Consider the following 115,343-nt stretch of genomic DNA (forward strand, 5'->3'; position numbering starts at 1 on the left):
GGGGGCCCCCGCCCCCCGCGTGTGCTCTCCGCGCCGGGCCCCCCCCCCCCCGGCCCCCCCCCCCCCCCCCCCCCCGGGGGGGGGGGGGGGGGGCCCCCCCCCCCCCCCCCACGACTCGCATCGACACCGCGCGCCCATTCTCTTCGTGCACGTTCGGCGGTAGCGTTGGGGCTAATTGCCGACGTTGCGCTCTTGCGGAGAGGCGGTGAACATGACCCCGGAGCAGGAACAGGATCCGTTGATCGACGAGGTCTTCGAGATCGACGAGGCCGAGCCGGACCTGGACTACGACCTGGGCGACGACGAGCAGGCCGACGAGGTCCGCGAGTACGAGCGCTATATCGCCGACCCTCCGGGAAATCTGGTCATCGGTTACCACCAGGACGACGGCCGTCAGGGCATCACCGCCGATCTCGAACAGTCGTGGACCAAGCGCCGCCGCCGGGAAGAGCAGCGCGCCGAGGACGACCGTCCGGCCGAGCTCGCGGCCATGGAAGTCGTCGACGAGCCGCGCGACTGACCCCGCTCACCGCCCCTGCGACCGCCCGACTCACCGGCCCACCGACCTCGAGGGCCCGTCGCCGCGCGCGAACGCCGCTGTCGTGGTAACCAGTACGTTGCACGGGAACATCGACAGCGAAGGGGGACGTGTCATGGGACCCGAGTTCTCCGACGATCCCGGCAGTTGGAAGTATCCGGGAGCCCGGCAGGGTCCGGACGAACAGCCGACTCCCGGTCCGCACCCCCCGCATCCGCCCCAGGACGAGACGTCCGGCAGCTGGAAACGCCTCGGCCCCGACCCGGTTCCGTGCCGTCGCCCGCCGGTCGAGCCCGAGGCGCCCGCCACCCGAAAGCCGTTCTCGGTGTTCTCGGTGGTCGGCTTCGTCTGCGCCGCGATCACCCTCGTCTCGTGCATCTGGCCGTTGGGCCTGATCGGTCTGGTGCTGGGTGCGATCGGTCATCGCCGCGGCGAACGCCTGGGCAAGTGGGCCGCGCTGGCCTCGGTGGCGGCCACGGTTGTCGGCCTGGTCGTCATCTTCTGGGTCGCGCCGTCGCTGCACCTGCACCGGCACCACCGTTAAGTGGTACCCGCCGCGCTAGGGTTCTGCCTATGAGTGGATTCATGGGATTCCCGCTCGCGGGGCTGGATTTCTACGAGGACCTCGAGGCGGACAATTCCAAGGCGTTCTGGACCGCGCACAAGCAGGTCTACGACTCCGCGGTGCGCGAGCCGATGGCCGCGCTGATTGCCGAGCTGGAGCCCGATTTCGGCCCGGCCAAGCTCTTCCGGCCGTACCGGGACGTGCGATTTTCCAAGGACAAGGTGCCCTACAAGGACCATCAGGGCGCGGTGGTGCACGCCGCGCCCGGGGCCGGGTGGTACGTGCAGATCGGCGCGGCCGGGCTGTTCGTCGCCGCCGGAATCTACGCCGCCACACCCGATCAGCTCGCGCGGCTGCGCACCACGATCGCCGACGAGGTGCGCGGGCACGAGTTGGAGCGGATCCTCGCGAAGGTCACGTCCGCCGGGTACACCGTTGGCGGCGACAAGCTCAAGACCCGCCCCAAGGGCTATCCGGCCGACCACCCGCGCATCGATCTGCTCCGGCACAAATCCCTGGTGGTGAGCCGGGAGTTCGGCGCACCGGATTGGCTGCCGACTCCGCGCGCGGCCAAGGAGATTCGCAAGTCCTGGGAGACCATGCGCCCGGTCATGGAGTGGGTCGCCGCTGTCACGAGCGGTATCCGCGACTGACGTCCCGGCGCGGTCGGCATTCGGCGCCGCGTGACGCCGGGCGGCGAGCAACGAGTCGGCTACCTGCGCCACAGGCTCGCCGGACGCTGCGTCGCGTTCGGGCGGCAACCACCAGGCGGGCGAAACGGCCTACGGGCGTGGATGGTTGACGCTCAGCCCCGCATGGGCAACGGGACCGGCTCCGGGGCGACGAGGTCGACCGATTCGTCGGCCCATTCCGAACCCGGCCGCACCGCGCCCGCGGCGATCAGTGCCCGTGCCGCCCGGATGTCCTTCGGGCGCCCGACCGCGACCGCGCCGACGAGCGCACCGTCGGTCAGCGCCAACGCGGTGAAGTTCCGCGCCTCGATCGAGCCCCGGACGACGAGTTCGTCGTGCGGATGCGGCCATCCGGCGAATTGCAGGCTGAGCCCGTACTGACTGGACCAGCCCCACGGCACGTCGATGCCGGTGATCGGCTGTCCCAGCATCGCTTTCGCGGCGGCGGCGCCCTGGGCCTGGGCACTGTTCCAGTGTTCGCTGCGCTCGTGCCGGTCGCGATGCGGGGTGAACACATTCGCACAATCGCCCGCCGCGAAGACTCCCGGGGCCGAGGTCCGGAACTGCTCGTCGACGATAATGCCGTTGTCCACAGCGATTCCGGCCGTGCGGGCCAGGGCGGTGTCGGGGGAGGCGCCGATCGCGACAAGCGCGGAGGAGGCGGGCCAGGTGCGCCCGTCGGCGGCCGTCGCGACGACACCCTCGCTGTCGATCTGCTCGAGTCCCGCCAGGCGCACATCGTTGTCGATCAGCACGTCGTGTTCGGCGTGCAAGTCCCGCATCAGGTCCGAGATCTGCGGTGGCACAATGCGATCCAGCGGCGCGGAGCCGGCGTGCAGAACGCGCACGGACGCACCGAGCCCGCGCGCGGTGGCCGCGACCTCGAGTCCGACCAGGCCCGCGCCGACGATGAGCAGCGGTCCGGACGCGATCGCAGCCCGCAGCGGTTCGACGTCGGCGACGCCGCGCAGCGTGCGGACCCGCATCGGCTGATGGTGTTCCAGCCGCCGCGCCTGCGCGCCGGTCGCCAGCAGCAGGCTGTCGTAGTCGAGCGCCTCGCCGTTGCTCAGCCAGACGCGGCGGCGGTCGGTATCGATGTCGGCGACCGTGGTCGCCAGCCGCAGATCGATATCGCGTTCGGCCCAGGACCCTTCGGATTCCAGCAGGCTGCGGGCGGCGGCGTCGGGGTTCGCGAGCAGATCTTTCGACACCATCGGACGCCGGTAGGGTCCGTGGTGCTCGGCGCCCACGAGCACGATCCGGCCGGTGTACCCCGCGGCGCGCAGGGTCTTGGCCGCGGTGGCACCGGCGACGCCGGCGCCCGCGATAACGATCCGTCGACTCATGCCCGGCTGACCTCGACCATGTCGAAATCGGACTTGGCCGCACCACAATCCGGGCAGGACCAGTCCTCGGGAATGTCGTCCCAGCGGGTGCCGGGCGCGAGGCCGTCCTCGGGCCAGCCGAGCGCCTCGTCGTACTCGAAACCGCATTGCAGGCAACGGAACAGCTTGTAGTCGATGCTCATCGGGGAGTCCTTTCCTCAGGTGGTGGCGGCTTCGAAGTCGAGCTTTTCCCGGACTCCGCAATCGGGGCAGCACCAGTCGTCGGGTACCGCGGACCATGGGGTGCCGGCCGGGAATCCCTCGCGGGGCGCGCCGGATTTTTCGTCGTAGACGTAGTCGCAGACCGGGCAGCGATAGGCGGACATCAGCACGCTCCGTACTTCGCCAGTACGCGGTCCCGCTTGCGGGGCTGGATGTTCACCCGGGTGATGTCGCCGTCGTAGTGGTCCAGCACCCGGTGGTCCATCACCCGGCGCCACAGCGGCGGGAAGTACGCGAGCGTGATCATGCTGGCGTAACCGCTGGGCAGGTTCGGCGCGCCGTCCATGCTGCGCAGCGTCTGGTACCGGCGCGTGGGGTTGGCGTGATGGTCGCTGTGCCGCTGCAGGTGGTACAGGAAGATGTTGGTCACGATGTGATCGGAGTTCCAGCTGTGCACCGGGGTGCAGCGCTCGTACCGGCCGCTCGCGGTCCGCTGCCGCAGCAGCCCGTAGTGCTCGAGGTAGTTCACCGTCTCCAGCAGCGTGAAGCCATAGATGGCCTGCCCGATCAGATACGGCAGCGCCATCGGTCCGAAGATCGCGACCAGCACGCCCCACAGCACCACGGTCATCAGCCAGGCGTTGAGGATGTCGTTGTGAATCGTCCACGGGCTCTTGCCCATTCGATGTAGGCGGGCCTTTTCCAGCTCCCACGAGGAGGACAGGCTGCCCCAGACGCTGCGGGGCAGGAACGTCCAGAACGTCTCGCCGAAACGGGCGCTGGCCGGATCCTCGGGCGTCGCCACCCGCACGTGATGGCCGCGGTTGTGCTCGATGTAGAAGTGGCCGTAGGCGGTCTGCGCCAGCGTGATCTTCGAGAGCCAGCGCTCCAGCTCGTCCTTCTTGTGGCCGAGTTCGTGGGCGGTGTTGATACCGATGCCGCCCATGGCGCCCACGCTGAACATCAGCCCGATCTTGGAGACCAGGCCCAGGCCACCGTGGATGCCCAGCCAGGACAGGTCCGAGGCCGTCCACAGGTAGCAGGCGAAGCCGAGGCCGACCAGCTGGAACGGAATGTAGGCGTAGGTGCAGTACCGGTAGTACTTGTCGTGCTCCAGCTGCTTCATCACCTCCTCCGGCGGGTTGTGGCCGTCGGGGCCGAAGAACAGATCCAGCAGCGGCAGCGCCACGTAGACCAGGAGGGGGCCGACCCACCACCAGACGGGCGCCGCGAGGTTCCAGCCCAGCTCATTGAACGCCCAGACCAGCGCGGCCGCGATGAACAGCGCGGTCGGCGCCACCAGCCCGAGCAGCCACAGGTATCGCTTTCGATCGCGCCACGGCCGGGGCTCGGCCTCCGAGTGCTCCGATTCCCCGATTCGAGATGTCGTCATGTCAGACTCCGTTTACACTTTCAGCGAATGTGTATCCAGTGAATACAACTCAGGTAGAGTTGTCAATAACAGAGTCACATCTACCGCTGACGTAGGATGGCCCCCATGGCTGAAGCCCCGAACTTTCAGACCGAGATGCGTCTGCTGCTGCGTGAACGGGCCCTGGACGTGGCCCGTGACGTGGTCTGTACCGAGGGGTGGGGTGCGGTGAACATGTCCCGCATCGCCAAGGACATCGGGATCAGCCGGCCGGTGCTGTACAAGGAGATCGGCACCCGGCAGGCGCTCGCGGACGCGCTCATCGAGCGTGAGCTCGGCACCTTCCTGAGCGGAATCGTGGCCACGGTGGCCGAACATCCGGACGACCCCGTCACCGGCATGGCCCGCGCCGCGGAGTACACCCTGCGCACCGGCGCGGACAACACCCTGCTCAAGGCGGTGCTGTCGGGCCGTCACAGCGGCGATACGACACTGCTGCCCGCGTTGGTCACCGAGCCCGAACCCGTGCTCGGCCGGGCGGTCACGGCGCTCACCGCCGCCATGCGGGCCCAGTACGAGGTGCCCGCCATGTCCGATGAGGACCTGGAAACGATGGTCGAGATCCTGGTGCGGCTGACGCTGAGTCACCTGTTCCAGCCGGTAGGCCCGATCGATCGCGCCACCGATCAGATCGAGTTGGTGATCAGCCGCGTGTTCACCGGCCTGCGGTCCCCCCTCGGCGCACCGTGACAGCGCAGAGCCGGCGCCACCCGGCGGGCGCCGCCGGCTCTGCAGCAACGAACGTCAGCGACGTTCGGCGAGTATCAACGCGAATCGGTACTGCGGATCGGTCCACACCTGTTCGGCCCGGAATCCGGTCGCGTCGAGCTCGGCGGTGAGCCCGTCGACGCGGAACTTGGCGGAGATCTCCGTGCGCATCTGCTCACCGCGGGCGAATTCGACGGTCAGATCCAGATCGGCCACCGTAACGGTCATGTCCCGGGTGGCCTCGAGGCGCATCTCGATCCATTCGTTCCGCGCATCCCACAGCGCGATGTGCGCGAACGCGTCCGGATCGAAATCGGCATGCAGCCGGGAGTTCAACACGTGCAACACATTCCGGTTGAACTCGGCGGTAACACCGGCAGCATCGTCGTAGGCGGGGACGAGTACCGCCGGATCGATGACGAGCCCGGCGCCCAGCAGCAACTGCTCCCTCGGCTCCAGCACCTGCGCGACGCTCGAGAGGAATTCGGCGCGCTCGGCGGGCACCAGATTGCCGATGGTGCCGCCGAGGAAGGCGATCATGCGCCTGCCACCGCCCGGCAGATTGTGCAGGGTGTCGGTGAAGTCGCTGACCACGCCGTGCACCGCCAGGCCCGGGAACTCGGTGGTGATCTGCTCGGCGGCGCCGCGCAACGCCGACTCGGAGACATCCTGCGGCACATAGGTTTTCAATGGCCCCTCGGCGCTCAGGGCCGAGAGCAGCAGGCGGGTCTTGGCCGCGGAGCCCGCGCCGAGCTCCACCAGCACCTCGGCCTGCGCGGTACGGGCGATCTCGCCGACCACCCGCTCGAGCAGGGCGCGCTCGGTGCGCGTCGGGTAGTACTCGGGCAGTTCGGTGATCGCCTCGAACAACTCGCTGCCGCGCGCGTCGTAGAACCACTTGGGCGGCATCGTCTTCGGGCTCGAGGTCAGCCCGCGCAGGGCATCGTCGCGCAGCGCCATGGCCAGGTCGTGGTCGGTCAGATGGATGTCCACCGTCGGTGCGGTCATGCCAGTGCCCTTTCGGATTCTTCGGAGTCGAGCGTGACGATCGAGAACCGGCCCGGCCGCAGCGTCACCAGCCGCCGGTCCGGAATGTGCTGCCAGCGCGGATCGTCGTCGTAGGGTTCGGAGGCCACCACCGCGAACTCGTCGGTCACCAGGACGGACAGTGCGTGGTGAATGGTGGTGGCCCAGAGCGTTTCGCCGTCACCCAACAGCAGGTTCAGGCGCGATCGGGGTGAACGGGCGAGGACTGCGCGGATAACTCGTGGCAGCACCTGCGCGGGATCATTCGCCGCTGGGTTCGCGGGGCGCAGACCAACGGCGGATTGCACCGAACCCGGTCCGGTCGCGACAGCAGTCGTTGCGGCCCCCTCCGCAGACTGACCATCCGGATGCGCACCATCGGCAGCGATTTTCTCTGTCGGTACGAGACTTTCGCTGTGCGGGAAGGATTCCGCACCGTCGGCCCCACCAGCGCGGGCTCCGGTTGTGGTACCAGCAGTTTCCAGCAGTCCGCGCACGATTACCCAGAGCGCGGCTGAGTCCGTGTGGGATTCGGCCTCGAGCAGCGGGGGCGAGCCGAATTCGGTGGCGATCTCGCTGAGCGCAGGTTGCCAGTCCGGAATCCGGCCGTTGTGACTGAATGCCCAGCGGCCGTGGGTGAACGGGGCGTTGGCATTGCGTTCGACGGGCGCACCGACGGTGGCCGAGCGCACCGCGGCCAGCACCGCCGTCGAACTCAGCTGCGGCAGCACCTCATCCACCGCGGGGTCGGTCCACATCGGCGCGGGGTTGCGATATCTGCTGACGCCACCGTCCCGCAGCCACCAGGCGACGCCGAACCCGTCGGCATTGATGGTGCCGCCGCCGCGCATGTCCTGCGGCTCCCACGCCTGGTTGCGCAGGGAATGCGTGCCGCGCGTGAGGATCTCGCCGACCGGCGCGGCAGGCCCGAGATAGCCCAGGTGGCGGCACATCAGCACTCGTCCGATCGCAGGTCTCGGGCCAGCCGGAAGCCGGAGAAGATCTGGCGGCGAATCGGATGGTCCCAGTTGCGGAAGGTGCCGCGGCAGGCCACCTGATCGGCGCCGAAGCTCCCGCCGCGCAGCACCCGGTAGTCGCCGCCGAAGAACACCTCGGAATATTCGCGGTACGGGAACGCCTCGAATCCCGGATACGGTTCGAAGCCCGAGGCGGTCCACTCCCAGACATCGCCGATCAGCTGGTGCACGCCCGCCGGTGAGGCCCCGGCCGGATAGGCGCCGACATCGGCCGGTTCCAGGTGCCGCTGCCCGAGATTGGCCGTGGCGTCGCCGGGATCGGCGTCGCCCCAGGGATATCGGCGCGAGCGCCCGGTCGCCGCATCGAAGCGCGCGGCCTTCTCCCATTCGGCCTCGGTCGGCAGCCGCTTGCCCGCCCAGTTCGCGTACGCCTCGGCCTCGAACCAGCACACGTGCACCACCGGCTGCCGCGGGCGCAGCCGGGTCATCGTGCCGAAAACCCTTCGCCACCAGGCACCCCCGCCGTCCTGCTCCCAGAACTGCGGTGCGGACAGGTCCGCGGACCGCCGATGCGCCCAGCCGCGCTCGGACCACAATTCCGGACGGTGGTATCCGCCATCGTCGATGAACTCCAGATACTGCGCGTTGGTGATCGGCGCCGCGTCGATCGCGAAGCCGGGCAACCGGACCGGGTGCGCGGGCCGCTCGTTGTCCAGGGCCCACGGGTCCGTCGAGGTGCCCATGACGAATTCGCCTGCCGGGATGACGATTTCACCCGACACCGGCACGGCCGCCGTGGGCGCGGGCGGCGCCGCCAGTACCGCCGGGCCCGTACGCAGCTGGTGCGTGGCCAGCATCGTCTCGTCGTGCTGCTGCTCGTGCTGGGCGATCATCCCGAAGGCGAAGCCGCCCGCGATCAGCCGGCCGCCCCGTAAATCGCTGTCCGCCAGCACATCCCAGACCTTCTCGCGCACCATGGCCGTGTAGGCGCGGGCCTCGGTGGGCGCGAGCAGCGGCAGGGCGGGCCGATCCGCCCGCGGATGCTGGAAGGCGTCGTAGAGCCGATCGATGTCCTCGCGTACCGGTTCCCGGCCGCCGACATCGCGGACCAGCCACAATTCCTCCTGATTCCCGATATGCGCCAGATCCCACACCAGCGGGCTCATCAGGCGCGAATGCTGGGCCACCAGTTCGGCCTCGTCGAGGCACTCGGTGAGCGTCGCGGTCCGATCGCGGGCCTGGACGAGCACCTGCGCGATGCGCTCGCGCAGGCGCTCGGTCTCGGCATGGTCGGTACCGGGTAGATGAACGGTCATGGGGAGAACTCCAATGTGGTTCGCGCCGAAGATGATCGGCGCTTCGATACGGCTGACACGGGTCGAGGCCACCGGCCCGCAGCGCGGCGGGCGGGTACACCGGCGCGACCGAGCAGTCCCGAGGCGCCGCGGCAGCTGGATGCCGCCGCCCGTGCGGCACACGACACAGCCGCGACACCACACAGAGGCAGCGAACGGGGCGGGCGCCCTCGGCCCGCCCGTGAGCCGGAGCACGGCAGGACTCCGGTCCGGGTGTCGAGGACAATCCGGCACATCGCGATATGCGCTGTGCCGCATTACCTTTCCGCCTCCGAATCCGTGAGGCGCAGCGCCTCACCGGTGGGTGGTCGGCCGTCGCGACATCGTTGTGCCGCGGCGACGAGTTGCCTTTCGGCGCCCGGATCCGAGGCGTGCGCCGCGGCCAGGCTCAGCAGGTCCACCGCGGCCGAGCGAATATCGGCGCCGGACAGGCCGTAGTGCGCCGCCTCCAGCCAGCAGCCGGCCACCGGGGCGGCCAGCGCGGTCGCCTCGGCGACGACCGTGGGCGCGGACATCAGTGCATCGATCGCGTGGATCGGCACCGTCCACCCGGCACCGGGCTGCGCGTCGAGGTAGCGCACCTCGAGATGGCCCGCGGCCCGCACCGGTGGAAACATCGTTGTCAGGTGATAGTCGAGGTCGGCGGCGTCGGGACGGCGGCCGATCTCGTCGTCCAGGGCGCCGCACAGCCAGTCGGCGAAGGTGGCCTCCGGCGGCGCTGCCCAGTCGACCTCCCCCGCGGGTCTGCGCACGCACAGCAGCGGCACGTCGAGCACCCAGCGGGCGTATGCGGTGACCGGATCCGACCAGTCCAGCGCCGGGGGCCTGGTCCGGGCGTGATCCAGTCGCAACCAGGCCCGCATGCGCTGCGAGGCCCACGCACCGGCGGGGGCGTCGTGCAGATCCGGGGAGCAGGCGAAGGCCGCCAACAGGGCGGGACCGATGGTATTGAGGGCGGTCCAGCGCGCGGCCACCTCCGCGGGATCGGCGCCGGCATCGACGCTGACCTGGGTGGCCGCGGTATTGCACATCATGAGCTTGCCGAACGGGCCGATGGCGGCGAAGGAACGCTCCATCGCGCGGTATCGCGGCAGCTGCAGGACCCGCCGGGCCGGGCGAACGCCATCGGCGGCGGCGGAGAGGATCCGAATGGAACGGGATTCGAGGAGTCGTTCGAGATGGTGGGCATCGGCCCGGAGGCGCTCGCACAGTTCGGCGGCGGACTCGAACGGGGCGCTGGAGAGTTCGACCTGCCCGCCGGGTTCCACGGTGACGCGGCTGCCCCCGGGCAGTGGTAGAGCTGGGGAGTCTGGCGAAATAGACGGCGGTGCATAGGACCCCAGCGCATCCGCGAGCACCGTCAGCTCCGGACGCGAGGCGGGCGCCGACGGTTCACCGGATGCGGTGAGCCACTCGAGTTCGGCGCCGATGAGTCTGGGTGGGCCCTGTTTGAAGCACACCCCGCCGATATAGGCCTCGGCCGCGGCCCGTGAGGTGAATTCGGTACCCGCGCTGAGAAGGGCGCGAAACGCCGTGACTGCCATGACAACCTCCGCTCCGCCGCACCGCCGTATCGACCGTGCGGCAGCAGTGCCGCTCGTAGCTGTGTCGTTTGGGTGGGCAGCACGAGCCTTAAACGTCTGCTCGAGCCAGACCCTTTTTTCGCCGACCGAACCAGAGTAGCGGCGCCCACTGACAAAGAATCTGACGAAATGGTGACAAACGGTCAACTTTAGGCCCTGACCTGCCCAAATCGGCCAGGATCCACACCGCCCCCACCGATCGGTGCGTTCGCCGCCCCGCCGCCCACGGTCATCTTCTATCGTCGGTGAGGTGCTGGATCTGAACCGACTTCGCGCCGATATCCCGGCCTACGACAATGTCACCTGGCCGACGCCGGTATTCCTGGACAGCGCCGGATCGTCGCTGCCCCCGCGCGCGGTGCTCGACACGGTCACCGGGCACCTGCGCCGCGAGGCCGAGATCGGCGGCTATCGCGCCGCGAACGAGCGCCTGGACGATCTGGAGTCGGTCAAGATCGCCATCGCCACGCTCGTCAACGCCGACGCCTCGGCTATCGCGCTGAGCGACAGCGCAACCCGGGCGTGGACCGACTTCTTCTACGCGATCCCCCTGCAGGCCGGGGACCGGATCCTGATCTCCGGCGCGGACTATGCCAGCAATGCGATCGCCGCGCTGCAGCGCGCCCAGGCGACGGGGGCCGTCGTCGAGCAGATCCCCAGCGACGACACCGGCCAGCTCGACGTGGACGCGCTGGCAGCGATGCTCGACGAGCGGGTCAAGGTGGTGTCGCTGGTACACATTCCGACCAACGGGGGTCTGGTCAACCCGGTCGGGGAGGCCGCGCGCATCGCGCATCGGGTCGGCGCGCTGGTGCTGCTGGATGCCTGCCAGTCCGCCGGGCAGCTACCGCTGGACGTCGCCGAACTGGACGTCGACGCGCTGTCCGCGACCGGGCGAAAGTGGCTGCGCGGGCCGCGCGGCACCGGATTCCTGTATGTGCGACCGGAATTGGCCGCGACTATGGAACCCACCCGGCTGGATCTGCACAGCGCGTCGTGGACGCGTCCGGACGAATATCGCCTAGCCGCCGACGCCAGCCGCTTCGAGCTGTGGGAATGCGATGTCGCCGCCCGCCTGGGCCTCGGGGCGGCCGTGCGGCACCTGCTCGAGCTGGGCCCCGACGACGTCTACGCGGCCATATCGGCGAACGCCGAGCAGCTGCGCAAGACGCTGGCGCAGATCCCGGGGGTGACCGTGCGGGATCTGGGCACCCGGCACGGCGGCATCGTCTCGTTCACCATCGAGGGCGCGATACCGGTCGACATTCGCGATCACCTACTGGCACAGGACATCACCGTCACCGTCAGCCACCGCGGCTCCACGCTGCTGGACATGTCCGCCCGCCGCCTCGACTCGGTGGTCCGCGCCTCCCCGCACTGCTTCGTCACCCCCGACGAACTCGACCGCTTCGTCGAGGCGGTGGCCGCTCTGGCCCCGGCCTGACGGTGCCCTTCGGACCTGCCCCGAGACCGCGATCGGGCGTACCGTCGAGGACACGGGGAAGATCGACAGCGAGGTGGCTGGCATGCGATCGGACGGAGATACCTGGGACATCGTCAGCAGCGTCGGACGCACCGCGCTGGGCGTGGCAACGTTTCGCGCCGTCGAGACCGAGCGGCGCGACCCGCTGATTCACGACGAGTTCGCCCGCTGGTTCGTCGAGGCGGCCGGGGAGCCGCGGTTCGCCGAGATCCTGGCCGATCCGTCGGCAATCGACGAGCAAGACTTCTTCCTCCGCATGATGGGCCCGCGCACCCGCTATTTCGACGACTACTTCACCGACGCGGCGGCACACGGCGTGCGGCAGGCGGTGATCCTGGCCGCCGGGCTGGACGCGCGTGCATACCGCCTCGACTGGCTGGCCGGCGCCACCGTTTTCGAGATCGACAGGGATACCGTGCTGGAGTTCAAGAACAAGGTGCTGGGCGACCACGCCGCCGAGCCCCGGGCCGACCGGCGGACCGTGGCCGCCGATCTGCGCGAGAACTGGCCGGCCGCACTGACCGCCGCCGGCTTCGATGCCGCGACGCCCACGGCCTGGCTGGCCGAGGGCCTGCTGCCGTATCTGCCTGGCGTGGCGCAGGATTCGCTGTTCGAACGGATCGATGAGCTGTCGGCCGGGGGCAGCCGGCTGGGCGCGCACAGCGGCCCCGCGGGCCCGGGTGATCTGCAGCGATTCCGCACGTTCATCGAGGCCCGCATGCAGGCCGGCCCGTGGGGCTCGGACGCACCGTTCGACCTCTGGTACGACGACGCGCGCGCGGACCCGATCGACTGGCTGGCCGAGCACGGCTGGACGGTGCGCGGGATCACCGTGCCCGAGCTGTTCGCCTCCTACGACCGCCCGATGCCGGACATACCCGATCTGCCCCCGGAACTCGCGGCGCTGCGCAACCGCGCGTCGTTCTGGACGGCCGAGAAGCAGCACGGGTAGTGGAACTCACCGCTGGTCACCGCACATAGCTCGACGGTCGACGGCACGTCAACGAATCCACGGCGCTCGGGACGGGGGGCGCGAACACCGGCGTCCGACTCGGGCCTACCCGAGCGCCCCGGCGTCGATGGGGTAACGGGGGGCCAGGGTGGTGCGGTCCTTGAGATGGAAGTTCATGACCAGATCGTCGGCTACCTGGACCAGTTCGTCGCGGCCCTCCACGCGCCCGGCCCACGCCATCGGCAACGCGGACAGGCCGTGGACGGCGCCGAGGAGATTGCCCGCCACGGCGCCGGTGGAGTCGGAGTCGCCGGAGTGGTTGACCGAAAGCAGCAGCGCCCCACGCAGATCCGCGGTCCGCGCGGCCACCAGCGCGCAATACACCGCTACCGCAAGGCATTCCTCCGCGACCCAGCCCGCACCGACCTGCTCGACCCGCTCGGGCGAGGGCTCACCCTCGTCCGCCACGGTGACCGCGCGGCGCAACGCCGCCACGGTCTCCTCGGACGCGGGGCCACCCTCGATCTGAGCGATGGTGTGCTGCACCGCAACTCGCAACTCCACCCCGGCCAGCACGCGATCGATCAGGGCCGCGAACACGCCCGCCGCGAGGTAGCCCGTCGGATGACCGTGGGTGAGCTGCGCGCAGCGCGCGGCCATGGTGAACGCGAGGTCGGGCCCGAATCCGGCCAGCCCGAACGGCGCGGACCGCATCACCGTGCCGCAGCCCTTGGAATCGGAGTTGACAGGGCCGCGCTGGCCGAGCTGCCCGGGAGCGCGATATTCCCGCTCCTGCAGGTCCAGGCCGGACATGCACGCCTGCCCCGGCGAGCGCCGGGCGTAGAGGAACGGATGGCTCGCCAGCCAGCCGTCGGAAGCCGGGCCGGGACCGTCCTCGCGCTGGGTCCGCAGCCAGCGCAGGTAGGCGTGCTGCAACACCGGCGCCGGATCGACTCCCGGCGGCAGCCGCAGCAGCCCCTCGGCGGTGAACAGCGTCATCTGGGTGTCGTCGGTGATCTCTTGCGGCGCACCGGGATCGCGTCCCGGCAGGAAATCCTCGACGCCGCCGGGGCCGTATCGTTCCCGAATCTGCTCCAGCTGAAGAAATTCGATCGGCCAGCCCAGCGCATCGCCGATCGCCCCGCCCAGCAGCGTGCCACGGACCCTGTCGAAAAGTTGCGTGTAATCCTGCACGGGACAGATCATCTCAGGTCGGGAGAAGTGAAATCCGCCTTACCGGCCTATCCCGGCAACTTTCCGGATATTTCCACGCGGTGCCCGGAGCCGTTCCGGCGGGCTCGCGGCTCCTGGTCACCCCGGCATGCTCTGCGCCCCGTACCCCCGAACGAAACAACTGATTTCGTAAGAACATGGGTAACTCACCGGGGACGGGCCCACCTCGAGCAGGCCGTCATCCGCCGGCCCGACGAGCAAATCTCCTGGCATGCAACGGCACGCTGAAGGCGCGGGGAGGCGGGACAGCGGCTCAGTGCAGCTGATTCTGCGCGGGCTCGAGCCCGACGCGCAACAGCAGTTCGACCGCGTCGGCGGCCTGTTCGACGACTACCGGAAGCTCTTTACGCTCGACGGTCGCGAACGGTTTGAGCACGTAGTCGGCCGGATCCTGGCGCCCCGGCGGGCGGCCGATACCGATGCGCACCCGCAGATAGTCCTTGGTGGTCAGCGCGCTGGACAGCGAACGCAGCCCGTTGTGGCCGCCCTCGCCGCCGCCGCGCTTGAGGCGGATGCTGCCGAAGGGCAGATCGAGCTCGTCGTGCACGGCGACCACCTCGGTCGGCGGCACCGAGAAGAACCGGGCCAGGGCGGCGACCGGGCGGCCCGAAAGATTCATGTACGAGCGCGGCTTGGCCAGCAGTATCTTGCGCCCGTCGAGCCGGGCCTCGAGCAGATCCGCGCCGGACTTCTTGTGCACAGTGAAACGGCCGCCGACGCGCTCGGCGAGCACGTCGGCGACCATGAAACCGATGTTGTGCCGGGTGCGCTCGTATTCGGATCCGGGATTACCCAGCCCGACCACGAGCGCGGGGCTCAGTTCGGCCATCGAAAAACCGTGGAACGCAGTCTTATTCGGCGCTCTCGCCCTCGGCGCCCTCCTCGGCCTCGGCCGTTTCGGCGACGATGACGTTCACGATCAGCGTGTCGGCGTCGGCGGCCAGGGCGACGCCCTTGGGCAGCGCGATGGAACCGGCGGTGATCTGGGTGCCCGCCTCGACGCCCTCGACCGACACCTCGATCTGCTCGGGGATGTTCAGCGCATCGGCCTCGACCGACAGGGTGGTGGCCTCCTGGGCGACCCGGGTGCCCGGGGCGGCATCGCCGCTCACGACGACGGAAACGTCGGTGACGACCTTCTCGCCGCGCTTGACGATCAGCAGGTCGGCGTGCTCGATGTAGCGGCGGATCGGGTGCACGACCACGGACTTGGTCAGCGCGAACTGCTTGGTGCCCTCGATCTCCAGGTTCACCACGGCGTTGGTGCCGTGCTCACGGAGGATGGCGGCGAACGCCTGCGCGTTGATCGCCAGATGCTTGGGGGCCTCGCCGTGGCCATACAGCACGGCGGGAACATTGCCGTCGCGGCGAGTGCGGCGGGCGGCACCCTTGCCGAACTCGGTACGGACGGTGGCTTCGAGAAGGCTGGCGTCGGACATGACTGATGGGCTCCTACGGCTCTCCGGGCGGTTTTACCTAACTGGCCAGGGACTGCCCTGGCAAAGGGTCTGCTCGTCGGGCGAAGATACGAACGAGGACGGCCGGAAAGCCGAGCCGCGTCGATCACGGTGTGATGTACTTTCGTGCCTCACACCCTCGCCGAGACAACCTGAAGAGGATAGCACGAATCAGAAACGGCCCTGCACGGGCGGGGTACCGACACTCTGGGCCGAGTAGCGCCCGACGGTCCGGCCCAATCATGCACCATCCCAACGATTCGCGCAGATCCTTTCGATGTTGCGAATGCCGGGAAAGTGCGCGCTCAGGCCGGACCGCCCCGGTCAAGTACGCTGAAGGGGTTGCCTACCCTGCTGAAGGAGCGTCCCCCCCGTGAATTCCCCGTCCCCTAGCGCGACCACGTCCGGGCGCTTGGCGCAGGAAGTCGCGCGACGACGCACCTTCGCGGTGATCTCCCACCCCGACGCGGGCAAGTCCACGCTCACCGAGGCGCTGGCGCTGCACGCCAAGGTCATCTCCGAGGCGGGCGCCATCCACGGCAAGGCCGGGCGCAAGTCCACGGTGTCTGACTGGATGGAGATGGAGAAGGCGCGCGGCATCTCCGTCAGCTCGACCGCGCTGCAGTTCGAATACGGCGACTGCGTGATCAACCTGGTGGACACCCCCGGCCACTCCGATTTCTCCGAGGATACCTACCGGGTGCTGACCGCCGTCGATGCCGCGGTCATGCTCATCGACGCCGCCAAGGGCCTCGAGCCGCAGACCCTCAAGCTGTTCCAGGTGTGCCGGCACCGCGGCATCCCGGTGATCACCGTCATCAACAAGTGGGACCGCCCCGGCCGCGCGCCGCTGGAGCTGCTGGACGAGATCGCCGAGCGCATCGGCCTCACCCCGACCCCGCTGTTCCTGCCGGTCGGCATCGCCGGGGACTTCCGCGGCCTGCTGCGCCGTGGCGAGGAGGGCGCGGCCACCGAATACATCCACTTCACCCGGACCGCCGGCGGCGCGACCATCGCGCCGGAGGAGTCGTACGAGGTGGACGAGGCCGCCGCGCGCGAGGGCGAGGTATGGACCACCGCGGCCGAGGAGAGCGAACTGCTCTCGGCCACCGGGCAGGACCACGACCAGGAGATGTTCCTGGCCGGGCAGACCTCGCCGGTCATCTACGCCTCGGCGATGCTGAACTTCGGGGTGCGGCAGCTGCTCGAGACCCTCGTGGCCCTGGCTCCCCCGCCCGGCCCCCGCGACGACGTGAACGGATCCGCGCGCACGACCACCGACCCGTTCAGCGCGGTGGTGTTCAAGGTGCAGGCCGGGATGGACACCGCGCACCGCGATCGGCTGGCGTTCATGCGCATCGTGTCCGGCGAGTTCGAGCGCGGCATGGTCGTCACCCACGCGCAGACCGGGCGGCCCTTCGCAACCAAATACGCCCTGACCGTCTTCGGCCGCGAGCGCTCCACCGTTGACACCGCCTATCCGGGCGACGTGGTCGGCCTGGTGAACGCGACCGCGCTGGCCCCGGGGCACACGCTGTTCGTGGAGAAGAAGGTCGAATTCCCGCCGATCCCGTCCTTCGCGCCCGAACATTTCGCGACGCTGCGCGCCCAGAGCGCGGGCAAGTACAAGCAGTTCCGCAAGGCCATCGACCAGTTGGACTCCGAGGGCGTGGTGCAGGTGCTGCGCAACGAGGGCCGTGGCGACGCCTCCCCTGTGCTGGCCGCGGTCGGCCCGATGCAGTTCGAGGTCGTCACCGCCCGCATGCAATCGGAATTCAACGTCGAGACGCAGCTGGACTTCCTGCCCTATCAGCTGGCCCGCCGCACCGACGCCGACTCCGCCCCCGAACTCGACCGCCAGCGCGGCGTGGAGGTCTTCACCCGCACCGACGGCGCGATCCTGGCCCTGTTCAGCGACAAGTGGCGGCTGCAGTACATCCAGAAGGAACTGCCGAAACTCACCCTCGAGCCCCTGGTCGCCACCGCCGACTAGCCACAGCCGGGAAGGATGGGCCGGCCTGCTGCCATGGTGAGGTGGAAGAACCCCTCACCCCATGGTTTCCGCGGAGTCCGGGGGTTGGCCTTCCATGCCCGGTTCGCGGGCGATCAGGCCCCAGCGGCTGGAGGTCAGGCGCAGGCTCGGGAGGTCGGAGAGGGACAGGACCACCTCGTAGGTGCGTTCGTAGCCGGTGTGGGAGATGCGCCATTGGCCGTCGGGGCACAGAACGTAGCGGTCGGAGTAGAACGCCGCGCCGCGCAGCAGCATGTTGTGGCCCGGGATGAGGACGGTGTCGGCCAGATACCAGGTGCCGGTGGCGGTGCCGCCCTCGACGTCGATCTCGGGATGGTCGCAGCGATGCTCGGTGATGACGTGCGGGCCGAGGGTGTTGCGCATGAACGCCAGGAACGCGTCGCGGGATTCGAACTGCAGGTATTCACTGTAGGTCGCGGTCGCCTCCGGGATCATCGTGTCGGCGAAGTCGTCCCAGGACTTCGTATCCAGCGCCCGCAGGTAGCGGAACTTCAGCCGGCTGATCGCGGAGACGGCATCGGAATCCATACCTCAACAATCCCATTAGAACACCCGGTTCTCCGTGATTTGGGAGATGTGTTACGGTTCCGCCTCCCCGCGACTTCAGCGTGCCGCTGCTGGCCGCGAGACTTGCTCGTCGGGCCGGCGGTTGGCGGCCCGCTCTCGGTGGGCCCGTCCCCGGTGAGTTACCCATGTTCTCGCGAGATCAGTTGTCGCGTGGCCCCCTGCGGCGAGCCACGGAAAGACGGGAAGTTCAGGCGGGGGGCAGGCTGAAGCAGGTGCGGCAGAAATCCTCGCCGAATTCGGTCAGCCGCAGGCTCTTTCGCACGATCTTGGGTACTCGTCCGGCGGCCTTGAGGGCGGTCTCCACGATCGGCTGCACCTCGAGCACCATGTAGCGGCTCAGCAGCACCGGATCGTCGGAGTTCGCCAGCAGCCCGAGCCGGTTCAGGTTGATCAGGTAGTGCCGCGCGCGGTCGGGATACCGGACGCCCGCCTGTTCGGGCACCGAGGTCAGATCCCCGGCCACCAGTTCGGATCCGATGCCCAGCGGGCGGTTGGTGCGCACGTCGACCGACGGCTGCGGGCCGTTCTGCGCCATGAACCGCAGAATGCGCGCCTCGTCGGGGGCGAGCTGATCCAGAATGCGGTCGTAGGCCGGATGCACCTCCTCGGTGAAGTACACATCCGCCGACCGCGCCAGCAGCGCATCGCCGCGCCGCCGCAGCTCGTCCATCGTCGCCGAGCGCACATAACCACCGGTAATCGCCTGCGGCTGATGGCCGTTCGACGTGGGCACGTAGCTGACGATCTCGCGCACCGACCCCTCGGTGACACCCAGCACACTGCGGGCGATCGACTGCAGCGCCGCGCCGGTGCGTTCGGCGATGTCGGCCGACGAATCGCCGTCCAGGGCCGCCTGGGTGATCTGCTTGGTGACCTCGAAGGTGGTGCCCACGGCCCACTGCCCGCTGCGCACCGCCGTCCCCGCCGCCAGCCCGGCGGCGCGGAAGACGCCGCGAATCAGCCGCGCCTCGTTGCTGATCTGCCGCTGCTCCACATCCGAGCTGCGCTCCACGGATCGGGACCCGGGGCGGACCACCTCGTGCCCGGTCCTGTCGTCTGCCACGTCATTCTCCGAACCTCGCCAGGTGAACGAAACCGCCCACAGATTATCGCCGGGAGCCCGCCGCGCCCGCGTCCGGGGAGGCCACCGCGTGGCGGGTGTGACCGAGGTCTCTCCGCGAAAGTCTTTCATCTCGGCGCGCCGTGGGCCACATTCGGCGTCAAAGTGGATCCTTCTCGCAAATTCGCAGTAAGGTCCAGCATGCCGACGGGGTACTTTGAGGTACCGGTGAGGCGGCGGTCACCGGTACGGGTTCGGCAGGAGGGTGTCTCGTGCTAGTCAGTTTCTTTCATATCGAGCCGTCCATCCTGATGGAACTGATCACGATCCCGTTGTTCACCGGCATCATCGGCTACATCACCAACTGGACCGGCGTCCTGATGCTGTTCAAGCCACTTGCCTTCCACGGGATTTCGGTGCCGGGGCTGAAATCGCTGTTCCACTTCCTGCCCAAACGAGTTCAGGTGCTGCCGTTGTTGCGGTATGACGGCCGAATGGGCTGGCAGGGCATCGTGCCCTCGCGCGCGGACAAGATGGCCTCCATCGCCGTGGACAAGGGCCTGTCCAAGCTCGGCAGCGTCAGCGATTTCTACCGCGAGCTCGAGCCCGACGCCCTGGCCGAACACCTCACCACCCTGGCCGAGGAGCAGATCCGCGACATCGTCGAGGAAATCGCGCGCCGCGAGCATCCCCAGCTCTGGTTCAATCTGCCCACCCCGGTCCGGGAGATGGTGCACGAACGGGTGCGCGAGCAACTTCCCGAGGTGTTGCGCGATCTGACCGTCGAGCTAGGCACCAACATCGAGCAGCTGCTCGATGTCAAGCAGATGGTGATCCGCTATTTCCAGACCCGCCCGCAGCTGCTCAACACGGTATTTCAGGTGCTGGGCGCCAAGGAACTGCGATTCATGCAGAATTTCGGCTTCTACTTCGGCGCGCCGATGGGTGCGGTGCTGGTCGCCATCCTGCATCTGACGCATTGGTCGCCGCTGGCGGTGCTTCCGATCGGTGGGGTGGTGATCGGCTGGGTGGTGAACTGGATCGGCATCAACATGATCTTCGCCCCAGCCCAGCCGAAATGGTGGTGCCCGTGGCGGCAGGGCCTGTTGATCAAGCGCCAGCCCGAAATCACCGAGGGCTATGCGGAATTGGTGGCGACCCAGATCATCACGATCGCCAACGTCGGCGACGAACTGCTGAACGGGCCGCGCTCGGACCGGACCATGCAGGTGCTCGAGGACACCCTCCGCCCGGCCACCGACCGCGCGCTGGGACCCGTGCGCGCACCGTTCAAATTCATGATCGGCAACCGCGACTACGAGAACCTGCAGGACAGCTTCGCCGACAAGGCCAAGAGCCTGGCGCCGGTCGCCTTCGCCGATCCGGCCTTCAACGCCCAGCAGAGCACCCAGGTCAGCCGGTACATCGCCAAGCAGATGGCGGCGCTGTCACCGGAGAACTTCGTGGACATGCTGCGCGCGGCGATCAAGCAGGACGAGTGGCTGCTGTTCGTGCACGGCGGCGCGCTCGGCTTGATCGCCGGCTACGCCCACCTGCTGATCTTCGGCTCGGACGTGGCCAAGGTCTGGCTGTGACCGTCGGCTCCACACGGCGCGAAGAACTCCGCGACTTCCTGCGAAACCGGCGCGCCCGGCTCGCGCCCGAGGACGTCGGGCTGTCCTCGGCCGGGCGGCGGCGCACGCCCGGATTGCGGCGTGAAGAGGTGGCTCTGACGGCCGGGGTCGGAGTGTCCTGGTACACGTGGCTCGAGCAGGGCCGCGACATCAGCGTCTCGGCCGATGTGCTCGATGCTGTCGCCCGGGCCCTGCGGCTGGACGGGCCGGAGCGGGCGCATCTGTATGTGCTGGCTGGAATGAATCCGCCACTGCCGGGCGAAGATTCGCCCACCGCGATTACCCCGGAGATCCGCCAGGTGCTCGACGCCTGGGAGCCGCGGCCCGCGGTGCTGCGGGATCGGTACTGGAATGTGCTGGCGTTCAACGACTCCGCGCGGTCCGTGTTCGGATACGGTGGCACCGGGAACAATTGCCTGGTCACCTACTTCACCAACCCGCGCTACACCGCGATGAGTGAATTCTGGGCGGCCGAGGCGCCGGCGGTAGTGGCCGCGTATCGCGCGGATGCCGCGCGCGCCCCCGAGGATCCCGAATTCCGCAGGGTGGTAGACGATCTCCGCGATCTGAGTCCCGAATTCGCGCGGCTGTGGGACCGCCACGAGGTCGGCGTCGCCGCGCAGGCGATCAACGCGCTGCGGCATCCCGAAGCCGGGGAACTGTTCTTCGACGCCACCACGCTCACGGTCGCCGACCACCCGTGCTGGCATCTGGTGCTCTATCACCCGCACGCCGGGACCGCGACCGTAGAGCGGCTGGACGGTCTGCGACGCCTGCGTCTGGCCGCACCCCGCCTGGCCTGAGCCGGGTGGTGCCACACCCACGATAAGTGCGCACTGTTTGCCGCGTGCGAGCGTCGGCAGGCTGAAAGCATGACGCACAACAATTCTCGATTCGACGGCAAGATCGCCCTCGTCACCGGCGGTACCAGCGGGATGGGGCTGGCCACGGCGCGGCGGCTGCGGGCCGAGGGCGCCCGGGTGATCATCACCGGCCGCGACAAGGCCCGGCTGGACGACGCGGCCGCGCAGCTCGGCGAGGACGCTGCCGGAATTGCGGGCGATGCCACCGATCTCGCCGATCTGGACGCGCTGTTCGAGATGGTCCGGGAGCGTTTCGGCCGGTTGGACGCGGTCTTCGCGAACGCCGGTATCGGCGCGTTCCAGCCCGCCGATACCGTCACCGAGACCGAGTTCTATCGAGTCGTGGACGCCAACTTCAAGAGCGTCTACTTCACCATCCAGAAATCGCTTCCGCTGCTGCCGGATCGGGCCGCGGTGGTGATCAACGCGTCCTTCGCGGTGCATCGCGGCGCGCCCGCCACCGCTCTCTACTCGGCGAGCAAGGCGGCCGTGCACAATCTGGCGCGGACCTTCGCCGCAGAGCTGGCGCCCCGGCGAATTCGAGTCAACTCGGTGAGTCCCGGCTACATCGACACCCCCGCGTACCGGGCGGAGGTGTCCGAACAGGCGCATGACGCGGCAGGCACTCTCGTGGCGGCGGGCCGGGTCGGCACGGCCGAGGAGGTCGCCGCCGCCGTGGCATTTCTGCTCTCGGACGAGGCGAGCTACGTCAACGGGCAGGACCTTCTGATCGACGGCGGGCTCGTCAACGCCATTCCCGCCACCATGATCTAGGTACCAGCGCCTGGCTAGCCGACCTCTTCGGCGAGCTCGAGCCAGCGCTCCTCGGTGGAGTTCTTCTCCGCCTGCACCTGTTTGAGCTCGACGCCGAGGGTGACCAGCCGATCCGGATCGGTGGCGGCCTCGGCCAGGGCGGTGTGCAGGCGCTCCTCGCGCTCGGTGAGCTTCTCCAGAGCCCGTTCCAGGCGGGAGAACTCCTTGCGGGCGGCCCGGTAGGCGGCCGAATCCGTCGCGGGGGCGGGCGAATTCGCCGAGGCGGCCGCCGAACCGCCCGCGGCCGGGGCACGTCCCGCCCCAGCGAGCGCCGCACGCCTGCGCAGGTACTCCTCGATGCCACCCGGCAGGTTGGTGAGTTTGCCGTCGCCGAACAGCGCCCAGGTGGAATCGCAGATGCGCTCGATCAGGTAGCGGTCGTGGCTGATCACCACGAGAGTGCCCGCCCAGCCGTCGAGCAGGTCCTCGAGCTGCTGCAGGGTGTCGATGTCGAGGTCGTTGGTGGGCTCGTCGAGCAGCAGCACATTCGGCTCGGCCATGAGGATCCGGGTGAGCTGCAGCCGGCGGCGCTCGCCACCGGACAGGTCCCGCACCGGGGTGCGCTGCTTGGCGGGCGAAAATCCCAGCCGCTCGGCCATCTGACCGGCGCTGACCTCCTTGTCGCCGAGCATGATTCGCTCGGCGACATCGGAGATCGCCTCCAGCACACGCATATTCACGGGCAGGTCGTCGAGTTCCTGGCGCAGCCAGCCGATCCGGATGGTCTGGCCCTGGATCCGCTTGCCGACGGCCGGATCCGCGTCACCGGCCAGCGCGCGCAACAGGGTGGTCTTGCCCGAGCCGTTCACCCCGACCAGGCCGACGCGTTCGCCGGGCGCCAGGCGCCAGGTCAGGTCGTGCACGAGTTCGCGACCATCGGGAGTGGCGAGCGTGAGGTCCTCGAGCTCGATCACGACGCGGCCCAGGCGCTTTCGGGCGAACGCGGCCAGCTCCACGGTGTCGCGCGGGGCGGGCACGTCGGCGATCAGCGCCTCGGCCGCCTCGACCCGATACCGCGGCTTGGAGGTGCGGGCCTGCGGGCCGCGGCGCAGCCAGGCCAGCTCCTTGCGCGCGAGGTTGCGGCGGCGGGCCTCGGTGGCATCGGCCTGGCGGGCGCGTTCGGCGCGGGCGAAGATCCAGTCGTTGTAGCCGCCCTCGTAGCTTTCGACCTTGCCGCCCACCACCTCCCAGGTGCGGGTGGCGACGGTATCCAGGAACCAGCGATCGTGGGTGACGACCACCAGCGCGCTGCGACGGGCCAGCAGGTGCTCGGCCAGCCACTGCACGCCCTCGACATCGAGGTGGTTCGTGGGCTCGTCCAGGACCAGCAGGTCCAGCTCGCGCACCAGGGCGGCGGCGAGCGCGACGCGGCGGCGCTCGCCGCCGGACAGGTTCTCGACCGGGGATTCCATGCCGAGATCGGCGATGCCGATGCCCTCGATGACGTTGCGGATGCGCGCGTTGGACGCCCACTCGTGCTCGGCGACACCGTCGGTCATCTGGTCATCGGCCAGCCCCGCCAGCACCACATCCCCGACCGTGGCGGCCTCGGGCAGCGAACCGCGCTGGGTGACCACCGCCATGCGCAGGCCGTTCACCCGGCTCACCCGCCCGCCGTCGGGCTCCTCGATCCCGGTCAGCACCTCCAGCAGCGTCGTCTTGCCGCCGCCGTTGAGGCCGACGACCCCGATCCGCTCCCCCTCCTGCACGCCGAGCGAGACGTCGTCGAGCAGCGGCGTGATGCCGAAACTCTTGCTGACCTGTTCCAGGTTGATCAGGTTGACCATGGATCCTCTGTGTCGTCGATGAGTGCCCGAACCAGCGTACTGTTCCGCTGCCGCAGGCTCCTCGGCAGTGGATATGAACGAGGTTCGCCCGAATCCGAACCCCATCCGTGCTCGCTCGTCGACGGACGGTCCGGACGCCCGGTGGCACGACCACAGACCGCAGACCGCACGGACCAGGGTCTTGGGCACGCCTCGCCGGAGGGGCGGCGGTCGGATTCCTGTCCATCGGTTCGCGCGGCGGGATGCCGGTGATGCCGCGCGGTCGGGTCCGACCGGAACTGCGCCCGGCCTTACCGCAGATCACTCAGTGCGACAACGGTATTCACCCAGGGTAGTTCGTCCAGCACCATGGCCGCCGATCCGCCGTCGAGCACGATGGCATGCAGATCCTCGATCGGTTCGCCATCTAGTTCGGCCGTGGCGTCCGAGCCCGTGAACAGGTGCGTCACCCATTCCTGCGCCAGGACGTCGGCCAGCTCACCGGCGGGCGCGGACGTGGTCACGATCGTGGCGCCGACGGCACCCGCGGCGGCGACCTCGACGACCGTGGCCAGATCACCGGCGCCGCCGTGGCGCAGCGTGCGCGATTCGAAGGTCAGCCCGGTGCGCGCGCAGCAGCGATTGACCAGCACCGCGAGCTCGTCGAAGGTCACCGTCTCGCCCGCGAGGAAGGCCGGATCCTCGCCGGCCAGATCGCGCGTGCGGTCTGCGTAGGTCACCGGGCGCGGGGACGCGGCGGCGATCTCGGCGGCGAGCGCCGGGTCGTCGAGGCGGAGCCATTCGGCCGGGTGTGCCGCCGCGGTGTCCTCGGCGGCATCGTCCGGGCCCGAGATCAGGCCGAGCGCGACGCCCACCGGGCTCGCAACGGCCGCGCCGTCCGGCACCACCGCCGCGCCCGCGGCCAGGATCGCCCAGATCGCGACGACCGAATCGGCGCCTCCATCGAGCCGCACCGCGACGCCCGTGCCGGGACCGCAACCCCGCCCGATCAGCACCCGCGCCAGCCTGGACGCGCGTGCCTGCAGAGTCGCGTAGCTGATCTCGTCGTCGCCGGAGGCCAGCGCGGGACCATCGGGGTCGTCCTCCGCGATCGCCGCCAGCGCCTGGCTGAACGCGGTGCCGCGGGAGATGGCGGGTGCACTGTCGACCGCGGCGGTCTGGCCGTCGGGAGCCTCCGCCTCGATCACCGCTGCGGGCTGGGTGGCCGCTATCCCGGCGTCGAGCAGATCTATCTCGCCGATCAGCACGCCCGGGTCGGCGGCCACCGCGGCGAACACACCCTCCAGCGCACGCCCGAGGGCCCGCATCGTGGTGTCGTCGAACAGATCGGTGGCGTAGTTGAGCGCGACGGCGAGTTCGCCCGGCGAGCCGTCGGCCGCGCGCTGCGGCTCCACGATCACCTGCAGATCGAACTTGGCCACCACCGCGTCCGTATCGACGGGCGCCACGGTCAGCCCCGGCAGTTCCAGCACCGGCTGCGTCGCATTCTGGAACGACAGCATCACCTGGAAGGGCGAGTTCTGCTCGTGGGCGCGGCCACCGGTCACCACCTCCGCGACTCGCTCGAACGGGATGTCGGCGTTCGCGAACGCCGACAGGTCGGTCTCGCGGGCCTGGCCGACCAGGTCGGCGAAGCTCCCTTCCGGGGTGACCGTGGTGCGCAGCACGAGAGTGTTGACGAACATGCCGACCAGGTCGTCCAGGGCGCGTTCACCACGTCCGGCGACGGGCGTCCCGACCGCGATCTCCACACCGCCGCTGACCCGGGCCAGCACCGCGGACAGCGCCGCGTGCACGACCATGAAAAGCGACGACTTGTGTTCGCGGGCAATGTCGATCAGCCCGGAATGCACCTGCGCCGGCAGGGCGAATACGGTCTTGGCGCCGCGCAGAGAGGCCACTGCCGGGCGGGGACGATCGGTCGCGAGCCGGGCCGGCAAGCCGGCAAGCCGTTCGCGCCAATACGCCAATTGCCGCGCCGCGACGGAATTCTCGTCGCCGTCCTCGCCGATCACCTCGCGCTGCCACACCGCGTAGTCCGCGTACTGGATTTCCAGTGGCGCCCACCCGGGTTCGCCGCCCACACTTCTGGCGAGGTAGGCGGTGACCAGGTCGCGCGCCAGCGGGGCAAGCGATTCGGCATCGCCGGCGATGTGATGAACCACCATCGCCAGCAGGTGATCCCGGCCGTTCCGCAGCAGCAGTGCGCGCACCGGAACCTGCTGGGTCACATCGAATCCCGTGGATATCAGCGCGCCGATCCGAGCGATCGGGTCGGCTGCGGGCTCCACGACCAGACCACCCGGTAGAGCGTCGGCGACGGGCAGGATCTGCTGATAGGGCAGCCCTCCCAGACCATCCGCGGGATACCGCGTCCGCAACGACTCGTGCCGCTCCAGCACATCGCCCACCGCCGCCCGCAACGCCTCCACATCCAGCTCACCGGTCAACCGAATCGCCAACGGAATGTTGTACGACGGCGACTCCGGATCCAGCTGATTGATCACCCACATCCGCTGCTGCGCCAACGACAACGGCAATTGCTGCGTCCGCGAGGCGGGCACCAGGCGGGGCCGGGTCGCGTCGGCCGCCGCGCCGGGTACGACCCGCGCCGCCAGCGCGGCCACGGTCGAGGCCTCGAACAGCTCCCGCACCACCACATTCGCGTCCAGGGCCTCGTTGACCCGGGCCACCGCCCGCGTGGCCAGCAGCGAATTACCGCCCAGGGCAAAGAAATCGTCGTCCAGACCCACCCGCTCGGCACCCAGCAACCCTGCGAACACATCGGCGACCGCCTGCTCGATCGGCGTGCCGGGAGCGCGGAATACTGCCGTGGCCCCGAGGAATTCGGGGGCGGGCAGCGCCCGGCGGTCGAGCTTCCCGTTCGGAGTGAGCGGCAAGGTCTCGAGCACGACGATCGCGTCCGGGATCATGTAGGAGGTGAGGAATCCGGCGACCCGGCGACGCAGCGCGGCCGGATCCAGCTCCGAGTCATCCTCGGGCACAACATAACCCACCAGACGATCGCCCGCGTGCTCGTCCGCACGCACCACGACGACCGCCTGACTCACCCCCTCGCAGGAACCCAGCGCCGCCTCGATCTCACCGAGCTCGATCCGGAATCCACGCAGCTGCACCTGCTGATCGCCGCGCCCGGCGTACTCGAGCGCGGCCGCACCGTCGCGCCCGGCCCAGCGCCCGAGATCACCGGTACGGTACATGCGAGACCCCGGCTCCCCGAACGGATTCGCCACGAATCGGGTCGCGGCCAGGCCCGGCCGCCCCAGGTAGCCCCGCGTCACCTGCCCGCCCGCGACGTACATCTCCCCGGCCACGCCGACCGCCACCGGATGCAGGCGGTCGTCGAGAACATAGGTCGCCAGGCCCGGCAGGGCACGGCCGATCACGCTGGCGGGGTTGTCCGCGAGCCGGTCGTCCACCGCCAGATGAGAGACGTGCACGGTGGTCTCGGTGATGCCGTACATGTTCACCAGCTGCGGGGCATCCGAGGCGTGCCGGTCGTACCAGCGCCGCAGCTGCCGCAGATCCAGTGCCTCACCGCCGAAGACGACGTAGCGCAGGGCGAGTTTGCCCGCTCCGGAGTCGGTTTCCGCGCCCGTCTCGCGCGTGTGCGCGGTGCGGTCGGCCTCGGCGAGCTGATAGAACGCCGAGGGCGTCTGGTTCAGCACGGTAACCTGCTCGCGAATCAGCAACTCCCGGAACTCCTCCGGCGACCGCGACGTCAGGTAGTCCACGACCACCACGGTGCCGCCGGTGGCCAGCGCGCACCACAGCTCCCACACCGAGAAATCGAACGCGTAGGAGTGGAACAGCGTCCACACGTCGGTCTCGTCGAAATCGAACAGGGGCTGGGACCGGGCGAAGAGCTCGGCCACGTTGGCGTGCGTCACCCCGACTCCCTTGGGCACGCCCGTCGAGCCCGAGGTGTAGATGACGTACGCCAGATTGCCGGGCCGCAGCGGAGAAATACGATCCGGATCCCCGATCACCGCGTCGTCGAACTCGTCGCAGTCCTCCAGCAGCAGCACCGGAATGTCGCTGTCCGGCAATTCTTCCCGCGCCTGCTCGGTCGTGAGGATGCACGCCGGGGACGCGTCGGCGAGCATGAACTCCAGCCGCGCGGCCGGATACGAGGTGTCGATCGGCAGATAGCCGGCCCCCGCCGTCAGCACGCCCAGCAGCGCCACCGGCAGCTCGTGGGTCCGCGGCATCGCCACCGCCACCAGCGTTTCCGGCCCCGCGCCCCGGGCGATCAGCGCCCGCGCCACCCGATTCGCCCGGCGCTGCAGCTCGCCGAAGCTGAGCGCAGCGTCCCCGTGCCGGATGGCCACCGCGTCCGGGCGCCGCCGCACCTGCTCGGCAATCAGCTCGGGTAGCGTCACCGAGGGGACCCGCGCGCTCGTCGAATTCCATGCGTGCAGCACCGATTCTCGCTCGCCCGGCGCGAGCACGTCGATGTCGCCGACCACCGCGCGGGGGTCCGCGACGACTGCCGCCAGGACCCGCTGGAATCGTTCCGCGATGTCGCGCACGGTGGCCGCGTCGAACAGGTCCGTCGCGTAGGTGAACGTCGCGGCCATGCCCTGCGCCGTGCCGCGCTCGTCGATCCGTTCCGCCAGGGTCAGCTGCAGATCGAATTTCGCCAGGGCGGTATCGAATTCGACCGCGGACACGGACAGATCCGGCAGCTCGAACCGCGGCTGCGCCATGTTCTGGAAGGTGAGTGCGACCTGGAAGAGCGGATGCCGCGCCGCCGAGCGCACCGGATCGAGCAGTTCCACCAGCCGCTCGAACGGAACATCCGCATGCCCGAACGCCTCGACATCGGCCCGGCGCACCGCGGCCAGCAACTCCTCGAAGGCGAGCGCGGGCTCGACCTGCGTCCGCAGCACCAGCGTGTTCACGAACATCCCGATCAGCTCGTCGAGCTGCGCCTCGCCCCGCCCGGCGATCGGCGTGCCCACCGCGATGTCCCGCGCCCCCGACAACCGCGCCAGCAGCACCGTCAGCGCCGCGTGCACCACCATGAACAGCGTCGAATTATGATCGTGCGCAACATTATTCAGTCCGGCGTGCACGTCCGCCGGGATCTCGAAACCGACGACGGCGCCCAGGGGCGACAACGCCGCGGGGCGCGGACGGTCCGTGGACAGGTCCAGCTGTTCGGGTAGGTCCGCCAGCTCTCGGCGCCAGAATTCGACCTGCCTCGCCAGCAGCGACGCCGGATCGTCCTCGGTGCCCAGCACCTCGCGCTGCCAGAGCGCGTAATCCGCGTACTGCACTTCCAGCGGCGTCCATTCCGGCTGCCCACCCCGGGCCCGTTCCAGGTAGGCGGTCATCAGGTCCCGCGTGAGCGGGCCCATCGAAAAGCCGTCCCCCGCAATATGATGCACGACGCAGACCAGGACGAACTGACCTTCCGCGATGTCTCCGACTCGAATCAGCCGCAGCCGAACCGGCGGCGCCGCGGTCACATCGAAGCCCGCCGTCACCGCCTCTGCAACCAACCCCAGCACACCGGCCTCATCGGACTCCACCACCGAAAGCTCCGGCACCGCACGCACATCCGACACCGGCAGCACCACCTGCCGGCCCTCGCCATCCACCTCCGGATACACCGTGCGCAACACCTCGTGCCGCGCCACCACATCCCGCACCGCCAACCGCAACGCATCGACATCCAACCGGCCCGACAACCGGACCGCGACCGGAATATTGTTCACCGCACTACCCGGATCGAACCGATTCAGGAACCACATCCGCTGCTGTGCATACGACAACGGCACCCGATCCGGCCGCTCCATCGCCCGCAACTGCTGCCCCGCGGCCGAACCGGTATGTCGCTCGACATGCTCGGCGAATCCCGACACCGAGGATGCCTCGAACAGCAGTTGTACCGGCACCCGCAACCCCAGCGCCGCACCGATCCGGGCCACGGCCTGCGCCGCCAGCAGCGAGTTTCCGCCCAGTTCGAAGAAGTCGTCGTCGGCGCCCACCCGGCTCGATATCCCGGCCGGACCGACGAGACCGGCGAACACGTCGGCCACGATCTCCTCGACCGGCGTCGAGGGTGCGCGGAACTCCCGAGAGGCGAACACCGGCTCGGGCAGACGCGCCCGGTCCAGCTTGCCGACGGGGGTCAGCGGAATCTCGTCCAGCACCATGATCGAGGCCGGAATCATATGCGCGGGCAGCGATTCGGCGAGGAATTCGGCCACCCGGCGGGTATCCACGGTGGCTCCCGGGCGCGGCAGCACATACGACAGCAGCGCCGTCGTGCCCGCGGGCAGCGCGCGCCCGATCGTGACGGCGTAGTCGATATCGGGATGAGCGGTGAGCGCGTTGTCGATCTCGCCCAGCTCGATCCGGAATCCGCGCACCTTCACCTGGAAGTCCGAGCGGCCCAGGTAGCCGATGGTTCCGTCGGATTCGTTGCGGCGCACCAGATCACCGGTCCGGTACAGGCGCAAGCCCGGCTCGAAGGGGCTGGCCACGAACCGCTCCGCGGTCAGGCCCGGACGCCCGAGATATCCCTGCGCCAGCGCGGGACCCGCGAGATACAGCTCGCCGATCACCCCGTCGGGCACCGGCCGCAGCCGCGAATCCAGCACGAAGGCACCGACTCCCGCGATCGGCGTGCCGATCGTGATCGGTCCGCCCGCGACCATCGCGGCGGTGGAGGTGGCCAGAATCGTCGCCTCGGTCGGGCCGTATCCGTTGTAGAACACACGATCCGGCCGCGCCCAGCGCTGCACCAGCTCGGGTCCGAAGGTATCGCCCGCGACGATGACGACCTCGAGGTCGTCCAGGCCCGCGGGATCGACCGATTCCAGCGCGCCGGGCGTGATCAGCATGTGCGTAACCCGCTCGCGCGCAATCAGATCCGCCAGCTCGAACCCGCCGAACACCTTCGGCGGCGACACCACCAGCGTCGCGCCCGAGGAGAACGCCAGCATCAACTCCAGCACGGACACATCGAAATTCGGCGAGCACACGTGCAGCACCCGCGAATCGCCGCTCACCCCATAATGTTCCCGCTCGGCGACCACGAGTGAACCGAGCCCGGCGTGGGTGACCACGACGCCCTTGGGCCGTCCGGTCGAGCCGGAGGTGTAGATAACGTAGGCGGGATGTCCCTGCTGGATCGCACGAACCCGGTCGGCATAGGACACCGGATGGCCCGCGTGCCGCGCGATCCTTTCGGCCGTCTCCGGGACGTCCAGCTCGAGCCACGGCACGCCGTCGCCCAGTACCGCACGATGCGCCGACATCGTGACGCCCAGCACCGCGCCGGAATCCGACACGATGTGCGCGATACGCTCCGCCGGATAGGACGGATCGACCGGCACGTACGCCGCTCCGGTCTTGGCGATCGCCCAGACCGCGAGCACGGATTCGATCGAGCGGGCGATGCCCAGTGCCACGACGTCGCCGGCGCCGACCCCGTGCGCGATCAGCTCGCGCGCGAGCCGCGAGGATGCCTCGTCCAGCTCACGGTAGGTCAGCCGGCGCGTCGCGGAACCGTCACCGGCGGGATCGAACGAGATGGCCACCGAATCCGCCGAGGATTCCACCGCCGCCGTCAGCAACTGCCCGAACTGGACGACCGCCGACTTCCGGCGACGGGAGGTCCGTGGAGGGCGGCGACCCCCGGTAGTCATCGGCACTACGACACCTTCCCCACCGTGCGGCGGACCTTCCATCTAAACAACCCAATGTCCGGTATATCCGTACACCTGTCCGGATGTTACCGAACTGCAAGTTTAATTTTGCACAGCCGACCTGGCGATACCAGGTGTGCATGAGGCGGCTTGGCCGGCGGAAATGGTTGTGCCGCTGGCGTTTCCGAGGGAGCACCCACGATCCGCAGACATGAAAGTGGCCCGGAAGCTTTGGCTTCCGGGCCACTTTCTCAGTAGCGGGAACAGGATTTGAACCTGCGACCTCTGGGTTATGAGCCCAGCGAGCTACCGAGCTGCTCCATCCCGCGTCGTGATTACTACCTTACATGAACCCCTCCGCCACACCGAATCGCCAGGTCAGGCCTTGCGGACACGTGCTTGCTCCCCCGGAACCGGGGCATCGACGCCGTAGGTTTGCCGCGGACGGTTCGACCAGGACCCCGGCACATTCGAGCCGATGAGTTACATGGATCTCACCGATCGGGACGATCCGATCGCCGACGCACCGGACGCGATGGAGCGGGACCACACTCGCCCCTTGGACCTGCTCGCCGACCGGCTCACGGTAGCCACGCTTTTCGAGGTCGGACCCGAAATTCACCTGCTGTACCTGCGCAGCCACCACATCGTGCAGGACTGCCCCGGCGCCGCCGGGGTGTTTCGGCGCACGGCCGAGTTGTACACCTCCGCAACGGATTCGCCCGCTCGGCGAGAATCCGCGCACGCCCCGCTCACCATTGCCGAACTGCTCGAGGAGGAGCGCGCCTACACCGGCTCGGCGCGGGCGCGGGTGGTCGGCGCGGTGCGGTCGGCGCTACCGACACGAGGCCATGCGGCGCGATCTCGGCGAGAGCCACACCGTACGAGGCGGTTTCGGACCGGTGGTGAATGTGCTCCGGATCACCGAGACGCTGTGCGTGGGCACGCTCGAGGCGCGGCCCTGGTGAACCGCCTCAACGCCCTCGCCATCCCCGCAACGGTCGTCTACCGCAGCGGCACCCACGCCTGGCCCTACTGGCAGGAAGACCCGCACAACTCCTGGCCGCTGTTCGCCGCCGCGCTGGGCGTCTGAACTCGGCCGGGTCAGGACTCGTCGAGGATCCGCGCGCCCGGCACCGGGCCGCTGGCCGTGCGCACGCTGCGGCACACACCCGCACCGGAGAGTTCGGCCGCCACCTCGATCGCGGCCTGTTCGCTCTCGCACAGGAATGCGCACGTGGGGCCCGAACCCGAGACCAGCCCGGCCAGCGCCCCGGCCGTGGTGCCCGCCCGCAGCGTGCGGCGCAGATCCGGCCGCAGTGACAGCGCCGGGGCCTGCAGGTCGTTGCCCAGCAGCGGGGCCAGCTGCGCCGGATCCCCGGAGGCCAGGGCCTGCAGCAGTTCCTGCGGTTCGCCCAGACGCGGCGGATCACCGTGGTCGCGGAGCCGGTCGAGTTCGCCGAAGACCACCGGGGTGGACAGCCCGTCCCGCGCGAGCGCCAGCACCCAGTGAAAGGTGCTGCGCGACAACACCGGAAGCAGTCTCTCCCCGCGCCCGCGCCCGAGCGCGGTCCCGCCCGCGAGCGAGAACGGCACATCGCTGCCCAGCTCGGCGGCGATCGCGGCGAGCTCGTCGCGGCTGAGGCCGACCTCCCACAGCGCGTTGAGCCCCACCAGGGCCGCCGCCGCGTCCGCACTGCCGCCCGCCATGCCGCCCGCCACCGGAATGCCCTTACGGATCGCGATCTCCACCAGCGGCGCCCGCCCGGCCACGTGCGCCAGCCGCACCGCGGCCTGCCATACCAGATTGGTCCGATCGGTCGGCACCTCGCCGGCGCCCTCCCCGCTGACCCGTACCGACAACGACGAGGCGGGGGTGAGCTCGATATCGTCGCTCAGAGACAGCGCCTGGAAGACGGTGGTCAGCTCGTGATACCCGTCCGCACGCAGGTCACCCACCCCGAGGTGCAGGTTCACCTTCGAGGGCGCCCGCACGACCACAGGGCTGGGGACAACAGAAAGCACGGGCTCCAAGGGTAATGGGCAGCGGGGACATCCGCCGCCGCGGCGGCCGCCAACGCGCCGCCGGCCCGGGTCGAGTGGCTCGAATCACTTGCCCAAGGTACCCATGGGGGGTATGTTGGACATCGTTCCAGGGGATACCCCCTCACCGTATGGCACACGAAGGAGTCGATCATGTCGACCAGCACCTACACCGTCACCGGGATGACCTGCGGACACTGCGTGTCCTCGGTGCGGAAGGAGATCGGCGGCATCGAGGGCGTCACCGGCGTCGAGGTCGACCTCGCCAGCGGCAGGGTCGAGGTCACCTCGCAGGCGCCCGTATCCGACGAGGCGATCGCCGCCGCCGTCGACGAGGCGGGCTACCAGCTCGCCTGACCTCCCCCGCGCCGCCGCACCGGCGACCGTCGCACCAGTACCGCCACACCGAAGGAGGAGTCCCGGATGACTACACCCGTCGCCGAACGATCGATCGAATTGGATATCGGCGGGATGACGTGCGCCTCCTGCGCGGCCCGGATCGAGAAGAAGCTCAACCGGATCGAGGGCGTCACCGCGGCCGTGAACTATGCCACCGAGAAGGCGAAGGTCAGCTTTCCGGACTCGGTGACGCCCGCGCAGCTCATCGCCCGGGTCGTGGACACGGGTTACACCGCCGAGGTGCACGAGACAGCACCGGCTGCGGCCCAGCCGGATTCGGCGCCCTCGCCGGCCACCGCACTGCGTAACAAGCTGCTGATCACGCTGGCGCTGTCGGTGCCCGTCATCGCGATGGCGATGGTTCCGGCGCTGCAATTCCGGAACTGGCAATGGCTTTCGCTCACGCTGGCCGCGCCGGTGGTGATCTGGGGCGGCGCCGGATTCCACCGCGCCGCGTGGACCAACGCCCGGCACGGCGCCTCCACCATGGATACGCTGATCTCGCTGGGGACCCTGGCCGCCTTCGGCTGGTCGGTGTACGCCTTGTTCTTCGGCGATGCCGGAATGCCAGGCATGAAGCATGGCTTCAGTTTCGCCGTGGAGCGCGGCGGTGCGGCCTCCAATATCTACTTCGAGGTCGCGGCGGGTGTCATCGTATTCATCCTGGCCGGAAGGTATTTCGAGGCGCGTTCGAAGGAACGGGCCGGATCCGCGCTGCGGGCGCTGCTGGAAATGGGCGCCAAGGATGTCGCGGTGCTGCGCGATGGCACCGAAATCCGGGTTCCCATCGGGGATCTGCGTCCCGGCGAGCTCTTCCTGGTCCGTCCCGGCGAGAAGGTCGCCACGGACGGCACTGTGACCGAGGGTAATTCGGCCATCGACATGAGCATGCTGACCGGCGAGTCGATTCCTGTGGAGGTCTCGCCCGGCGATCCGGTGGTCGGCGCCACCGTGAACGCCGGCGGCGTGCTGACCGTGCGCGCCACCCGGGTCGGCGCCGACACCCAACTGGCACAGATGGCCGCCCTCGTCGAGCAGGCGCAGAACGGCAAGGCGCCCGTGCAGCGCCTGGCCGACCGGGTCGCCGGGATCTTCGTGCCGATCGTGCTTGCGGTCGCGGCGCTCACCCTGATCGCCTGGCTGGTGTCGGGGGCGGCGGTGGCCGCCGCGTTCGGCGCCGCGGTGGCGGTGCTGATCATCGCCTGCCCGTGCGCGCTGGGCCTGGCCACGCCGACCGCACTGCTGGTCGGCACGGGCCGCGGCGCCCAGCTCGGCATCCTGATCAAGGGCCCGCAGGTGCTCGAGTCGACCCGCCGGATCGACACCGTCGTCCTGGACAAGACCGGCACCGTGACCACCGGGACGATGACCCTCGCGGACGTGATCCCCGGCGCCGGAACCGATCCGGAGGAACTGCTCGCGGTGGCCGCCGCGGTCGAACACGGCTCGGAGCATCCGGTGGCGCGCGCGGTCGTCGCGGGCGCGGCGCACCGCGGGCTGACACCGGATCCGGTGCAGCAGTTCGTGAGTCACGGCGGCAAGGGCGTGCAGGGCCTGGTCGGCGAGCGGGCGGTCGTGATCGGCCGCGCCGAACTGCTCGACGACTGGTCGATCGCCGTGCCGGATGCGTTGGCGCGGGCCAAGTCCGAGGCCGAGGCGGCCGGGCGGACCGCGATCGTCGTCGCCTGGGACGGCAGCGCCCGCGGCGTGCTGGTGATCGCCGACGCGATCAAGTCCACCAGCGCCGACGCCATCGCCGAGATGCGGGCCCTGGGCCTGACCCCGGTGCTGCTCACCGGCGACAACGCCGCCGCCGCGCGGACGGTCGCCGACCGGGTCGGCATCGACGAGGTGATCGCCGAGGTGCTGCCCAGCGACAAGCTCGACGTAGTTAAACGCCTGCAGGACGAAGGCAAGGTCGTCGCGATGGTCGGCGACGGCGTCAACGACGCGGCCGCACTGGCCCAGGCCGACCTGGGCCTGGCCATGGGCACCGGCACCGACGTCGCGATCGAGGCGGGCGACATCACCCTGGTCCGCGGCGACCTGCGCACCGTCGGCAGCGCCATCCGCCTCTCGCGGGCCACCCTGCGCACCATCAAGGGCAATCTGTTCTGGGCCTTCGGCTACAACGTCGCCGCGATTCCCCTGGCGGCGGCGGGCCTGCTGAACCCGATGCTCGCCGGCGCGGCCATGGCCCTGTCCAGCGTCTTCGTGGTCAGCAACAGCCTGCGCCTGCGCCGCTTCCGCGGCTGAGCCGACCGCTCGCCACCAGCTCCGCGCCCGTTCCAGAGACTTGGGACGGGCGCGGATCTATATCTGCCGTCCGACAGCGCGCCCAGGCCCCAACACACACGGTGGCGACGACGTGGTCTGAACCAGACTGCGACCGATCGCCGTGGCGGCCCGCTCTCCATCGAGCAGCCTCGTCCCGTGCGCGGACAGATCCGGAAGGCGACCGACGGCGGATCAGCGCTGCGCGGCGAGGCGGACGAAGGCGGCGGTGTCGAGGGTTTCGCCGCGGGCCGTCGGATCGATTCCGGCGGCAACCAGCAGCTTTTCCGCCTCGGCGGGCGAACCGGCCCAGCTCCCCAGTGCGGCGCGTAATGTCTTGCGGCGCTGAGCAAATGCCGCATCGACGACCTGGAACACCCGCCTGCGGTGCGCCTCGTCCGTCGGCCACGGGGGCTCGGTGAAGCGATCGATGCGGACCAGTCCGGATTCCACCTGCGGAACCGGCCAGAACACCTGCCGGCCAACGGATCCCGATCGCCGGACCGACCCGAAGAAGCCTGCCTTCACACTCGGCACCCCGTAGATCCGCGAACCCGGCTCGGCCGAGAGCCGGTCCGCCACCTCGGCCTGCACCATCACCAGAGCCGTTGCGATGCTGGGCAGTTCGGCCATCAGATGCAGCAGCACCGGCACCGCGACGTTGTAGGGCAGATTCGCGACCAGCGCGGTCGGCACGGCGGGCAGATCGCCCGCGTGCACCCGCAGCGCATCGCCCGGCACGACCGAGAGCCGATCGGCGAGCCCGGCGGCCCGATCGCCCACCGTCTCCGGAAGATGCTGCGCCAGTATCGGATCGAGCTCCACCGCGACCACCCGGTCCACCACGTCCAGCAGCGCCAGCGTCAGCGACCCCAGCCCCGGACCGACCTCGAGCACCACATCCTCGCGCCCCACGCCCGCCGCGGCGACGATCCGCCGCACGGTATTCGCATCGTGGACGAAGTTCTGCCCCAACTGCTTGGTGGGCCGCACCCCGAACCGCTCCGCCAGCACCCGCACCTCGGCCGGACCGAGCAGTTCGGCCTGACCACGGGCAGCGACGAAAGGCTCTGACATGTCCGCAAACCTATCAGCCCGGCACAGCCGAACAGCCTGATCCTGCACCCACGCCCCGGCATGCCGCACTACTGGCCGGTCTGCTCGCCACGGGCTATCACTACGGCCGGGTGGGCGGGGAGGCGATGCGGGCGACGAAGGCATCCATCGCCGCATGCATCTGCGGGTTGAGCTCGCAGTGCTTCCCCTTGCCGACCACCGCGCGGAAGTCCACACCGTTCGCGACGAACTGCGCGGCGAGCGCGGCGTGGAGCGGCGGCGGGATCACATTGTCGGTCACGTTGGTCAGCAACAGGATCGGAGCGTTGTAGCCGCTGGTCGGCACGGTCATGTACGAGTCGAGCGCGGCCTGGAACGAGGGCGTGGTCAGCTGGCGCGAGAGCAGATCGCCGATCGAGGCGCCGTGGACCTGCTTCACGATCCCGGGCAGGCACAGCGCGCCGGCGGAGTCGAGAACCTCGCGGCCCCGGGGGCTCAGATAGCTGTCGACGTTCGCCTCCGGGTGGGTCTCCCGCAATCCGGCCAGCGTCATCGCGATGAAGGCGGTGGTGTCGTCGCCGGCGACACCGGGCACGGCCGGCACCCAAGGACCGCCCACGGGCAGCACCGCCTCGAGGTCCGATTCGGGGTCGATGGTGATCGTGCCGCGGAAGTCCAGGTCGGGCGCATAGGTCCGCTGCAGGTGCCCGGTGCCGAGCGCGGCCTGTCCGCCCTGCGAGGTGCCGGTGACCGCCCAGGTCCGGGACAGCGCCGAATTCGCGGCCCGGGCCGCGCGGACGAGATCGATCGTCGAGGTGGCCTCGGTCCGGCGCTCCAGATACGGGTGCGGTCCGGTGTCGAAGCGGCCGAGCCCGAGGTAGTCGGGCGCGACGACCGTGAAACCCTTCGATACGAAGTACTGGAGCAGCTGGTCCTGCGCCGAGTTCTCCCCGGCCATGGGCCCGGGCGCGGACATGCCCCCGCATCCGGAACCGAGCCCGGAGGTGCCGTGGTCGTAGGCCATGATCGGCCAGCCACCGGCGGGCGCCTGGCCGGGCGGGACGAACAGCGCCCCGCTTGCCCGCCGCGGCGCGCCGTCGGATCCGGTCATCCAGTAGTCGATGACCGAACCGCCGGACAACCCGTGGAATCCGGCGGGCCGCGGGTCGACGCCGATGACCGATCCGGGCGTGCCGGTGGTCGGCGCCGCCTCCGCGATCACCGGAGTAGCCGCGGCAGCAAGGGCGAGCGCCCCTGCGAGGATCGTGCGTCCCCAGCCGCCCATCAGTCGCATCCGAACTCCTCACAGTCCTATCGGGCCAAATCCGGGCGGAGCGTATCGATCGTTCCTGAGACGCCATTGTGAGCAGACGCGACAGTGGAGGCGGCGCGGCACGCCGGAGCGGGGCGGGAGGTCATAGGCACCGCGACGCGACGGAGGTCAAGATCACAACACACCATTGACGCGGACTGATACGGGTTCTAGTTTTCTGACACAGCGGTATGCGACGGTCCCCGGGTCGCCACACACCCGCCCGAGCGATGCGACGGCGAAAGTTACATCCCACCCGCACTTTTCGAGAGGTTGGCACAATGCAGCGCAGGTATGAGGGACGGCGGGTGCTCGTGACGGGCGCGGGCTCGGGCATCGGGCGGGGCATCGCGCTGCGCCTGCTCACCGAGGGCGCCACCCTGGTCGCGGCCGATATCGCCGAGGCGGGGCTGAAGGAGACCGCAGAGACGGCCCCGGAGCCCGAGCGCGAGCGGTTGCAGACCGTGCGCATCGACGTCTCCGACCCGGCCTCGGTGCGCGAGGGGAGCGGGCGGGCCCTCGAGCTGCTGGGCGGGCTGGATGTGCTGGTCAACGCGGCGGGCATCATGCGCGCCGCACACACCCACGAGATGCCGTTCGAGGACTGGAATCAGGTGATCGGGGTCAACCTCACCGGCACCTTCCTGATGTGCCAGGCCGCGCTGCCGCAGCTGCTGCGCGGCGAGCATCCGGTGATTGTGAACTTCTCCTCGACCGCGGCGTTCGGTTCGAATCCCTACATGGCCGCCTATTCGGCCTCCAAGGGCGGGGTCAACGCGCTGACCCACTCGCTGGCGCTGGAGTACGTGAAGCAGGGGCTGCGCGCGGTGAACATCGTGCCCGGCGGCATCAACACCGGTATCACCTCGGGCCTGCAGTTGCCCCCGGATGCGGACTGGAGCCTGTTGGCCCGCCTGACCGGCTGGATGAACGGCGGCGCGCTCGGCGATCCGCAGGACATCGCGGGCGTCGTCGCGATGGTCGCCTCCGAGGATGGCCGCTACATGACCGGCACCGAGATCCGTGTCGACGGCGGCGCACTCATGTAATCGCCTGCGGGGCAATGATTTAGCAGTTCTACGGCCGGGATCTCGGGATCCCGGCCGTAAGCGTGCCCGGGTGGCGCTCGGCCCCTACTGCCCGATACCCAGGTGCGCGGTGCACGCGGGCCACGCGTGCCACCCCTGCCGCTGCTGGGTCACAGTCGCGATCGTGATCTGTTCCTCGCGGGTCGCCAGATCGGGCCGCGGCGCGTATCGCAGCCCGCCCTGACGCACCCACGTGTTCTGGTCGAACTGAACCCCGCCGAAGAACCCGTTGCCGGTATTGATACCCCAGTTGCCGCCGGATTCGCACTTGGCCAGCGCATCCCACGTCGCGCCGTTGCGAATCGGCGGCACCTCGGTGCCGGGCTTGGCGCCCTTGTGAACGGTCTTGGGCTGCGCGGGCACGATGACGGTGCTGCTGATCTGCTTCTTCTCCTGCGCCCGCCCGTTGACGATCGATACCGCGTAGGTCACGTCCTGCACGCCCGGTTTACCCGGATTCTCCACCGAGCTGCGGTCCATGTTCATGGTCACGTCCTGAATGACGTTTTGCGGTGGATCCAGCGGCACCCGTTCGACGCGGTTCACGGTCCGCCGGCGCGTGACGGTGATCGGCATACCGTCGCTGAGCTGGGTGTCGGCGGAGGGGACCACGGTGTCCTGGTCGGCCAGCGGCACCCCGCGCACCTTCAGCAGCTGCCCGACCGTCGGAGCGGCCAGTCGCACATAGCTCGCCGCGGCGCCGTTGTCGGACAGCATCACCGTGTGCGGGCTGGTCACCGACAGCGCGGCCCCCCGCAGCGGCAGCGGGGTGGGCCGGGCCGGGGAGGCGAAGACATCGTCCGGAATCTTCAACTGCGCCAACGCATCACCGACGGTGTCGGCGGTGGTCCACACCTGCTGCTGCTGGCCGTCGACCACGAGCGCGACCTGCCGGGCCCGATTCAGGGTGATGGTGGCCCCGTTCGTCAGGATGACGCCCCCGGCCGGAGTGATGGCGTCGTGCTCGGACACCTCGTATCCGGCGGAATTCAGCGCCGCGCGCACGGTCACGGACATGGTCGTCAGGGTGGTCCGTTGCCCGTCGACGACGAGGGTGACGGTCTTACGATCCACGATCGCCAGCGCCGCGCCGAAGATGAGCGTGACCAGCAGCGCCGCGATCGCCGTGTACAGCAACGGCGATCGAGAGGAGTTGATTCGCGCTAGCGCGGACATCGAGGGCTCCGGCATTGTCACAAGATGATAACGATCAGGTCGGGGCCCAACAACCACAGAAGATTGAGCAGGCAGTTTTCACATCACGAAAAAGCATCGAGGGGGTGGCGGTATAACAGCCGCCGCAATCGTAGTGACCCAGGGCACGCCGTCGCACCCCGAAGCGACACGGTGTGACATTCACCACTGCCCGGGGTAATTTTTTACCGGAAGCTGCTGCTGTATATTCCGGCCGCGCGACGGTACGGCGGCCCGGCCCGCTGTCGATCTCAGCCGATCAGGGCCGGCGCGACCGATCAGAGCCGATACAGCCGCTGGGCATTCGCGGTGGTCAGCCGGGCCAGCTCGGCGGGATCCTGCCCGCGGACCTCGGCCAGGGCGCGAACCGTGTACGGCAGGCAGTACGGCTCGTTCGGCGCCCCGCGGAACGGGTGCGGGGTCAGGAAGGGGGCATCGGTCTCGACCAGGATCTGCCCGTCGGGCACGAGGGTCGCGGCCTCGCGCAGCTCGTGCGCGTTCTTGAAGCTGACCGTCCCGGAAAACGACAGCACGTACCCCTCCTCCACGCAGGCCTGCGCCATCACCGCGTCGGAGGAGAAGCAGTGGAAGATCACCGTGTCGGGCGCGCCCTCGTCCAGCAGCACCGTGAGCAGGTCGTGATCGGCCTCGCGGTTGTGGATCATCAGCGGCTTGCCCAGCCGTTTGGCCAGATCGATGTGCCAGCGGAAGCCCTCGACCTGGTCCTCGACCTCGGCGCAGCCGTCGAGCTTGCCGGGCCAGTAGTAGTCCAGGCCCGTCTCGCCGACCGCGACCACGCGTGGGTCGCCCGCCAGCTTCTCGAGCTCGGCCTTCGCGTCGTCGTCCAGGACGTTGGCGCGGGTGGGATGCAGCGCGACGGCCGCGTACACCCGCTGGTCCCAGTGCGCGGCCCGCACGGCGAACCGGGCGGCCTCGAGATCGTCCGCGACGGTGACGACCCTCCCGACGCCGACCGCGGCGGCCCGATCCACAATGGCCGCAACCGATTCCGCATCGGTGGCGCCGCACGCGTCCAGATGGGTGTGCGCATCCACCAAGGGGGACAGCGGCTCCGGCGGCTCCGGGGCGGGACGTTGACCGGGCATCGGCGACCTCGGGATCGGGGTTCGGGAATATAGCGGCACCAGCCAACCACACCGGTGCACGACGCGATCCGCCGCCGGGCCCTACTACAGTAGAGCCACCATGAGTGAACTCGAACGCCCCTCCTTCTACATCACCACGGCCATCGCCTACCCGAACGGCGTGCCGCACATCGGGCATGCCTACGAGTACATCTCCTCCGACTCGCTGGCCCGGTTCAAGCGCCTCGACGGATTCGAGGTGTTCTTCATGACCGGCACCGACGAGCACGGCCAGAAGGTGCAGCAGGCCGCGCGCGCCGCCGACGTCCCGGTGCAGGAGTACGCCGCGCGCAACTCGGACGTGTTCGAGCGCATGGACAAGACGCTCGAGATCTCCTTCGACCGCTTCATGCGAACGACCGACGAGGACCACATCGCCGCGTCGATCGCGATCTGGAAGCGGATGCAGGCAGCGGGCGACATTTACCTGGACACCTACGCCGGCTGGTACTCGGTGCGGGACGAGGCGTTCTACACCGACGAGGAGACCACGGTCCTCGAAGACGGCGCCCGCGTGTCGACCGAGACCCGCACTCCCGTGGAGTGGACCGAGGAGTCGAACTACTTCTTCCGCCTGTCGAAGTACCAGGACCGACTGCTCGAGCACTACGAGCAGCACCCCGAGTTCATCCTCCCGGCGACGCGGCGCAACGAGATCGTCAGCTACGTCAAGGCCGGGCTGAAGGATCTGTCCATCTCGCGCACCACCTTCGACTGGGGTGTGCCGGTGCCCGGCGATCCCGCGCACGTGATGTACGTGTGGGTGGACGCGCTCACCAACTACCTCACCGGCGCCGGATTCCCGAATATCGAATCCGCGTCGTTCCAACGGTTCTGGCCGGCCGATCTGCACATCATCGGCAAGGACATCAGCCGTTTCCACACCGTGTACTGGCCCGCGTTCCTGCTGTCGGCGGGGCTCGAGCTGCCCGAACGCGTTTTCGTGCACGGGTTCCTGTACAACAAGGGCGAGAAGATGTCCAAGTCGGTCGGCAACGTCGTCGACCCGCTGGCCCTGGTCGACACCTACGGCCTGGACGCGGTGCGCTTCTTCCTGCTGCGCGAGATCTCCTACGGGCAGGACGGCTCCTACAGCCACGAGGCGATCGTCGGGCGCATCAACTCCGATCTGGCCAACGAATACGGCAATCTCGTGCAGCGCAGCCTGAAAATGGTTGCCCGCGACTGTGATTCGACCGTGCCGACACCGGGCGAATTCACCGCGGACGACCGCGAGCTGCTGGAGCGCGCGAACGGCCTGCTGGAGCGGTGCCGCGCCGAATTCGACCAGCAGCAGATGCACCTCGCGCTGGACGCGATCTGGCTGACCCTGGGCGAGACGAACCGCTACTTCTCCGCCCAGCAGCCCTGGGCCCTGGCCAAATCGGGCACGCCGGAGGATCTGGCACGCGAGGCGACGGTGCTGTACGTCACCCTCGAGGTGCTGCGCATCGTCTCGATCCTGGTCCAGCCGGTGCTGCCGGGTTCGGCCGGGCGCATCCTGGACCAGCTCGGCCAGACCAAGCGCAGCTTCGCCGATATCGCGACCCCGATCGAGCCGGGTCTGCCCCTGCCCGCCCCGGAGCCGGTGTTCCCGAAGTACGTGGAGCCCAAAGACTGAGCGTCGACTCGGCGGCGGCTCAGACTCGCACCCGGTGAGGCCCGATACCTTCGCAATCCGCGGCTCCTCCGGTTACCGTAGGCACGGGAATCCTGATCTTCGGCAGATCCTGACGAGGCGTATTGCCCGCTGGGAAGTTCTAGGCATTGGGAGGCGACTATGAGACTTTCGGCAGCTGGGACGACGATCGGGCTGGCGGCCGTGACCGCGGCGATCATGTGCGGCGGAACGGCACAGGCCGCGACCCCGGTCTTCTTCAACTATCAGGGCTGGAACTGCGAGGTCACCCCGGGTGGCGCGCTGGGATGCGACGTACCGAACGGCACCGTGGTGATGGAGCGCCCCGGGTTCCTGCCCGCGGGCAGCGCAGAGGGCGCGGGCCTGTCGGTATCGGGGCGGCAGATCGTCCAGGACGCACCCGGCGCACCGATGCACGCAGCCACGCTTGCGGGGACGCCGTTCACCCGCCCGGGCGGCAATCCGCCGCCGGTGTACGAGTGGAACGGCTGCCCGGGACAGGGTTGCACGCCCAATCCGCCCCTCCGGGGCACCCAGGTGCGGTGCGGTGACGGCCACTACATGGCTGCCGGATGTGCCACCTCCGGCAGCCACGGTTTCTCGCTCTCGAAGCCGGGCCAGGTCTACGTGTATTAGGACTCGGCACGCCCCGGAGGCGGGGGCACCCGGAACAGGCGGCCGGAGCGAGCGCACCTTCGTCGGCATCGCTGCCCCGGCCGAGCCGGGCGCCCTGCCCCGAGCCGGTGTTCCCGAGGTACGTCGAGCCCGAGGATCGAGTCGCCGCCGCGTCAGTTGGCGCGAGCGGTAAGTACCGCGTCGTACAGCTCACGCCGGGACGCGCCGGTGCTCGCGGCGATCTCGGCGCAGGCGTCCTTGAGGCGCATGCCCTTGGCCACGAGGGCCTCAACGCGGTCGACCAGGTCGGCCGGCTCGACCGAAACCGGTTGCGCGCCTTCGAGAACCACGGTGATCTCACCCCGAGCGCCGTCGACGGCCCAGGCCGCCAGCTCGGCCAGCGTGCCGCGCACGACCTCCTCGTAGGTCTTGGTCAGCTCGCGGCAGACCGCGGCGCGGCGGTCCGGGCCCAGGACCTCGACGGCGTCGGCCAGGCAGTCGGCCAGCCTGTGCGGGGCCTCGAAGAAGACAACGGCGCGCGGTTCGGCGGCGAGGGTGCCCAACCACTGCCTGCGCTGTCCACCCTTGCGCGGCGCGAAACCGTCGAAGCAGAACCGTTCCATCGGTAGCCCGGACAGGGCCAGCGCGGTCGTCACGGCCGACGGACCGGGCAGGCAGGTGACCGGAAGATTCCGCTCGACGCACGCCGCGACCATCCGATACCCGGGATCGCTCACCGACGGCATGCCCGCATCGGTGACCAGCAGCACCGTGCGCCCGGCCTCGATCTCCTCCAGCAGCATCGGAATTCGCGCCGCCTCGACGTGGTCGTAGAAACTCACCACCCGCCCGGCGATCTCCACCCCCAGCGCCTTGGCCAGCGCCTTGGTCCGCCGGGTGTCCTCCGCCGCGACCACCTCCGCCGCCCCGAGCGCATCGCGCAACCGCTGCGAGGCATCCCCCACCTCACCCATCGGCGTCGCCGCCAGCACCAGCCTCCCCGTCGCCACCTTGTCCACAGCACCACCCTAGGCGTCCGCGCGCGGCCCCCGTCCGGCGACGAGGCCGCACATCCAGGCGCAGCAGGCACCGCATGCGGCTTCGACCGCTGCCTTCCACATCGCACGACCCCGCGAAGTCCGTGTGCCACAGCCGCTTACGCTCGCCCTGCCTCGCACCATCGGCCCGCGGCCGGACGGTCGTGGCACCCCCGCGTGCCTTGCCACGAGGTCCGGTCGCATACATACGCCGACCGCACCCGCCCGGTCATCCGGGGAACCGTGTCGAATATGCCCGGTCGTGCGCGGATCCCGGGCGCACCTAGACTCGGATCTCGTGAGCGAGCTTGCGAGCGAACCATTGTTAGAGCACCTGTGGGGCATGGCGACGCCGAGCGCCGGCGAGGCGTCGGTGAGCGAGCTTGCGAGCAAACCATTGTCACAGCACCGGTGGGGCATGGCGACGCCGAGTGCCGGCGAGGCGTCGGTGAGCGAGCTTGCGAGCGAACCATTGTCACAGCACCGGTGGGGCATGGCGACGCCGAGTGCCAGCGAGGCGTCGGCGTGCCCCAGCTGACCAACGTGCGACCGGCGATCGGCGCGGGGCCCTCGAGTCCGGCGCCGCTGCGCCCCTCCCCCGATTTCGGCCCGACCGATCGCGCGCGGGGCTGGCTGGTCACCGCGGTTCTCACCGCGATCGCCGCGCTCACCCGGTTCACGATGCTGAACTATCCGACCGACGCGGGCACGCCGGTGTTCGACGAGAAGCATTACGCCCCACAGGCCTGGCAGATGGTGACCGGCGGCGGCGTCGAGGACAACCCCGCCTACGGGCTGGTTGTGCACCCGCCGGTGGGCAAGCAGATGATCGGGCTGGGCGAGGCCATCTTCGGTTACACCCCGCTGGGCTGGCGGTTCGTCGCCGCGATCTTCGGTTCGATGCTGGTACTACTGGTCATTCGGATCACCCGCCGCATGACGCGCTCCACGATGCTCGGCGCGCTCGCGGGGATCCTGCTGATCGCCGACGGCGTGACGTTCGTATCCGCGCGCGTCGGGATGCTCGACATCTTCCAGGCCGGATTCGTGCTGGCGGCGTTCGGCTGCCTGATCGTGGACCGCGACGTCGTGCGCGAACGGCTGGCCCGCGCGGATGCGCAGGGGCGCATCGCCTGGAGCGTGTGGGGGCCCCGGCTCGGCGTGCGGTGGTGGCGGTTCGGCGGGGGCGTGCTGATCGGGCTCACGCTCGGCGTGAAATGGAACGGCCTGTACTACATCGTGGCCTTCGGGCTGCTGTCGGTCTTCTTCGATGTCGCCGCCCGGCGGGCGTACGGGGTGCCGCGACCGTGGCTCGGCACGATCGTGCGCGACGTCGTGCCCGCGCTCGCCGCGCTGGTCCTCGTGCCGATCCTGGTCTATCTGGGCAGCTGGAGCCTGTGGTTCGCAAGCGAGGACGGCTACGACCGGTACTCGGTGGGCAATGCGATCGGCGCCGGGGGCACCTGGTCCTGGATCCCGGACGCGCTGCGCTCGCTGTGGCACAACCAGGGCGAATCACTGAAATTCCATGAGGGCCTGACCAATTCGGCCGGAAACCATCACCCGTGGGAATCCAAGCCGTGGTCGTGGCCGATGGGCCTGCGGCCGATGCTGTACTACTACGCCGACGGCGGCATCGGCGGCTGCGGCCAGTCCGTCTGCGTGAAGGCGGTCATGCTGATCGGCACGCCCGCGATGTGGTGGCTCTCGCTGCCGATGCTGGGGTGGGCGATCTGGCGGACCGCGACCCGCTTCGACTGGCGGTACGCCGCGATGCTGGTGGGGTACCTGGCCGGTCTGCTGCCGTGGTTCATGGACCTGGACCGGCAGATGTACTTCTTCTACGCGGTGCCGATGGCTCCGTTCCTCGTGATCGGCATCGCGCTGGTGCTGGGCGACATCCTCGGCCCCGCCCCGTTCGTCCGTGCGGCGGGGTCTCTGCGCGGTATGCACGGCCTGACGCAGGCTGCCGCCTCCGGGCCCGACGCGCACACCGCCGCCGGCTACCGGTTCCTGGTGACCAGCGAGCGGCATACCCTGAGCCTGCTGCTGGTGACCCTGTATGTGGGCGTGGTCGTCGCGAACTTCATCTACCTGTGGCCGATCATGACCGCGCTGCCGATCACCGTCGGCGACTGGCACAACCATCTCTGGCTGCCCAGCTGGCGCTAGGCCTGTTCGCCCAGGGCATTGTGGACGTAGCGCAGCGCGGCCTCGTCGTCCAGGCCCAGGCGCCGAACGGCCGCAACGTATTCGGTCGCCGCGAGTCCGGCCGCGTCCTGGGTCGGATCGCCGGAAGAGGCGATGAACGAGCCTAGGCGGCCGCGGGTCTCGAGCACGCCGTCCTGTTCCAGCTCCCGGTACGCGCGCGCGACCGTGTTGGGCGCCAGGCCCAGCTGCGCGGCCAGCGCCCGCACCGTCGGAATCTTGGTGCCGGCCGTCAGCTCACCCGAGCGCACGCGGACGATGATGCCCTGCCGCAGCTGCTCGTACGGTGGGACCGCCGAATGGTGGTCGACCGGTATTTCCATCGGCGCCTCACATCTCGTCCCGGGCTAGGGGGCAGGACAGGCAGCGCGGACCGCCCCGGCCGGATCCCAGTTCGGACCCGGGGATGGTCAGCACCTCGACACCGGCGTCGGCCAGCCGCCCATTCGTATTCTCGTTGCGTTCGTAGGCGACCACCACCCCGGGCGCCAGCGCGAGGGTGTTGTTGCCGTCGTCCCATTGTTCGCGCTCGGCGGTGATGCCGTCGAGCCCCGTGTCGATGACCCGCAGTTTCCCGATCCCCATGGCCTCGGCCGCGGCGGGCAGGAACGGATCCGGGCCGCGCATGTCGACCGAACCGTCGTCGCGGATGGCGATCGTGAACGCGAGCAGCTCATCCCGCACCGCGGGATACATCACCACGGCATCGGCGTCGACCATGGTGCAGACGGTGTCCAGGTGCATGGTGGCCCGGTTCTGGGCGATCGGCACCACCAGCACCGTGTGCGCCAGACTGTCCTCGAACAGGCTGCGCGCCAACGCCTCCGCACCGGCCGGGGAGGTGCGCTCGCCCACCCCGATCGCCACCACTCCGGGCGCGAGCAGTAGCACGTCGCCGCCCTCCATCGGCGCGATGTGCGATTCGTAGGCACGACGCACCCCGAGGAAGCGCGGGTGGAAGGCGTAGATGAGGTCGGTGAGCGAGGTCTCCCGGGCCCGGGCGGGCAGCGCCAGCGAGGTGATCGCCACCTTGCGGCCCACCCAGAACGAGGAATCGCGTGTGAACAGCAGATTCGGCAGCGGGTCAATGACGAAATCGGTGCCGTGGTGCATGCGGCGCACCAGCGAGGTGGTGGCGGGCGCGAAGGGCAGCTCGTCGAAGGTCATGCCCGCCATCAGGATTCGGGCCAGCTCCGGTGCCGGGACGCCGCGCAGGTGGGCCTTGAGCTCCTCGGCCAGCGCATAGCCGACGCGGCGCGCGTCCACCGCCGCGGTGATGCCCATGCTGCGCCCCGCGCCGCTGACGGCCAGGGTCTGCGTGAGCAGGTCGGCCAGCAGCAGCACCTCGACCCCGCGCCCGCGCAGCACCTCGACGAAGGTGTCGTGCTCCTGCTGTGCGCGCTCGACCCACGGGATGGCGTCGAACAGCAGCTGGTCGTTGTTGCGCGGGGTGAGGCGGCGCAGCTCGTCGCCGGGCCGGTGCAGCAGGACCGTGCGCAGGGCGCCGACCTCCGAGGTTACGCAGAGCGGTGGTGCGGCGCTCGGGCCGCCTCCTGCGCTACCGCCTGCCTGCGAGCCGCCGTCCGCCTGCGTGTCCATGGTTTCGACCGTAGTATTCCGCGGCCGCATTGGCACGGAATTCGCTGGGTATCGGCGGATGCGCAGATTCGGAAACCCGGATACGACGACCCACACCTGAAGTATTGTTGAGGTATGCAGCACACCACCTGGCAAGTCAAGGAGCTCACCCCCGGGCAGCTGTCCGAACGCAGTGGGGTCGCGGTGTCGGCATTGCATTTCTACGAACGCGAGGGGCTGATCACCAGCCGCCGCACGAGCGGCAATCAACGCCGCTATCCGCGCGAGACGCTTCGTCGCGTCGCCTTCATTCGGATCTCGCAGCGAGTCGGCATACCGCTCAGCGAGATTCGCGATGCACTTCACACCCTACCCGAAGGCCGCACGCCCAACCGCAAGGACTGGGAGCGACTGTCCACCATCTGGCGCCAGGACCTCGATCAGCGCATCGAACAGCTGATCCGCCTGCGCGACAGCGTCAGCAGCTGCATCGGCTGCGGCTGCCTGTCCCTGGCCAGCTGCCGGATCGTGAACTTCCACGACCGGCTCGGCGACGACGGCCCGGGCGCCCGGGTACTCGATGTGAACCTCAACGGGGAGAAGGGCGTTGCGTGCGCCGAGGCCGAATGCTCGATCCCGGCCGGGGTGAATCCGGATCACCCCTGCTGATCACGCCATCGAACCGTCGGAACGACGAGCTACATACGCTTGCCGCGCGAGTCCGGCTCGCTCGCGGAGACCCGCTCGTAGAGAGCATTGAAGCCGTCATTGGCCCGGCGCATCGCGAATTCGTAGGGCCAGGCGAACTTTCGCGCCCACCAGTAGCCGAAGCGCACATCGAAGGAGGTATGGATCAGGAACCGGTTGCGCTCGATGCCGCGCAGAATGCGCTCGGCGACCCGCTCCGGCGAGCTGGCGTGGCGCTGAAACTGCTTGAAATAGCGTTGAATTCGCGGGTCGTCGCGATTCACCCCGGCGATCTCCACGGTCTCGACCAGGTGGGTGTTCACCGCGCCCGGCGCCACCAGGTGCACCGTGATGCCGTGTCGCTCGAGGTCGAATCGCAGCACCTCCGACAGCCCGCGCACCCCGAATTTGGAGGCGCTGTAGGCCGCGTGCCACGGGAAGGCCAGCAGCCCGGCCGCCGAGGACACGTTCACCAGCGCGCCGCCGCGCCCGGCCGCGATCATCGGGGGCACGAAGTTCTCGATGATGTGGATGGGGCCCATCAGATTGATGTCGATCATCGCGCGCCAGTGCCGGTGCTCGAGATTCTCCACCGTGCCCCAGGCCGACACCCCGGCGATGTTCATCACCACATCGAGGCTGCCGTGCTGGTCGAACACGTCGGCGGCGAACGCGGTGACCGCCTCGTAGTCGCTGATGTCCAGGGCCTGGGCGGCGAGCATCTTGCCCCCGTCGACGCCGATCAGCCGCACCGTTTCGTCGAGCCCGGCGGCATTGACATCGGTGAGCACCAGCTCGGCGCCCTCGCGGGCCGCGGCCAGGGCCGTCGCCCGGCCGATACCGCTGGCCGCGCCGGTGATCAGGACCTTCTTACCGCTGACGGACTTCAGGCGATCGGGCACACCGTTCCTCGCAGGCTCGGTGGCGCACCGGGCGGCGGCGCGCCGGATGTGTTGCTGTGCCCTGGAGCATACGTGGTGCGCATCGCCGGGGGCCCGTACCAGGCCGAGTGTGCCTGTCGGGTGCCATTCGCCGAGAACGCAACAACCGACGTGCCCAGCGGCGATGCGTCTCTGTCCGGCTGGGACTCGCCCGCGAAGCGATAAGTACGACGAGCCCCTAGGGCGCCGAAAACCCGCCGGAGCGAAGCGGAGGCCGAAAACACAGCACTCTCAGCATGCCCGCCACGGCCGCGGGCCAGGTGAACTGCTCGGCCCGGGTGCGGGCGGCGCGGCGGCGAGCGGCGGCCGGGCGGGCCAGCACCTCGGTCACCGCCCGGGCGAAGTCGGCCGGATCGTTGGCGGCGACGGCTCCGCAGTCGGCGGTCACGATGTCGGCCAGGGCCGAGGACCGGCTGGCCACCACGGGCGTGCCCGCCGCCAGCGCCTCGAGCGCGGCCAGCCCGAACGTCTCGTGCGGCCCGGGCGCCAGCGAGACGTCCGCGCTGGCCAGCAGGGTCGCAAGGTGGGTGCGGTCGGAGATGAACCCGGTGAAGTGCACGGCCGGGCTGCCGTCGGGCAGCGGCATGATCCCCCGTGCCCGCCGTTCCAGCGACTCGCGGCGCGGGCCGTCGCCGGCGACGATCAGCCGCGCGTCCACCCCGTCGCGGCGCAGCTCCCCGACGGCCTCGATGCTGCGGTCCACCCGCTTCTCCACCGACAGCCGCCCGCAGTGCACCAGCAGCGGATGCTCCGCGGCCCCGTATCGCGCCCGCAGGAGCCGATCGCGGCGGCCCGGGGTGAACATCTCCAGATCCACACCCAGCGGCACCAGCTCCACATTCGGCGCCTCGATGCGCGCGAACTCCGCCCGCGCGAATTCCGTTGTGCAGACCACCATGTCGTAGTCGGCGGCGGTGCGCCGATTGGCCGCGTCGGCCGCGCGACGCGCGACCGGCCCCGGCAGCACCTGTCCCAGCAGCCGGTCCAGCCGCTCGTGCGAGATCATCACCCCCGCCACGTCCCGGCGCCGGGCCCAGCGCCCGAATCCGCGCAGCGTCAGCCGATCCGAGACCTCGAGCACGTCGGGCGACAGCCCGTCCAGCACGTCGGCCACCCGCCGCGGATCCGCGGCGCGATATCCACTCGTCCACGGAATGGCCACGGCGGGCAGCATGATCCGCAGCACTCCCCCCGGCAGTTCCCGTTCCTCACGCCGCGGCCCCGGCACGATCAGGACCACCTCGTGCCCGGCGGCCGCGTACCCCGCACCCAGATGGTGCAGCGCGGTCCGCAGTCCCCCCGAACGCGGACCGTAGAAATTGGCCAGCTGAACGATGCGCACGCCGCCGATGGTCCAGTGGGCGTACGCCCGCCGTGGCAACGCGGCGTGAACAGCGGTGGAAGGCTCGTTAGCCAGGGAGTGCGGGGCGCACGCGGATGAGGCCGTGGGGGCATTTCCTCGCCGAATCGCGTCAGCACGGCGCGCACCGCCACCGTCGAACCGGACCCGGGAGTTCAGTTCACGGTCGTCGCCGCCCGGCGCGCCCGCGAACAGTTCCTGGCACGCCGCGCGGTAGACCGGCAGATCGTCGGGGTGGAATTCGGGCCGCTTGGTGAGCCGGCGGGCCAGCGGGGGCACCGGGGCGCTGACCCAGTCGTAGAGGTGCCGGGTCCAGTGTTTCGAAGACGAGCCGCTCCCCACCGGCCATCGGACCGGTCAGTTCCTGTTGCTGCCGCGGGACACCCGGGGTAGCTCGAGGTCCAGCGCGATCCGGCCGGCGGCGAGATGCGTCTGCACTTCCTCGGCGGGCAGCGGCCTGGCGATCAGAAACCCTTGCGCCCGATAGCAACCCAGGCCGACCAGCGTGCGCGCGGCCACCGCGGTCTCGACGCCCTCGCCGACCACCCCCAGTCCGAACGAACCTGCCAGTCCGACAATGGATTTCACGATCGCCAGATCATCGGTGCTGACGCCGAGGCGCTGCACGAACCCGCGGTCGATCTTCACCGCGTCGACCGGCAGCGCCTTCAGGTGGGACAGCGAGCTGTATCCGGTGCCGAAATCGTCGATGGCGATCTGCACGCCCATCCGCTTGAGCCCGCGCAGCGTCAGCTGCGTGCGCGCGAGATCCTGCACGACAACGTGTTCGGTGATCTCGAGGCAGACCGAACTGCCGTCGATGCCGTGGCTGCGCAGCGTCTCCTCGATGGATTCGACGAAATCCAGGCTGACCAGCTGCACCGGCGAGACGTTGATGCGGATGACGACATTGGAGGCCAGGCCCGCCTGCTGCCACTGGGCAAACTGGGCGCACGCGGTGCGAATCACCCAGCGCCCCAGCTCGCCCGCCAGATTCGTCGCCTCGGCGACCCCGACGAAAGCACCTGGCGGCAGCAGTCCGCGCGTGGGATGCTGCCAGCGCACCAGGGCCTCGAGCGCAACGATCCGCCCGGTCCGCAGATCGACCTCGGGCTGATAATGCAGGACCAGCGATCCGTCGGCTACCGCGCTGCGCAGGTTGAGCTCCACGTCGTCCTGCAACTCGAATTGCGCGCGCATCGCATCGGTGAACACCGCGACACCGTTGCCACCCCCGGATTTCGCGGACAGCAGGGCGTGATCGGCCCGCCGCAGCACGTCGGCCACGGTCATTTCGCCCGGAATGCCCACCGCGACACCGACGCTCGCCGCCCGGCTGACCGATTCCTCGCCCACGGTGACGCGCCGGGCGATCAGCTGCTGCAGGCGGGTGCCCTCGAGCTCGGCCTCCACCGCCTCCATCGGCTTCGCCGGCACGATCACGAACTCGTCGCCGCCGAGCCGGGCGATCATGTCGGCCGGATCCAGGTGGTCGCGTAGTCGCATGGACAGCGTCTGGATGAAGTTGTCGCCGGCGGTGTGCCCCAGAAAGTCGTTGAGCGCCTTGAGCCGGTCCAGATCCACGAAGAAGGCGGCCACCGGCCCCGGACTACCCGGTTCCAGGCGCTGTTCCATGTATTCCAGCAGCGCCCGGCGATTCGCCAATCCGGTGAGGTCGTCGTGCATGGCGATGTACCGCAGCCGCTCCTCGGCCTCGATCCGCGCCTGCAGCTGCGCGAACAGCGAGGCGATCGCCTTGAGCACGTTGAGTTCCCGGGTACTCCACTCGCGGTCGCCGTGCTTGATGAAGCCCAGCAGGCCGATCGGAACGCCGCGCGAGAGCAGTGGCACCGCCGCGGAGGTGATCGCCTCGATGCCCGAGGATTCGCGGATGCCGTCCTGATACTCGACAAAGGCTCCGGGCCGGACGATCAGCGGTTCGGTGGCGTGCTCGACGACCTTGAACCCGATGTCCGCGTCCGCGAAATATATGACCGAGAGCGGGTCGGGTTCCGGAATGTCCGGTCGGTGCGGCCATTCGGCCACCAGAATCGTGGCGCGCTGGTCGCGATCGGTACGGCGCAGGTAGCAGAAGTCGACATCGAAATGCTCGACGAGACTTGCCAGCACGCGCTCCGTCGCCGCCACTACCGTCGTGGCGTCGATGCCCATCAACTCGGAGGCGACCTGTGTCACCAGTGAGTCGAGTGTCCGCCGAGGCACCTTATCTCCGATCGCGTCAGCTGCACCAACGCCATGGTCTCATGCGCAGGCACCTCCAGTAAGTCCAGGAACCTGCCCCGAAATGACGCTAGTGTATCGACGAATTCCGGGGAAATCGCCGCGAGCACCCCTGTCCGCATCGCCCCGCCGCCGCCGAGGTCCGCCGCGCCGACCGCGGTCGCTTCGACAGTCATAGGTTTCCTACTCCGTTGCTGCGCGATACCGCGCGACTACCCAGGCCCAGTGGCGGACCGTTCGGTTCGCGGCTGAAATCCGGGGTAGGCCGCTTAGGCAGTATCCGTCATCCGGCAGGAATTGACCAGACGTCCGGCTAATCTTCCGAAACCTGGGTGGAAGGTCCGAAATTAGCCCTGGTCACGGCCACGGATACGGCTGGCAAGCAGAACAGGAAGACCGGTTGGTTCTAGATTGGCTAACCGATGGCTACCATACGGCTCTAGACCAGGATAGAGATGTACAGCTCGACCTCCGCCGGCCCGCGCCAGATCTCGATCTCCTCGCGGTAGGCGCGGGTGATCTCGGCCGAGGCCGTCGCGTCGTCGACCTGGGCCCACACGTCCTCGACCGGGTCGTGATAGTCGCCGTTGGGCTCGAAGCGCGCGTAGACGCCCTTGGGCACGCGGATCAGCACATCACCGGCCGGAACCGCCTCGACGGTCGGATAGTCGTGACTGACCAGCACGTTGTAATTGCCGGCCGGATCGGGCGTGTACACGGTGTACAGCGGCGAGGTGGGCCGCACCTCGCGATCGCGCAGCCGGTCGCGCAGGAATTCGATCAGCTCACTGTTGCTGACCTTGAAGCTCGGCCGCACCCGCGGTACCACCAGGCCGCCGTAGATCGCCTGGTCACGCACGACAATCGTGTAGCTCATCGCGGTTCAACCGCCAGATACACGTCGATCTTGTACGCGTGCGGGTAGCACTCGAAGTCTCCCGTATGGGTGCGCTTGATCTGGTTGTGTTCCTCGGCGTACGCGATCTGGGTCCACAGGTCGGTCATGAGCTGCGGGAAGTTGCCGACCGAGGAGAAGCGGGCATAGGACCCCCGGGGCAGCCGGGCGACGATGTGCCCGCGGGTGACCTGGTCGAACGAGGTGCATTCATAGCCGACGATCTGGGTGTTGAAGGTGCCCAGATCCGCCGCGTAGTCGGTGTAGGCGCAGGCCAACGGCCCGCCGAGCTCCTGATGCAGCACCGTCCCCCAGGCGGCCTCGAGATCTCGATCCCGCAGCTCCCCGAGCGCACGCTTGGGACTGCGCACCGGCAGCCCCGCAACCCACGTCTCGTCCCGCTCGACGATCTCAAACTGCATGAAAGCTAACTCTCTCGAAGTTGTTCGCGCAGGATGCGCGCAATGCGGGTCGCATCGCCGCAGCCTCCAGGCCAGGCGTCATGCTATCAACCCGCCCTGTGAGACATCCACGACATGACATCTCACCCACCAGGGTTGCTGGACCCCATTTGCCCGAGTCCCGCCTCACCCCACCGCAAACCACGGGCAATTCCCAACCTCCCCACCCACCCCTCCCGCACCCTCCCCACCTCCCCCGCCGAAGTCCACCCATCCACCCCTGAAACCCCCCACAACCAGCCGATTCGGAGTCTCCCCACCCCACCTGCTAGAGTTCTCCAACGTTGGTTCGGAAACGAACCACGGGGCTATAGCGCAGTTGGTAGCGCGTCTCGTTCGCATCGAGAAGGTCAGGGGTTCGATTCCCCTTAGCTCCACAAATTAGCACCAATCCGAACCGGTTTCATCAGGGTCCTGGCCAGCGGTTTTCCTCTGGCCAGGACCCTGATGCCGTTTGAGTGGGCTGTGGTGGCGGTGCTGGGCAACGCGGCCAGCACGCAGACCGCCGCCCGACCGGCCAGTTCACTTACGATCGACCGCACCTGGCCGGTCAGCTGGATGGTTCGCCGTTGGTAGCGTTCGAACACGCCGGGAACCCGCTCACGGAAGGTTCTGCAGCACTGCGGCGTCGGACAGACCAGCCGCCGCACCCGCACGACCACCGAGCGGCACCGATCGAGGCGCCGTCAGCGATATCGGCTACCGCGGTGCGGGCGTCGTCGAAAACCTTGTTCACTGATGCGCTCCTGCCGTGGTGGGGTTCGCCCGGGCCAGCACGAGCTCGGGATCGGCGTCGGCGGGGATGGTCGAGTACAAGAAATCCGCATCGGGGACCTCGCCGTGACCGTGCCAGTACCGCGGCGACACCACAGCGCCGGCCAAGGAACTGCCGAATACCTGGATGCGGTCTCGATCCAGCAGCGCCAGCGCCCATCGATAGTGGGAGACGGCGTTCGACAGTGGCGTGTAGGCCGCGAGATCGTCTGCCGGAACTCCTGTTTCGTCGCTGCGCGCGTCGAGCAGGACCAAGCTCACTGGCAGTTCGCTGAACCGCCGCAACCAGTCGGAGATGTAGATGGAGGCCGATTCGGCGTGGTCGGACGAGATGGCGGGTGGGTCTTGATGTCCGGCGTCGTAGTGTGCCCGCACCAACCAGTGGACCGGAGACGGCACCTGCAGAACCAATGGCTGCCTGCTGGTTTCGGCCAGCACGGCGACGGCGGCGAAGACAGCATCGGTGGCCTTGGTGTCGGTCAACAGAGCCTTCAACGCGTACCCGACCCGGGAACGAGTTGCCATGGCCGCACGGAGGTCGGCACGGGTTCCGAGGTGGCGTCGGTAGATCGCGCCCACGTCGGCCAGTGTGGCGTCCGGGGAGAGCAACGCCTGGGCAGTCCGGAAGTAGCCGGCGCACAGCGTGGGATCCTCCCAGGGCACGGCCGCACCGCCGAGCAGTCGATGGGATCCGTAGGCGGAGTGGTCGATCAGCAGCGCTGTCGGTCGGCCGGAGGGCGGGCTGGAGACCAGCGCATCGAATTCGGTGGGCATCGGAGTTCTTTCCTGACGAGCGTGCGGGATGGGCTCCGCGCGTGTGTCGGGCGCGCGGAGCCCGTCGTAAGGATGGTCAGCTGAGGCGGGTCACGGTCTCGCCGTGCTTGTCCTCCAGCTCCCGGACCCGCTGCTCGAGCCGGGCGATGGCCACTTCGCGGCGGTCGGGCATCATGATGATCGGCAGCTCACCCAAGGGCGCGGTGACCCGCTTGGGACCGTCGATATCGAACACGGTGGCGGTCATGTCGTCGGTGTCGTCACCCCAGGAGCCGTAGTAGAGCAGGTCCTGCGGCGGCTCAGCGGTTACCCATTCGTCGACGAACTCCTGGAACGGGCGACCACATCGCAGCCGGTCGACACGGATGTCGGCGCGGCGCGCGGTGGTGGCGGCGGTGTCGAGCACGAACGTGTCCGGGTCGTAGACGACGCCGAAGATGTCCTCGGCGACCGTGCGGCTGATCCGGTTCAGCTCGGCGTCGGTGATCACTGCCTCGGGGGCGCGTTCGAGCGGGTCACCGTACCCACCCCCGGCCCCCTGGGCAATCATGTACAACTCGCCGTCCTTGGCCAGGTCGAACTGCAGGCCCATGTGCGCAGTCTTGTACTTGCCGCCGTCGAAGGGCGTCTCGTTCATGACCTTCTCGATCGACAGATCGAATTTGCCAGGCTCGGAACGGATCGCGTCGTAGACGTTGACGCCCTTGACCATCGCCAGCGGGTAGGTGCCGCACCCGTATCCGCCGAACAGGCCGTACACCGAGGAGAACTTCGCCCCGGACGTCACGGTCATGAATCCCCATTGCGGGCTGCCCTCACTGGCGACGATCATCTCGTAACCCATGCCGCCGGTGAACTTGCCGAAGCCCATGTTGTCGCGGACCAGCCGCTTGGACACCAGCTGCATGAACGGCACTTCCTCCTCCATGACCTCCTGCTCGGCCATGTCGGCCATCGCGCAGAACAGCGGAGAGACAGCGTCCTCACCGTCGCGGAAAGGCAGTGCGCCACCAGGCATTCCGTTGAGATCGGCGCACAGATTGCCAACCACATCGCCGTGCTGGGTGACCCCGCCCCAGAGGAAGGTGTTGATCTGGTTGAACCACGGGGCAACCACGTTCGAGTGCTTCTGCGGCACTGAGAACTGCATCTTGGCCCAGCTGGACTGCAGCGCGGAGAACCCGCGGAAGGACGCCTGCAGCGACTGCCCCATCGGCGCGTCGTAGCTGGCATCGGCCCAGGTCCCCTCGTCGGAGATGATATCGATGCAGCTCATCGCCGACGTGCATCGCGGCAGGTCGGGCCACCAATGGCCGAGGATCGCCTGCATCATCATCGACTTCACCGAGCACAGCGGCGAATTCATCGCCCGGTTGAGGATTTCCGGGCCGGTGCCACGCAGATCGATGGTCATCTTGTCGCCCTTGACCGTGATCTTGCACGACATCTTGATGAGGATGTTCTCCTTCAGCGTGCTGTCCATGAACTGGTTGAAACGCACAGTCCCGTCGGGCAGATCGGTGATGCGGCGCCTGACTTCGGCGTCGACATCTTCGACCGTGGTGCGCAGCGCGGCGACGAACGCCGCGGTACCGACCTCGTCGATCAGCTTGTGAATGCGTTCCATGATCCGGCGCACCGAGGCGATCTTGACCTTCATATCGGCGAGCTGCAGTTTGGGGTCGCGCACCGAATGTTGCAGGAACGTAAGCAGATCGCGGCGCAGGTGTCCCTTTTCGACGACCTTGAACGGACTCATGCGAAGGCCGTCGTCGAACGGTGTCTCCGACCCCGACGGCATGCCGCCCGGTTCGCAAGCGCCGTTTTCGCCCTCGTGAATGGTGGCGGCGATCCAGGCGATGAGCTCTCCGTCGCGGAACACCGGCATGATCATCGACTGGTCGGTGTTGTGGATATTGCCGAATCGGGCGTCGTTGTGGATGAACCCGTCGCCCTCGTAGATTCCGACGGTGGGTTCGTCCTTCCAGTACTTCATGATGTACCGAATCGGATGGTGCAAGATCGCGGAGAACGCGATGACGCCGTGGCAGGACAGATAGGACACGTCACCGGCGGCGGTGTAGATCGCCGTGGTCAGGTCGCCCCATTTCGCACCGGGCGCGGCGCCCTGGGCTTCGCACATCTCGTAGCCCTCGTCGAGCGCGCCGGCGATGCGTTTGCGGATGCGGTCGACCATGATCCGGTCCACGCCTTGGACGATGCAGAGCTCCTCGAAATCCGAACGCTCGGAAATCTGGTGCGACCGCATGATTTCGGGGTCGGGGCCGAGGAACAACGTGGTTTCGTCCATGAAGTCGTCGACCCACTGTTGTTCCTGTGGGTTCAGCGCATGGGTGCGGTGGTCATCGAGTGCAGTCATGTCGGTTCTCGTTTTCTCCTGAGTCGGTGGTCAGTCCTGCAGGAACCAGACGGCACCCTGCGGAGTCGGCTCCAGCCGCCATCCGGGCTCGACGAGGAACGTGGTGTTCTCCGTCGTCACGATCGCCGGACCGGGGATGACGTGCCCGCTGGTCAGCGCGTCGGCGTTGTAGATGGCGGCCTCGACGGGTTCGGCGTTGTCGACCAGATGGATGAGCCGGTGGTCGACCGGATCGGGCACCCGGCGCGGAGTGTCGCCCGAGTCGAGGGAATCGAATCGGACCGTGTCACCGTCGACGTAGGAGGCGACCCGGACCGTCTGGACCCGGATGCCTGCCTCCGGGGCGGCCGAACCGCGCCCGTAGCGCTGGTCATAGATCTCGGCGAAGGTGCGGATCATGTGCAGGACATCGCCGACACCGTGCATTCGCCGCACATCCACCACGACCGCCGTGGTGACCAGTTGGTTGCCGTAGCGCATGTCCATCTCGAGCCGGTACTCGACGTCATCGGATGAGAAGCCTTGGCGGACAAGGTCTTCGCGGCCCAGCGCTTCCAATTCCTCGACAATGGCGTTGAATTCGTCGTAGTCGCTGTAGAGGGTGCGGGTGGTGGCGTTGTACAGGACGGCATGGGTGCCGCGCTCGTGGAAGTGCAGCTGGCTCATGTTGCCCGCACCGCACGCGGAGAACACCGAGGAGAACGGCGGAGCCAGGACCCGTTTGATGCCGGATTGCGCGGCGATGCCACAGGCGTGCAGCGGCCCGTTGCCGCCGTAGGCGAGCATGGTGAAGTCCTCGGGCAGGTAGCCGCGTACCCGCAACTCTTTGCCGATACCGATGGCCATCTGTTCGTCGACGCCACGTTTGATCTCCTTGGCGACGTCCAGCAAATCCATATCGAGTTCGTCGCAGAGGTTCTCCTCGATGGCGAACACTGAGCGCTTGGGATTGAGCTGGATATAGCCGTTGGCGTAGTTGTCCGGGTCGAGGTAACCCAGCAGCAGGTCGGCATCGGTCACGGTGGGTTGGAGCCCGCCGCGGTCATAACAGGCGGGTCCGGGGTTGGATCCCGCGGACTCGGGCCCGATCTTGATCGCATTGTGGATGCGGTCGAAGCTTGCGATCGATCCACCGCCGGCGCCGAGGGTGTCCAGATGCACCATCGGTACCGACACCAGCCACCGATCGATGGTTGGCATGAAGTCGTAGTGCTTCACCCCGCCCTCGGGCACCAGGCCGATGTCGAACGAGGTGCCGCCCATGTCGGTGGAGATGACATGCCCCAACCCGGTTTGCCGGGACAGATGCTCGGCGGCTCCGACACCGGCGATTGGCCCGGAGTGGATGGTCTGCAGCGCGTCGGTGGAGTTCATCTGCGCCATGCCGCCGGAGTTGTGGATGACCAGCATCGGCTTGCCGTACCCGGATTCGCGCAGGTTGTCCGACAGCTGACTCAGCGCATGGAACATGATCTTGTGCAGAAAGCCGTCGACAATGGTCGAGGTGGCGCGCACGTACTCACCCTTGCGACCGGACACCTGATGTCCCAACAACACCGGGATGGCGCCGAGCTCATGAGCCGGGAACTCTTCCAGGATGATCTCCTGGATGGCGAGCTCGTGTTCCGGGTTCTCGGTCGCATTGGTCAGGCTGACGACCAGCGCCTCGACACCGACATCGACCAGCTGACGCACGACAGTGCGGACGTCCTGCGGATCCAGCGGTGCGACGATCCGACCTGCGGAATTGACCCGTTCCTTGACCGACCGGATGTATTTGCGTGGCACGAGCGGCTCGGGCCGCTCGGCACAGGTCAGATTCTGCTGCAAGGAGTAGTCCAGGCCTTCGCCATAGCCGCGGCCACGAGAGAGCGGGATGGTGTCCTCGAACCCATGGGTGACGATGGCGCCGATCTTGGGCCCCTTGCGCTCGATGAGCGCGTTGGTGCCGAGCGTGGTGGCATAGCGCACCGAGTCGACTTCCGCGAGGACGCTACCGCGGTCGAGCTGGGCGCGTTTGCAGGCCAGGTCGAGCGCTTCGTTGAACCCAAGCGCCAGATTGTGATGGGTGGTCAAGGCTTTCGCTTCCACATACGTGTCGTCCCAGACGAAGAAGCAGTCGGTGAAGGTGCCACCGATGTCGACGGAGATGCGTTTCATGATCGTGTCGTCCCGTTTCTGATGTCAGCGAATCCGGCCTGCGGCCCTGAGGTCGGCGGTGTACTTCTCGGCGTCCGGGCCGGACCCGTAGTTGGCGACCACTTCGGGATCGACGCCACGGGCTTGCCATTGCCGACGCAGCGCATCTACGTCGAACACCATGTCGACGGTCGGCGGGTGGCCCGGCGGCACGTATTCGGTCTCGATCTGCGTCGCGCAGCCCGGGCAGTAATACTCGAGAATGCGGCAGTAGCCGGGATCCGGGGAGAAGGTGAACTCGTAGCGTTCCGGGTCGATGATCGGCTGGTGGATCTCGCGGGGGTCGCGGTCGTAGACCAGCGTGCCCGGCTTGTAGTTGCCGTGGGCGTCGCCGAGGTCGTGTTCACACACCCGGCACACCCAGCGTTCGCTGTCCAAGTCGATGACCAGATATTCGGTCACGGGGACTCGCATGATGATTCCCTTCTTCGGTCGATGGACCGGGGTCACTTGATATCGGTGAGCAGCAGGTCGCCGTGGGAGGTGACGTCGAAGCGCCAGCCGTGCGGCACCCGGGCGGTGAAGAATGGGCCTTCGACGATCGCCGGCCCTGCGGCGCGTGCGCCTGGCTGCTGCTCGGACAGGACGAAGACGGGTACGTCGTCGACCTGATCGGCCGCAGTGCGCACCGCACGGGTCCCGTTCGGGATGGCGGTCACAGCGGGCAGGTCCGTCGTGGGGTCCAGACGTGGGTGGCGTAGGGCGGCGGCGACGTCCAGGCGCAGGGAAACCTGCTTGCCCGCGGCGTCGATCCGGTCGCCGCGCGTGTACGGCATCATCGAGAACTGCTCGCCGGTTTCGTCCTCGACGATCAGTTGCCAGGTCTGCGTGCAGTCGGCGAGGTCGTAACCCTCCTGGAACATGTCTCGCTCGGCGCGCACGAGCACCTGGTCGAAGGTGGCCGCGGCCTGCTCGGTTCCCGCGTTATCGACGAGCACCTCATAGGTCTTGCCGATATCGGAGAACCCGATGCCGAACGCGGAGAACACCGCCGCGGTCCGCGGAATCAGCACCTTGCTGACGCCTGCCAGGCGAGCCGCGCCTGCCGCGCTCATCGGGCCGGCGCCGCCGAACGCGGCGAGCGTGGTGGTCTCGTCGGCCAACGCCGCGAACGAGTCCGCGATCGCGGCGAAATACACCTGCTCCATCCGGATGAGGGCTTCCCCGAGTCCGACTCCCAGCGGGGTGGCGATCGTGTCGGTGATCACCGCCCGCGCACGGTTGGCGTCGAGGCGAAGCCGGCCGTCCAAGTAGGTGTCCGGGTCCAGGACGCCGAGCAGCAGGTTGACGTCGGTGATCGTGGCTTCCTTGCCACCCAGCCCGAAGCAGGCTGGGCCGGGGGCGGCACCGACGCTGCGCGGCCCAACGGTGATCTCGCCGCCGTGGACCGTGATGACCGAACTTCCCCCGATGCCGCTGGAGTGCACGGTGCTCATGGGGAACGAGATCGGTACGCCTTCGACCGCGCCGCGGCGGCTGGTGGAGATGGCACCGTTCTCGACGATCCCGACATCGGTGGTGGTGCCGCCGACATCCATCATCAGCACCCGCGCCAGACCGTAGCTGTCGGCCAGCGCGCGCGTGCCCTCCAGGCCACCGCGCGGGCCCGAAGAGTAGGTCTTCAACGCCACAGCCTTCGCCACTCGCGACGACGCACCGTCGTTGCGGTAGACCAGCAGCGGATTGGTGATCTTCATGTCGCGTAGTCGGTGCTGGGCCTGGTACAGGAATCCCTCCATCACCGGATGCAGGAACGAGTTGAGAATGCTCGACCAGCCCCGTCGATCCCGGCTCCGGTCGGCGACCAGGTCCCAGCTGTAGAGCAGCGGCACCGATCCGAGGAGATGGCGCGGGAGCCTGCGCAGCAGGACCCGGCGCATCTGCTGTTCGGACCGCGGTGACTCGCCGATGACCACGATGCGCTCGGCGCCGTCGGTGGTCAGCCTGTTCACTGCCTGCACCAACTCGAACGCGAAGTCGTCGTCCGGCATCGATGGATCGACCACCGCGGTGCGGTCATCGATCAGGTCGTGGAACAACGCCCGGGAGGACTGGTCGGCGCGGAACTCCGCGACAACGCCCTCGTCCTCGACGACCAGCCCGATCTTGGGGCCCTTTCTTTGGACCAACGCGTTGGTGCCCTGCGTGGTCGAGTAGCGGATGTGGTCGGTGTTATGAAGCAGTCGGTCGAGGTCGTGGTGGCCGTACACCTGAGCGGACGCCTTGCCCAGACCGTCGAACAAGCACTGCGACAGATCGAACGGCGTGGTCAGGGTCTTTGTGAAGGAGTACCCCGCACCGTTCCAGACACAGATGTCGGTCAGCGTGCCGCCGTTGTCGATGTTGATGAGGTGATCCATGCTCACTCCTGGGTGCCGCCTTCCGCTGGCGAGCCGAACTGCTCGCGCTACGAAAGAATGCGTTGTGTCCCAGGACACAAAGGTGTCCCAATTTGGGTCAGTGTGGTTGCTAACTGTTTGACAGAATGGAGATGCAGGCCATAAACGGCACAACTGTTCGATGACGAACCAGGACACCCGCATGAACAACGCAGCAGATCGTCGCCTGGAGATCGCTGCGGCACGAGCCGACTTTCTGAACACCGGAACCCGGACGTCCACTGTTCCCGATATCGTCGCAGCAAGCTGGCAGCGTAGCGCAGCAGCCGGAGTCTCCCACGAGGACTTCGTCCTGCCCTACTACAGCGACCTCGACATCGCCTCGCGGTTGGTCCGCTGTGCCGAGCCGGTCATCCACCGTCTCACCGAGGAGACCCACGACCTACCGCTGAGCATCGCGCTCACCGATAGCAAGGCGCGCGTGCTCAGCCGAACCGACACCGCCCGCACCATCGGGATCCTGCTCGAAAAGGTCTCGCTCACCAGTGGTTTCGGATGGGATGAGGGCGCCGCGGGCACCAACGGCATCGGGACGGTGCTGGAATCCGGGTCCTCTGTCTACATCGTAGGACCCGAGCATTTCAATGACGCGGTCCAACCGTTCGCCTGCGCGGGCGCCCCCGTCCGAGACCCGATCACGGGCCGGGTTCAGGGAGTCCTCGACATTTCCTGCCTTGCCGAGCATTCCACTCCGCTATTGCACTCACTGGTGCGCTCGGCGGCCGCGGAGATAGAACGCGGACTCATGCTGGACCACAGCCAGGCGCAGCAGGGCTTGTTCGACGCCTACGTCCGTGTCGACGCGCGCTCCAACAAAGCCGTCCTCGCCGTCGGCGCGAACATGGTGATGGCCAACGCGAAGGCTCAGCAACTGCTCGACTCGACGGATCAGCTGATGCTGCAGGACCACGCCCGGTTCATCCTCACCCACCGCGATGAGTTTCGCGACCAGATCGTCCTGGCCGGCGGCGAATGCGTCCACATCCACGCCACCCGCATCACCGTCGGCGCGGAGGCCGTCGGCGTCATCCTGGTCATCACCCCCGCCCAGATCGCTCGGCCGGGGAAGTGGATGCCTGCTACGCCCCCGGCGCCGCATCGCCCCTACCCCGAGCGCCCACAACTGGCCGACACACCCGTCTACGACAGTCTCACGCCGGCCTGGCGCGCGGCCGCCGCCGATATCAAGGCCGCATTCCAACGCGGTGACCACGTCCTCATCATGGGAGAAGCCGGCAGCGGCAAAGCCACCCTGGCCACCGAAGTTCACGCTTCCTTGCACGGACCAGGCCACCGGCTGATCGTCGAGGCATCCACGGTATCCCACGAGTCGATAACAGAAATCGACCAATGGCTCGAATCCGTAACGGATCCCATCCTCTGCATCGTCCACCTCGGCGACGATGTCGACAATCGACAAGCGGCCGACCTGCGGACTGCGCTCGCGTTGATCGGGCAATCCGGGAAAGCGGTCACCGTGGTCGTGACCGTGTCACAAACCAGGTTGCCGACCGAAGTCCCGTTCGCCGCGGTGCTCGCCGACGTCCAGGCGACCGTCACGGTGCCGCCGCTACGGCACCGAGCAGCCGACATCCCCGCCATCGTGACCCGTATCCTGCGTGAGTTGGCCCCGCACCGCGACATCACGGTGTCCCCGCAGGGCATGCGCCTGCTCGCCCGATACACCTGGCCCGGGAACATCCGCCAACTCCGCGACGCACTGCGGGAGACGCTGGAACACAAGCCTGTAGGCATCATCACCGAACGCGACTTCCCCGGCTACTGCTCCACCACCTCGCGCCGAAGCCTCACCCAAATCGAGGAAGCCGAGCGCGACACCATCCTCGCGGCGCTACGCGACAACCAGGGAAACCGACTCAAGGCAGCACAATCACTCGGCCTGGCACGGTCGTCGCTCTACCGCAAACTCAAGCAATACGGGCTTACCGCCGTATAGATCGGCACCGGGCGACCCGGGCGTCGTGGCAGTTGGTGCTGGCCATGTACTGCGTTGCGCTCGATCGGCTGGGGCGCTTCCTCAAGGCCGGAGAAAACCGCAGCGGTCAGACGCCGTCCCTGGGTCACGCCGTCGTCGTTGTTCGCGACGCGCCACAGGAAGCTCATGAGCATGATGATGTCGGCGGGGTCGTGCCCGGCGGCCATGGTCCCCTCGGCCACACAGGCATCGACCAGTTTCGCCACCGCCGCGGTGGTCGGCGCCCAGAAAGCGCTGATCACGTCCTGGGCCGCGGCGCTGTGCAAGGCATCGCCCAGACCGTGCTTGATGCGGATGTAGGCGGACAGGGTCTCGAACCACTCGACGAACGCGGCCTTGGCCGAAGAATGGCGCGCCAGCACCTCGTCGGCGGTGGTGGTCAGGCGGTCGATGTCGTGCTGGTAGGCCGCGAGGATCAGGTCCTCGCGGGTGGGGAAGTGGCGGTAGAGCGTCCCTGCGCCGACGCCTGCGCGTTTGGCGACCTCGCCGAGCGGCACGAGCGGGTTGTCCGCGAACAGCTCGTGGGCGGCCTCGATGATCGCGACACGGTTACGTGCGGCGGCCTTGCGCTGCGTGCCGTAGGGGCCGGTCGGCATTATGGCGAGTCGGCGGATGATGAGGATGGTGGTGGCGGCGGCGATGTAGGTCACCGTTTGGTGGTGGTCCGCTGGGGGTGTAGTGCTGACCCAACACAATCCCGCAATCACGTCTGGTCTTGTGTCGGCATTGCATTACCAGCGTGTTCGGGCATTCCCTGGGCAGTGCCACCGCGGCCCAGTCGAGGCGCGACGACCGGAGGATCTTGGCGGGAGTGAATCTGGCGCGTGACGATCGTCGATCATCTACCGGTTTGATGCGCAGCTGGGGCCCTTCGGCCGTGGGATGGTTCGGATTGATTAGCGTTAGGACCACCTTGGGGGGCTTACTAGAACACGGCACTAAGCCAATGCCGTGCAGCAGGACGTCAACGCCACCACTTCCTTACGAAGGGGTGGCGTTGCTGGTTTCTGCGGCCTTCGCGTCCGGGTCGGCGGGGGCGGGCTGATTGGTTCGCCGCTGTGACCTTGCCCGGTCAGTGCCCCAAGCGCGCCTCTCGAAGCAACAAAACACCAGGTCAAGCGACCATATGTCCGACTTCGCGGCGAAGCGTCCTAGCCAGATTCGATCCGGAACTCGAAGCGATGTGGTCTCGTGTGCCGCCCTCTGTGCCGACAATGTTGCCGGTTGGGATTCCCGCCGTGCGGGAACTCATGCAGGCGCGGGACCCGAGAGCATGCGTCGCGATGGGACGGTGGATATGAACGAGCGCTCGATGCGGGGCAGGTCGAAGCCTTCCACGATGAGGCGATCGATCATGCCTCCCGGCATCTTTTGGGTTACAGCGCTTTCCGCGACCGGCAGGATCACTGCCGATGGGTGTGCGGGATCGTGGTACACGGCTTGCTCGGCAGCCAGCCGGGTGGTCGCCGTAGCGTGTGGCTCCCCGGTCCCGTGGTTGCGGCATAGCGGGGGAACGCGCCGCTCGAGACCTGCACACGGATGCGGTGGCCGCGTTTGAACCGATAGGCTGTCGGCCACAGTTGCACTGTGGCGCAGCGTATTCGCTCGCATCCGAGGCGCTGCGCGCCGCTCATCTCTGATGGCGCGATGGACAGCGCTTTTCCCGCTTGTAGATGAAACCGCTGCGGTGCATAGCCTTTCGGTGGCCAAGCATGAAATCGTGCCACGTTTGCGCACCCACACGCCGGGTTCGGCGAGCGGCTCGCAGAAATGGACCGGTGGCGACACCGGTGCCGCGCGGCGGGCCGACTCAACCAATGCCTTGTCGTTCGGAAATGCGATCACCCGGAACGGACGCGGTGCGAGAAGCCTCTTCGCATCAGGTCTCTCGTGCGCGGACGCCGACGCAACATCCGACGTGCAGGACCTCCGCGTCGTCGGTGAGCAAGAGAGCAGCCACGGCTCGCACCGCGTCAACAGACAACCCGATCTCGAGCAAGGGGCTGTGCCGTGGGTGATCCGGGCCGGGCGGCCCGAGAGTCACCTGAAGTGACAGGCCTCCGGCGGTATCTCGCTGCAGGACAATCGAGCCGTCCACGAGGCCGGCGATACGATCGTGCTCACGCAGGGGTAGGGATTCGGCCCGCATTCGGGAACCTCCATCTATCGGTAGTTGTTCGAATCAGCCGGCAGGAGCCGGGGCAGTCGGGCGCCAGAACAGCAGGACCTGGGTCAATCCGCCGACAATTCCGAGAGCGACGGTCAGTACGAGAGGGGTCCACCCAGCACCGAAGATTCCCAGGCTGTAGTCGATCGTCAGCCGGCCGCCGCCAAGTCCACCGAGGCAGATCAGTGCCACGGCCAGCACGAGCACATACTCGTAGCCCTCGCCGGGACGGAAGATGAAGAAGCCATTGCGCCGGTGATTGGTCACGAAAGCGACAACCATCGTGCCGAGCAGGACAGCAGCCGCGATCGGAGAAACGAGCCCCAGAGCGAGCAGGACCCCTCCACTGAATTCGATTCCACTGGCCGTCCAAGCGTGCAGCCGACCAGGGCGCATCCCCATGCTCTCGAACCACCGTGCAGTGCCGTCGATCCGCCCGCCACCGAAGGCGTGATTCCACCCGTGCAGGATGAAAACAACTCCAACCGTGACCCGCAGGACACCGATTACGACGTCCGAAGCATCGATCGCATTCAACTTCTTCTTCTCCCGGATCAGAGTGTCGGCAGCTCGAGGTTGTAGACCTGCGCCGGCTTCATCGACAGGTTGTCGATGTTGTTCTCGGTCGCCTGGTGGTCGAGCGCGTCGAGGACGACAACCGGTCCGTGCACCGAACCGGTCTGGGGTATCTACACCGCCGAACCCGGCACCGAGGACGCCGGACGACTCGCCCTCCGCACGCAATTCTCGGTCGAGTAGGCCCGCGAGGGCAGCCATTCGATCTCGGCATGCACTTGCACGACGCGCCGCTCGGTGAGCTCGCGGAACGCGACCATATCCTCGACGCAGATCAGCGCCGTATCTTGGGTGTCGCAGAACTCGCGAAGTTCGTCCCCGGTGGCCAGTGCCGTCGAATCGCGTTCGCTCACCAGGGCGCACAGCCCGCCGACCGGCGGTAGTTCGGCGATGCTCAGCAGGTCGAGAAGGCATTCGCCCGGCCGCGGTCTGTCGAGCACGCCACCGGGGGCGACCAGTTCGACGACGAGGTGCCCGGGCCGGGTGAAGGCGTCCGGATGCGCGTGCCGGTGAGCGAGCAGCGCGAGAGTCCGAGCGCGGTCCTGCGCGGAAATACCTGTCGACGTGCCCTCGATTGCATCGACCGAAACCGCGTAGTGCCTATCGATCTCGGGGCCTGTCGACGCGATCAGCGGAAGACCGAGGGCCCCGGCACGGTCGGGCAGCATTGCCGCGCAAAGGAATCCGGAGCCGTATCGAACGGCCCATGCGACGAGGCTTTCGGATGCGAGACTACCGGCGAACGCGAGATAGCCGACGCCGTCGGTGTCATCGGCGATGACAACAGCACGTCCGTCGAGGATACTGTCGACGGCGTCCGACACACGTCCCATGGTATTGCGCAGCCGCTCGAGTTCAGAGGCGTTCGGACGATGTTTCGTCATGACAGGCTCCGTGTGTCCGTGCGCAGCCCCGCTTGGTGCAGTAGCGGCATGACCTCGGCGTTGAAGCGGTCGATACCCTCGGTGTAGTCGAGCCAGCCGAGTGCGGCGCCGCTGATTCCCATGCCGCTCAGGCGGGTGAGTTGGTCGGCGACCTGTTCAGCGGTGCCCACCAGCGGCAACGCACCCCACCCGGCGACGTATGCCCGGGCCCGCTCGGCCATAAGCTCTGGCGGGAGGGCCTGGGCGCCACCGCTGATGATGTTGTTCGCCAGGCGCTGGGCGGTCTCCAGATCACCGAGTTCGTCTACGTACCAGTCGAAGTAACGTTTTGCCTCCGCTTCGGTGTCCTTCACCACGACGGTGCAGAAGGTCAGTGCATTGAACTTTCGGTTCAATCCGGCGGCGTGCGTCTTACAACGCTGCATCGTCTGTTCGAGCAGGTCCCAGTTGTCGCTGCCGACGAAACAGTAGTCCGCGTGCGTAATCCCGAAGTCGAGTCCGGCGGGCGACTGGCCGGCGGCGACAATCACCGGCCGCTGCTGGACCGTTTTCGGCTCGAGGTACCCCTTCTCGACGGTGTAGTACCTGCCCTGATGGTCGAGTTCACCGTGCTTGGCCCACAGTGATTCCATAATCTCCAGCCATTCGGCCGACATCAGGTAGCGATCGTCGTGCGGCAACTGCTCGATGCCGAACATGCCGAATTCGGCGGCATTCCAGCCCGAAACGATGTTGAGCCCGAATCGGCCGCCGCTGATGTTGTCGATCGTCGCGCACAGTTTCGCCGCGAGCATCGGATGGTAGATCGGCACGTGACAGGTCGCGAAGACCTGAATTCGCCGCGTCAGGGCGGCCATGGCGGCCGCCCAGGTGAAGCATTCGTACTGTTCGGCATTCGCGTTGTATTTGCCGCCGTGCCCGCGCCACCGGCCGATGGGGAGCAGGAACTCCCAGCCGGCGTCGTCGGCGGCCTTGGCGACCGAGGCGTTCTCGTCCCAGTCCAGCGTGGGCTTCGATGCACCGGAGAGCATCATGCCCCCGCTGACATTGAGGCAGAAGACGCCGAGTTTCAAAGCGTTATCGCCGAAGAACGACGACCGCTGGGGGGAATCCTGCTGACCGGTCATGACGCGACCTCCTTGGGGCGCTCGCAGACGAAAATTGAGCTTGCACTGCCGCGGCGAGGTGAACGGTGGCCAGGTCGGCACGGCGACCGGCCCGGCCCCAGTGGACCCGCCGGCCTCGAGACTGCCCGCAGGAAGTACACACGGTGACGCTAATCCTGAGCCGGGCCAAATGTCAACACTCATGTTGATAACAGTGGTTCGGAGGTGGATATCATGGCCACCCACCAAGGATTATAGTTTTCAATACTTCCGTTGACAGCGCGAATCGGCCGTATCTACCATCGAGGCGTCTCGTCCGGCGCCGGCGCGAACAGGGAATGTACGCGCCGGAGTCAGGCCCCGTCACCCCAATGGAGGACTCAATGGACGGAAACCCCCTGAAGGATCGCCTGGCCCGGCGTGAGCCGCTGTTCGGCGGATGGTGTTCCACCGGAACACCTTTCGTCGCCGAGGTCATCGCGCTGCAGGGTTACGACTTCATCGGCCTGGACGCGCAGCACGGCCTGTGGAGCTACGACCGGCTGCTGTCGAGCATGATGGCGCTGGCGCGAACCGGCGCCGGGATCATCGTGCGGATGCCCTCGCGCGACGCGGCGGCCGCCGGCCGGATGCTCGACGCCGGCGCGCACGGCGTCATCTTCCCGATGGTCGAAACCGCCGACGACGCGCGTGAGGCGGTCGAGGCCTGCCGCATCCACCCCAACGGCCGGCGCAGCTTCGGGCCCGTGCGCGCCTCGCAGTCGTTCGGCCGCGATCCAATCGTGGTGAGCGAGGGCGTGAGCTGCATCGTCATGATCGAAACCGCGCTCGGCGTGGAGAACATCGAAGCGATCGCCGCGGTGCCCGGCATCGATTGCATCTACATCGGGCCCGGCGACCTGGCGATCACATACGGCCTGCCACCCGGCAACGATCCGATACCCGGCCCGCACGCCGACGGCATCGAGCGCGTACGCAAGGTCGCCGCGGCCCGCGGCATTGCGGTCGGCATGCCGTGCACCACCGCGGCGAGCGCGATGGCGCTGGCAGAGCGGGGATTCAGCTTCCTGGCGGTCGGCGCGGACACCTGGTGGCTCACCGAGCGCGCCCGCGCCGAGGCGGAATCACTTCGCGCGGCGGGTCACCTCGGCTCCTAACTTTCAACATGAGTGTTGACAACACTTGACCCCGGGGCTAGCGTCCCAGGTGGAGACAACCTTTTACCCCCGGCATGTCCGTTGCATTCCCTTGTCGAATTGTTTCTGGCTCGCCGAATTGTTCATGAATGGATGGTGGTTGACGATGAGTCGGATAACGCTGATCTCGAGCGACGGGCATGTCGCCGCGCACATGGGTGACTATCGCCCCTACCTCGAGTCGAGGTACCACGAGGACTTCGACGCGTTTCTCATCGATTACCGCAAATACGGTGTGGTGACTACGGATTCGACGAATATCATGAACCGCCTGGATCCCGACGTCGCGGCCGAGTGGCAGGAAAAGGTCACCAACACCGGCAGGCTCGACGCGAGCTGGGATCCCGCACGGCGTGTCACTGAGCTGGACCGAGAAGGCATCGCGGCCGAGGTCCTGTTCCAGGAGTTCGCGACGCCGTTCCTGATGAGCTCGCCGACGCACGCCGCCACGCTGCAGGTCGCGCAGCCGACCGATGACCAGCTCAGCGCGGGGTACCGGGCATACAACCGGTGGGTCAGCGATTTCCGCGCATACGCGCCGCACCGGTGGGCGCCCATGGCGGCGATCAGCCTGCACGACGTCGACGCGGCGGTCAAGGAGATCGAGGCCGTCAAGGAGATGGGATTCTCCGGCATCGCACTGCCGGCGCTCCCCGGCACGGACCGGCCGTACCAGCCGCGGTACGACCGGGTGTGGGCAGCCCTGCAGGACAATGACCTTGTCGTCAACATTCACGTCGCGATCGGCAGCACCCTGCCCTCGTACACCGAAGCGCCCACGCTGACCTCGGCGCGTGCCATGGTCGGCGCGGACATCTTCACCAGCGTGCGAAACCTGCTGCCGTCGTTGATCCTCGGCGGCGTCCTGGAGCGGTTCCCGAGGCTGCGGATCGTGTTCACCGAGACGCACTCCGACTGGGTGCTGGGCGCGTTGCAGCGGATGGACCACCAGTACGACCGCAGTGATCTGCGGCGGGACATCCGCGAGGTCGTCCCGATGCGGCCGAGCGAATACTGGCGCCGCCAGTGCTACCTCGGGTCCTCGCTGTTCTCGCGCGCCGAGGTTGCGGCCCGCCACCGCATCGGCCTGGACAAGATGATGATCGGCATCGACTTTCCGCACAGTGAGGGCGCCTGGCGCTTCGGCACCCGCGAATACGTCAAGGCCACCTTCGGCGCCGAGCATGTGCCGCCCGCCGACGCCCGCAAGATGTTCGGCTCGAACGCCGCGACCGTCTTCGGGTTCGACCTGACCGCGCTCGACGCACTCGCCGAGAAGATCGGACTCGACGAGGCCGACGCGCTGACCCCGCCCGCGGTGCAGCCGACCTATCGCGGTGACCTGGATCGCCCGCTCATCGGGGCCTGATCGCGCACACGGACACAACGAGAGGAGCCGGCGATGCACATCGTGGACACGACGCGACTGCCGTGGGAATTGGTAGTCCCGAATACCCGGGGCGGCGACGTGTGGCGGAAGGTCATCCTGGCCGCGAAGGGCGGCAAGCAGGTCAGCTACGACATTCGGTTCGAGCGCTTCGGGGAGGGCGATCGCGGATACAACTCGATCCGGCATCGCCATGATTTCGAGCAGCTCCGCTTTGCCGCTCTCGGCCGGATGGACCTCGGATTCGACGTCCTCGAGGAGGGTGACGTCGGGTATTTCCCGGCCAACGCCTATTACGGGCCGCAGAAGTGCGAGGGTGCGCTGATTCTGGTCGCGCAGTGGGGCGACCGCTTCGTCACCAAGGAGGAGAGCGACGCGGCCGTCGCCGAATTGTCCAAGCACGGTGAATTTCGCGACGGCATCTACCACGGCGTCGGTGAGGGCGGTCGTCCCTTCAACAAGGATCCGCTGAATGCGATCTGGGAGCAGGTGTTCGGTGAGCCTTACAAGCCCCAGAAACCGCGCTACCGGCAACCGGTGCTGATGACCCCGTCGGCCTTCGGCTGGTCCGAGGGCGACGGGGTCACCCAGAGCCGCAAGCACGGTGTCTTCACCGAGAACGGGCTGGCGGTCGAGTCGGTGCAATGGCATGCGAACGGATCGTTCGAGGTGCCGGCCGGTGATCCCCGGCCGACATTCCTGTTCACCACGAAGGGCAGCTTTACTCACGACGGCCAGGAATTCGGACCGCACACCGGGGTGTGGGCCGAATCCGGCGAGGGCGTCACGGTGAGTGGGGTATCGGGCAGCGAATTGCTGATGGTCCGCTTCCCCGCACCGTCGAGTCGTATCACGCTCGGCCTGTCCTGATTTCGGAAACAATGGAGTAGAACCGAATATGACCCAAATGCGATTCGATGGCCGAGTCGCCCTCATCACGGGGGCGGGCCGCGGACTGGGACGTGCCTATGCCGAATTGCTCGCGTCACGCGGCGCGACGGTAGTGGCCAATGATCTCGCGGTGGAATCGGTCGACCGGGATGACAATTCATCCCAGCCCGCCGTGATCGAGACGATTCAGCGCGGCGGCGGAAACGCCGAAATGATATATGCCGATCTCACATCGGAGGCGAGTTCTCGTGAGCTCGCCCGCGAGACGCTACGCAAGCACGGCCGGGTGGATATTTTCATCCACAATGCCGGCACCGCCACCGGCAGCCTCGACCATCACCTCGACCTTCATCTCAAGGGCGCCGTGTGGGTGCTGCACGAGCTTTGGCCGGGAATGGTGGAACGCCAGTACGGGCGGGTGCTGATCACGACATCGGGCGTCGGGATGTACGGTTCCGGCGCCGGCGGGCAGCGCGCCGAGGACGAGAGTGCGACCGGATTCGGCGAGAACTGGTTGTACGGGGTGGCCAAGGCCGGCGCGTACGGCCTCACCCGGCATCTGGCGAACCGGGGCCGGGCCGCCGACATCAAGGTCAATGCCATCGCGCCGATCGCCTACACGTCCGCCGCGCGGCACGCCACGACGGGACGCACCGCGGACCCGACCGGCCGGCTGCAATGGATCCGCGAACAGTGCACGCCCGAGCGGGTGGCACCGGTGGCCGCGTACCTCGCGCACGAGGACTGCGGGGTCACCGGCGAGGTCTGGCGTGCGGCGGGCGGCAAGGTCGGGCGCATCTTCGTCGCCGAGACGCCGGGAATCGAGCTGGCGGACCTGCGGCTCGAGGACGTGCGGGACAACGTCGAGACGATCCGGGACGAGAGGGGCTACACCGTCCCGGCATCGTCCGGTGTCGGCTGAGCACACTCATCGAGGAGAATTCTGGTGGATACCACAACGACCGCGAGCAGCAACGGACTGGATGCCCGATTGCAACTGCTGCTCGACGAACGTGAGATCAAAAATTGTGTGCTGCGCTACTGCCACGGCACCGACCGGCTGAACTGGGATTTGGTGGCCGACTGCTACATGCCCGAAGCCGCCGATGACCACGGCGCCTTCCAAGGCGGGCCGGCGGAACTGGCCGGCTGGCTGGCCGCCAAAGCCAAGTATCGCGGCGCTAAACAGCACATCGTCGCCAACCAGCTGGTCGAAATTTCCGGCGACCGCGCGGTCTGCGAAAGCTACTACCTCTGCTACATCGAATTCATCGACGACCCCGAATTCGTCACGAACGGTGGCGCCGAGGCCGTCCTGATGGGCGGCCGCTACGTCGACCGCATGGCCCGCATCGAGGGCACCTGGAAAATCGCCGACCGGGTTTCGCTCGTGGACTGGACGCGCAGCCTCGGCGAACCCGCGTACTGGTCCTCGCCCGCGGCGGCAACCTTCACCAAGGGCCGCGGCGACGACCAGGATCCGGCCCGCCTCGCATTCGCCGAGCTGGGCCTGAGCCCGGGGGTTCGAGTATCGCACTGAACGTGCGACGAGGGGCGAAATGCCTTCCCGGACTGTGAAAATCGAAGTTGTAAGACTCGATTATTCTGTCCGGGAAGGCATTTCGATTACCGCCGCCGGCCACTGCGGAACATGAGTTCCATCGCCTACTGTGGACCGCCACATAGACGGCCGACCTCGACCAGCTGTCCGGCCTACTCCGGCCCGACGCCACCATGGTCGACGTCGGCCTCGGGCTGTCGTCGACCAGGGGCGTGACGCGATCATGGACCGGGCCCGGCAAAGTCTGGGCAGCGGGTACGCGGGGCCGGTCCACGATCTGCGGATCTACGGGCTCAGCCGATCCGGTGGCCGCCGCCGAAGAACGGCAGCGGAGATCGTCGGCTCGATATCTATTGCCGCTGGATTACTCGCCATCGAGTCGGACGTTGTGGTCGTAAGCCCATCCTACGAATCGGGCTTACATATTTCAACAGATATGTTGATTACGTTGGCGATGGCGACACGTCTCCGACCAGCCGAGCAGAGCTGTCAGCCAGCATAGTCGTGGCGAGTAGCCGCCGACATGGGGCACAGAAATCCAGGGGCCTCATAATTGTTCAACTACTTCGTTGACAACCCGATGTGACCGAGCTAACGTTCCTGTCCGAGGGTAAGAGCCCTGTCGGAACCCCGGAACTCGGTCTGCCCGACTGGAAATCGGTGTCGCCGGTCGAGCGAGCGAACTCCTACCTCCCCGAACAGGTCCGGCCGCTACACCGGCCGTCGCCCCTCCCCGGCGTCACGCCGGAGCTCCACCTCCTCCGCAACGAAGCCGAGGAGCCCGATGAGAGGAAACATCGATGAGGAAAATCGCTGCGACATGCGCGTTGGTCGCCGGAGCCGCCGTGGGCATCGCGGGAACCGCGCAGGCGGCCCCGCAACCGGACGCCATCCACTACAAGACGACCGCCACACCGACGGGAACCGTCATCACCACCGACGCGGGAACCCTGGACGCCGACAACGGCGTATTCAAGATCAAGAGCCGCAACGGAACCGTGCTCGCCGGATCCGACCTGTCCTTCCGGGTCGACGACTTCATGTTCCCCATCGCCGCCAAGATCAACGGCCACACCGCCACGCTCACCCCCCAGTTCGACCTCGCGCACGCCACCTACAAACCGGTCGCCCTGCCGTTCGAGGACCAGGCACCGTTCAAAACCCAGTACGACCGCGAGCAGGCCGCCTGGACCCGCATGGCCAGCACCATCACGACCGGCGCCACTGTCGGAACCATGGTCGGCGGCCTCGGCGGCGCGGCAGTGGGCTGCGTACTGGGCGGCATCGCCGGCGCCACCATCGCCGCGGCGACCATCGTCGGCATGTTCGGCCCATTCATCCCCGCAGCCGCCGTCGGCTGCCTCGGCGGCATCGTGGCCATCGGAGCCCTCGGCACCGCCCTGGGCCAGCTCCTGGTCACCGCACCACTCACCATCATGGCCGCGGTCCAGTACTTCACCACCATCAACGAACCCGCACCCAGCCCCGCCCCCGCCACAACGAAGTAGCCCGCAACCACCCCGGAGTGTTTCGGCGCAGCGGGACTTTCACCACCGGGCGCCGAACGCTCTCCCACAGAGCCCGCTTCCCAGTCCTATACGAAAGTACCTGCCGTACATCATGTTACGGCATTCGACAGGACGCTCTCCCGCAACGCACCGTCAGCCCGGACCGAACGGCCGGATACTCTCACCCACATGTCGGTGCGGCGAGCCCGAGCCCGGAGGCTCGAGTATCACACTGAGTGTGCGGTGAGGGGCGAAATGCCTTCCCGGAATGGGAAATCGAAGTCGTAAGAATCGATCATACTGTCCGGGAATGCATTTCGAATATCGATAACAACCATAGCGATCGCGATGCGGGTCCCCGATGCTCGAGGCAGAGGGCATGCGCTATCGGTTCAGTGATTCGATCCGACCGCGACAGCCGCCCGTCCCGCCGCATCCCGGCCCGGCGGCCACTACGGAGCAGGAGTTTCGATCGCCGAGTCCGGATCGCCACGCAGACAGCCGATCCCAACCAACTGTACGTCCGCTCCGGCTTGACGCCGTCGTGGTCCAGTCAGCGTCGGCTCTCAGAGCAGGGGCGCGAGGCGATCATGAACCCCAGTCGCCCGCACCGAAGGACTCCTTGCCGAGAAGATCCGCGTCTGCGGGCGCGCGGGGGTCTGTGGGCTGCAGATCCACTTCAACGGGCGATTGCTCGGCGGTGGCCGCTGAAGATGAGTTCCAGGCCCCGCAACACTCAGCCGATCCGGTGACCGCCGCGGAAGAACGGCAGCGGAGACGACAGGCGCCCATCCCCCAGCGCTCGCACGCGCCCCACGCAGATCTCGTGGTCGCCGCCGGGGTGGATCGTCTCGATGTCACAGTCGATCCACGCGATCACATCGTCGAGCCGCGGGCAGCCGCCCTCCGATGTGGACCAGCCGACCCCGTCGAACTTTTCCGCTCCGCTGCGGGCGAACTGACGACATACCGCTTCCTGGTCGGCGGCCAGAACATTGATGCAGAACCGCCGCGCGCGCTTGATGATCGGCCACGTCTCCGACGAATTCGCCGCGCAGAAGCCAACCAACGGCGGGGCCAGCGAGATCGAGAAGAACGAGCCGATCGCCAGTCCGGCCGGCTGCTCACCGTCCATGGTCGATACCACGACAACGCCGGTCAGGAAGTGACCGAGCACTCGCCGGAAGATCGTCGGCTCGACATCTATTGCCGCTGGATTACTCGCCATCGAGTCGGACGTTGTGGTCATAAGCCCATCCTACGAATCTGGTTGGCATATTTCAACATTCATGTTGATTGTATCGGCGTTGGTGACGTGTCTCCGATCAGCTGAGCATAGCTGTCAGCCAGCACAGTCATGGACAGAGCTATCGACGTAAGGATGCAGATGACCAAGGGCTCCCAACTGTTCAACTACTTCGTTGACAATCCGATGTGACCGAGCTAACGTTCCTGAAAGCCGCCCTGCCGAGCAGTCATCGACAGGGGCCGACAGGGCCAAAGGAGGCCGTCAGCATGATTCATTCGTCGACCGTGGCTAGCATCCGGTGGCCGTCATGACCGCCACGGATCCGCGTGCGCACTTGCAGCACAATCCCCTACGGCACAAGATCGCGATCGTCAGCGGCGGCGCCCGGGGTATCGGAGCAGCGATCGCCCGGCGCCTCGTCGCCGACGGCGCGCAAGTCGTCATCGGCGACGTGCTCGATAACCCCGGCCAAGCAGTGGCCGAAAGCCTTGGGCCGCAGGCCGCATACGCCCATCTCGATGTCACCGAGCACCAGGACTGGCGCGCGGCGGTCGAATTGGCCTGCGCCACATTCGGTAATCCGAACATCCTGGTGTGCAACGCAGGCGTGATGTTCTCGAGCCCGTTCGAGAAAACCACGCCGGAGGATTTCCGCCGGCTGTTCGAAATCAATGCGCTGGGCGCGGTCCAGGGAATTCACGCGGTGCTGGACCCGATGCGCGCAGCCGGCGGCGGTTCCGTGGTCGTGGTGTCCTCGGTCGGCGGCGCGGTCGGCATCGAGGGAATGTCCGCGTATTGCGCGAGCAAGGCAGCGAACACCATGATTGCTCGGTCTGCGGCAATCGAGCTCTCCCAGTATGGCATTCGCGTCAACTCGATTCATCCCAGCCGAGTCGACACACCGATGAGCAACAGCGACGCAGTCGCCGCCGTGGCCTCGCCGGACACATCCGATCTGCCACCACTCGGGCGCATCGCCGAACCAGAGGATGTGGCCGCACTGGTCGCCTTCCTCGCAGGTGACGAGTCGTCCTTCATCACCGGCGATCAGCACTTCATCGACGGTGGCAGGCAGGCCGGATATAAATACTCCGCAACCGCCGCCCGGGATTTCCGCCGATAACGGCCCGAAAGGTAGTCAGGCACATGCTTCTGGAGACCGAAAATCTCGCGGTGCGATATCCGAACGGAGCCATCGGCATCGAGGATGTCTCGATACGGATCGAGACGGGCCGGATCGTGGCACTCGTCGGCGCCAACGGTGCGGGTAAGACCACGACATGTCGCGCCCTGAGCGGCTTTCTGCGCACCGAAGGCGCGCAGATCGTGCGCGGCAAGGTCGTATTCGACGGTGTCGATGTGACCGGTCGCGAGCCACATCGCCTGGTCAAGGCGGGCATCGCCGCAGTTCCCGAGCGCAACAAGGTATTTCCGAATCTCAGTGTGCGCGAGCATTTCCTGTCCGCGGGAATGCATCGGTCCGGGGCGGAGCGGGAGGAGGCGGTCGAATTCGGCCTGCACCTTTTCCCGACGATCCGCGGCCGCATGAAGCACAGCGCCGGCACGCTCAGCGGCGGCGAGCAGCAGATGGTCGCGATCATCCGGGCGTTGGTGAGCCGCCCGCGGCTGCTCATCGTCGACGAGATGATGCTGGGATTGCACGCCAGCCTGCAGCGACCGCTGTTCGAGGCGCTGGAAACGATCGCCGGGGACGGGACCGCCTGCCTGGTCATCGACGAGAGCGCCACCCGCACCGTGACCACCGCGCAGTATTGCTATCTGCTCGAAGGCGGACGCATCACCGCGCACGGGAACTCGGCCGACTTCGTGAATACCGACCTGTTCGGCATATCGGATATCGGCGCATAAACGCGACCAACAATACCCTCACCGCATCAATACATATATCAGAGGACTGATCTCGTCATGCGTGCACAAACGCTGCATCGTCGCATTCTCGTTGCAGCAGCGACAATACTTTCCCTATTGATCACCGCGGCCTGCGGACAAGGCGCCGACTCGGACGGTTCCGGGTCGGGTAATTCCTACCGGGTCACCGTGATTTCGGATATCTCCGGGGCGTTTTCGAGTGTTTCGGCGCCCGGCGCGTCCAGCATCGAGATGGCCGTGAATAATATCAACGCCACCGGCGGCGTCAACGGCAAGAAAATAGATCTGCAGGTCATCGACAGCCAGTCCAGCGGGAGCCTCGCGCTCACCGCTGCGCAAAAGGCGATCGCGGCGAATCCGCTTGCCCTGGTGATGTTCTCTGGGTCGGCGGGAGCGGCGTCGATCACGTCGCTGGCGCAGTCGGCGAAGGTGCCGTTGCTGAGCCCGGCCCTGTCCGACACCTCGCTCTACCCGGCGCAGCCGTATCTGTTCCAGACCAGCCTGACAGCGAAGCAGGACGCGGAGGCGTTGTACCGCTTCGTCGAACAGCAGGAGAACGGCTCGGTGTCGGGCAAGACGGTCGACGTCGCGGCCATCAACTCGCCCTACGTCGATGTGATCATCAAACAGGCGCGCACACTGCTGGAGCGGGCGGGCGCCAGGGTCGCGGGCATCCAGCGATACGACGTGCCGTTGGCATCCTTCGCCACGCAGGCCGGCGCGATCGCCCGCGACAACCCGAACGTGGTGCTGACCCTGGGCTCAACCGACGACACCGTAGTGGTGTCCAAGTCGCTGACAGCTGCCGGGGTGACAGCGCTACAGCTCGGCATCCCGTCGGGCGCGGCCCAGGCCACCCTGCAGCAGATCGCCTCGCCCAAATACTTTGCCCTGGCGGCCAACCCGTATGCGACCACGCTGCCCGAGTTCCTCGCGGTCGCGGACAAGTACCACAAGACCGCCGATGTATCGAGCTCGATGTTCGCGATGTCGGGCTGGGTGACCGGATATGTCCTGGCCAAGTCGCTCGAGAAGTGCGGGACCGGCTGCACGAGCGCGGCGCTGAACACCGCGCTGGAACAGGTTTCCGATTTCACCGTGTCCGACGGCGCCTCCTACGGGCCGGTGAGGTTGAGCGCCACGAATCACGTTGCCGCCGGCACGGTCCGGTTCCACAACTACGACCCCGCGACCGGCAGATTTTCCGAGAGCGACCCGATCACTGTGCCGTGATCGGCGACCGATAGAAGGCTCCGTCATGAACGAAGACAACCAATCACCACCGAACGTCCTCGACGTTCGTGCCATCACTGTCGCCTTCGGTGGCCTGCGGGCATTGACCGACGTGTCGGCCGCGATCGACGCAGCCCACATCGTCGCTGTCATCGGCCCGAACGGCGCGGGCAAGACGACATTCCTGAATGCGATCTGTGGCCTGGCCCGGACATCCGGCGGCGAGATCCGGCACCGCGGCGTAGACATGACCAATGCCCACCCGACCGCAATCGCATGCGGCGGGCTCGGACGCAGTTTCCAGGACCCCAAACTGATCGATTCGGCGACCGTCCTGGACAACGTCCTGTGCGGTGCGCATCAGACGATCGGTTACTCGCTGGCGGGCCAGATCTTCCGCCGGTTCGAGGTGTCCCGGGCCGAACGCCGGGCGCGCACCGACGCCCGGGAACTGCTCGGCCGGTTCGGTCTCGCGGATCTGGCCGATGTCGAGGCGGGGCGACTGCCCTACGGCTCCCGCAAGATGGTCGACATCGTGCGGGCAACCATCGCGCGACCGAATGTGCTGCTGCTGGACGAGCCCTCGTCCGGCCTGGATCGGGCCGAGCGCGCACGGATCCGGGACATGCTCCTCGAGATCCACACCGAGTTCGGCATTCCGATGGTGGTCGTCGAACATCACATGGATCTGGTCCGGGCGATCGCCGATCGCGTGCTCGGCCTGGTCTCCGGCTCCGTGGCACTGCACGGGCCGACCGATGAGGTGCTCGATTCCGAGGAATTCCGCGTCACCATGGCCGGTGGCAGGACCGGAGCGAACGTGGTGACCGCCGATGTCTGAATTGACAGCCGCGATCATCGGCGGCCTCACCCTCGGAGCCATCTATTCACTGGTGACGCTCGGCATCGTCATCATTTTTCGCGCGACCGAGACGTTCAACTTCGCGCACGGCAGCTTCATGCTGCTGGCCGCCCTGATCGTCGGCAAGCTGCAGCACGGTTCGGGCCTGCCGTTCGCCATTCTCGCGCTCCTCGCCCTGGGTGTCGCCGGCCTGCTGGGCGCCATATTGTTCCGGTTCGTCCTGCGCTGGGCGGTCGGCCGGCCACATTTCGTCGCCGTGATCGCCACTCTGGGGTTCGCCTCGGTCGCGGATGGGGTCATCAATATCGTCTTTCCCGAGACCCAGTACACCGTCACTATTCCGGGGCTATCGACCGGATCGACGACCATCCTCGGCGCGACCTTCGGGACCGCGTCGCTGGAGATCGGAGCGTTCGCCGTCATACTGACGGTCGCGCTGGTGCTCGTGTTCCGGTTCACCTCGCTCGGCACCCGAATTCGTGCGGGCGGTCAGGATCCGCTGCTGGCCAGCCAGGGCGGTATCGATATCCGCTGGGTGTATCTCGGCTCATGGACGCTGGCCTGTGTGCTCGCCGGAATCGCCGGAATCGCCTACAGCAGTGTGAATTCGGTCAACCGGGGCATCGAGGATCTGGCCCTGCTCGCATTTCCCGCCGCGCTGCTCGGCGGGCTCGACAGCATTCCGGGCTCCCTCGTCGGCGGCTTCGGCATCGGACTGCTCGGGGGATTCACCTCGGCATACTTCGGCGGCGAATACGTCACGGTCATCACCTATCTCGTGCTGCTCGCCGTCATGCTGCTTCTGCCGCATGGCATCGCCGGCACCCGGAATGTCAGGCGGGTCTAGTGATTCACACGATATCGGACATCAGTGCCCCATCCGCCCGGCCGACCCTCTGGCGAAACCCCTTGTGGCAGCGGTATTTCGGCATCATCGTCGCGTTCGTGGTGGTCGCGCTCGTCACCACGGTCGGCTCGTCGTACTCGATCTACGTCGTGGACACGATCCTGCTGGCCGCGATCGGCGCGCTGGCGCTGGACCTGCTGATGGGCACCGGCGGCCAGGTATCCATCGGTAATGCCGCATTCCTTTGCGTCGGCGCCTATGTGACGGTGTGGGCGGGCCGGCTGGGCGTGCCGTTCCCATTCGACGTCATCATCGGCGGGTTCGCGTGTGCAATAGGCGGTTTCGTCGTGGGTCTACCGGCCCTGCGCATCCGCGGCATGTATCTGGCGCTGGCCACTCTGGCCGCGTGCTACCTGGCTCAATTCGCGGCATTGAAATACCAGAAGGCCACCGTCGGCGACGCGGGCTTCTTCCTGCGGCCCATATTCACCGGAACCATCGCCCGACAGTCGGCGAGTTGGGCCTGGCTGCTCCTGGCCGTGCTCGCCGGCACGATCGTCCTCGTAGGCTGGCTGCGCGGTGGACGCAGCGGGCGCGGGTGGCGAATGATCAGAGACCACGAACTCGCGGCCGCCACCATGGGCATTCCGGTATCCCGGTACAAGCTCGTGCTGTTCGTGATCACATCGGCGATCATCGGCGTGCAGGGCGGGCTGACGGCTCGGTTCACCGGATCGGTCAGCTACGAGGGATACACACTGCCCCTGTCGATCTCGGTCATCGCCATGATCCTGATCGGCGGCCTGGATACCCAGGCCGGCCCCCTGATCGGCGCCGCGGTCGTCACCCTGCTCCCGATCACCGTCCCAGACCTCGTCAACCTGGTCGTGACATCTCCCGGCGCGGCACAGCACGCCAGCGGCTATGCCCAGATCGTCTATGGCGCAATGGTTGTCATCTTCGTCATCGCAGCGCCGAAGGGACTCGCCGGCCTCGTCCCCGCGCTGCTCCGGAAAGCGCGTCCTGAGCGAGCCGATCGGTGAGTCCGACGAGCGCCGACCGGAGGCACGCTCGAACAGGGCCGGGAGAGCACCGGCGGCCTCGAGGCGTGTCGGCGCGACGCCGAGGCAGAAGCAGAATGCCAAGCGCTGCTGCGGTTCCCGAGTGAGGTCCAGGTGATGCGGATCCGGGTGGCGGCGACAATCAATGTCGGCACTACCCGGATCCGCATCACCGTGCACGGCCGGTCCGGGAACCTGCGAACCTCCGCCAGCTGATCCGGATGCTTCGGCAGCAACGTGCGCTCGGTCAACGTCTCGGTCACACGGCGCCTACGAATCAACTGGTCAATGCTGTGCAGGGGCTGCGGTCGTGGTGAGTCGGGTCCAGATGCCGAGCTCGCCGGCGGCTGCCGCGCGGCGGCCGAGGTCTTCGGCCCAGTGGCGCTCGGTGGCTACCGCGTCGCGCCAGGCCCAGAGGCGGCGGGTGTAGTGATGAAGGGGATATTCCATGGTGACGCCCATTGCACCGTGGAGTTGGTGGGCGGTCTGGGCAATGGTCGTTGCCGTGGAGGCGGTGATGATGCGGGCGATTTCGGCCGTGGCCGGGGTTGGGCCGGTTTCGCGGACTCGTGCCAGGGCGGCGTCGGCCTGGATCAGCTGCACGCGCATCAGTGCCAGGTTGGTCGCTACGGCGGGGATCTTCGACAGTGGGGCGCCGAACTGTTCGCGCTCGGATACGTATGTTCTGGTCAGCCGGTAGGCGCCGGCTGCGGCGCCCGCTACAGCGGCGGACCACAGCAGTGCCAGCCGGGCTCGGATGAGTTCGTGGTCCAGCGCCGGGGCGAGCGGTATGGCGGGGGCGGCGCTCAGCAGCACGGTGTTGCGCGGCTCACCGGCGAGGTTCTCACCGGGGTGGATCGTGACCGAAGGATGATGCAGGTCCACGAACAGTGCCATGCCGGGAGTGGAGACTACGAGCTGCTCGGCGGCGCGGGCCCACGGTACGGCAGGCAGCTCGGCGGTGATCGGACCGCCGACGTAGTTCAGCGGCTCGTCCAGCACGAGCAGGGTGCTGAAGCGCTCTCCGAGCCGCCCACTGTGGCCGAGGACCCAATCGGCGGTGGCGGACTCGACGATGGGCTGGCTGATGCCGTGCGCGGCCAGTGCGTTCACGATGATCAGCAGATCGTCGAACGTGCCGCCGGAGCCGCCCCGGTCCTCGTCGATGCCCACCCGTGTGAGGCCGAGTTCGCGCAGCCGCGCCCACAATGCGCGCTGGTCCGCGGCTGACCTTCGGCCTGGGCGCGTTCCCCGGGGTGTTCCTGGCCCACCGGCGGCGGTGTGGTGGATCCGGTCACCTACCAGGTCGTCGACCAGATCGCGGAGCTCGGTGGCAAGGCTCATGAGCGCGCCTCCTGATGGGCGATGAGGGAGAGCAAGACCTCTGCCGAACCGCCGCGCAGGCCGAAACCGGGCGAGGCGAGCAGCGCCTGGCCGAAGACCGCGTCGGCGAACGGATCCTGACACCGGTCGGTCCGGCGCCAGGCCTCGATGACGTCGCGTTCGAAGGCGTTGCCGAGGAACTTCAGGGCCGCGGCCTCCTGGATCGGTGCCCGGCCCGCGTCCATGACGACAGCGACCTCGAAGCACAGGCGGCGCAACACCGCCAGCCGGGCCACCAGGGAGCCCAGCAGGGCATGCAGTTCGCGGTCGTCGTCGTGCCGGGCGGTCTCGGCGATCAGTTCCACGAGCACGGGGTAGCTGGACAGCACCCGCTCGACGCCGCCGCGCTCGAACGAGAGCTGATCGACGACCTGCCGCCAGCCGTTGCCGACCGTGCCGACGACCCGGTGTGCGGGCACCAGGACGTTGTCGAAGCGGACCTCGTTGAAGTGATGTTCGCCGCTGAGGTCGACGATCGGGCCGACGGTGATGCCCTCGGCGTCCATGTCGACGATGAACTCGGTCAGGCCCTCGTGGTTGCGTCCGGTGCGCTCGGTGCGGGCGAGCAGGTACATGTGGGTGGCGCGGTGTGCCTGGCTGGTCCAGATCTTGTGCCCGGTGATCCGCCAGCCGCCCTCGGCCGCGGTGGCGGCGGTCCGCACCGAGGCGAGGTCGGAGCCGGCCTCGGGTTCGCTCATGCCCAGGCAGAAGAGCGCGTCGGCGGCGGCGATCCGCGGCACGATCTCGCATTGCAGCTCACGCGAACCGTGGCGCATGATTGCCGGGCCGATCTGCCGGTCACCGATCCAGTGGGCGGCGACCGGAGCTCCGGCGCGCAGCAGTTCCTCGGTGACGGCGAGCCGCTCGACGTTGGTGCGCGCATGGCCACCGAACTCCCGGGGATAGGTCATGGCGATGAGCCCGCGGGCGGCGAGTTCCTTGCTGAACTCCGGATCGAAGGAGCGCAGCCAGGAGTCGCTGCGGGGGACATAGCGTCCGGCGCGCCGCCAGTCGGCCGTCACACTCCGCACCGCCAGGCGCAATTCGGCGCAGGAATCCGCCGGAGCGGGGTCCATGACGGCCCTACCGCCCGGGCACCGTCGCGAGCACGTGATAGTCCTCGATGCTGGACTCGCGGGCGCGGGTCCAGTACTCCACGTTGCGGAACGGCGAGACGAACAGCAACCGGCCACGCGCGTTGCGGAAATACGTATTGGTGCCCGGGTGGGTCCACACCGTCTGCTCGCTGGTGCGGTCGACCAGGTCGCTGTACTCCTCGTAGACATCCTCACGCACATCGATCGCCGCCGCGCCCGTGGCGAACATGCTCGCGAAAAGCCTTGCGATGTAACCCATCTGCACCTCCATGAAATACATGAAGCTGCCGCTGCCGGGAAACGAGTTGGGGCCGCCGATGAGGAAGAGGTTCGGGAACCCGGGCACCGCCACGCCCAGATAGGCGCGGGCATCGTCGTCGTCCCATGCCTCGCGCAGCGTCACCCCCTCGCGCCCGATGACATCCAGCGAGGACACGAATCGCGTCGCATCGAAACCCGTTGCCCAGACCAGAATATCGGCGTCGTAAGCGGCACCCGAGCCCGTCACCACGCCGGTCTCGGTGACCGACTCGACCGCGTCGGTCACCAACGTCACATTGGGCAGGCACAGCGCCCGATACCAGCCGTTGTCGAGCAGAATCCGTTTGCCGTAGGGCGGATACGTGGGCAGCGTCTTGTCGAACAGATCCGTGCGGTCGCCCAGTTCGTCCCGGATGTACTGGGTGAAATATTCGCGGTGACCGTCGTTGCGGGCGTTCACCGCGCGCTCCGGGTGCGGCCACTCGGGGTCCTTGCGCAACGAGTCCAGCACCTTGTCGCCGAACTGCCAGTAGAGCTTGAGCCAGTACCAGGTTCGGTAAATAGCGAACGTACGCAGCAGATATCGGGAGCCCTCGTCGATCGGCTGCTGGAACTTCTCGAACGGGGCGATCCACTGTGGTGTGCGCTGGAAGATGCTCAGCTCGCCGACCTGGTCGGCGATGGCCGGCACGATCTGCATCGCGCTGGCCCCGTTGCCGATCACCGCGACTCGCTTGCCTGCGATATCCAGATCGGCGGGCCACTCGGAGGAGTGAAACGATGGGCCGCGGAATCGGTCCAGGCCCGACACGGGCGGTAGTTTCGGCCGATTGAGCATGCCCACCGCGCTGACGATCGCGTTGAACGGCAGGACCTCGGTGGTTCTGTCCGCGGCACGAAGGGTGACCCGCCAGCGAGCCTCGGCTTCGTCGTATTCGGCGCGGACCACTTCGGTCCCGAACCGGGCGTTCGGTCGCGCCCCGACCAGGTCGAACGCTTTACCGAAATATTCCTCGAGCGAGGCCCGGAGTTCGAAGTGATGCCCCCAGTCGTGCGGCGCGAACGAATAGGAATACAAATGGCTGGGTGTGTCGACGCCGGCGCCGGGATAGCGGTTGTCCAACCAGTTGCCCCCGGGCGAATCGTGCTTGTCGACCATCAGATAGGGCACACCCATTTCCTGGAAACGTTGCGCCGCAATGATTCCGGATACACCGCTGCCGATGATCAGCACCCGGAAGTCGCTGGGCGCCTTCGCCTCGAGCCGGCTGTCCTCTCCCGCCGCGCCGACCCTACGCCGGAACTCCTCGGCGAACATCACCCCGTAGGAGTCGTCCACCGGCTCGCCGACGCAGACGCCCAGCATCTCGGCCGTCTGCTCTGCTGTCGGGACGTCGATGGCCGGCGGTTTTCCCTGCAGCAGATGGTCGAACGCATCCACCGCGGCCCGTCTGATCTCGGCCTGGACGTCCTCCGGCAGCCCGCCGGTGTCGTGGTCGCTCAGCCCCCTGGTCCGGGTCGGCACGTACGGCGCCGCCAGCCAGCGACGATCTCCGGTCACCTGGTAGAGCACCATCAACAGCGTCGGAATATTCGCCGACTCGGTGATATGCGCTAGTTCGCTTTTCCCGATGTTGGTTGTCTCGGTATTCGTTGCGTCCACTCGACTGACTCCCGTAAATGTAGTTCGACGATGCGGCTGAAAGACTCGGCTTCTACCGCGGGCTGGGCCGTATCAGCCGACGGAATCCGCACGGATGATCCGGCCGTCTTCGTCGTATTGATAGATCCCCCGCCCGGTTTTGCGGCCGAGGCGACCGGCCGCGACCAGATTTCGCAGGCCTACGGTCGGCCGGAACCGCTCGCCGAGCGTCTGCGCCATCGACTCGACCGCCAGCAGGAAGGTGTCGTGCCCGTTGCGGTCCCCGAGCTCCAGCGGCCCGATGGGGAAGTTCAGGCCCAGCCGCAGCGCGCGATCGATATCCTCGGCAGTGCCGACACCTTCCTCCAGCATGCGCAGGCACTCCAGCCGAACTATGGCCGCGATCCGCGAGGTCAGGAAACCCGGGCTGTCCTTACGGCAGATCACCGTCTCCTTGCCGAGGCTTTCGGCGAAGGCCGCGGCGGTGGCGACGCTCGCCGCACTGGTTTCCAACCCGGCCACGATCTCCACCAGGCGCATCAGAACCGGGGGGTTGAAGAAGTGCATGCCGACGACCCGGTCGACAGCGTCGGGCAGCGCACCGGCTATCGCGGTCACGGATAACTGCGAGGTGTTCGTCGCCAGCAACGCATCCGGCGCAGCGACCGACGCGGCCTCGGCCAGGACCGCCTGCTTGACGGGCAGCCGCTCCACGACGGCCTCGATCACCACGTCGGCGTCCTTCGCGGCATCGCATACCGAGGTGTGCGGATGCAGCCGGCCCAGCGCACGCGCCCCGGCGTCCGCATCGATCACACCCTTGGCCGACAATTTTTCAACGCTGGCATGGATCTGAGCGCGAGCGCGGGCCAACTGATCGGCATCGGCATCGGCCATGGCGACCTCGTAGCCCGCGGTCGCCGCTAATTGCGCTATGCCAGAACCCATGATGCCCGCGCCGACCACGACCAAACGCCCTGACTGATGTAGATGTGCCACGCCAGCAGCCTACCTCATAATTCAACATATGTGTTGACAAAAATTCCGGGGCGGGTAGCGTCAGATCATGGATTCGAGTGAGTTGATCGTGAACAGCAGCGAGTCGGGCATCGTCCAGTTGATCCTCAATCGGCCGGCGCAACTCAACGCCTGGACCCCCGCATTGGAGGCGGTCTTCTTCGCCACGCTGGACGCGGCGGCGGCCGACCCGGAGGTGCGGGTGGTAGTGGTCACCGGCGCCGGACGCGGATTCTGCGCCGGCGCCTCGCTCGACATGCTCGGCGAGGCGGCCCGCTCGAACGATCGGACGGGTCGCCGCGAACTCTGTGAACTGGCCGAATTCCCCAAACCGGTTATCGCGGCGATCAATGGGCCCGCCGCCGGCCTCGGCTTCGTTCTCGCGCTGTGGTGCGACATCCGCATCGCCAGCTCCGACGCCAAGCTCACCACGTCCTTCGCCCGGCTCGGTCTGGTGGCCGAGCACGGCGCCGCCTGGCTGCTCCCCCGCCTCGTGGGCCGCGCGCATGCGATGGACCTGCTGCTGTCCGGCCGCACGATCACCGGCGCACAAGCCGAAGCCATCGGGTTGGTGAACCGCACCGTCGAAGCCGGGCAAACACTCAATGCTGCAATGGATTACGCGCGAGAACTGGTCCGAACCGGAGCCCCGAACAGCTGGGCGACGATCAAACGGCAACTCGTCGACGCCGAACATCTCTCCCTGCGCGAATCCTACTTGCAGGCAACCGAACTCATGATTCCCGCGCTGGCGTCGGCCGACCATCGCGAGGGCATCGCGGCCTGGCGCGACAAACGGACACCTCGATTCGAGGCGTTTGCCACGCCATCACCGCGGCGGTAACACGGCCGATCGGCCGCGGCACACCTCCGTGACCGGTTCGGACCGCTTGCCACACACCATGACTGCGCTGATCGGGACCGCCCGCCCGTGGCCAGTTCGCTCGGCTTGCCACGCATCACAGCCGCAGTATCGCGAGTCTACCGGCCGCGGCAACTGGGAGCGACCGGCATTCGTGCTGCGGGCGATCGGACTTGGTGGCACAAGCTGACCGGCCACGACCTGCGCCGTGGCCGGTCAGCAACTGCGGCTCACTTCTGCTTTCGCTCCAAGAACGCAGTCATGCGCTCGTATTTGTCCGTGCTGTCGAAAAGCAGTGCCTGCGCGGCGGTATCGAACTGCGTCGTGGCCGGGCGGTGGGCGCGCAATGCCAGCTTGGTCAGCTCCAGCGCCCGCCATGACCGCCGCGCGACGGTGGCGGCCAGGGCAGCTCCCCGCGCAGCCAAGTCATCGGCGTTGTCGGAGATCTCGTCCACAAGCCCTGCGGCCAACGCGGATTCGGCATCCAGGCGCATTCCGGCGTAAAGCATCCGCCGCGCGGTACTCAGGCCGACCAACTGCGCCAGCCGCCAGTTTCCGCCCGCACCGGCCAAGATGCCCAGCGACAGTTCCGGCTGAGCGAAAAGCGCTCGCGGGCTGGCAATCCGGAAGTCGCAGGCCAGCGCCATCTCACAGCCACCGCCGAACGCGGGCCCGTCGATGAGGGCGATCGTCGGCCAGCGATATGCCTCGAGCTGTTCGAACAGCCCGGAGTTGATGGCGCGCAACGCATGCGCGGAATCACGTTCGCGCATCTCGCGGATATCGGCCCCGGCGGCGAACATGCCCGGCGTCGTCGAGTGGATCAGCAGAACCGACGGCGTCCGGTGGGCCTCGGTGAGCACCGCGTCCATCTCGGCGACCATCGCCTCGTCGTGTGCGTTGCGCCGATCGGGACGGTTGAGCCCGATCCACAACAGGTCGCCCTCGCGGCGGACCACGATACTATTCACGCCGCCTCCAAAAGTACCGCGATGCCCTGACCGACACCGATACACATCGTTACCAGTGCACGCCGGCCGTCGCGGCGCCGCAGTTCGCGGGCGGCGGTGAGCACCAGCCGCGCGCCGCTCATGCCCAGCGGATGACCCAGCGCGATGGCTCCGCCGTGCGGATTGACATGGTCGGCGTCGTCGGTGATGCCGAGGTCGCGCAGCACGGCGAGCGCCTGGGCGGCGAACGCCTCGTTCAGCTCGACCACGTCGATATCGCTGATCGCCAGGCCGGTCCGGCCGAGCAGTTTGTGCGTGGCGGGGATCGGGCCGAGGCCCATGACCCGCGGGGCGACACCGGCGGTTGCCGCACCGGCAACCACGGCCAGCGGCGTCAGCCCGAAGCGCCGCACCGCCTGCTCCGAGGCCAGCAGCAGTGCCGCGGCACCGTCGTTGACGCCGGATGAATTTCCCGCGGTGACAGTGCCGCCGACGCGGAAGGCCGCCGGCAGCGCGGCGAGTCGATCCGGATCCGTGTCGCGGGGATGCTCGTCGCGCGTGACGGACACCGGCTCGCCCTTGCTTCGGGGCACCGCAACGGGCGTGATCTCCTCGTCGAACCAGCCGTCCGCGATGGCCTTGGCCGTGCGTTGCTGCGAACGGAACGCGAAGGCGTCCTGATCGGCCCGCGCGATGCCGCGTTCGGCCGCTACGATCTCGGCGGTTTCCCCCATCGTGTCCGTGCCGAATGCGTCACGGAACGCGGGGTTGACGAACCGCCAGCCCATGGTGGAGTCGTACATCTCGGCCGTTCGCGCGAATGGCGTTGCGGCCTTGGGGATTACGAACGGCGCGCGGCTCATGCTCTCGACGCCGCCAGCGACCACCAGATCCGCCTCGCCTGTGCGAATCGTCCGTGCCGCAACCGCAACCGCGTCGGCGCCGGACCCACACAATCTGTTGATCGTTGTGCCGGAGACGGTTTCGGGTAAGCCGGCCAGCAGCAAGGCCATTCGGGCGACGTTGCGATTGTCCTCCCCGGCCTGGTTCACGCAGCCGAGAATGACGTCGTCCACGGCGGACCAGTCCACCGACGGCTGCCGGGCCCGCAGAGCGCGCAGCGCATGCGCCGCCAGATCATCCGGACGTACCGCCGCCAGCGCGCCCCCGTAGCGGCCGATCGGCGTGCGTACGCCGTCCACGAGGTATGCCACGGTCACGACAACACCTCGTCGGCGCTCGGCTCCGTCGTGCCAGGCGCGCACTGCGCTGATGGTTCGCTCCGCTGCGCTTGCGCTTGTCGGGCGCCCGCGCCCGTGCGGCCGGTAATCGGCAATGGGAAGTAAGGATGCACGAATCCACGGTATGACCGACCTCAACCGCTGTCAACGCTCACGTTGATAATTGCTCGATCAGCTGCCGCTTCGCGCGCCGGAGAAATGCCTCGTCGACACCGGCGAGTGAGTCCAGCACGGCCCGGGCGTGCCGTTCGGCCTCGCCGGGCTCACAGACGATCGCGCCCGTCCCGTGATCGAGGCACAGGTCGGCGGCGGTGAGCACCTCGCCGAGCAGGCACAGCCGGCGAATCCACGGCGCCGGGAGAAACCGCCGTAGCGGGGCGACGTCGATGTCGATGCCCAGCCTCGCCTCCGGCATGCGCAGCCGGGCCGACCGTGATACGACGAGGATGTCCGCCGACATGGCGATGAGCAGGCCGATCCCGACGGCGGCACCCTCCACCGCGGCGACCACCGGTGCTGGATGCTCACGGATCGCGGCAAGGCACTCCAGGGACGCTTCATGCGGCGCCGACCCGGCCGGATCCGGCTCGTTGATGTCGAAACCAGCAGAAAACCTGCCGTTCGCCCCGGTCAGCAGCACCGGTCTCGGATCGGCGCGCGAGCACCGCACGGCAGCGGCCAGCTGGCCGAACATCTCGACGGTGAAGGCGTTGACCGGCGGCCGGTCGAGGCAGATCCGCGTAACCCCGCCGAGCAGGTCCGACCGGACTCCGAGCGGGGGCCGATTCATATCCGCCGGGTTCCCGGGCCCCGTCACCGTGACCGACCAGACGTCGCCGACACGCAGTACCATCGCATGCCAACACGATATCAACACATCTGTTGAAATCTGTACTCAAGCCTACCGGGGCAACACACCGGACAGGATCATGTCCGCCATACCGTCGGCGACATCGTCGGCCGTGAGCATGCCGCCGGGGACGAACCAGTGCGAAGTCCAGTTGAGCATCCCGGTCACCGACTTGGCGAAGACCTTCGGCGGCAGAGACGTATTGAACACACCCTCGCCCACGCCGTAGCGCACGACCCGCTCGACGAGGTACTCATAGCGCCGACCGGACTCGATGAGCTCCTGGTTGAGATCACTGTCGATGACCGACGCCGAATCGCCGCTCCTCAGGTAGATGTACAGCATCGGGTAGTGCCGTTCGAACGAGCGCATCACGGCACGCATCGAGCTGCGCAGTCGCGCCTCGGGCTGCTCGTCGCTGCCTGCCACCTCCTCCAGGGACTTGACCATATCGGTGAGCCCGTCGTGAATCGCCGCGCGGAAGATGGCGCCCTTGTCCGAGAAGTAGTAGTAGACGGTAGCCCTATCGAGGCCGGCCTCGCGCGCGATGGCCTCAACCGTGGTGCCGGCGAACCCGTTCCGATCCAGCACCGGTCCCGCCGCCCTGATGATCGCCTCGCGCTTGGCCCCATAGCGGGGGCGCTCCCGTTTCTGAGCGGCATCACGCTTCATCGCCAGTGTTGACTGCTTTTCGACGTCAGCCATCTGTCATCCCCTCAGCAGTCGACCGCGCCGTGCAGTCGCGTCCAATGCTCGCATTACAGAAGAATACCCGAAGTCAGCGGCACCACTCTCGAACGAGACACCGATCACGCGCGCGGAGGCCGCGCGAATCGCGGCCCAGCGCACCACCGGCGATCACACTATGGCTTGCAACACAGTCAACATGTATGTTGATTAAGTCTAGTCGGCGGGTAGCGGCGGCGGCATCGCACTCCGCCGGCACCGGTCATCAGCGCTTTCCGGAGAGAAATTGTGGTTGTACACGTAGTCGCTCGCCAAGCAGGGATGGATTGATGTTCGTACACGAGGTAATTGCCCAGGAAGTCGGCGCGGCGGGGGCCGACACCATGTTCGGCCTGATCGGCGACGCCAATATGTTCATGGTCAACGCATTTGTCGAAAAGCAGCACGGCACCTATGTTTCCGCGGTCCACGAGGCGAGTTCGGTCATGATGGCGCACGGCTACGCCTGCCGTGGGGCGCGCCTGGGCGTCGCCACGGTGACGCAAGGGCCGGGCCTGACGAATACCGCGACGGCGTTGACCGACTGCGTGCGGTCGAGCTCGCCGGTGCTGCTGATCACCGGCGACACCGCACCCAGCAATCGGCTCAACCGGCAGACGTTCGACCAGGAACCCCTCGTCCGCGCGACCGGCGCCGGCTACGTGCTGGTCACCGCGCCCGACGAGGTGCGCTCGGCGGTCCGCCTGGCCGCACGGCGCGCGATGGCGGAATCCCGGCCGTACGTCCTGAACTGCCCGACGGAATACCAATGGCACGAGGTCGGCTCAGCCGCCGACGATGAGGACCCGTGGTCCGGTCCCGAGAAAAACCTAGAGATATCCGAGGATGTGCCCGACGAGGCTCTCAGCGTCATCGCCTCGGCCCGTCGACCTCTCGTGCTGGCGGGCCACGGCGTGATCGGCAAGGAGCAGCGTCAGGCCGTGCTCGCGTTCGCCGAGCGGATCGGTGCACCGATCGCCACCACACTGCGCGCGCGCAACCTCTACAGCGCGGCTGAGGGCTGCGTCGGCGTCTGCGGGACGGTGTCGACCGAGCCGGGTATGCGGGCGATCGGTGAGAGCGACTGCATCATCGCGTTCGGCGCGAGCCTGAACACCTGGACCACCGTGCGCAACTCGCTGATCGCCGGCAAGCGAGTGGTACACATCGACACCAACGAGGCCGGCTTCCGTCGCGAGGTGCCCGTGACCGCCACCGTCCTCGGTGACGCGGCCGTCGTCGCACAGCAGTTCATCGAGGCCCTGGACGCGGCCGGCGTACCGCCGACCGGCTTCCGTGACCGGGTGACGGCGGGCGTCGAGCAGGCCGACCTCATATGGGACACCGCGCTGGGACAGCGGGTCACCCTCGCCGGAGTGCTGAGCGCGATGAACCGGGCGCTGCCGCGCAACCGGACCGTGGTGTATGACGGCGGCCGTTTCGAGGGCGAGGCCTACAAATACATCTGGGGCACCGACTACCGAAGCCAGGTGCTGACCACGGACTTCGGTGTCGTCGGCCTGGGCATGGGCGCGGCGATCGGCGCGGCGGCGGCCGCCCGCGATGAGCCCGCCGTCCTGGTGACCGGTGACGGCGGGTTCATGATGAACGGCATGGCCGAACTGCACTCGGCCATCCGCGCCGGGCTGCCACTGATCGTGGTCATCTGCAACGACAGCAGTTACGGCGCCGAATACGACCAGTTCGTGAGCAGAGGCCTCGACCCGAGCCTGTCGCTGTTCGATTGGCCGGACTTCGCCGAAGTAGCCCGGGCGCTGGGCGCCGATGGGCTGACGGTCGACACGGTGGCCGATGTTCCCGCCGCCCTCGCGGCTTTCCGATCGCCCACCCGGCCCGTGGTGATCGATGTCCGTATCGGAGTGGCCGATATCCCGGAGGTTCCGCACTGATGATCACACCCGACAACGCGACCGTCACGCGTGCCGACGTGACGGCGTGGACACTCGCCGACGTCCTGGAATACGCGGCCGCGCAGTGGGGCGAGCGGGTCGCCCTCGTCGACGGCGAGCGCCGCTGTACGTACTCGGAGCTGCGCAGGCGAGCGCGCGACGCGGCGGGCGGGTTCGCCCGGATCGGGATCCGCAAGGGCGATCGGGTGGCCATATGGCTGCCGAACAGCCTGGAGTGGGTCGTCGCCTTCTTCGGTGCGATCTACGCCGGCGCGACCGTCGTAGCGCTGAACACGGCGCTGTCCGCCAAGGAGATCGAGTACCAGGTCGCCCAGTCCGGCGCATCGCTGCTGATCGCCTGCTCGGCCTACCGGAACCGCGACTACCTCGCCGAGGCTCGGCAACTGCGGACCGGGGTCGGCGATCACCTGCGGCTGGTCGGGGTCGACCACGCCGGCGATGCGGACATCACCTCGTGGGCCCAGCTGACGCGACTCACCGAGCACGAGGTCCAGCTCCCCTCCGTCGACGTGACCGATCCCGCGATCATGCTGTACACCTCGGGCACGACCGGCCGGCCCAAGGGCGCCGTACACACGCACAGCTTCGTCGCCACGCTGTTCGCCGGAGTGGACCACCTCGAGATGTGCGAAACCGACGTCGCCGTCCTCTATCTGCCGTTGTTCCACATTTTGGCCCTGGTCGCCGGCCTGGTCATGCTGTCCCTCGCCGGGGCGCGCACCGTGCTGATGGCCCGGTTCGACGCGACCACCTCGCTGCGGCTGATCCGCGACGAGAAGGCGACGATCATCTACGGCATCCCGACGACGTACATCGACCAGCTCAACAACCCGCTCATCGACGACATCGACTTCAGCGGGGTGCGTTTCGCCTTCACATCGCTGGCGCCCGACCTCTGCCGGAAGGTACACGACAAGACCGGGGTGAAGTGCCTCAATCCCTACGGTATGACCGAGACCGCCGCACTGGTAATGGTCGCGGGGTTGGACGATCCGCCGGAGATCGCCGTGGGGACCGTGGGGCGCCCACTGGCGGGCATGGCGGCCAAGGTCGTCGACGACACCACGGGACTGCCGGTCCCCCACGGTGAATCGGGTGCACTGCTGATGCGCGGGCCGTCGATCCTGTGGAAGTATCACGACCTGCCCGAAGCCACCGCCGCCGCCTTCGACGACGAAGGATGGTTCCGCACGGGCGATCTCGCGTCGATGGACGCCGCCGGCAACATCACGTTCATCGGGCGGCAGGGCGATGGTTACCGGGTGGGCGGGGAACTCGTCGATCCGGTCGAGGTCGAGGCGGCGATCCAGTCCCATCCGGACGTACTGCGCGCGGCGGCACTGGGCGTGCCCGACGAACGACTCGGCGAGGTCGGCCACGCCTGGGTGCACGTGCGAGCGGAGGCCGCCGCGACCGAACCGGAACTGCTGACGCATGTGACGGGCCTACTCGCGTCGTTCAAGGTGCCCCGCCGGATTCACATAGTCAGCGAACTTCCGACGAACCCGAGTGGAAAAGTGCAGAAGTTCCGGCTGCGCGACACTCTCACCGCCGGGAATGCATGACCGAATAGGACTCCCCTCAGGGGCGGCGACGAAAGTCGCCGCCCCCGAGAGGTTTTCACGCCGGTGATTGCCGATCGGATTCCGCGAGTTGCCGATCGAGAACCGTCATGAGCAACACCACGATCCCGACCCCGATCAGGATGGCGGCAACCAGATGCAGCCCGGAATCGTCGACCCGGGTGTGGAATGCGATACCGGAAATCGTCGCTGCCGCAATCGAACCGACGTAACCGAACGTGCGCAACAGGCCCGAGGCCGTGCCGACCTTTTCGGCCGGCGCCTCCTTGTACAGCACGGTCTGGTTCGTGACGTTGCCGAATCCGGCGACCAGACCGAATACCGCGGTGACGACCACGATCAGCCACATCGGACTCTGGCTGGTGAGGAAGAACGTTCCGATCGCGCCGAGCAACAGCGCGACGGACGAGACGATCAACGACGGCAGCAGCCTGCGATAGCGGCCCGCCATGCGACCGGTCACCGCCGACAGCAGGCCCATCGGGATGAGCACCAGTCCGGCCGCATAGGCCGACATACGGTGGCCGACCTCGAGCCATTGCGTAAGTCCGTACAGTACAACGTATATCCCGAGCAGCGTCAGGCAATACCGCACATAGGTGCGGGTGAGGGGCAGCCTGGTGACCAGTAGCCGAAGGTCGAAAAATGGTTCAGGGACCTGCAATTCGACCGCGACGAGAACCCCGGCGGCGACCACGGTGATGCCCAGCGCCACCCAGTCGAGGCGGGGCAGGTCCATGAGGAAGACCAGCAGGGCGGTGATCGTGCCGCCGAAGACCAGCACGCCCGCAAGATCGACCTGAGCGATCAGACTCCTGATCGAGTGCCCCCGGATGTGGTCGCTGTCCTTGGCAATCCACAACAGCGCCATGACGAATGCGATCACGGCCACCGGAATGTTGACCCAGAATACCGCTCGCCAATTGAACCACGCGACCAGCGCGCCGCCCACCGTCGGACCGATCGCCAGGGTGGCCGCGCTGGTGGTGGTCATCCCGGCGATCATGCGACCGGGCGGCTGACGCAATCCCACCGTGGCGGCGCGGCGTCGAATCAGCAGCATCGCCGAGGGATAGCCCGCCGACGTGCCGAGGCCGATGAGCACTCTGGTCACCACCAGGGTCGGCATATTCTGCGCCAGACCGCCGATGATGCCCGCGGCGAGCACGATCGCGATGCCGGCCAGGAATACGCGGCGCGGACCGAAGATCTCCGACAGGCGGCCGCAGATGGGCTGCGCGATGGCGCTGGTCAGGTACAGACTCGAGATCAGAACGGTGGTCCGCCCAGCACTGACATGCAGTGCGAGCGCGATGGGTACCAAGGCGGTCGCGATCAGTGAGCTGTTGATGGGATTCAATGCGGCACCGATGAACAAGGGGGTTGCGAAACGCGGACCGAATGCCCGCTCGCCGGTGTCCCGGCGCGAGGAAACTGCTACTTCCCCACCGCTTTCGGGTGCTGTGCTCAAGGCTGACTCCTCATGCTGCACAGGTGAGTACCTGTGTCCGGAAAGCCTTCGCCCCGGACCGGTGCCTCGTGGGCACTGTGATCCGGGGCGAAGGGCTTTTATCGTGCGCCGGCGGCAGGGGTGTCTCACCGGGCCGGCATTGTCGGTTTGTGGTATCGAGCTCCCTTACAGCGCAGCGAGATCGAGGTTGTATACGTGTGCGGCGTTCTCGCTGAACACCTTCCGGCGGAGCGATTCGCCGGCATCTTTGAACGTCGGCACCGCGCTGCGAAGCGGCTCGGGGAACAGGCATGTCGGGTGCGGGAAATCGGTTTCGAACATGCAGTTGTCCACGCCCAGCCGCTCGATCGAATCGATCAGGCTCGGGCCGTTCTCGAACCAGAAGCACGCGTACATCTGTCGCCGGAAGTATTCCGACGGCTTCAGGGTCAGGCCGTCGGCGGCATTTTCATCGGCGTGGTAGTCCAGCGCCTCGAGCATGAACGGCAACCAGCCGATGCCGCTTTCCACCGACACCGCCTTCAGCCGGGGGAAGCGCTCGCATACGCCGGACAGGATCATGTTCGCGACGAGGCGGGCGTTGCCCATCTGCAGCATCGCGGAGCCGACGGCGAGTTTGCTGTTCTGGGTCATCGACGGCCACGGTGAGCCACCGTTGTAGGTGCGCTGGGTGGCGCTGGCGCCGCAGTGGAAGTTGACCGGCAGATCCAGGTCCTGCAGGTGCTGCCACATCGGGTCCCAGAACGATTCGGCCAGATCCGGCATCCCCTGGTTCTGCGGGTCGGCGTTGGTGATGATGCCCTTGAGCCCGAGCTCGGCGACGCGCTTGATCTCCGCGACGGTCTTGTCGATGTCCCACCAGGGCAGCAGAGCCATCCCGAACAGGCGACCGCCGGACTCCTTCTGCATGTCCGCCATCGCGTCGTTCCAGATGCGAACGATATCCATGCGCAGGTCGTGGTCGCTGATGCGGAAGAAGTTCTGGCCGCCGAAGCCGACGACGTTCGGGAACACGATCTGCGCGCTGATCCCGAGCTGGTCCATCATCGCCACGCGCGGCTCGACATAGGATGCGGCAAGCGAGGATTCGTCCAGCGGCCACTGCAGGAAGACGCTGCCCTTGACTTTCTCGTTGTTGCGGTTGATGACGCTGCCCGCGCCGGCGGGACCGAGCACCTGGGTCTCGTCCACCACCCACATCGGCGCGCCGTCGGTCGGCCCGGTGGTCCCCAGCTTCGCGACCTGCGCACGCATGCCGTCGGTCAGGTCCTTGGCCAGCACGACGTGTGGTACCCGCTTGCGCAGACGTTCCGGAGCGCGCGAAGTCCATATGTCCGCGGGCTCGGTGAGGTGCGTATCAACGTCGATGATCTTGATACCCCGCATCGATTCATCAACATCGTCGAACAGTCTCGTTGATTCAACAGTCACCGTTGGTCGTCCTCTCAGTGAACTGCCGGCACCGACCCGAAACAAGGTCAGGTCAGGTCGGTTCGGCATATGCGAACGTCGGGCCTGCCATCGGCCCAACCGCTGAAACGGACATGGGAGCTGCCCGTCATGACCGCAACTCTAGACGGCCGTAACCAGTTATGCAACATGACTGTTGAAAAATGGCGACGAGATTCGGCTGGGGCGGGACACGATCGACCGGCGCCCGAGAAACCGGCCGATCATCGATCGCGGAACTCCGGCGTGCGGTGCTCACGAAACGCCCGCATCGCCTCCTGCTGATCGAACGTCGACTGGACGATTCCCATATGCGACGAGATCAGATCCAGGCTCGTACGCAGGTCCAGTCGCTGCGACTGGTACACACTCCGCTTGATCATCGACACGGCGATGGGCGATCGGCAAGCGATCCTATCGGCCAATTCCATTGCGCGCGTGAATAATTCGTCGTCCGAGTGGACGTGATTCACGATGCCCATGGCCAGTGCGTCGTCAGCGGAGATCGTCTGCCCGGTCCACAGCAGTTCCAGGGCCCGCGCGGTACCTACCAGCCTGGGCAGGAAATAGGCGCCGCCGTCCCCGGGAACCAGGCCGATCTTGATGTACCCCTCACAGAAGGTCGCACTCCGGGCGGCCAGCCGGATATCGCACATAAGAGCCATATCCATCCCGGCTCCGACCGCGAGGCCGTTGACCGCGCAGATCAGCGGTTTGTCCAGGTCCTCCACCGCACGCGCGACCCGGTGCACTCGGTCGGTGAGCACACGTTTCCGGTCGATCGGACTGTCCCCCGCCGCGGTGAATTCGTCGAGATCCACACCCGAGCAGAATCCGCGGCCGGTTCCGGTGAGGAGTACAGCACGCACTGCCCGGTCACATTGCGCGTCAACCAGGGCCGCCACCCAGTGATCGAGCATCTTCCAGGTGAATGCACCCAACTGTTGCGGTCGGTTGAGACGCAGAATGCGGACCGCACCCCGCGTCTCGACGATCAGTTCGTCATCGTTCGTCTGGTCGGTCATCGAAGGCCACTCTCCCGGTTCGTCGGTTCGCGTCGTACCGGGGAATTACATCGGACACCACAGCGTCAGTCAACAACGGTGTTGACAGTTGCATGTTGATCGGGATACGTTCCAGCCAGGCGGGCAAGCCGACTCGAATCACCATGCAGACAGGGGTAGACATGTCCGGGCTGACAGTGACCACGCAGGACCGAATCGCGACGGTGGTCATCGACCGACCGCCGGTGAACGCGCTGTCTCGCGAGACCTATCGGGAGATCAGGCAGGTCTTCGATTCGTTCCGCGACCGTGACGACATCTCCGTCGCCGTGCTCACCGGGGCGGGAGACCGCGTTTTCTGCGGCGGACGCGATATTCACGACCTGCGTGTCGAACGATCCGAGGCCAAACCGGCAAACGTCGGCGACCCGATGCACCTGGCACGGGAGGCGTTCTTCGCGGTGCGGCATTGCGCGGTGCCAGTGGTCTGCGCGGTCAACGGCGCGGCGGTCGGCGCCGGGGTGGCCCTAGCCGCGGTGAGCGACATCGCGCTGGCGGTGCAGTCCGCCACCTTCGCGCTGACCGAGATCGACGTCGGCGTCCTGGGCGCTGCCTCCTTTGCACAGTGGATGGTCGGTCCCGCCAAAGCACGGTGGATGTTCTACACCGGCCAGCGGGTACCGGCCGAGGAGATGTACCGCCTCGGCGCCGTCGAAGCGGTCGTCGAACCTGCGGAGTTGCTGCCGCGGGCCCATGCGCTCGCCACCGTGATCGCCGCGAAGGACCCGGTCGCGGTCCGGATGGCGAAAGCCTCGGTGGTCCGCACCGACACGCTGCCGCTCGAAACGGCGTATCGCACGGAGCAGGACTACACCCGGCACCTGTCCACCTATCCGAACTCGGCAGAGGCCATCTCGCGATTCGTCGACAAGCGATAGGGCTGGGGAGAGCAATGGAAGTCAACGACCTCGTCACCGCACTTCTTCGCATCACCATCGGGACCACGATGATCGCGCACGGGATCAACCACTGGATCGGGGGCGGCAAGATCGCCGGTACCGCAGGCTGGTTCAGCAGTCTCGGGCTCCGCAACGGCGTCCTCCAGGCATGGTTGAGCGTAATCACCGAAATCGGTGCGGGCGTACTGCTGGCACTCGGCCTCCTCACCCCCTTCGCGGCCGCTGCGGTTGTGTCCGTGATGCTCGTGGCCGGGCTACTCGCTCATCGCACCAACGGGTTCTTCGTATTCAAAGACGGCTATGAATACGTCCTCGTGCTCGCCATCTCCACCATCGGACTAGCGCTGCTCGGCCCCGGATGGCTCTCCTTGGACCACCTGTTCGGTATCGAAATCTCCGGCTGGCCTGGAGGTGCCGTCGCACTGATCGCAGGTGCGCTCGCAACTGCGGGCTTGCTGGCGCTGTTCTACCGGCCCGCCCCGGCTGCGGCCGAGTAGAAGGTGAGCCGGTGCGAGATCGAGCGACGCCCGATCGCCAACCGAACCGACCGAAAACCATCAACGCTGTTCGGCGCTGTGCCGGACACCAGAAAAGTAAAGGATGCCCGGCACCATGGCATTGAACCTGGATCCCTCGAAGACCGCTCTGCTGGTGATGGACTACCAGCCAGTCACCCTGGGGTTTCTGGATGACCCGACGCCTCTTGTTTCGTCGGCCGCTGCCACGGCCGATGCGGTTCGCGAGAGCGGTGGCCGAGTGGGATACGTGCGCGTGGCGTTCAACGACGCCGACTACGCGGGCTTCCCCGAGGGACACATCATGGGCGACCGCGTCAAAGAAAGTCGCCCGAACATGGACGCGGACTCTCCCACTACCGCCCTGCACGAGGGGCTCGGGGTCCGGGATGGCGACATCGTGGTGCGCAAGTCCCGGGTGAGTGCATTCTCGACCACCGATCTCCATGAGCAGCTGACCAACCTCGGCATCACAACACTGGTCCTAGCGGGTGTCCACACCAGTGGCGTCGTGCTCACGACAGTGCGCGAGGCACACGACCTCGATTACCGCGTGATCGTCCTCTCGGATGGGTGCGCCGACCCGGACAACGCAGTCCACGACTTCCTCGTCGAGAAGATCTTTCCCAAGCAGGCCGACCTGGCCACGACCGGTGAACTGTTGTCCGTCCTGCTGACTGAGGCAGGCGCCCGATGACAACGGGCAACGGCGGTGTGCACGCGGCCGTGAGGCCCACAAGCCGCGCGGTGGTCGAAGCATTCACCGCCGCTATGTGCCGCTACGGGGTGCCCTCGGAAGTGTTGACCGACAACGGGAAACAGTTCACCGGCCGATTCACCCGCCCGTTCCCGGCCGAGGCGCTGTTCGAGCGGGTCTGCCGCGAGAACGGCATCGGGCAACGCCTGACCAAACGACGCTCGCCGACAACAACAACAGGGAAAATTATAAAGCCGACGGAGATGCTTGACACTCGGATCCCCTGAACCGTAAGGAGATTCGATTGAGTGAGCCTGTCATGGACCGCGAGGTGCGTCAGCGCTTGGCGGTCCTTCGTCATGTCGAGGAAGTCGCCGGGGCGCGAACCTGCGACATCCGTTCGTGTGTGTCGATGCTGCTGCGTTCATGCGCGTGGCCGTCCGTGAGCATCACGCGTAGGGATGCCGCGTTGGCGGAGTTCGGCCAGCACGGTGGTGGGGTCGACACCCAGGTGCTGGCCGACGCGGGCGAGGGACCAGCCGAGGTTGTACAGATGGATGGCGTCATCGATCTGCTCGGGGGACAAGCCCCGGCGACGCATCGGAACCTCATGCCGACGAAGGATCTCGCTGACCGTCCGCCGCTCGATACCGAACCGGGCACCCAACTGGTACACCGTCTCCCCACTCTTATATCCAGCGATGAGTTCCCGGACCTGATCGGTGTCGAGTTGACGTGCCCGGCCGGGTTTGGGACGAACGGCGCGCGGCGGAACCAGGGTCGCAGGGTCGGGAAGTTTCCGACGCAGGTCAAGTGAAGTGACCTCAGGTGCCGATCGAAGTGCGGCTGGCACCTGGATCACCCGTCATAAGCACTCAACGAAGTGTTGCGATGACCGCCTGAACCCGCAGGCATGTGCGTACGTTGAGACCGTCGCACTTCGTCGGTAAGCAGTGACCGGCTGCCTACAGTCCCGGCTCAGCGGTCGGTAATTGGAGGTGCCACGGGATCATCGATGGAACGCCGACCTTCGCGGCGCGGGCTGCCTCCGGCACGAGTGAGTCGATCGAGCAAGGGCCACGCCTCCCATAGGCTCGGGTCGGTGGTTCGGTCAACGGCACCCCGACTTGCCCATCCCGTCGGTCGCTGACCGATAGCCAATAGCACATATTTTAGCAATATTTCGCAGATAGCACTGCATAATGACTGAAAATTGATTTGCTGCCCATAAGCTATGGGATGGCCTTCAGGTCGAGATGCCATTCAGGAGGATCGATGACTGATGTAGCGCCCCAACCCATACCCCAGGTAGAGGCCGTGCGCCCCTACCCGCGACGCTTGGGCCCGAAGGGCTCCTACATCTGGAAGATGGTGACGACCACCGACCCCAAGGTGCTCGGCGTCATGTACCTGGTCACGTCGATGACGTTCTTCTTGGTCGGCGGCCTGATGGCGCTGCTGATGCGTGCCGAGCTGGCCAGGCCGGGTCTGCAGTTCCTGTCGACGGAACAGTTCAACCAGTTGTTCACCATGCACGGCACGATCATGTTGCTGTTCTATGCGACGCCGATCGTGTTCGGCTTCGCCAATTTCATCCTGCCGCTGCAGATCGGCGCCCCCGATGTAGCGTTCCCACGCCTGAACGCATTCAGCTACTGGCTGTACCTGTTCGGCGCGTCCATGGCGACCGCGGGCTTCGTCACCCCCAGTGGCGCAGCCGACTTCGGCTGGACAGCGTATTCGCCGCTGACCGCCATGATCCACTCGCCCAGCATCGGCGCCGACCTGTGGGTCATGGGTATGGCTGTCTCCGGTCTGGGCACTATCCTCGCCTCGGTCAACATGGTGACCACTGTCGTCTGCCTACGCGCACCGGGCATGACGATGTTCCGGATGCCGATCTTCACCTGGAACATCCTGGTGACAAGCTTGCTGATCCTGCTGGCGTTCCCCCTGCTGACCGCGGCGTTGATGGGGTTGGCCGTGGATCGGCATCTGGGTGGGCACATCTACGACCCGGCCACTGGCGGCGTGTTGTTGTGGCAGCACCTGTTCTGGTTCTTCGGCCACCCCGAGGTCTATATCATCGCGCTACCGTTCTTCGGCGTCGTGTCCGAAATCTTCCCGGTGTTCTCGCGTAAGCCCATATTCGGTTACACCACCCTGGTATATGCAACGCTGGCTATCGGGGTGTTGTCGATGGCGGTGTGGGCGCACCATATGTATGCCACCGGAGCGGTGCTGCTGCCGTTCTTCTCGTTTATGTCGTACCTCATCGCGGTGCCGACAGGGATCAAGTTCTTCAACTGGATCGGCACCATGTGGCAGGGTCAGCTGACCTTCGAGTCACCGATGCTGTTTTCGATCGGCTTCCTGGTGACGTTCCTGTTCGGTGGTCTGTCGGGTGTCATCCTGGCCAGCCCGCCGCTGGACTTCCACATCACCGACACCTACTTCGTTGTTGCGCACTTCCACTACGTACTGTTCGGCACCATCGTGTTCTCCACCTACGCGGGCATCTACTTCTGGTTCCCGAAGATGACCGGACGAATGCTGGACGAGCGGCTGGCCAGGTGGCACTTCTGGACGACGTTGGTCGGTTTCCACACCACCTTCCTGGTACAGCACTGGCTCGGCGCCGAGGGCATGCCGCGCCGCTACGCCGACTACCTGCCCGGCGACGGTTTCACCGCGCTGAATACGGTCTCCACGATCGGTGCGTTCATCCTCGGCGCGTCGTTGCTGCCATTCCTGTGGAACGTCTTCAAGAGCTACCGCTACGGTGAGGTCGTCACCGTGGACGACCCGTGGGGTTACGGCAACTCGCTGGAATGGGCCACATCCTGCCCGCCGCCGCGGCACAATTTCTACGAACTGCCGCGGATCCGCTCCGAGCGTCCCGCGTTCGAGTTGCACTACCCGCACATGGTCGAGCGAATGCGTGCCGAGGCACACATAGGCTGGGGTACGGGCAACCACAACCAGGAACTGGCCGAGAGCGATACCTGAACCGATACGAGCCTGGCCGTCATAGCCCCGGAATCTGAAGCTGGCTCGAGCCGCGCGGTAGGGATCAGCCGCCCCTTCCGGGAGAACTGCCGGCACAAACATCTCCGGATTGGCTGCGCGGCACTCGTTGGGCAGTCTCGAGGTCACCTCGCCGAGTCCAGCACCGCCCCAGCCATATCCCCGTTCGCGTGAGGTCCCATGAGGGGATCAGACGGTGAGGACGACCTTGCCCTGGAGATGGCCGCTCTCGATCAGCCGGTGTGCGTCGGCGATCTGCTCGAACGGGAAGGTCGCCTGCACGTGGACCCGGAGCTTGCCCTGTTCGACGAGGTCGACGAGTCCTCGCAGGGCGACCGGATCGGGGTCGACCGCGATGCCGCTGAAATGCTTGCCGGCCGCCTCGAACTTCGCGATGAGCTCCGCATCCTCGTCGGCGACCGCGGTCACGAGGTGGCCCCCGGGGCGGAGCACTTCGAGCGAGCGCGCGGCGGTATCGCCGCCGAGCGTGTCGAGCACCACCTCGATGTCGCTGACGACTTCGGTGAAGTCGACCGCGGTGTAATCGATGACCTCGTCGGCGCCGAGTTCCTCGACGAACTCCCGTTTGCTCTCGCTTGCGGTTGTGATCACATGCGCGCCAAGTGATTTCGCGATCTGGATCGCTACGTGACCGACCCCGCCACCACCGGCGTGGATCAGGACGCGGGTGCCTTCGCGCACGCCGCCGAGGTCGACCAGGCCCTGCCACGCGGTCAGCCCGACGATCGGCAACGCCGCCGCCTCGACGTGCGAGAGCGATGCCGGTTTGCGCACCAGGTGCAGGGCCGGCGCTGCCACGAGTTCGGCGTACGCATTGGCGGCTCGCGGGAACAGCGGCATCCCGAACACCTCGTCGCCGGGCCGCAAGCGCCACGTCTGCGCCGTCTCGACCACACCGCTGATATCCCAGCCGAGGATGAACGGCGGCCGGCCGAGTAGCGGGAATTCACCGGCGCGCAGGCGCGGTTCGAGTGGGTTCAGCCCGATCGCCTCGACCCGGACGAGGACTTCGGTCGGCAGGGGGCGGGGCGCGGGCGCTTCCGCGAGGGTGAGGACCTCCGGGCCCCCGAGTGTGCGTTGGGTGATTGCTCGCATAATTCAACGATGAACGACAGAAGACAGGCGTACCACCGGTGTCACGCCAGAAAATCCCGATAACCCGCCAGCGTTCCGACCGCCGCCTAAAGTAGGTGCCGATGACCGAACTTGTCCCCCAGCCGGTGTTCTGGACCGACGATTCGTCGGTCTGCGAACTCCTGGCCCACGGCGAGAACGTCGCCGCGCACTTCCATGACTTCGGGCAGCTCAGGTATGCCGTTTCCGGAGCGCTGGTGACCGCGACCGAGGTCGGCACCTGGGTGGCGCCGGCGAACCGCATTACCTGGGTGCCACCTTTCTATGTACACAGCAGTCGCTCGTACGGCGAGACCGATGTCCGAGTGCTCGGGGTTCCGGCGGCGCTGGCCGAGCGACTGCCGCCGGAACCGTCGGTATTCGTGGCCAGTGCGCTGCTGCGCGAGGCATACCTGGCGATGGTCAGCGACACCGAACCCGCCGACAGCCCCCGCGCCCGGCTGCTGCTCGAAGTCGTCGTCACGGAGCTCGCTCGCGCCCCGAAAGAACCACTGCGCCTTCCGGAGCCGCGCGACACTCGCCTCAAGGCCGTGACCGATCTGCTGCACGCCGACCCCGCCAGCCCGGCGACGCTGGCGGAGCTGGGGCACCGAACCGGCTCGAGCGAACGCACCCTCAGCCGGCTTTTCGGCAGCGAACTGTCGATGAGCTTCCATCAGTGGCGCACGCTGCTGCGTATTCAGCGGGCACTGATCGAACTCACCGAGGGCACCTCGGTCACCGACACCGCCGTGCGACTGGGCTGGGCGAACCCGAGCAGCTTCATCGATGCCTTCACCAACCTCGTCGGCCAGACACCCGGTCACTACCGCGCTACGGCGCGCAACTCATGACCAGCGTCAACGTGGCGGGTTATCCGTAGGTGATCTGGTATGCCACCGGGCCGATGTCGCCGGGTCGGTTTCGGCATCGAGGCCAGAGGCCCGAAATCACTTGCCCTGCCGGCGATCACCGGCAGGGCAAGTGGCTGCGATCCGCTTCATCCGGTGGCGCTGTGGTTATCTGACAGCCTGGAATGCCTTCTCCGACTTGGCGGCTTCTCGGGCGAGAAGGCGGTCGCGCTGTTCTTCGAACCGGATCACGTCGCGTCCGAGTTCGTCGAGGTAGGCACCGAGTTCTTCGCGGCTTTGCTCGCCGCGCGCGGTGAAATCGTTGCGTTCGAAGACCTTCCAGATCTTGAGCACCGGCCGGAGGACCTCATCGAGGTGCTGACGCAGATCATAGATGCCGTGTTTGACCATCAGCACGCCGTTTCGGCGCCAGTTCGGCATGCCTTTGCCGGGCATCGCGAAATTTTTCACGACCTTGGTGATGGCTTCGATGGTTTGGTCGGGAGCCAGGTCGAACGCGGCTCCGGCGATGTTGCGGTAGAAGATCATGTGCAGGTTCTCGTCCGCGGCGATGCGTGCCAGCATGCGATCGGCGATCGGGTCGGCGCAGACGGCGCCGGTGGTGCGGTGGCTGACGCGGGTCGCGAGCTCCTGAAACGTCACGTACACGACCTGGTCCAGCACACCGCCGAACTCCTCGGGTGCGTGGACGCCTCTGGTCAGATGGACCATCCGGTCGTTTTCGAGTGCTATCGGATCGACGCTGCGGGTGACGATCAGATAATCGCGCATGGCAATGGCGTGCCGATTTTCTTCGGCGGTCCAGCGGCCCACCCACGTGCCCCAGGCACCATCGGTAGAGAAGTTCTCGGCGATGGTGCGGTGGTAGGAGGGCAAATTGTCCTCGGTGAGCAGATTGGTGATCATCGCGATCTTCGCGACCTCGGACAGCCGGGATTGGTCCGGGTCCCAATCGGTTCCGCCCAGCGCAGCGAAATTGCGGCCCTGATCCCAGGGCACGTAGTCGTGCGGATACCAGTCCTTGGCGATCAGCAGGTGCCGGTCGATATTCTCACCGACCACCGGCTCCAATGCGGTCAAAAGCTCGAGCTGCGTCAAATCTGTCGCCATGCAACGCCCTCCATAGTGTGTGAGAACAACTGCAGCCGTTCCTGGATGCGGCTACCGGGAGCAGCCGGCCGAACTTCCGGTGTCGATCGCGCCGCCTCGGTTCAGGTGCCGCAGACAAGGTGATTCCGACGACGGTGTCGGGAGTATATAGCGTCCGGATCACCCTGGTGGATAAGCTCGACCGGCCTCGCGGCCCTTCTGATGTGGGCGTTTTGTCCGGTGGTGGCGTGGAACGTGTTGGGGGGTAACTCCGCGCAGCGTCCGCTGGTAGACGATGGTGAGCGAGCGCTTGTGCGGGTCCACGCCGATGATGACCGACATCGGTACCCTTCCAGATCGACGGCACATGGCAACATTTTGGCAACCATCGGTTGGTAGCATCAGCGTTCAGTGCCATGCCGAACCCACCTCGCGACCGGATCGGAGTGCTGTGATGGTGGATTCATTCGTCCGGGTTCGCGGTGCCCGAGTGCACAACCTGCGCGATGTCGAGGTGGCGATCCCGCGAGATGCCCTGGTGGCCTTCACCGGTGTCTCAGGTTCGGGCAAGTCGTCGCTCGCGTTCGGCACCCTGTACGCGGAATCGCAACGGAGGTACCTGGAATCGGTGGCACCGTACGCCCGTCGATTGCTCCACCAGGTACCCGCTCCGGAGGTGGACGACATCACCGGTTTGCCGCCGACGGTGGCGCTCGCGCAGCGGCGGTCCGCACCGTCGTCGCGATCGACGGTCGGCACGGTGACCGCAATCTCGAACTCGCTGCGGATGCTGATGTCCCGCGAGGGCGACTATCCGCCCGGACCGGCCCGCGAGGGTCCGGGCCACTATCCGGCCGGCACCAATCGGCTGTATTCGGATGCCTTCTCGCCGAACACGATCGAGGGCGCGTGCCCGCGCTGCCACGGGCAGGGCGTGGTTCACGAGGCGACCGAATCGTCGATGGTCCCGGATCCGTCGCGCAGTATCCGAGACGGAGCCGTCGCGTCCTGGCCCGGCGCGTGGCAGGGCAAGAACCTCCGCGACATCCTGGTCGCCCTGGGCTACGACATCGACCGGCCCTGGCGGGATCTGCCTGCCGCGGAACGGAATTGGATCCTGTTCACCGACGAGCAGCCGGTGGTGACCGTGCACCCCGAACGGGAGGCCCACCGGATCCAGCGGCCCTACCAGGGGACCTACTCCAGTGCCCGGCGGATACTGCTTCGTTCCTATGCGGAGTCCAAGAGCGAGGCCACCCGCCGGCGGGCCGCGGAGTTCCTGCACACCACGGTCTGCCCGGTGTGTGCCGGCCGGCGCTTGAAACCGGAAGCGCTGGCGGTGACCTTCGCCGGGTACAACATCATCGAACTGGCGGCGCTGCCGTTGCGCGAGCTGGCGGCGGTCCTGCGCCCGTACCGGGAGGGCACCGGGGCGGCCGCGGTGTTGACCGAGGATCTGACGAGCCGGATCGATGTCCTGATCGAACTCGGGCTCGGCTATCTGAGCGTCGATCGGGAGAGCCCGACCCTGTCCGCGGGCGAGCTGCAGCGCCTGCGCCTCGGAACGCAGTTGCGGTCCGGATTGTTCGGTGTCGTCTACATTCTCGACGAACCCTCGGCGGGGCTGCATCCCGCGGACACCGCGGCGCTGTCCACCGTGCTGGGCCGGCTGAAGACGTCCGGCAACAGCGTCTTCCTCGTCGAGCACGACCTGGATGTGGTGCGCACCGCCGACTGGGTGGTCGACGTGGGACCGGGCGCCGGCGTGCACGGCGGCCGGGTGCTGTACAGCGGTGCGGTCGACGGCCTGCGCGAGGTGACCGAATCCGTCACGCGCCCATACCTGTTCGGCGACATCGCGCGTCCGCGCCGTCCGTCGCGGACGGCCACCGGAAACTTGCCGCTGCGCGACGTGACGAGCCACAACCTGGCCGGGGTCGACGTCGACATCCCGCTCGGGGTCTTCACGGCGATCACCGGCGTCTCCGGGTCCGGCAAATCCACTCTGTTGCACGCGATTTCGTCCGGCGCCCCACAGGATCCGGCGGTCACCCGGGTGGTGGACGTCGACCAGCAGCCGATCGGCCGCACCCCACGATCGAATCTCGCCACCTACACCGGATTGTTCGACGTCGTGCGAAAACTGTTCGCCGGCACCGACATCGCGCGGGCACGCGACTACGGCGTGAGCCGGTTCTCGTTCAACGTCCCCGGCGGACGCTGCCCCACCTGCCAGGGCGAGGGCTACATCACCGTCGAACTGCTCTTCCTGCCCAGCACCGAGAGTCCCTGCCCCGAATGTCACGGCGCCCGATACAACGCCGAGACGCTCGAGGTCGTCTACCGGGACAGCACGATCGCCGAGGTGCTGGACCTGCCGGTCGACCGAGCCCTCGACTTCCTCGGTGACGTCCCCGCGGCGGCACGCGCCCTGCGGACCCTGGCCGACGTCGGCCTGGGTTACCTGCGACTCGGTCAACCCGCCACCGAACTGTCGGGCGGAGAAGCACAACGGGTAAAACTGGCCACCGAACTCCAGCGCGTACGCCGCGCCGGAACGATCTACCTGCTCGACGAGCCCACCACCGGCCTGCATCCCGCCGACACCGATGTCCTGCTCACCCAGCTGAACACACTGGTCGACGGCGGAGCCACCGTCGTGGTGGTCGAGCACGACCTGACGGTCGTCGCACAGGCCGATTACGTCATCGATCTGGGGCCCGGTGGCGGTACCGACGGCGGCCGGATCGTCGCACAGGGCACACCCGATCGAGTTGCGGCCGATCGCACCGGCCGGACTGCACCGTACCTCCGCGCGCACCTCGTCGGCGGGTAGTGCGTCGGCAACCGGCACGAGCAGTTCGAAGAACAGGTCTCTGGTCTGCTCGTCGGCCTCTGGCATGAGCATCGGGTGACACCGTGAGGGTCATGGTGGTCGCACCACTCGCTGGAGAGAAGATGGGTTTGGGCTGTGACGCCGATCAGCTTGTAGGCCAAACGGGCTGGGGCGGGTATCACCTGCATGAACCTCTGGCGTTCCGCGTCGTCGGCTTCCTCGGTGATGTGGCCGAGGATGACCAGTCGCCGGGTGAGCGGGATCGCGCTCATGCTGTGCTTGCCGAGTGCGTCCCATTCGCTTTGCGTCAGGGTGACCGAGACGACCGGGAGCAGCTTCTGCTCCTCCTCGGCCAGGTGATCGATCAGTGTCGGCATCGTGGCTTCGATGCGGGCGGCCATCTTCTCGCCGGTGGCTGGGTCCGCGGTAGCTGTCCACCCCGGCAGTTCCGCGTTGACGGCTGTGACGGTGTCGTCGACCTGTGCGTGCTGTGCGTCCATCCGGTCCATCAGATCCGGGTCGAGCGTGGTTCGCTTACGCAGCAAGGGAAAGAGCAGTTCGTCCTCGCCGGTGTGGTGCGTGTGCAGGAAGTCCAGCATCTCCCGGGCATGAGCCCGAGGCCACGACGCGATCATCAGCACGCTCGGAGTGAAGAACGCCCGCGAGACCCCGACGCTGATCACCGACACCGTCCGCGCAGTCATCGCATCCGCGAAAACATCAGGCGTTGACCGTTTCGTCATCCTGTCTGCGTTCGGAGTCGGCGACTCCCTCGCCAAGGTCTCATTCCTCGTCGGCCCCATTTTCCGAACCGCGCTTCGGAAAACCTACGCAGACAAAGCCGCATCGGAAGTCCTCTCGAGGGCCAGCGATCTGAAATGGACCCTCGAATACCCCGGAGCATTGAACAACGGTGACAGCACCCGCCACAACGCCGTTGCGCTCGCAGACGTCACGAAATTGCCGATCTACCCGTCAACCTCCCGCACAAACGTCGCCGACTTCCTCCTCCACTCCGCCGTGGAAGACACCTTCATGCGTCAGATCGCCGTAGTCACCGACGCCAAATAGGTCACCAACGCAGGCCCAAGAAACACCGATCACCAGCGCCATCGCCGCTCTGGTCACGCTGAGGGAAGCTCGATCGTTCGTAAATCCTGTTCCTGTGAGGTCAGCGCAGGGACCAGGGCGCCGCGGCTCGCTTCTGGGCCCACCGCTGCGGATCGCATTCCAGCGTGTTTCGGTCCCAATGGCCGAGTTCGGCTGCGGCCTCATATGTTTCGCGGAGGAAATCGGTCACCAGCGCGTTCGGATCTTCCGCGGTACGCACCGTCTCATAGGGTAGGACGAATTCACCCAGGTCGGCATCGTAGGTCGCGCCGGGCACATGCAGCCGACGTTCGCGGTAGCCGTCGGGTTCGGGATAGGAGTACGCGTAGAACGCGCCTTCCGCACCGCCGCCGGGCCAGAATCCGCAGCTGCTGAGTTCGCGGGAATACCCCTCCACCATCACCCAATCGGCACAGTGCGGTGCACCGCCGCCATGTTCGGGCGCGGTCCTTCCCGAGAAACGAGTACAGGCCAGATCCATTGCACCCCAATAGAAATGCACCGGACTGGATTTGCCAATAAAGCCGGAACGGAACTC

At 67.4% G+C, this 115,343-nt stretch carries 95 protein-coding genes, 2 tRNA genes and 5 pseudogenes (1 of these 102 running past the window's edge); 45 read left to right on the plus strand and 57 right to left on the minus strand.

All coding sequences use genetic code 11. The annotated features are described in order from the left end of the window. Positions 1-211 precede the first annotated feature (211 nt). From ABH933_RS41355 to ABH933_RS41365, 3 genes are all read left to right on the plus strand, one after another. Positions 212-520, plus strand: a complete 309-nt coding sequence (locus ABH933_RS41355; protein WP_429427894.1) for a hypothetical protein — start codon at positions 212-214, stop codon at positions 518-520. Between the two features lie 133 nt (positions 521-653). After that, positions 654-1,082 (plus strand): hypothetical protein, encoded by a 429-nt coding sequence (locus tag ABH933_RS41360; protein ID WP_429427892.1) that lies wholly within the window; start codon positions 654-656, stop codon positions 1,080-1,082. A gap of 29 nt (positions 1,083-1,111) precedes the next feature. Next, positions 1,112-1,756: a DUF2461 domain-containing protein gene (locus ABH933_RS41365; protein WP_429427890.1), complete on the plus strand. Its 645-nt coding sequence runs from the start codon at positions 1,112-1,114 to the stop codon at positions 1,754-1,756. A gap of 152 nt (positions 1,757-1,908) precedes the next feature. On the opposite strand, the gene ABH933_RS41370 is transcribed toward ABH933_RS41365, so the two are convergent. The 4 genes from ABH933_RS41370 to ABH933_RS41385 are packed head-to-tail and all read right to left on the minus strand — an operon-like array spanning position 1,909 to position 4,735. Next, a complete protein-coding gene (locus ABH933_RS41370; protein WP_429427888.1) occupies positions 1,909-3,141 on the minus strand; it encodes an NAD(P)/FAD-dependent oxidoreductase in 1,233 nt (410 codons plus the stop codon). After that, the gene (locus ABH933_RS41375) at positions 3,138-3,323 is read right to left on the minus strand and encodes a rubredoxin (protein ID WP_429427887.1); all 186 of its coding nucleotides are present in this window, start codon (positions 3,321-3,323) and stop codon (positions 3,138-3,140) included. The genes ABH933_RS41370 and ABH933_RS41375 overlap by 4 nt, the downstream gene beginning before the upstream one ends. Before the next feature lie 15 nt (positions 3,324-3,338). Further along, positions 3,339-3,506 (minus strand): rubredoxin, encoded by a 168-nt coding sequence (locus ABH933_RS41380; RefSeq protein ID WP_429427885.1) that lies wholly within the window; start codon positions 3,504-3,506, stop codon positions 3,339-3,341. Further along, a complete protein-coding gene (locus ABH933_RS41385; protein WP_429427883.1) occupies positions 3,506-4,735 on the minus strand; it encodes an alkane 1-monooxygenase in 1,230 nt (409 codons plus the stop codon). The genes ABH933_RS41380 and ABH933_RS41385 overlap by 1 nt, the downstream gene beginning before the upstream one ends. Positions 4,736-4,840: 105 nt before the next feature. On the opposite strand from ABH933_RS41385, the gene ABH933_RS41390 reads away from it, so the two are divergent. Further along, positions 4,841-5,464 carry a TetR family transcriptional regulator gene (locus ABH933_RS41390; RefSeq protein WP_429427881.1) on the plus strand — a complete coding sequence of 208 codons (624 nt, stop codon included), beginning with the start codon at positions 4,841-4,843 and terminating at the stop codon, positions 5,462-5,464. Positions 5,465-5,518: 54 nt separating this feature from the next. Here the strand turns inward: ABH933_RS41390 and egtD are convergent, their stop codons facing one another. The 4 genes from egtD to egtA form a co-directional block, all read right to left on the minus strand. Next, positions 5,519-6,490: an L-histidine N(alpha)-methyltransferase gene (gene egtD, locus ABH933_RS41395; protein ID WP_429427878.1), complete on the minus strand. Its 972-nt coding sequence runs from the start codon at positions 6,488-6,490 to the stop codon at positions 5,519-5,521. After that, a complete protein-coding gene (locus ABH933_RS41400) occupies positions 6,487-7,461 on the minus strand; it encodes a class II glutamine amidotransferase (protein WP_429427876.1) in 975 nt (324 codons plus the stop codon). The genes egtD and ABH933_RS41400 overlap by 4 nt, the downstream gene beginning before the upstream one ends. After that, complete coding sequence (gene egtB, locus ABH933_RS41405) at positions 7,461-8,801, minus strand: ergothioneine biosynthesis protein EgtB (protein ID WP_429427874.1); 1,341 nt, start codon at positions 8,799-8,801, stop codon at positions 7,461-7,463. The genes ABH933_RS41400 and egtB overlap by 1 nt, the downstream gene beginning before the upstream one ends. Positions 8,802-9,097: 296 nt before the next feature. After that, on the minus strand, positions 9,098-10,384 hold the full coding sequence (egtA, locus tag ABH933_RS41410; protein ID WP_429427872.1) for an ergothioneine biosynthesis glutamate--cysteine ligase EgtA: 1,287 nt from the start codon (positions 10,382-10,384) through the stop codon (positions 9,098-9,100). 289 nt (positions 10,385-10,673) lie between these two features. Between egtA and ABH933_RS41415 the strand changes: the two genes are divergently transcribed. Together ABH933_RS41415 and ABH933_RS41420 are read left to right on the plus strand one after the other, a co-directional pair. Beyond that, positions 10,674-11,867 (plus strand): aminotransferase class V-fold PLP-dependent enzyme, encoded by a 1,194-nt coding sequence (locus tag ABH933_RS41415; protein WP_429427870.1) that lies wholly within the window; start codon positions 10,674-10,676, stop codon positions 11,865-11,867. Between the two features lie 82 nt (positions 11,868-11,949). Next, a complete protein-coding gene (locus ABH933_RS41420) occupies positions 11,950-12,858 on the plus strand; it encodes an SAM-dependent methyltransferase (protein WP_429427868.1) in 909 nt (302 codons plus the stop codon). Positions 12,859-12,963: 105 nt separating this feature from the next. Here the strand turns inward: ABH933_RS41420 and ABH933_RS41425 are convergent, their stop codons facing one another. From ABH933_RS41425 to ABH933_RS41435, 3 genes are all read right to left on the minus strand, one after another. Further along, on the minus strand, positions 12,964-14,052 hold the full coding sequence (locus tag ABH933_RS41425) for an ADP-ribosylglycohydrolase family protein (protein WP_429427866.1): 1,089 nt from the start codon (positions 14,050-14,052) through the stop codon (positions 12,964-12,966). 292 nt (positions 14,053-14,344) lie between these two features. Then, positions 14,345-14,920, minus strand: a complete 576-nt coding sequence (pth, locus tag ABH933_RS41430) for an aminoacyl-tRNA hydrolase (protein ID WP_429427864.1) — start codon at positions 14,918-14,920, stop codon at positions 14,345-14,347. Positions 14,921-14,942: 22 nt separating this feature from the next. Next, a complete protein-coding gene (locus tag ABH933_RS41435) occupies positions 14,943-15,530 on the minus strand; it encodes a 50S ribosomal protein L25/general stress protein Ctc (protein ID WP_429427862.1) in 588 nt (195 codons plus the stop codon). 391 nt (positions 15,531-15,921) lie between these two features. Between ABH933_RS41435 and ABH933_RS41440 the strand changes: the two genes are divergently transcribed. After that, complete coding sequence (locus ABH933_RS41440; protein ID WP_429427860.1) at positions 15,922-17,541, plus strand: peptide chain release factor 3; 1,620 nt, start codon at positions 15,922-15,924, stop codon at positions 17,539-17,541. Positions 17,542-17,595: 54 nt separating this feature from the next. Here the strand turns inward: ABH933_RS41440 and ABH933_RS41445 are convergent, their stop codons facing one another. Beyond that, the gene (locus ABH933_RS41445) at positions 17,596-18,108 is read right to left on the minus strand and encodes a nuclear transport factor 2 family protein (protein WP_429427858.1); all 513 of its coding nucleotides are present in this window, start codon (positions 18,106-18,108) and stop codon (positions 17,596-17,598) included. A gap of 226 nt (positions 18,109-18,334) precedes the next feature. After that, positions 18,335-19,210, minus strand: a complete 876-nt coding sequence (locus ABH933_RS41450; RefSeq protein ID WP_308166949.1) for a DUF4393 domain-containing protein — start codon at positions 19,208-19,210, stop codon at positions 18,335-18,337. Positions 19,211-19,479: 269 nt separating this feature from the next. Here ABH933_RS41450 and ABH933_RS41455 point away from each other — a divergent pair, with 269 nt between their 5' ends. The 3 genes from ABH933_RS41455 to ABH933_RS41465 all read left to right on the plus strand — a co-directional run bounded on the left by ABH933_RS41455 (position 19,480) and on the right by ABH933_RS41465 (position 22,478). Further along, entirely contained in the window at positions 19,480-20,802 is a 1,323-nt protein-coding gene (locus tag ABH933_RS41455; protein WP_429427856.1) for a hypothetical protein, read from the plus strand. Further along, positions 20,799-21,644, plus strand: coding sequence for a helix-turn-helix transcriptional regulator (locus ABH933_RS41460; RefSeq protein WP_429427854.1), 846 nt, complete (start codon positions 20,799-20,801; stop codon positions 21,642-21,644). Before ABH933_RS41455 ends, ABH933_RS41460 begins: the two co-directional genes overlap by 4 nt. A gap of 69 nt (positions 21,645-21,713) precedes the next feature. After that, positions 21,714-22,478 carry a glucose 1-dehydrogenase gene (locus ABH933_RS41465; RefSeq protein ID WP_429427852.1) on the plus strand — a complete coding sequence of 255 codons (765 nt, stop codon included), beginning with the start codon at positions 21,714-21,716 and terminating at the stop codon, positions 22,476-22,478. 14 nt (positions 22,479-22,492) lie between these two features. Here ABH933_RS41465 and ABH933_RS41470 read toward each other — a convergent pair whose 3' ends face one another. The 3 genes from ABH933_RS41470 to ABH933_RS41480 form a co-directional block, all read right to left on the minus strand. Next, on the minus strand, positions 22,493-24,304 hold the full coding sequence (locus ABH933_RS41470) for an ABC-F family ATP-binding cassette domain-containing protein (protein WP_429427850.1): 1,812 nt from the start codon (positions 24,302-24,304) through the stop codon (positions 22,493-22,495). 290 nt (positions 24,305-24,594) lie between these two features. Next, positions 24,595-31,986, minus strand: a complete 7,392-nt coding sequence (locus ABH933_RS41475) for an amino acid adenylation domain-containing protein (protein ID WP_429427849.1) — start codon at positions 31,984-31,986, stop codon at positions 24,595-24,597. A gap of 255 nt (positions 31,987-32,241) precedes the next feature. Continuing rightward, positions 32,242-32,315, minus strand: a tRNA-Met gene (locus tag ABH933_RS41480). Positions 32,316-32,464: 149 nt separating this feature from the next. On the opposite strand from ABH933_RS41480, the gene ABH933_RS41485 reads away from it, so the two are divergent. Continuing rightward, the gene (locus ABH933_RS41485) at positions 32,465-33,079 is read left to right on the plus strand and encodes a hypothetical protein (RefSeq protein ID WP_429427847.1); all 615 of its coding nucleotides are present in this window, start codon (positions 32,465-32,467) and stop codon (positions 33,077-33,079) included. A gap of 11 nt (positions 33,080-33,090) precedes the next feature. On the opposite strand, the gene ABH933_RS41490 is transcribed toward ABH933_RS41485, so the two are convergent. Continuing rightward, positions 33,091-34,011, minus strand: coding sequence for a 4-(cytidine 5'-diphospho)-2-C-methyl-D-erythritol kinase (locus tag ABH933_RS41490; protein WP_429427845.1), 921 nt, complete (start codon positions 34,009-34,011; stop codon positions 33,091-33,093). Positions 34,012-34,182: 171 nt separating this feature from the next. On the opposite strand from ABH933_RS41490, the gene ABH933_RS41495 reads away from it, so the two are divergent. Further along, positions 34,183-34,386 (plus strand): heavy-metal-associated domain-containing protein, encoded by a 204-nt coding sequence (locus ABH933_RS41495; RefSeq protein WP_429427843.1) that lies wholly within the window; start codon positions 34,183-34,185, stop codon positions 34,384-34,386. Positions 34,387-34,452: 66 nt separating this feature from the next. After that, positions 34,453-36,684 (plus strand): heavy metal translocating P-type ATPase, encoded by a 2,232-nt coding sequence (locus tag ABH933_RS41500; protein ID WP_429427841.1) that lies wholly within the window; start codon positions 34,453-34,455, stop codon positions 36,682-36,684. A gap of 213 nt (positions 36,685-36,897) precedes the next feature. Here the strand turns inward: ABH933_RS41500 and rsmA are convergent, their stop codons facing one another. Beyond that, positions 36,898-37,779 (minus strand): 16S rRNA (adenine(1518)-N(6)/adenine(1519)-N(6))-dimethyltransferase RsmA, encoded by an 882-nt coding sequence (gene rsmA / locus ABH933_RS41505; protein ID WP_429427839.1) that lies wholly within the window; start codon positions 37,777-37,779, stop codon positions 36,898-36,900. Between the two features lie 100 nt (positions 37,780-37,879). Beyond that, positions 37,880-39,052 (minus strand): lipase family protein, encoded by a 1,173-nt coding sequence (locus tag ABH933_RS41510; protein WP_429427837.1) that lies wholly within the window; start codon positions 39,050-39,052, stop codon positions 37,880-37,882. 299 nt (positions 39,053-39,351) lie between these two features. Between ABH933_RS41510 and ABH933_RS41515 the strand changes: the two genes are divergently transcribed. Continuing rightward, complete coding sequence (locus ABH933_RS41515; protein ID WP_215924348.1) at positions 39,352-40,119, plus strand: SDR family NAD(P)-dependent oxidoreductase; 768 nt, start codon at positions 39,352-39,354, stop codon at positions 40,117-40,119. Positions 40,120-40,203: 84 nt separating this feature from the next. Here ABH933_RS41515 and ABH933_RS41520 read toward each other — a convergent pair whose 3' ends face one another. Both ABH933_RS41520 and ABH933_RS41525 read right to left on the minus strand, forming a co-directional pair. Further along, positions 40,204-41,334, minus strand: coding sequence for a ubiquitin-like domain-containing protein (locus ABH933_RS41520; protein ID WP_429427834.1), 1,131 nt, complete (start codon positions 41,332-41,334; stop codon positions 40,204-40,206). A gap of 296 nt (positions 41,335-41,630) precedes the next feature. Further along, positions 41,631-42,458 (minus strand): TatD family hydrolase, encoded by an 828-nt coding sequence (locus ABH933_RS41525; protein ID WP_429427832.1) that lies wholly within the window; start codon positions 42,456-42,458, stop codon positions 41,631-41,633. Between the two features lie 13 nt (positions 42,459-42,471). On the opposite strand from ABH933_RS41525, the gene metG reads away from it, so the two are divergent. Together metG and ABH933_RS41535 are read left to right on the plus strand one after the other, a co-directional pair. Continuing rightward, positions 42,472-44,118, plus strand: coding sequence for a methionine--tRNA ligase (gene metG, locus ABH933_RS41530; protein ID WP_429427900.1), 1,647 nt, complete (start codon positions 42,472-42,474; stop codon positions 44,116-44,118). A 159-nt stretch (positions 44,119-44,277) separates the two neighbouring features. Continuing rightward, positions 44,278-44,772, plus strand: a complete 495-nt coding sequence (locus tag ABH933_RS41535) for a hypothetical protein (protein WP_429427830.1) — start codon at positions 44,278-44,280, stop codon at positions 44,770-44,772. A gap of 152 nt (positions 44,773-44,924) precedes the next feature. Here ABH933_RS41535 and rsmI read toward each other — a convergent pair whose 3' ends face one another. Continuing rightward, positions 44,925-45,770, minus strand: coding sequence for a 16S rRNA (cytidine(1402)-2'-O)-methyltransferase (gene rsmI / locus ABH933_RS41540; protein WP_308166999.1), 846 nt, complete (start codon positions 45,768-45,770; stop codon positions 44,925-44,927). A 543-nt stretch (positions 45,771-46,313) separates the two neighbouring features. Here rsmI and ABH933_RS41545 point away from each other — a divergent pair. Continuing rightward, positions 46,314-47,960 carry a dolichyl-phosphate-mannose--protein mannosyltransferase gene (locus ABH933_RS41545; protein WP_429427828.1) on the plus strand — a complete coding sequence of 549 codons (1,647 nt, stop codon included), beginning with the start codon at positions 46,314-46,316 and terminating at the stop codon, positions 47,958-47,960. Here ABH933_RS41545 and ABH933_RS41550 read toward each other — a convergent pair. Both ABH933_RS41550 and ABH933_RS41555 read right to left on the minus strand, forming a co-directional pair. Continuing rightward, positions 47,957-48,319 (minus strand): GntR family transcriptional regulator, encoded by a 363-nt coding sequence (locus tag ABH933_RS41550; protein WP_429427826.1) that lies wholly within the window; start codon positions 48,317-48,319, stop codon positions 47,957-47,959. The genes ABH933_RS41545 and ABH933_RS41550 overlap by 4 nt on opposite strands. Before the next feature lie 7 nt (positions 48,320-48,326). Further along, a complete protein-coding gene (locus ABH933_RS41555) occupies positions 48,327-49,595 on the minus strand; it encodes an arginine deiminase (protein ID WP_429427824.1) in 1,269 nt (422 codons plus the stop codon). A gap of 114 nt (positions 49,596-49,709) precedes the next feature. On the opposite strand from ABH933_RS41555, the gene soxR reads away from it, so the two are divergent. After that, entirely contained in the window at positions 49,710-50,243 is a 534-nt protein-coding gene (soxR, locus tag ABH933_RS41560; protein WP_215924364.1) for a redox-sensitive transcriptional activator SoxR, read from the plus strand. Positions 50,244-50,272: 29 nt separating this feature from the next. On the opposite strand, the gene ABH933_RS41565 is transcribed toward soxR, so the two are convergent. The 5 genes from ABH933_RS41565 to ABH933_RS41585 all read right to left on the minus strand — a co-directional run bounded on the left by ABH933_RS41565 (position 50,273) and on the right by ABH933_RS41585 (position 56,120). Next, positions 50,273-51,163, minus strand: coding sequence for an SDR family oxidoreductase (locus ABH933_RS41565; protein ID WP_429427822.1), 891 nt, complete (start codon positions 51,161-51,163; stop codon positions 50,273-50,275). A gap of 217 nt (positions 51,164-51,380) precedes the next feature. Continuing rightward, positions 51,381-52,544: a glycosyltransferase gene (locus ABH933_RS41570; RefSeq protein ID WP_429427898.1), complete on the minus strand. Its 1,164-nt coding sequence runs from the start codon at positions 52,542-52,544 to the stop codon at positions 51,381-51,383. 375 nt (positions 52,545-52,919) lie between these two features. Beyond that, positions 52,920-54,758 carry a putative bifunctional diguanylate cyclase/phosphodiesterase gene (locus ABH933_RS41575; protein ID WP_429427820.1) on the minus strand — a complete coding sequence of 613 codons (1,839 nt, stop codon included), beginning with the start codon at positions 54,756-54,758 and terminating at the stop codon, positions 52,920-52,922. 484 nt (positions 54,759-55,242) lie between these two features. After that, positions 55,243-55,680 (minus strand): effector binding domain-containing protein, encoded by a 438-nt coding sequence (locus tag ABH933_RS41580; RefSeq protein WP_429427818.1) that lies wholly within the window; start codon positions 55,678-55,680, stop codon positions 55,243-55,245. Continuing rightward, a complete protein-coding gene (locus ABH933_RS41585) occupies positions 55,677-56,120 on the minus strand; it encodes a GyrI-like domain-containing protein (RefSeq protein WP_429427816.1) in 444 nt (147 codons plus the stop codon). Before ABH933_RS41585 ends, ABH933_RS41580 begins: the two co-directional genes overlap by 4 nt. A 343-nt stretch (positions 56,121-56,463) precedes the next feature. Between ABH933_RS41585 and ABH933_RS41590 the strand changes: the two genes are divergently transcribed. After that, positions 56,464-56,536, plus strand: a tRNA-Ala gene (locus ABH933_RS41590). 105 nt (positions 56,537-56,641) lie between these two features. Here the strand turns inward: ABH933_RS41590 and ABH933_RS41595 are convergent. The 6 genes and pseudogenes from ABH933_RS41595 to ABH933_RS41620 all read right to left on the minus strand — a co-directional run. Beyond that, positions 56,642-56,839 (minus strand): annotated as a pseudogene (locus tag ABH933_RS41595) (ISL3 family transposase); the annotation flags it as partial. 52 nt (positions 56,840-56,891) lie between these two features. Continuing rightward, the gene (locus ABH933_RS41600) at positions 56,892-57,707 is read right to left on the minus strand and encodes a hypothetical protein (RefSeq protein ID WP_429427814.1); all 816 of its coding nucleotides are present in this window, start codon (positions 57,705-57,707) and stop codon (positions 56,892-56,894) included. Positions 57,708-57,783: 76 nt separating this feature from the next. Further along, positions 57,784-60,087 carry a hydantoinase B/oxoprolinase family protein gene (locus tag ABH933_RS41605; RefSeq protein ID WP_429427812.1) on the minus strand — a complete coding sequence of 768 codons (2,304 nt, stop codon included), beginning with the start codon at positions 60,085-60,087 and terminating at the stop codon, positions 57,784-57,786. A gap of 30 nt (positions 60,088-60,117) precedes the next feature. Then, the gene (locus ABH933_RS41610) at positions 60,118-62,247 is read right to left on the minus strand and encodes a hydantoinase/oxoprolinase family protein (RefSeq protein ID WP_429427810.1); all 2,130 of its coding nucleotides are present in this window, start codon (positions 62,245-62,247) and stop codon (positions 60,118-60,120) included. A gap of 24 nt (positions 62,248-62,271) precedes the next feature. Next, positions 62,272-62,700: an acetone carboxylase subunit gamma gene (locus ABH933_RS41615; protein ID WP_429427808.1), complete on the minus strand. Its 429-nt coding sequence runs from the start codon at positions 62,698-62,700 to the stop codon at positions 62,272-62,274. 32 nt (positions 62,701-62,732) lie between these two features. Continuing rightward, positions 62,733-64,646, minus strand: coding sequence for a hydantoinase/oxoprolinase family protein (locus tag ABH933_RS41620; RefSeq protein WP_429427806.1), 1,914 nt, complete (start codon positions 64,644-64,646; stop codon positions 62,733-62,735). Between the two features lie 160 nt (positions 64,647-64,806). Between ABH933_RS41620 and ABH933_RS41625 the strand changes: the two genes are divergently transcribed. Continuing rightward, positions 64,807-66,642 (plus strand): sigma-54-dependent Fis family transcriptional regulator, encoded by a 1,836-nt coding sequence (locus tag ABH933_RS41625; protein ID WP_429427804.1) that lies wholly within the window; start codon positions 64,807-64,809, stop codon positions 66,640-66,642. Here the strand turns inward: ABH933_RS41625 and ABH933_RS41630 are convergent. Continuing rightward, the gene (locus ABH933_RS41630; RefSeq protein WP_429427802.1) at positions 66,603-67,331 is read right to left on the minus strand and encodes a TetR/AcrR family transcriptional regulator; all 729 of its coding nucleotides are present in this window, start codon (positions 67,329-67,331) and stop codon (positions 66,603-66,605) included. The genes ABH933_RS41625 and ABH933_RS41630 overlap by 40 nt on opposite strands. Before the next feature lie 753 nt (positions 67,332-68,084). After that, positions 68,085-68,315: a CocE/NonD family hydrolase C-terminal non-catalytic domain-containing protein gene (locus ABH933_RS41635; RefSeq protein ID WP_429427800.1), complete on the minus strand. Its 231-nt coding sequence runs from the start codon at positions 68,313-68,315 to the stop codon at positions 68,085-68,087. A 5-nt stretch (positions 68,316-68,320) separates the two neighbouring features. Here ABH933_RS41635 and ABH933_RS41640 point away from each other — a divergent pair, with 5 nt between their 5' ends. Then, the gene (locus ABH933_RS41640) at positions 68,321-68,734 is read left to right on the plus strand and encodes a hypothetical protein (protein WP_429427798.1); all 414 of its coding nucleotides are present in this window, start codon (positions 68,321-68,323) and stop codon (positions 68,732-68,734) included. Positions 68,735-68,863: 129 nt separating this feature from the next. On the opposite strand, the gene ABH933_RS41645 is transcribed toward ABH933_RS41640, so the two are convergent. From ABH933_RS41645 to ABH933_RS41660, 4 genes and pseudogenes are all read right to left on the minus strand, one after another. Continuing rightward, positions 68,864-69,115, minus strand: coding sequence for a hypothetical protein (locus tag ABH933_RS41645; protein WP_429427902.1), 252 nt, complete (start codon positions 69,113-69,115; stop codon positions 68,864-68,866). Beyond that, a pseudogene (locus ABH933_RS41650) lies at positions 69,116-69,385 on the minus strand (DoxX family protein); the annotation flags it as partial. It lies immediately after the preceding gene. A gap of 152 nt (positions 69,386-69,537) precedes the next feature. Next, positions 69,538-70,308: a 3,4-dihydroxy-2-butanone-4-phosphate synthase gene (locus ABH933_RS41655; RefSeq protein WP_429427796.1), complete on the minus strand. Its 771-nt coding sequence runs from the start codon at positions 70,306-70,308 to the stop codon at positions 69,538-69,540. Then, the gene (locus tag ABH933_RS41660; RefSeq protein WP_429427794.1) at positions 70,305-71,435 is read right to left on the minus strand and encodes an LLM class flavin-dependent oxidoreductase; all 1,131 of its coding nucleotides are present in this window, start codon (positions 71,433-71,435) and stop codon (positions 70,305-70,307) included. Before ABH933_RS41660 ends, ABH933_RS41655 begins: the two co-directional genes overlap by 4 nt. A gap of 362 nt (positions 71,436-71,797) precedes the next feature. Here ABH933_RS41660 and ABH933_RS41665 point away from each other — a divergent pair, with 362 nt between their 5' ends. The 6 genes from ABH933_RS41665 to ABH933_RS41690 all read left to right on the plus strand — a co-directional run bounded on the left by ABH933_RS41665 (position 71,798) and on the right by ABH933_RS41690 (position 77,957). Beyond that, positions 71,798-72,571 (plus strand): HpcH/HpaI aldolase family protein, encoded by a 774-nt coding sequence (locus ABH933_RS41665; RefSeq protein ID WP_429427792.1) that lies wholly within the window; start codon positions 71,798-71,800, stop codon positions 72,569-72,571. Between the two features lie 145 nt (positions 72,572-72,716). Continuing rightward, entirely contained in the window at positions 72,717-73,979 is a 1,263-nt protein-coding gene (locus tag ABH933_RS41670; RefSeq protein WP_429427790.1) for an amidohydrolase family protein, read from the plus strand. Positions 73,980-74,012: 33 nt separating this feature from the next. Beyond that, the gene (locus tag ABH933_RS41675) at positions 74,013-74,867 is read left to right on the plus strand and encodes a hypothetical protein (protein WP_429427788.1); all 855 of its coding nucleotides are present in this window, start codon (positions 74,013-74,015) and stop codon (positions 74,865-74,867) included. 28 nt (positions 74,868-74,895) lie between these two features. After that, complete coding sequence (locus tag ABH933_RS41680) at positions 74,896-75,810, plus strand: SDR family NAD(P)-dependent oxidoreductase (RefSeq protein WP_429427786.1); 915 nt, start codon at positions 74,896-74,898, stop codon at positions 75,808-75,810. A gap of 24 nt (positions 75,811-75,834) precedes the next feature. Beyond that, a complete protein-coding gene (locus tag ABH933_RS41685) occupies positions 75,835-76,428 on the plus strand; it encodes a nuclear transport factor 2 family protein (RefSeq protein WP_429427784.1) in 594 nt (197 codons plus the stop codon). Positions 76,429-77,249: 821 nt separating this feature from the next. Beyond that, positions 77,250-77,957: a hypothetical protein gene (locus ABH933_RS41690; RefSeq protein WP_429427782.1), complete on the plus strand. Its 708-nt coding sequence runs from the start codon at positions 77,250-77,252 to the stop codon at positions 77,955-77,957. Between the two features lie 736 nt (positions 77,958-78,693). Here the strand turns inward: ABH933_RS41690 and ABH933_RS41695 are convergent. Further along, a complete protein-coding gene (locus ABH933_RS41695; RefSeq protein WP_429427780.1) occupies positions 78,694-79,206 on the minus strand; it encodes a flavin reductase family protein in 513 nt (170 codons plus the stop codon). Positions 79,207-79,513: 307 nt separating this feature from the next. On the opposite strand from ABH933_RS41695, the gene ABH933_RS41700 reads away from it, so the two are divergent. Genes ABH933_RS41700 through ABH933_RS41725 form a run of 6 tightly spaced genes read left to right on the plus strand, consistent with a single transcriptional unit; the run spans position 79,514 to position 85,081 of the window. After that, positions 79,514-80,329 carry a glucose 1-dehydrogenase gene (locus ABH933_RS41700; protein WP_429427778.1) on the plus strand — a complete coding sequence of 272 codons (816 nt, stop codon included), beginning with the start codon at positions 79,514-79,516 and terminating at the stop codon, positions 80,327-80,329. A gap of 23 nt (positions 80,330-80,352) precedes the next feature. Further along, positions 80,353-81,075, plus strand: a complete 723-nt coding sequence (locus ABH933_RS41705) for an ABC transporter ATP-binding protein (protein ID WP_429427776.1) — start codon at positions 80,353-80,355, stop codon at positions 81,073-81,075. Positions 81,076-81,132: 57 nt separating this feature from the next. Further along, positions 81,133-82,329, plus strand: a complete 1,197-nt coding sequence (locus ABH933_RS41710) for an ABC transporter substrate-binding protein (protein WP_429427774.1) — start codon at positions 81,133-81,135, stop codon at positions 82,327-82,329. Positions 82,330-82,354: 25 nt separating this feature from the next. Beyond that, positions 82,355-83,170, plus strand: coding sequence for an ABC transporter ATP-binding protein (locus tag ABH933_RS41715; protein WP_429427772.1), 816 nt, complete (start codon positions 82,355-82,357; stop codon positions 83,168-83,170). Next, positions 83,163-84,038, plus strand: coding sequence for a branched-chain amino acid ABC transporter permease (locus tag ABH933_RS41720; RefSeq protein WP_429427770.1), 876 nt, complete (start codon positions 83,163-83,165; stop codon positions 84,036-84,038). The genes ABH933_RS41715 and ABH933_RS41720 overlap by 8 nt, the downstream gene beginning before the upstream one ends. Further along, on the plus strand, positions 84,038-85,081 hold the full coding sequence (locus tag ABH933_RS41725) for a branched-chain amino acid ABC transporter permease (protein ID WP_429427768.1): 1,044 nt from the start codon (positions 84,038-84,040) through the stop codon (positions 85,079-85,081). Before ABH933_RS41720 ends, ABH933_RS41725 begins: the two co-directional genes overlap by 1 nt. Before the next feature lie 303 nt (positions 85,082-85,384). Here the strand turns inward: ABH933_RS41725 and ABH933_RS41730 are convergent, their stop codons facing one another. The 4 genes from ABH933_RS41730 to ABH933_RS41745 form a co-directional block, all read right to left on the minus strand. Further along, positions 85,385-86,443, minus strand: coding sequence for an acyl-CoA dehydrogenase family protein (locus tag ABH933_RS41730; protein ID WP_429427766.1), 1,059 nt, complete (start codon positions 86,441-86,443; stop codon positions 85,385-85,387). Beyond that, positions 86,440-87,558 carry an acyl-CoA dehydrogenase family protein gene (locus tag ABH933_RS41735; protein WP_429427764.1) on the minus strand — a complete coding sequence of 373 codons (1,119 nt, stop codon included), beginning with the start codon at positions 87,556-87,558 and terminating at the stop codon, positions 86,440-86,442. Before ABH933_RS41735 ends, ABH933_RS41730 begins: the two co-directional genes overlap by 4 nt. 7 nt (positions 87,559-87,565) lie before the next feature. Continuing rightward, positions 87,566-89,503 carry a flavin-containing monooxygenase gene (locus tag ABH933_RS41740; protein ID WP_429427762.1) on the minus strand — a complete coding sequence of 646 codons (1,938 nt, stop codon included), beginning with the start codon at positions 89,501-89,503 and terminating at the stop codon, positions 87,566-87,568. 72 nt (positions 89,504-89,575) lie between these two features. Next, positions 89,576-90,481, minus strand: a complete 906-nt coding sequence (locus ABH933_RS41745; protein WP_429427760.1) for a 3-hydroxyacyl-CoA dehydrogenase family protein — start codon at positions 90,479-90,481, stop codon at positions 89,576-89,578. Between the two features lie 67 nt (positions 90,482-90,548). Between ABH933_RS41745 and ABH933_RS41750 the strand changes: the two genes are divergently transcribed. Continuing rightward, positions 90,549-91,343, plus strand: a complete 795-nt coding sequence (locus ABH933_RS41750; protein ID WP_429427758.1) for an enoyl-CoA hydratase-related protein — start codon at positions 90,549-90,551, stop codon at positions 91,341-91,343. Between the two features lie 248 nt (positions 91,344-91,591). Here the strand turns inward: ABH933_RS41750 and ABH933_RS41755 are convergent, their stop codons facing one another. The 4 genes from ABH933_RS41755 to ABH933_RS41770 form a co-directional block, all read right to left on the minus strand. Next, positions 91,592-92,332, minus strand: coding sequence for an enoyl-CoA hydratase/isomerase family protein (locus tag ABH933_RS41755; RefSeq protein WP_429427756.1), 741 nt, complete (start codon positions 92,330-92,332; stop codon positions 91,592-91,594). Next, the gene (gene pcaF / locus ABH933_RS41760) at positions 92,329-93,531 is read right to left on the minus strand and encodes a 3-oxoadipyl-CoA thiolase (RefSeq protein ID WP_429427754.1); all 1,203 of its coding nucleotides are present in this window, start codon (positions 93,529-93,531) and stop codon (positions 92,329-92,331) included. The genes ABH933_RS41755 and pcaF overlap by 4 nt, the downstream gene beginning before the upstream one ends. Before the next feature lie 172 nt (positions 93,532-93,703). Beyond that, positions 93,704-94,405 (minus strand): enoyl-CoA hydratase/isomerase family protein, encoded by a 702-nt coding sequence (locus tag ABH933_RS41765; protein WP_429427752.1) that lies wholly within the window; start codon positions 94,403-94,405, stop codon positions 93,704-93,706. A 48-nt stretch (positions 94,406-94,453) separates the two neighbouring features. Next, entirely contained in the window at positions 94,454-95,107 is a 654-nt protein-coding gene (locus ABH933_RS41770) for a TetR/AcrR family transcriptional regulator (RefSeq protein ID WP_429427750.1), read from the minus strand. Positions 95,108-95,418: 311 nt separating this feature from the next. Between ABH933_RS41770 and ABH933_RS41775 the strand changes: the two genes are divergently transcribed. Both ABH933_RS41775 and ABH933_RS41780 read left to right on the plus strand, forming a co-directional pair. Further along, positions 95,419-97,038 carry a thiamine pyrophosphate-binding protein gene (locus ABH933_RS41775; RefSeq protein WP_429427748.1) on the plus strand — a complete coding sequence of 540 codons (1,620 nt, stop codon included), beginning with the start codon at positions 95,419-95,421 and terminating at the stop codon, positions 97,036-97,038. Continuing rightward, the gene (locus tag ABH933_RS41780; protein ID WP_429427746.1) at positions 97,038-98,624 is read left to right on the plus strand and encodes a class I adenylate-forming enzyme family protein; all 1,587 of its coding nucleotides are present in this window, start codon (positions 97,038-97,040) and stop codon (positions 98,622-98,624) included. The genes ABH933_RS41775 and ABH933_RS41780 overlap by 1 nt, the downstream gene beginning before the upstream one ends. 55 nt (positions 98,625-98,679) lie before the next feature. Here ABH933_RS41780 and ABH933_RS41785 read toward each other — a convergent pair whose 3' ends face one another. From ABH933_RS41785 to ABH933_RS41795, 3 genes are all read right to left on the minus strand, one after another. After that, positions 98,680-100,113, minus strand: coding sequence for an MFS transporter (locus tag ABH933_RS41785; protein ID WP_429427744.1), 1,434 nt, complete (start codon positions 100,111-100,113; stop codon positions 98,680-98,682). 165 nt (positions 100,114-100,278) lie between these two features. After that, positions 100,279-101,544 carry an amidohydrolase family protein gene (locus ABH933_RS41790; protein WP_429427742.1) on the minus strand — a complete coding sequence of 422 codons (1,266 nt, stop codon included), beginning with the start codon at positions 101,542-101,544 and terminating at the stop codon, positions 100,279-100,281. 242 nt (positions 101,545-101,786) lie between these two features. Then, the gene (locus tag ABH933_RS41795) at positions 101,787-102,587 is read right to left on the minus strand and encodes an enoyl-CoA hydratase/isomerase family protein (RefSeq protein WP_429427741.1); all 801 of its coding nucleotides are present in this window, start codon (positions 102,585-102,587) and stop codon (positions 101,787-101,789) included. 161 nt (positions 102,588-102,748) lie between these two features. Between ABH933_RS41795 and ABH933_RS41800 the strand changes: the two genes are divergently transcribed. From ABH933_RS41800 to ctaD, 6 genes and pseudogenes are all read left to right on the plus strand, one after another. Continuing rightward, positions 102,749-103,504 (plus strand): enoyl-CoA hydratase-related protein, encoded by a 756-nt coding sequence (locus ABH933_RS41800; RefSeq protein ID WP_429427739.1) that lies wholly within the window; start codon positions 102,749-102,751, stop codon positions 103,502-103,504. A gap of 14 nt (positions 103,505-103,518) precedes the next feature. Beyond that, on the plus strand, positions 103,519-104,022 hold the full coding sequence (locus ABH933_RS41805) for a DoxX family protein (RefSeq protein ID WP_429427737.1): 504 nt from the start codon (positions 103,519-103,521) through the stop codon (positions 104,020-104,022). Between the two features lie 115 nt (positions 104,023-104,137). Further along, positions 104,138-104,737, plus strand: coding sequence for a cysteine hydrolase family protein (locus tag ABH933_RS41810; protein WP_429427735.1), 600 nt, complete (start codon positions 104,138-104,140; stop codon positions 104,735-104,737). 35 nt (positions 104,738-104,772) lie between these two features. Next, a pseudogene (locus tag ABH933_RS41815) lies at positions 104,773-104,985 on the plus strand (IS481-like element ISMva2 family transposase); the annotation flags it as partial. Between the two features lie 71 nt (positions 104,986-105,056). Next, on the plus strand, positions 105,057-105,554 hold the full coding sequence (locus ABH933_RS41820) for a hypothetical protein (RefSeq protein WP_429427733.1): 498 nt from the start codon (positions 105,057-105,059) through the stop codon (positions 105,552-105,554). A 458-nt stretch (positions 105,555-106,012) separates the two neighbouring features. After that, positions 106,013-107,746 carry an aa3-type cytochrome oxidase subunit I gene (gene ctaD / locus ABH933_RS41825; RefSeq protein ID WP_429427731.1) on the plus strand — a complete coding sequence of 578 codons (1,734 nt, stop codon included), beginning with the start codon at positions 106,013-106,015 and terminating at the stop codon, positions 107,744-107,746. Between the two features lie 207 nt (positions 107,747-107,953). Here ctaD and ABH933_RS41830 read toward each other — a convergent pair whose 3' ends face one another. After that, positions 107,954-108,880 (minus strand): NADP-dependent oxidoreductase, encoded by a 927-nt coding sequence (locus ABH933_RS41830; protein WP_429427729.1) that lies wholly within the window; start codon positions 108,878-108,880, stop codon positions 107,954-107,956. A 101-nt stretch (positions 108,881-108,981) separates the two neighbouring features. On the opposite strand from ABH933_RS41830, the gene ABH933_RS41835 reads away from it, so the two are divergent. Continuing rightward, a complete protein-coding gene (locus ABH933_RS41835) occupies positions 108,982-109,752 on the plus strand; it encodes an AraC family transcriptional regulator (protein WP_429427727.1) in 771 nt (256 codons plus the stop codon). Positions 109,753-109,917: 165 nt separating this feature from the next. On the opposite strand, the gene ABH933_RS41840 is transcribed toward ABH933_RS41835, so the two are convergent. After that, complete coding sequence (locus ABH933_RS41840; protein ID WP_429427726.1) at positions 109,918-110,880, minus strand: acyl-ACP desaturase; 963 nt, start codon at positions 110,878-110,880, stop codon at positions 109,918-109,920. A 433-nt stretch (positions 110,881-111,313) separates the two neighbouring features. Between ABH933_RS41840 and ABH933_RS41845 the strand changes: the two genes are divergently transcribed. Next, positions 111,314-113,695, plus strand: coding sequence for an ATP-binding cassette domain-containing protein (locus tag ABH933_RS41845; RefSeq protein WP_429427724.1), 2,382 nt, complete (start codon positions 111,314-111,316; stop codon positions 113,693-113,695). A 335-nt stretch (positions 113,696-114,030) separates the two neighbouring features. Here ABH933_RS41845 and ABH933_RS41850 read toward each other — a convergent pair. After that, positions 114,031-114,438 (minus strand): annotated as a pseudogene (locus tag ABH933_RS41850) (hemerythrin domain-containing protein); the annotation flags it as partial. Between ABH933_RS41850 and ABH933_RS41855 the strand changes: the two are divergent. Then, positions 114,323-114,766 (plus strand): annotated as a pseudogene (locus ABH933_RS41855) (NAD(P)-dependent oxidoreductase); the annotation flags it as partial. The pseudogenes ABH933_RS41850 and ABH933_RS41855 overlap by 116 nt on opposite strands. 100 nt (positions 114,767-114,866) lie before the next feature. On the opposite strand, the gene ABH933_RS41860 reads toward ABH933_RS41855, so the two are convergent. Beyond that, on the minus strand, positions 114,867-115,343 hold the end of the coding sequence (locus ABH933_RS41860) for a DUF5996 family protein (protein WP_429427722.1). Its footprint extends 486 nt past the window's final position; 477 of the gene's 963 nt are visible here — the last part of the coding sequence; its start codon lies beyond the right edge, outside the window; it ends in the stop codon at positions 114,867-114,869.

Origin of the sequence: Nocardia sp. GP40 (assembly GCF_050434125.1) — a bacterium.
Lineage (GTDB): Bacteria > Actinomycetota > Actinomycetes > Mycobacteriales > Mycobacteriaceae > Nocardia > Nocardia albiluteola.

What these genes read in the sequence shown, in the direction of transcription:
- ABH933_RS41835 (WP_429427727.1), top strand. Translation starts at nt 108,982, where the DNA reads ATGACCGAACTTGTCCCCCAGCCGGTGTTCTGGACCGACGATTCGTCG.
- ABH933_RS41365 (WP_429427890.1), top strand. Translation starts at nt 1,112, where the DNA reads ATGAGTGGATTCATGGGATTCCCGCTCGCGGGGCTGGATTTCTACGAG.
- ABH933_RS41555 (WP_429427824.1), bottom strand. Translation starts at nt 49,595, where the DNA reads ATGGACACGCAGGCGGACGGCGGCTCGCAGGCAGGCGGTAGCGCAGGA.
- ABH933_RS41780 (WP_429427746.1), top strand. Translation starts at nt 97,038, where the DNA reads ATGATCACACCCGACAACGCGACCGTCACGCGTGCCGACGTGACGGCG.
- ABH933_RS41550 (WP_429427826.1), bottom strand. Translation starts at nt 48,319, where the DNA reads ATGGAAATACCGGTCGACCACCATTCGGCGGTCCCACCGTACGAGCAG.
- egtA (WP_429427872.1), bottom strand. Translation starts at nt 10,384, where the DNA reads ATGGCAGTCACGGCGTTTCGCGCCCTTCTCAGCGCGGGTACCGAATTC.
- ABH933_RS41670 (WP_429427790.1), top strand. Translation starts at nt 72,717, where the DNA reads ATGAGTCGGATAACGCTGATCTCGAGCGACGGGCATGTCGCCGCGCAC.
- ABH933_RS41375 (WP_429427887.1), bottom strand. Translation starts at nt 3,323, where the DNA reads ATGAGCATCGACTACAAGCTGTTCCGTTGCCTGCAATGCGGTTTCGAG.
- ABH933_RS41795 (WP_429427741.1), bottom strand. Translation starts at nt 102,587, where the DNA reads ATGACCGACCAGACGAACGATGACGAACTGATCGTCGAGACGCGGGGT.
- ABH933_RS41445 (WP_429427858.1), bottom strand. Translation starts at nt 18,108, where the DNA reads ATGGATTCCGATGCCGTCTCCGCGATCAGCCGGCTGAAGTTCCGCTAC.
- ABH933_RS41475 (WP_429427849.1), bottom strand. Translation starts at nt 31,986, where the DNA reads ATGACTACCGGGGGTCGCCGCCCTCCACGGACCTCCCGTCGCCGGAAG.
- soxR (WP_215924364.1), top strand. Translation starts at nt 49,710, where the DNA reads ATGCAGCACACCACCTGGCAAGTCAAGGAGCTCACCCCCGGGCAGCTG.
- egtB (WP_429427874.1), bottom strand. Translation starts at nt 8,801, where the DNA reads ATGACCGTTCATCTACCCGGTACCGACCATGCCGAGACCGAGCGCCTG.
- ABH933_RS41465 (WP_429427852.1), top strand. Translation starts at nt 21,714, where the DNA reads ATGACGCACAACAATTCTCGATTCGACGGCAAGATCGCCCTCGTCACC.
- ABH933_RS41605 (WP_429427812.1), bottom strand. Translation starts at nt 60,087, where the DNA reads ATGACTGCACTCGATGACCACCGCACCCATGCGCTGAACCCACAGGAA.
- ABH933_RS41775 (WP_429427748.1), top strand. Translation starts at nt 95,419, where the DNA reads ATGTTCGTACACGAGGTAATTGCCCAGGAAGTCGGCGCGGCGGGGGCC.
- ABH933_RS41485 (WP_429427847.1), top strand. Translation starts at nt 32,465, where the DNA reads ATGAGTTACATGGATCTCACCGATCGGGACGATCCGATCGCCGACGCA.
- ABH933_RS41845 (WP_429427724.1), top strand. Translation starts at nt 111,314, where the DNA reads ATGGTGGATTCATTCGTCCGGGTTCGCGGTGCCCGAGTGCACAACCTG.
- ABH933_RS41665 (WP_429427792.1), top strand. Translation starts at nt 71,798, where the DNA reads ATGGACGGAAACCCCCTGAAGGATCGCCTGGCCCGGCGTGAGCCGCTG.
- ABH933_RS41735 (WP_429427764.1), bottom strand. Translation starts at nt 87,558, where the DNA reads ATGGACCCCGCTCCGGCGGATTCCTGCGCCGAATTGCGCCTGGCGGTG.
- ABH933_RS41400 (WP_429427876.1), bottom strand. Translation starts at nt 7,461, where the DNA reads ATGTGCCGCCACCTGGGCTATCTCGGGCCTGCCGCGCCGGTCGGCGAG.
- ABH933_RS41810 (WP_429427735.1), top strand. Translation starts at nt 104,138, where the DNA reads ATGGCATTGAACCTGGATCCCTCGAAGACCGCTCTGCTGGTGATGGAC.
- ABH933_RS41600 (WP_429427814.1), bottom strand. Translation starts at nt 57,707, where the DNA reads ATGCCCACCGAATTCGATGCGCTGGTCTCCAGCCCGCCCTCCGGCCGA.
- ABH933_RS41580 (WP_429427818.1), bottom strand. Translation starts at nt 55,680, where the DNA reads ATGAGCTACACGATTGTCGTGCGTGACCAGGCGATCTACGGCGGCCTG.
- ABH933_RS41625 (WP_429427804.1), top strand. Translation starts at nt 64,807, where the DNA reads ATGACGAACCAGGACACCCGCATGAACAACGCAGCAGATCGTCGCCTG.
- ABH933_RS41730 (WP_429427766.1), bottom strand. Translation starts at nt 86,443, where the DNA reads ATGAGCCTTGCCACCGAGCTCCGCGATCTGGTCGACGACCTGGTAGGT.
- ABH933_RS41610 (WP_429427810.1), bottom strand. Translation starts at nt 62,247, where the DNA reads ATGAAACGCATCTCCGTCGACATCGGTGGCACCTTCACCGACTGCTTC.
- ABH933_RS41470 (WP_429427850.1), bottom strand. Translation starts at nt 24,304, where the DNA reads ATGGTCAACCTGATCAACCTGGAACAGGTCAGCAAGAGTTTCGGCATC.
- ABH933_RS41715 (WP_429427772.1), top strand. Translation starts at nt 82,355, where the DNA reads ATGAACGAAGACAACCAATCACCACCGAACGTCCTCGACGTTCGTGCC.
- ABH933_RS41805 (WP_429427737.1), top strand. Translation starts at nt 103,519, where the DNA reads ATGGAAGTCAACGACCTCGTCACCGCACTTCTTCGCATCACCATCGGG.
- ABH933_RS41525 (WP_429427832.1), bottom strand. Translation starts at nt 42,458, where the DNA reads ATGCCCGGTCAACGTCCCGCCCCGGAGCCGCCGGAGCCGCTGTCCCCC.
- rsmA (WP_429427839.1), bottom strand. Translation starts at nt 37,779, where the DNA reads ATGTCAGAGCCTTTCGTCGCTGCCCGTGGTCAGGCCGAACTGCTCGGT.
- ABH933_RS41390 (WP_429427881.1), top strand. Translation starts at nt 4,841, where the DNA reads ATGGCTGAAGCCCCGAACTTTCAGACCGAGATGCGTCTGCTGCTGCGT.
- ABH933_RS41370 (WP_429427888.1), bottom strand. Translation starts at nt 3,141, where the DNA reads ATGAGTCGACGGATCGTTATCGCGGGCGCCGGCGTCGCCGGTGCCACC.
- ABH933_RS41820 (WP_429427733.1), top strand. Translation starts at nt 105,057, where the DNA reads ATGGACCGCGAGGTGCGTCAGCGCTTGGCGGTCCTTCGTCATGTCGAG.
- ABH933_RS41840 (WP_429427726.1), bottom strand. Translation starts at nt 110,880, where the DNA reads ATGGCGACAGATTTGACGCAGCTCGAGCTTTTGACCGCATTGGAGCCG.
- ABH933_RS41355 (WP_429427894.1), top strand. Translation starts at nt 212, where the DNA reads ATGACCCCGGAGCAGGAACAGGATCCGTTGATCGACGAGGTCTTCGAG.
- ctaD (WP_429427731.1), top strand. Translation starts at nt 106,013, where the DNA reads ATGACTGATGTAGCGCCCCAACCCATACCCCAGGTAGAGGCCGTGCGC.
- ABH933_RS41635 (WP_429427800.1), bottom strand. Translation starts at nt 68,315, where the DNA reads ATGAGCGGCGCGCAGCGCCTCGGATGCGAGCGAATACGCTGCGCCACA.
- ABH933_RS41695 (WP_429427780.1), bottom strand. Translation starts at nt 79,206, where the DNA reads ATGACCACAACGTCCGACTCGATGGCGAGTAATCCAGCGGCAATAGAT.
- ABH933_RS41435 (WP_429427862.1), bottom strand. Translation starts at nt 15,530, where the DNA reads ATGTCCGACGCCAGCCTTCTCGAAGCCACCGTCCGTACCGAGTTCGGC.
- ABH933_RS41585 (WP_429427816.1), bottom strand. Translation starts at nt 56,120, where the DNA reads ATGCAGTTTGAGATCGTCGAGCGGGACGAGACGTGGGTTGCGGGGCTG.
- ABH933_RS41385 (WP_429427883.1), bottom strand. Translation starts at nt 4,735, where the DNA reads ATGACGACATCTCGAATCGGGGAATCGGAGCACTCGGAGGCCGAGCCC.
- ABH933_RS41800 (WP_429427739.1), top strand. Translation starts at nt 102,749, where the DNA reads ATGTCCGGGCTGACAGTGACCACGCAGGACCGAATCGCGACGGTGGTC.
- ABH933_RS41750 (WP_429427758.1), top strand. Translation starts at nt 90,549, where the DNA reads ATGGATTCGAGTGAGTTGATCGTGAACAGCAGCGAGTCGGGCATCGTC.
- ABH933_RS41680 (WP_429427786.1), top strand. Translation starts at nt 74,896, where the DNA reads ATGACCCAAATGCGATTCGATGGCCGAGTCGCCCTCATCACGGGGGCG.
- ABH933_RS41640 (WP_429427798.1), top strand. Translation starts at nt 68,321, where the DNA reads ATGGCGCGATGGACAGCGCTTTTCCCGCTTGTAGATGAAACCGCTGCG.
- ABH933_RS41535 (WP_429427830.1), top strand. Translation starts at nt 44,278, where the DNA reads ATGAGACTTTCGGCAGCTGGGACGACGATCGGGCTGGCGGCCGTGACC.
- ABH933_RS41520 (WP_429427834.1), bottom strand. Translation starts at nt 41,334, where the DNA reads ATGTCCGCGCTAGCGCGAATCAACTCCTCTCGATCGCCGTTGCTGTAC.
- ABH933_RS41380 (WP_429427885.1), bottom strand. Translation starts at nt 3,506, where the DNA reads ATGTCCGCCTATCGCTGCCCGGTCTGCGACTACGTCTACGACGAAAAA.
- ABH933_RS41675 (WP_429427788.1), top strand. Translation starts at nt 74,013, where the DNA reads ATGCACATCGTGGACACGACGCGACTGCCGTGGGAATTGGTAGTCCCG.
- ABH933_RS41700 (WP_429427778.1), top strand. Translation starts at nt 79,514, where the DNA reads ATGACCGCCACGGATCCGCGTGCGCACTTGCAGCACAATCCCCTACGG.
- egtD (WP_429427878.1), bottom strand. Translation starts at nt 6,490, where the DNA reads ATGACCGCACCGACGGTGGACATCCATCTGACCGACCACGACCTGGCC.
- ABH933_RS41690 (WP_429427782.1), top strand. Translation starts at nt 77,250, where the DNA reads ATGAGGAAAATCGCTGCGACATGCGCGTTGGTCGCCGGAGCCGCCGTG.
- ABH933_RS41720 (WP_429427770.1), top strand. Translation starts at nt 83,163, where the DNA reads ATGTCTGAATTGACAGCCGCGATCATCGGCGGCCTCACCCTCGGAGCC.
- ABH933_RS41705 (WP_429427776.1), top strand. Translation starts at nt 80,353, where the DNA reads ATGCTTCTGGAGACCGAAAATCTCGCGGTGCGATATCCGAACGGAGCC.
- ABH933_RS41495 (WP_429427843.1), top strand. Translation starts at nt 34,183, where the DNA reads ATGTCGACCAGCACCTACACCGTCACCGGGATGACCTGCGGACACTGC.
- ABH933_RS41360 (WP_429427892.1), top strand. Translation starts at nt 654, where the DNA reads ATGGGACCCGAGTTCTCCGACGATCCCGGCAGTTGGAAGTATCCGGGA.
- ABH933_RS41620 (WP_429427806.1), bottom strand. Translation starts at nt 64,646, where the DNA reads ATGGATCACCTCATCAACATCGACAACGGCGGCACGCTGACCGACATC.
- ABH933_RS41615 (WP_429427808.1), bottom strand. Translation starts at nt 62,700, where the DNA reads ATGCGAGTCCCCGTGACCGAATATCTGGTCATCGACTTGGACAGCGAA.
- ABH933_RS41660 (WP_429427794.1), bottom strand. Translation starts at nt 71,435, where the DNA reads ATGACCGGTCAGCAGGATTCCCCCCAGCGGTCGTCGTTCTTCGGCGAT.
- pth (WP_429427864.1), bottom strand. Translation starts at nt 14,920, where the DNA reads ATGGCCGAACTGAGCCCCGCGCTCGTGGTCGGGCTGGGTAATCCCGGA.
- ABH933_RS41420 (WP_429427868.1), top strand. Translation starts at nt 11,950, where the DNA reads ATGCGATCGGACGGAGATACCTGGGACATCGTCAGCAGCGTCGGACGC.
- ABH933_RS41655 (WP_429427796.1), bottom strand. Translation starts at nt 70,308, where the DNA reads ATGACGAAACATCGTCCGAACGCCTCTGAACTCGAGCGGCTGCGCAAT.
- ABH933_RS41710 (WP_429427774.1), top strand. Translation starts at nt 81,133, where the DNA reads ATGCGTGCACAAACGCTGCATCGTCGCATTCTCGTTGCAGCAGCGACA.
- ABH933_RS41770 (WP_429427750.1), bottom strand. Translation starts at nt 95,107, where the DNA reads ATGGCTGACGTCGAAAAGCAGTCAACACTGGCGATGAAGCGTGATGCC.
- ABH933_RS41765 (WP_429427752.1), bottom strand. Translation starts at nt 94,405, where the DNA reads ATGGTACTGCGTGTCGGCGACGTCTGGTCGGTCACGGTGACGGGGCCC.
- ABH933_RS41515 (WP_215924348.1), top strand. Translation starts at nt 39,352, where the DNA reads ATGCAGCGCAGGTATGAGGGACGGCGGGTGCTCGTGACGGGCGCGGGC.
- ABH933_RS41500 (WP_429427841.1), top strand. Translation starts at nt 34,453, where the DNA reads ATGACTACACCCGTCGCCGAACGATCGATCGAATTGGATATCGGCGGG.
- ABH933_RS41510 (WP_429427837.1), bottom strand. Translation starts at nt 39,052, where the DNA reads ATGCGACTGATGGGCGGCTGGGGACGCACGATCCTCGCAGGGGCGCTC.
- ABH933_RS41830 (WP_429427729.1), bottom strand. Translation starts at nt 108,880, where the DNA reads ATGCGAGCAATCACCCAACGCACACTCGGGGGCCCGGAGGTCCTCACC.